At 60.2% G+C, this 115,343-nt stretch carries 95 protein-coding genes (1 of these 95 cut by a window edge); 73 read left to right on the top strand and 22 right to left on the bottom strand.

Annotated elements, in window-relative coordinates:
* Positions 1-5: 5 nt before the first annotated feature.
* From LKX83_RS01220 to LKX83_RS33815, 6 genes are all read right to left on the bottom strand, one after another.
* Positions 6-695, bottom strand: a complete 690-nt coding sequence (locus tag LKX83_RS01220) for a metal-dependent hydrolase (RefSeq protein ID WP_227880069.1) — start codon at positions 693-695, stop codon at positions 6-8.
* Positions 696-799: 104 nt separating this feature from the next.
* Positions 800-1,465: a TetR/AcrR family transcriptional regulator gene (locus tag LKX83_RS01215; protein ID WP_370638995.1), complete on the bottom strand. Its 666-nt coding sequence runs from the start codon at positions 1,463-1,465 to the stop codon at positions 800-802.
* 79 nt (positions 1,466-1,544) lie between these two features.
* On the bottom strand, positions 1,545-2,564 hold the full coding sequence (locus LKX83_RS01210) for an ABC transporter permease (RefSeq protein ID WP_227880067.1): 1,020 nt from the start codon (positions 2,562-2,564) through the stop codon (positions 1,545-1,547).
* Entirely contained in the window at positions 2,561-3,304 is a 744-nt protein-coding gene (locus LKX83_RS01205) for an ABC transporter ATP-binding protein (protein WP_227880065.1), read from the bottom strand. Before LKX83_RS01205 ends, LKX83_RS01210 begins: the two co-directional genes overlap by 4 nt.
* 167 nt (positions 3,305-3,471) lie before the next feature.
* Complete coding sequence (locus tag LKX83_RS01200) at positions 3,472-4,410, bottom strand: DMT family transporter (protein ID WP_227880063.1); 939 nt, start codon at positions 4,408-4,410, stop codon at positions 3,472-3,474.
* Positions 4,411-4,447: 37 nt separating this feature from the next.
* Positions 4,448-4,573 carry a hypothetical protein gene (locus LKX83_RS33815; RefSeq protein ID WP_255654237.1) on the bottom strand — a complete coding sequence of 42 codons (126 nt, stop codon included), beginning with the start codon at positions 4,571-4,573 and terminating at the stop codon, positions 4,448-4,450.
* Here LKX83_RS33815 and LKX83_RS01195 point away from each other — a divergent pair.
* Genes LKX83_RS01195 through LKX83_RS01185 form a run of 3 tightly spaced genes read left to right on the top strand, consistent with a single transcriptional unit; the run spans position 4,572 to position 7,165 of the window.
* Positions 4,572-5,483, top strand: coding sequence for a permease (locus LKX83_RS01195; protein WP_227880060.1), 912 nt, complete (start codon positions 4,572-4,574; stop codon positions 5,481-5,483). The genes LKX83_RS33815 and LKX83_RS01195 overlap by 2 nt on opposite strands.
* A complete protein-coding gene (locus tag LKX83_RS01190) occupies positions 5,480-6,478 on the top strand; it encodes a TIGR03943 family putative permease subunit (RefSeq protein ID WP_227880059.1) in 999 nt (332 codons plus the stop codon). Before LKX83_RS01195 ends, LKX83_RS01190 begins: the two co-directional genes overlap by 4 nt.
* A gap of 60 nt (positions 6,479-6,538) precedes the next feature.
* Positions 6,539-7,165: a hypothetical protein gene (locus LKX83_RS01185; protein WP_227880057.1), complete on the top strand. Its 627-nt coding sequence runs from the start codon at positions 6,539-6,541 to the stop codon at positions 7,163-7,165.
* 117 nt (positions 7,166-7,282) lie between these two features.
* Here the strand turns inward: LKX83_RS01185 and LKX83_RS01180 are convergent, their stop codons facing one another.
* The gene (locus tag LKX83_RS01180) at positions 7,283-9,541 is read right to left on the bottom strand and encodes a heavy metal translocating P-type ATPase (RefSeq protein WP_227880055.1); all 2,259 of its coding nucleotides are present in this window, start codon (positions 9,539-9,541) and stop codon (positions 7,283-7,285) included.
* Positions 9,542-9,732: 191 nt separating this feature from the next.
* On the opposite strand from LKX83_RS01180, the gene LKX83_RS01175 reads away from it, so the two are divergent.
* From LKX83_RS01175 to LKX83_RS01140, 8 genes are all read left to right on the top strand, one after another.
* Positions 9,733-9,837, top strand: a complete 105-nt coding sequence (locus LKX83_RS01175; protein ID WP_227880053.1) for an LPXTG cell wall anchor domain-containing protein — start codon at positions 9,733-9,735, stop codon at positions 9,835-9,837.
* 7 nt (positions 9,838-9,844) lie between these two features.
* On the top strand, positions 9,845-10,231 hold the full coding sequence (locus LKX83_RS01170; protein ID WP_227880052.1) for an ArsR/SmtB family transcription factor: 387 nt from the start codon (positions 9,845-9,847) through the stop codon (positions 10,229-10,231).
* 670 nt (positions 10,232-10,901) lie between these two features.
* Complete coding sequence (locus tag LKX83_RS01165; protein ID WP_227880354.1) at positions 10,902-11,252, top strand: YkgJ family cysteine cluster protein; 351 nt, start codon at positions 10,902-10,904, stop codon at positions 11,250-11,252.
* 114 nt (positions 11,253-11,366) lie between these two features.
* Complete coding sequence (locus LKX83_RS01160; protein ID WP_227880051.1) at positions 11,367-12,356, top strand: cation diffusion facilitator family transporter; 990 nt, start codon at positions 11,367-11,369, stop codon at positions 12,354-12,356.
* A 122-nt stretch (positions 12,357-12,478) separates the two neighbouring features.
* Positions 12,479-13,069 carry a GNAT family N-acetyltransferase gene (locus tag LKX83_RS01155; RefSeq protein ID WP_227880050.1) on the top strand — a complete coding sequence of 197 codons (591 nt, stop codon included), beginning with the start codon at positions 12,479-12,481 and terminating at the stop codon, positions 13,067-13,069.
* Between the two features lie 170 nt (positions 13,070-13,239).
* Positions 13,240-14,148 carry a cation diffusion facilitator family transporter gene (locus LKX83_RS01150; RefSeq protein ID WP_227880049.1) on the top strand — a complete coding sequence of 303 codons (909 nt, stop codon included), beginning with the start codon at positions 13,240-13,242 and terminating at the stop codon, positions 14,146-14,148.
* A gap of 195 nt (positions 14,149-14,343) precedes the next feature.
* On the top strand, positions 14,344-16,563 hold the full coding sequence (locus LKX83_RS01145; protein ID WP_227880047.1) for a heavy metal translocating P-type ATPase: 2,220 nt from the start codon (positions 14,344-14,346) through the stop codon (positions 16,561-16,563).
* A complete protein-coding gene (locus LKX83_RS01140; protein ID WP_227880045.1) occupies positions 16,547-17,233 on the top strand; it encodes a sulfite exporter TauE/SafE family protein in 687 nt (228 codons plus the stop codon). Before LKX83_RS01145 ends, LKX83_RS01140 begins: the two co-directional genes overlap by 17 nt.
* 29 nt (positions 17,234-17,262) lie before the next feature.
* Here LKX83_RS01140 and LKX83_RS01135 read toward each other — a convergent pair whose 3' ends face one another.
* Together LKX83_RS01135 and LKX83_RS01130 are read right to left on the bottom strand one after the other, a co-directional pair.
* Entirely contained in the window at positions 17,263-17,682 is a 420-nt protein-coding gene (locus LKX83_RS01135; protein WP_227880044.1) for a FixH family protein, read from the bottom strand.
* A 209-nt stretch (positions 17,683-17,891) separates the two neighbouring features.
* The gene (locus LKX83_RS01130; protein ID WP_227880043.1) at positions 17,892-19,259 is read right to left on the bottom strand and encodes a hypothetical protein; all 1,368 of its coding nucleotides are present in this window, start codon (positions 19,257-19,259) and stop codon (positions 17,892-17,894) included.
* 418 nt (positions 19,260-19,677) lie between these two features.
* Between LKX83_RS01130 and LKX83_RS01125 the strand changes: the two genes are divergently transcribed.
* From LKX83_RS01125 to LKX83_RS01075, 12 genes are all read left to right on the top strand, one after another.
* Positions 19,678-21,006, top strand: a complete 1,329-nt coding sequence (locus tag LKX83_RS01125) for a hemolysin family protein (RefSeq protein ID WP_227880042.1) — start codon at positions 19,678-19,680, stop codon at positions 21,004-21,006.
* A gap of 207 nt (positions 21,007-21,213) precedes the next feature.
* Complete coding sequence (locus tag LKX83_RS01120) at positions 21,214-22,050, top strand: MBL fold metallo-hydrolase (RefSeq protein WP_227880041.1); 837 nt, start codon at positions 21,214-21,216, stop codon at positions 22,048-22,050.
* Between the two features lie 167 nt (positions 22,051-22,217).
* A complete protein-coding gene (locus LKX83_RS01115; RefSeq protein WP_227880039.1) occupies positions 22,218-23,093 on the top strand; it encodes a class I SAM-dependent methyltransferase in 876 nt (291 codons plus the stop codon).
* A 39-nt stretch (positions 23,094-23,132) separates the two neighbouring features.
* The gene (locus LKX83_RS01110) at positions 23,133-23,372 is read left to right on the top strand and encodes a GNAT family N-acetyltransferase (protein ID WP_227880038.1); all 240 of its coding nucleotides are present in this window, start codon (positions 23,133-23,135) and stop codon (positions 23,370-23,372) included.
* Positions 23,369-23,962, top strand: a complete 594-nt coding sequence (locus LKX83_RS01105; RefSeq protein ID WP_227880037.1) for a GNAT family N-acetyltransferase — start codon at positions 23,369-23,371, stop codon at positions 23,960-23,962. Before LKX83_RS01110 ends, LKX83_RS01105 begins: the two co-directional genes overlap by 4 nt.
* A gap of 26 nt (positions 23,963-23,988) precedes the next feature.
* Positions 23,989-24,450, top strand: coding sequence for a GNAT family N-acetyltransferase (locus tag LKX83_RS01100; RefSeq protein ID WP_227880035.1), 462 nt, complete (start codon positions 23,989-23,991; stop codon positions 24,448-24,450).
* A gap of 86 nt (positions 24,451-24,536) precedes the next feature.
* On the top strand, positions 24,537-26,303 hold the full coding sequence (locus LKX83_RS01095) for an ABC transporter ATP-binding protein (RefSeq protein ID WP_227880034.1): 1,767 nt from the start codon (positions 24,537-24,539) through the stop codon (positions 26,301-26,303).
* A gap of 156 nt (positions 26,304-26,459) precedes the next feature.
* On the top strand, positions 26,460-27,560 hold the full coding sequence (locus tag LKX83_RS01090) for a D-alanine--D-alanine ligase family protein (protein ID WP_227880033.1): 1,101 nt from the start codon (positions 26,460-26,462) through the stop codon (positions 27,558-27,560).
* Complete coding sequence (locus LKX83_RS01085; protein ID WP_227880032.1) at positions 27,557-28,957, top strand: UDP-N-acetylmuramoyl-tripeptide--D-alanyl-D-alanine ligase; 1,401 nt, start codon at positions 27,557-27,559, stop codon at positions 28,955-28,957. Before LKX83_RS01090 ends, LKX83_RS01085 begins: the two co-directional genes overlap by 4 nt.
* A complete protein-coding gene (gene alr, locus LKX83_RS01080; protein ID WP_227880031.1) occupies positions 28,954-30,087 on the top strand; it encodes an alanine racemase in 1,134 nt (377 codons plus the stop codon). The genes LKX83_RS01085 and alr overlap by 4 nt, the downstream gene beginning before the upstream one ends.
* Before the next feature lie 957 nt (positions 30,088-31,044).
* On the top strand, positions 31,045-31,113 hold the full coding sequence (locus LKX83_RS34655; RefSeq protein ID WP_465249324.1) for a hypothetical protein: 69 nt from the start codon (positions 31,045-31,047) through the stop codon (positions 31,111-31,113).
* Between the two features lie 156 nt (positions 31,114-31,269).
* Entirely contained in the window at positions 31,270-32,952 is a 1,683-nt protein-coding gene (locus LKX83_RS01075) for a hypothetical protein (protein ID WP_227880030.1), read from the top strand.
* Positions 32,953-33,562: 610 nt separating this feature from the next.
* Here LKX83_RS01075 and LKX83_RS01070 read toward each other — a convergent pair.
* From LKX83_RS01070 to LKX83_RS01060, 3 genes are all read right to left on the bottom strand, one after another.
* A complete protein-coding gene (locus tag LKX83_RS01070; protein WP_227880029.1) occupies positions 33,563-36,271 on the bottom strand; it encodes a DUF7507 domain-containing protein in 2,709 nt (902 codons plus the stop codon).
* Between the two features lie 8 nt (positions 36,272-36,279).
* A complete protein-coding gene (locus tag LKX83_RS01065; protein WP_227880027.1) occupies positions 36,280-38,082 on the bottom strand; it encodes a DUF7948 domain-containing protein in 1,803 nt (600 codons plus the stop codon).
* A 187-nt stretch (positions 38,083-38,269) separates the two neighbouring features.
* Positions 38,270-39,127: a methyltransferase domain-containing protein gene (locus tag LKX83_RS01060; RefSeq protein WP_227880021.1), complete on the bottom strand. Its 858-nt coding sequence runs from the start codon at positions 39,125-39,127 to the stop codon at positions 38,270-38,272.
* A gap of 363 nt (positions 39,128-39,490) precedes the next feature.
* Here LKX83_RS01060 and efeO point away from each other — a divergent pair, with 363 nt between their 5' ends.
* From efeO to LKX83_RS01040, 4 genes are all read left to right on the top strand, one after another.
* The gene (efeO, locus tag LKX83_RS01055) at positions 39,491-40,372 is read left to right on the top strand and encodes an iron uptake system protein EfeO (protein WP_227880020.1); all 882 of its coding nucleotides are present in this window, start codon (positions 39,491-39,493) and stop codon (positions 40,370-40,372) included.
* 1 nt (position 40,373) lies between these two features.
* Positions 40,374-41,663, top strand: a complete 1,290-nt coding sequence (efeB, locus tag LKX83_RS01050) for an iron uptake transporter deferrochelatase/peroxidase subunit (RefSeq protein WP_227880019.1) — start codon at positions 40,374-40,376, stop codon at positions 41,661-41,663.
* Between the two features lie 14 nt (positions 41,664-41,677).
* Positions 41,678-43,489 carry an FTR1 family iron permease gene (locus LKX83_RS01045; protein ID WP_227880018.1) on the top strand — a complete coding sequence of 604 codons (1,812 nt, stop codon included), beginning with the start codon at positions 41,678-41,680 and terminating at the stop codon, positions 43,487-43,489.
* A gap of 233 nt (positions 43,490-43,722) precedes the next feature.
* The gene (locus tag LKX83_RS01040) at positions 43,723-45,669 is read left to right on the top strand and encodes an ATP-dependent DNA helicase (RefSeq protein ID WP_227880017.1); all 1,947 of its coding nucleotides are present in this window, start codon (positions 43,723-43,725) and stop codon (positions 45,667-45,669) included.
* Positions 45,670-45,775: 106 nt separating this feature from the next.
* Here LKX83_RS01040 and LKX83_RS01035 read toward each other — a convergent pair whose 3' ends face one another.
* Entirely contained in the window at positions 45,776-46,177 is a 402-nt protein-coding gene (locus tag LKX83_RS01035) for a VOC family protein (protein ID WP_227880016.1), read from the bottom strand.
* 328 nt (positions 46,178-46,505) lie between these two features.
* On the opposite strand from LKX83_RS01035, the gene LKX83_RS01030 reads away from it, so the two are divergent.
* The 10 genes from LKX83_RS01030 to LKX83_RS00990 all read left to right on the top strand — a co-directional run bounded on the left by LKX83_RS01030 (position 46,506) and on the right by LKX83_RS00990 (position 66,587).
* The gene (locus tag LKX83_RS01030) at positions 46,506-48,191 is read left to right on the top strand and encodes a response regulator (RefSeq protein ID WP_227880014.1); all 1,686 of its coding nucleotides are present in this window, start codon (positions 46,506-46,508) and stop codon (positions 48,189-48,191) included.
* 11 nt (positions 48,192-48,202) lie between these two features.
* On the top strand, positions 48,203-53,908 hold the full coding sequence (locus tag LKX83_RS01025; protein WP_227880012.1) for a HAMP domain-containing protein: 5,706 nt from the start codon (positions 48,203-48,205) through the stop codon (positions 53,906-53,908).
* Positions 53,909-54,621: 713 nt separating this feature from the next.
* A complete protein-coding gene (locus tag LKX83_RS33810) occupies positions 54,622-54,744 on the top strand; it encodes a hypothetical protein (RefSeq protein WP_255654236.1) in 123 nt (40 codons plus the stop codon).
* 656 nt (positions 54,745-55,400) lie between these two features.
* Positions 55,401-56,669 (top strand): glucosaminidase domain-containing protein, encoded by a 1,269-nt coding sequence (locus LKX83_RS01020; RefSeq protein ID WP_227880004.1) that lies wholly within the window; start codon positions 55,401-55,403, stop codon positions 56,667-56,669.
* Positions 56,670-56,877: 208 nt separating this feature from the next.
* Positions 56,878-57,639, top strand: coding sequence for a M15 family metallopeptidase (locus LKX83_RS01015; protein ID WP_227880002.1), 762 nt, complete (start codon positions 56,878-56,880; stop codon positions 57,637-57,639).
* 155 nt (positions 57,640-57,794) lie between these two features.
* On the top strand, positions 57,795-58,847 hold the full coding sequence (gene selD / locus LKX83_RS01010; protein ID WP_227880000.1) for a selenide, water dikinase SelD: 1,053 nt from the start codon (positions 57,795-57,797) through the stop codon (positions 58,845-58,847).
* Between the two features lie 35 nt (positions 58,848-58,882).
* Complete coding sequence (gene mnmH / locus LKX83_RS01005) at positions 58,883-59,929, top strand: tRNA 2-selenouridine(34) synthase MnmH (protein ID WP_227879998.1); 1,047 nt, start codon at positions 58,883-58,885, stop codon at positions 59,927-59,929.
* Between the two features lie 81 nt (positions 59,930-60,010).
* Positions 60,011-61,126 (top strand): VanZ family protein, encoded by a 1,116-nt coding sequence (locus LKX83_RS01000; protein WP_227879997.1) that lies wholly within the window; start codon positions 60,011-60,013, stop codon positions 61,124-61,126.
* 29 nt (positions 61,127-61,155) lie between these two features.
* Entirely contained in the window at positions 61,156-65,619 is a 4,464-nt protein-coding gene (locus LKX83_RS00995) for a DEAD/DEAH box helicase (protein WP_227879995.1), read from the top strand.
* 134 nt (positions 65,620-65,753) lie between these two features.
* Positions 65,754-66,587 carry a sugar phosphate isomerase/epimerase family protein gene (locus LKX83_RS00990; protein ID WP_227879994.1) on the top strand — a complete coding sequence of 278 codons (834 nt, stop codon included), beginning with the start codon at positions 65,754-65,756 and terminating at the stop codon, positions 66,585-66,587.
* Between the two features lie 116 nt (positions 66,588-66,703).
* Here LKX83_RS00990 and LKX83_RS00985 read toward each other — a convergent pair whose 3' ends face one another.
* Positions 66,704-68,956: an AraC family transcriptional regulator gene (locus LKX83_RS00985; RefSeq protein ID WP_227879993.1), complete on the bottom strand. Its 2,253-nt coding sequence runs from the start codon at positions 68,954-68,956 to the stop codon at positions 66,704-66,706.
* A 252-nt stretch (positions 68,957-69,208) separates the two neighbouring features.
* Here LKX83_RS00985 and LKX83_RS00980 point away from each other — a divergent pair, with 252 nt between their 5' ends.
* From LKX83_RS00980 to LKX83_RS00965, 4 genes are read left to right on the top strand one after another with little or no spacing between them, the layout of a single operon-like run.
* A complete protein-coding gene (locus tag LKX83_RS00980; RefSeq protein WP_227880353.1) occupies positions 69,209-70,123 on the top strand; it encodes an ABC transporter permease in 915 nt (304 codons plus the stop codon).
* 17 nt (positions 70,124-70,140) lie between these two features.
* A complete protein-coding gene (locus LKX83_RS00975) occupies positions 70,141-71,055 on the top strand; it encodes a carbohydrate ABC transporter permease (protein WP_227879991.1) in 915 nt (304 codons plus the stop codon).
* Between the two features lie 58 nt (positions 71,056-71,113).
* Complete coding sequence (locus LKX83_RS00970; protein ID WP_227879990.1) at positions 71,114-72,661, top strand: extracellular solute-binding protein; 1,548 nt, start codon at positions 71,114-71,116, stop codon at positions 72,659-72,661.
* 28 nt (positions 72,662-72,689) lie between these two features.
* Positions 72,690-72,827 (top strand): hypothetical protein, encoded by a 138-nt coding sequence (locus tag LKX83_RS00965; RefSeq protein WP_227879989.1) that lies wholly within the window; start codon positions 72,690-72,692, stop codon positions 72,825-72,827.
* A 109-nt stretch (positions 72,828-72,936) separates the two neighbouring features.
* Here the strand turns inward: LKX83_RS00965 and LKX83_RS00960 are convergent, their stop codons facing one another.
* Entirely contained in the window at positions 72,937-74,019 is a 1,083-nt protein-coding gene (locus LKX83_RS00960; protein WP_227879988.1) for a substrate-binding domain-containing protein, read from the bottom strand.
* A gap of 323 nt (positions 74,020-74,342) precedes the next feature.
* Here LKX83_RS00960 and LKX83_RS00955 point away from each other — a divergent pair, with 323 nt between their 5' ends.
* The 5 genes from LKX83_RS00955 to LKX83_RS00935 all read left to right on the top strand — a co-directional run bounded on the left by LKX83_RS00955 (position 74,343) and on the right by LKX83_RS00935 (position 81,551).
* Positions 74,343-75,968 (top strand): DUF4185 domain-containing protein, encoded by a 1,626-nt coding sequence (locus LKX83_RS00955; RefSeq protein ID WP_227879987.1) that lies wholly within the window; start codon positions 74,343-74,345, stop codon positions 75,966-75,968.
* Positions 75,969-76,115: 147 nt separating this feature from the next.
* A complete protein-coding gene (locus tag LKX83_RS00950; RefSeq protein ID WP_227879986.1) occupies positions 76,116-76,970 on the top strand; it encodes an ABC transporter permease in 855 nt (284 codons plus the stop codon).
* A 76-nt stretch (positions 76,971-77,046) separates the two neighbouring features.
* The gene (locus tag LKX83_RS00945; protein ID WP_227880350.1) at positions 77,047-77,889 is read left to right on the top strand and encodes a carbohydrate ABC transporter permease; all 843 of its coding nucleotides are present in this window, start codon (positions 77,047-77,049) and stop codon (positions 77,887-77,889) included.
* Positions 77,890-77,942: 53 nt separating this feature from the next.
* Entirely contained in the window at positions 77,943-79,583 is a 1,641-nt protein-coding gene (locus LKX83_RS00940; protein ID WP_227879985.1) for an extracellular solute-binding protein, read from the top strand.
* Between the two features lie 138 nt (positions 79,584-79,721).
* Positions 79,722-81,551 (top strand): ABC transporter substrate-binding protein, encoded by a 1,830-nt coding sequence (locus LKX83_RS00935; protein WP_227879982.1) that lies wholly within the window; start codon positions 79,722-79,724, stop codon positions 81,549-81,551.
* Between the two features lie 93 nt (positions 81,552-81,644).
* On the opposite strand, the gene LKX83_RS00930 is transcribed toward LKX83_RS00935, so the two are convergent.
* Both LKX83_RS00930 and LKX83_RS00925 read right to left on the bottom strand, forming a co-directional pair.
* Positions 81,645-81,989 (bottom strand): winged helix-turn-helix transcriptional regulator, encoded by a 345-nt coding sequence (locus LKX83_RS00930; protein ID WP_227880346.1) that lies wholly within the window; start codon positions 81,987-81,989, stop codon positions 81,645-81,647.
* Between the two features lie 138 nt (positions 81,990-82,127).
* Complete coding sequence (locus tag LKX83_RS00925; RefSeq protein WP_227879980.1) at positions 82,128-84,104, bottom strand: beta-galactosidase trimerization domain-containing protein; 1,977 nt, start codon at positions 84,102-84,104, stop codon at positions 82,128-82,130.
* Positions 84,105-84,287: 183 nt separating this feature from the next.
* On the opposite strand from LKX83_RS00925, the gene LKX83_RS00920 reads away from it, so the two are divergent.
* On the top strand, positions 84,288-85,157 hold the full coding sequence (locus tag LKX83_RS00920; RefSeq protein ID WP_227879978.1) for a helix-turn-helix transcriptional regulator: 870 nt from the start codon (positions 84,288-84,290) through the stop codon (positions 85,155-85,157).
* A 97-nt stretch (positions 85,158-85,254) separates the two neighbouring features.
* Here LKX83_RS00920 and LKX83_RS00915 read toward each other — a convergent pair whose 3' ends face one another.
* A complete protein-coding gene (locus tag LKX83_RS00915; RefSeq protein WP_227879976.1) occupies positions 85,255-85,839 on the bottom strand; it encodes an ATP-dependent Clp protease proteolytic subunit in 585 nt (194 codons plus the stop codon).
* A gap of 168 nt (positions 85,840-86,007) precedes the next feature.
* Between LKX83_RS00915 and LKX83_RS00910 the strand changes: the two genes are divergently transcribed.
* Positions 86,008-86,778, top strand: coding sequence for an RNA polymerase sigma factor (locus LKX83_RS00910; RefSeq protein WP_227879975.1), 771 nt, complete (start codon positions 86,008-86,010; stop codon positions 86,776-86,778).
* Between the two features lie 549 nt (positions 86,779-87,327).
* Here the strand turns inward: LKX83_RS00910 and LKX83_RS00905 are convergent.
* Positions 87,328-87,531, bottom strand: a complete 204-nt coding sequence (locus LKX83_RS00905) for a hypothetical protein (protein WP_227879973.1) — start codon at positions 87,529-87,531, stop codon at positions 87,328-87,330.
* A 227-nt stretch (positions 87,532-87,758) separates the two neighbouring features.
* On the opposite strand from LKX83_RS00905, the gene LKX83_RS00900 reads away from it, so the two are divergent.
* From LKX83_RS00900 to LKX83_RS00865, 8 genes are all read left to right on the top strand, one after another.
* Entirely contained in the window at positions 87,759-88,406 is a 648-nt protein-coding gene (locus LKX83_RS00900) for a TrkA C-terminal domain-containing protein (protein ID WP_227879972.1), read from the top strand.
* Between the two features lie 194 nt (positions 88,407-88,600).
* Positions 88,601-89,761, top strand: coding sequence for an ABC transporter ATP-binding protein (locus LKX83_RS00895; protein WP_227879971.1), 1,161 nt, complete (start codon positions 88,601-88,603; stop codon positions 89,759-89,761).
* On the top strand, positions 89,748-90,431 hold the full coding sequence (locus LKX83_RS00890; RefSeq protein ID WP_227879967.1) for an ABC transporter permease: 684 nt from the start codon (positions 89,748-89,750) through the stop codon (positions 90,429-90,431). Before LKX83_RS00895 ends, LKX83_RS00890 begins: the two co-directional genes overlap by 14 nt.
* 57 nt (positions 90,432-90,488) lie before the next feature.
* Positions 90,489-91,403, top strand: a complete 915-nt coding sequence (locus tag LKX83_RS00885) for a glycine betaine ABC transporter substrate-binding protein (RefSeq protein WP_227879965.1) — start codon at positions 90,489-90,491, stop codon at positions 91,401-91,403.
* Positions 91,404-91,422: 19 nt separating this feature from the next.
* Positions 91,423-92,097, top strand: coding sequence for an ABC transporter permease (locus LKX83_RS00880; protein ID WP_370638994.1), 675 nt, complete (start codon positions 91,423-91,425; stop codon positions 92,095-92,097).
* 14 nt (positions 92,098-92,111) lie between these two features.
* Positions 92,112-92,546, top strand: a complete 435-nt coding sequence (locus LKX83_RS00875; RefSeq protein WP_227879964.1) for a TIR domain-containing protein — start codon at positions 92,112-92,114, stop codon at positions 92,544-92,546.
* 169 nt (positions 92,547-92,715) lie between these two features.
* A complete protein-coding gene (locus tag LKX83_RS00870) occupies positions 92,716-94,842 on the top strand; it encodes a transglycosylase domain-containing protein (protein WP_227879960.1) in 2,127 nt (708 codons plus the stop codon).
* A 136-nt stretch (positions 94,843-94,978) separates the two neighbouring features.
* Positions 94,979-95,341, top strand: a complete 363-nt coding sequence (locus tag LKX83_RS00865) for a hypothetical protein (protein ID WP_227879958.1) — start codon at positions 94,979-94,981, stop codon at positions 95,339-95,341.
* Between the two features lie 68 nt (positions 95,342-95,409).
* On the opposite strand, the gene LKX83_RS00860 is transcribed toward LKX83_RS00865, so the two are convergent.
* Positions 95,410-96,318 carry a LysR family transcriptional regulator gene (locus LKX83_RS00860; RefSeq protein ID WP_227879956.1) on the bottom strand — a complete coding sequence of 303 codons (909 nt, stop codon included), beginning with the start codon at positions 96,316-96,318 and terminating at the stop codon, positions 95,410-95,412.
* 116 nt (positions 96,319-96,434) lie between these two features.
* On the opposite strand from LKX83_RS00860, the gene LKX83_RS00855 reads away from it, so the two are divergent.
* The 3 genes from LKX83_RS00855 (at position 96,435) to LKX83_RS00845 (ending at position 98,655) form a co-directional block, all read left to right on the top strand.
* Positions 96,435-97,349: an NADP-dependent oxidoreductase gene (locus LKX83_RS00855; protein WP_227879952.1), complete on the top strand. Its 915-nt coding sequence runs from the start codon at positions 96,435-96,437 to the stop codon at positions 97,347-97,349.
* Between the two features lie 153 nt (positions 97,350-97,502).
* Positions 97,503-98,414, top strand: a complete 912-nt coding sequence (locus LKX83_RS00850) for a helix-turn-helix transcriptional regulator (RefSeq protein WP_227879951.1) — start codon at positions 97,503-97,505, stop codon at positions 98,412-98,414.
* Between the two features lie 64 nt (positions 98,415-98,478).
* A complete protein-coding gene (locus LKX83_RS00845) occupies positions 98,479-98,655 on the top strand; it encodes a hypothetical protein (protein WP_227879949.1) in 177 nt (58 codons plus the stop codon).
* 98 nt (positions 98,656-98,753) lie between these two features.
* Here the strand turns inward: LKX83_RS00845 and LKX83_RS00840 are convergent, their stop codons facing one another.
* The gene (locus tag LKX83_RS00840; RefSeq protein ID WP_227879947.1) at positions 98,754-99,866 is read right to left on the bottom strand and encodes an oxidoreductase; all 1,113 of its coding nucleotides are present in this window, start codon (positions 99,864-99,866) and stop codon (positions 98,754-98,756) included.
* A 314-nt stretch (positions 99,867-100,180) separates the two neighbouring features.
* Here LKX83_RS00840 and LKX83_RS00835 point away from each other — a divergent pair, with 314 nt between their 5' ends.
* The 3 genes from LKX83_RS00835 to LKX83_RS00825 all read left to right on the top strand — a co-directional run bounded on the left by LKX83_RS00835 (position 100,181) and on the right by LKX83_RS00825 (position 103,680).
* Positions 100,181-102,235 (top strand): GxGYxYP domain-containing protein, encoded by a 2,055-nt coding sequence (locus LKX83_RS00835; RefSeq protein WP_227879945.1) that lies wholly within the window; start codon positions 100,181-100,183, stop codon positions 102,233-102,235.
* A 195-nt stretch (positions 102,236-102,430) separates the two neighbouring features.
* Positions 102,431-103,105 (top strand): YjgB family protein, encoded by a 675-nt coding sequence (locus LKX83_RS00830; RefSeq protein WP_227879941.1) that lies wholly within the window; start codon positions 102,431-102,433, stop codon positions 103,103-103,105.
* Positions 103,106-103,170: 65 nt separating this feature from the next.
* The gene (locus tag LKX83_RS00825) at positions 103,171-103,680 is read left to right on the top strand and encodes a ribonuclease FAU-1 family protein (RefSeq protein ID WP_227879940.1); all 510 of its coding nucleotides are present in this window, start codon (positions 103,171-103,173) and stop codon (positions 103,678-103,680) included.
* 87 nt (positions 103,681-103,767) lie between these two features.
* Here the strand turns inward: LKX83_RS00825 and LKX83_RS00820 are convergent, their stop codons facing one another.
* Positions 103,768-104,316, bottom strand: coding sequence for a superoxide dismutase family protein (locus tag LKX83_RS00820; protein ID WP_227879939.1), 549 nt, complete (start codon positions 104,314-104,316; stop codon positions 103,768-103,770).
* Positions 104,317-104,622: 306 nt separating this feature from the next.
* On the opposite strand from LKX83_RS00820, the gene LKX83_RS00815 reads away from it, so the two are divergent.
* The 11 genes from LKX83_RS00815 to LKX83_RS00765 form a co-directional block, all read left to right on the top strand.
* The gene (locus tag LKX83_RS00815; RefSeq protein ID WP_227879938.1) at positions 104,623-105,804 is read left to right on the top strand and encodes an MFS transporter; all 1,182 of its coding nucleotides are present in this window, start codon (positions 104,623-104,625) and stop codon (positions 105,802-105,804) included.
* A 115-nt stretch (positions 105,805-105,919) separates the two neighbouring features.
* Positions 105,920-106,711: a helix-turn-helix domain-containing protein gene (locus tag LKX83_RS00810; RefSeq protein WP_227879937.1), complete on the top strand. Its 792-nt coding sequence runs from the start codon at positions 105,920-105,922 to the stop codon at positions 106,709-106,711.
* Between the two features lie 113 nt (positions 106,712-106,824).
* Complete coding sequence (locus LKX83_RS00805; RefSeq protein WP_227879935.1) at positions 106,825-107,766, top strand: DNA-3-methyladenine glycosylase family protein; 942 nt, start codon at positions 106,825-106,827, stop codon at positions 107,764-107,766.
* A gap of 120 nt (positions 107,767-107,886) precedes the next feature.
* Positions 107,887-108,450 carry a glycerol-3-phosphate responsive antiterminator gene (locus tag LKX83_RS00800; RefSeq protein ID WP_227879934.1) on the top strand — a complete coding sequence of 188 codons (564 nt, stop codon included), beginning with the start codon at positions 107,887-107,889 and terminating at the stop codon, positions 108,448-108,450.
* A 198-nt stretch (positions 108,451-108,648) separates the two neighbouring features.
* Complete coding sequence (locus LKX83_RS00795) at positions 108,649-110,316, top strand: glycerol-3-phosphate dehydrogenase/oxidase (RefSeq protein ID WP_370638993.1); 1,668 nt, start codon at positions 108,649-108,651, stop codon at positions 110,314-110,316.
* A gap of 76 nt (positions 110,317-110,392) precedes the next feature.
* A complete protein-coding gene (locus LKX83_RS00790; protein ID WP_227879933.1) occupies positions 110,393-110,683 on the top strand; it encodes a hypothetical protein in 291 nt (96 codons plus the stop codon).
* A 239-nt stretch (positions 110,684-110,922) separates the two neighbouring features.
* On the top strand, positions 110,923-112,251 hold the full coding sequence (locus LKX83_RS00785; protein ID WP_227879932.1) for an ABC transporter substrate-binding protein: 1,329 nt from the start codon (positions 110,923-110,925) through the stop codon (positions 112,249-112,251).
* A 78-nt stretch (positions 112,252-112,329) separates the two neighbouring features.
* Positions 112,330-113,232, top strand: coding sequence for a carbohydrate ABC transporter permease (locus LKX83_RS00780; protein ID WP_227879930.1), 903 nt, complete (start codon positions 112,330-112,332; stop codon positions 113,230-113,232).
* A 1-nt stretch (position 113,233) separates the two neighbouring features.
* The gene (locus LKX83_RS00775; RefSeq protein ID WP_227879928.1) at positions 113,234-114,064 is read left to right on the top strand and encodes a carbohydrate ABC transporter permease; all 831 of its coding nucleotides are present in this window, start codon (positions 113,234-113,236) and stop codon (positions 114,062-114,064) included.
* Positions 114,065-114,123: 59 nt separating this feature from the next.
* Positions 114,124-114,840 carry an N-acetylmannosamine-6-phosphate 2-epimerase gene (locus tag LKX83_RS00770; protein ID WP_227879926.1) on the top strand — a complete coding sequence of 239 codons (717 nt, stop codon included), beginning with the start codon at positions 114,124-114,126 and terminating at the stop codon, positions 114,838-114,840.
* A gap of 129 nt (positions 114,841-114,969) precedes the next feature.
* Positions 114,970-115,343: the start of an ArnT family glycosyltransferase gene (locus LKX83_RS00765; RefSeq protein WP_227879923.1), read on the top strand. 1,069 nt of this gene lie beyond the right edge of the window; only the first 374 of its 1,443 coding nucleotides appear in the window; its start codon is at positions 114,970-114,972; its stop codon lies beyond the right edge, outside the window.

The raw sequence follows: 115,343 nt of genomic DNA, 5'->3' as shown, positions 1-115,343 counted from the left end.
CGGGTTCAGAGCGCGATCCGGTCGCCCGGCTTCATCGCGGTGCCGCGGATGCCCTTGTCGCCCAGCGCCCGGACGAATGCTTCCCCGTCCTGCGCGATGAGCGGGAACGTATCGTAGTGGAGCGGAACGACATGCGGCGCGCCGAACCATTCGGCCGCGAGCAGGGCGTCCTCCGGTCCCATCGTGAAATGGCCGCCGATCGGCAGGAAGGCGAGATCGAGCCGGTTGCGCTCCCCGATCAGGCGCATATCCCCGAACAGCCCCGTGTCGCCGGCATGCAGGATCGAAAGACCGCCCCATTCGACGATGAGGCCGGTAGGCAAGCCCATATAAACGATGCGCTGATCATCCTCCAAGACGTAACCGGAGCTGTGGAACGCTTGAATCATCTTCACCTTCGCGTAGCCGAGATCGAACGTGCCGCCGATGTTCATTCCGACCGCCTTCACCCCTTGCCAGCCCATATAGGCGGCGATTTCCGGCGTCGAGACGACGGTGGCGCCCGACGCCTTGGCGATCTGCACCGTATCGCCGACATGGTCGCTGTGACCATGGGTCAGCAGGACGTGGTCGACGCGGATCTCGTCCGCGCGCGCGGACGCCTTCGGATTGCCGGACAGGAACGGGTCGATGATCAGCGTATGATTTCCGTCGCTCAGCTCCACGCAGGCATGGCCTAAATATCGAATGTTCATGCGCCAGATTCCTTCCTCTCCTGCGAAAATGGTTGGGTTGACGTGCATCCCCTTCATTATAAAGTTACCCTCATTTCGGGACAACTTGACCGCCGCAATCCGGTTTACGGAGCCAAGCCTTTCATAATGAAGGCGATCGTCGCCTCGCGTTCCGCTTCGTCCTCCCAATCGTCCGGATTCGGGTAAAAGGATCGCGTCAGCACATAGCCCACCATCGCCGACACGCTGAGACGAATAATCGTCCGGGGCGGCAGGTCGATCAAGCTGCCGCCGGCCTGGAACTTCTCGACGAGCGCGGCATACCGTTCGTAGATGCGGGAAAACACTTGCTGCTTGACCTGTTCCTGCAAATCCGGGTGGAACGGAAACTCCTGCACGATGATTTTGAGGAGCCGCTTGTTCTTGTTCAGGAACGCGATGCGATTATCGATCATCGCCCGCAAAAATTGGTCGTAGGACGCGTATTCGGTCTTCAGAACATCGCCGAATTCGCGCAGCACGAACGGCGCCATGATCCGTACCATCGCCGGGGTGACGATCGAGAAGAGCAGGTCCTTTTTCGTCTTGTAATGGCGGAAGATGGTGCCTTCCGCGACGCCCGCCCGCTGGGCGATCTCGCTCGTCGAAGAGGCGGAGTACCCCTTTTCGGCAAACAGCTCGACGGCGGCGGCCACGATGCGGGACTGCTTTTCCGTCATGCGCTTGCCGTCCTGATCGGCTGCGAGAAGCTCCTGCATCCAGGGCTCCAGCTTATCTTCGTCTCGTTCCAAGCTTTATTCTCTCCTATCATGAATGCGGGCCGCGCGCGGCAGCCTTTCCCTCGATCATAGCACGAAGGGCGGCGAAGCGCTAAATCGGGCGCTGCTTTTTCAAGGCCAGGACGTTCAGAAGCGCAAAGGCGACGGAGAACGCCAGCAGCACGTAGACGTCCAGTTGGATGGCCGAGAGCCCTTCGCCCCGGATCATGACGGCGCGCATCGCGTCGGCGCCGTAGTAGAGCGGCATGAGGTAGCTGAGCTTCTGCAGCCAGGGATTCATCGCCTCCAGGTTGAACAGGCCGGAGAAGAACACCTGGGGCACGATGACGAGCGGGATGAACTGAATGATTTGGAATTCGCTGCCCGCGAAGGAGGAGAGCAGCGTTCCGAGCGTCAAGGCGGTCAGCGTGAGCAGCAGATTCAGCAGTAGCACGAGCCATACGGATCCATCCATGTACATCCCGAGCACGCCGATCGCGTATCCCGCGATCAAAGCGGCCTGGAACAGCGTGAAGAGTCCGAAGCCGGTCAAATAGCCGGCCACGACTTCGCTCCGACGGATCGGCGTGGCGAGCAGCCGTTCGAGCGTGCCGGTCGTCCGCTCCCGGAGGAAGGCGACGCCGGCGAGCAGAAAGACGAAGAAAAACGAGAAGAAGCCGATGAGGACCGGACCGAACGAATCGAACGAAGTCAGATCGGCCTTCCCGTACAGGTAAGAAATTTGCAGCTGCACGCCGGGAGCGTCCTGCTGCATCGCCTGACGAAGGAGGAGCAGAACGGCTTTGCTCATGGAGGGGTCGCTCCCCTCGAGCCGCAGCGCGGGCCGCCCGTTGTCGAGCGTCAGCGTCGCGTCGAGATCGCCGCCTTCGAGCGCCCGATTCGCCTGGTCTGCGTCGTCATAGCGGACGACGCGGGCGCCCGACTGCGCGATGCGTTCTTCCATGGCGGGAGGTACGCCCGCGATGCCGAGGTCCGGCTTGATCTCCCGGCCGTTGAAGACAAAGTACATCAGCGTTAGGACGAGAAGGGGCGCGAGAAAGAGCAGGGCAAGCGTCCGTTTGTCCCGGACGAATTGGCGGATGATCCGAATTGTCAAAGCGCGAATTCTCAAACGCGCGCACCTCCCCCGATCGCGATGAACGCGTCTTCGATCGTGGCGGTGCCCGTTCGCGCCTTGAGGTCGGCCGGACTCCCGACCGCGGTCAGGCGGCCGTCCCGGATGAGGCCGACGCGGTCGCAGCGGTCGGCTTCGTCCATGACGTGCGTCGTGAGGATGAGGGTCGTGCCGCGGTCGCGCAGGGCAAGCAGTTCCCGCCAGATCGACTGGCGCAGCACGGGATCGATGCCGACCGTCGGCTCGTCGAGGATGAGCAGCTCCGGTTCGTGCAGCAGCGCGATCGCAAGCGACAGCCTGCGCTTCATGCCGCCGGAGTAGGCGGACACCGGCTTGTTCAAGTGCTCCAGCAAATCGACGACCGCCATCGCGGAGCGGATCCGCTCTTCCCGCCGCACGCCGCCGAGTCCGTACAGCGCCCCGAAAAACATCAGGTTCTCCTTCGCGGTCAGCTCGGCATACAGCGCGTCGGATTGGGCCATATATCCGAAGCGCTGAAGCATCGACAGCCGGGGCATCCGCTCGCCCAGAAGCCGAACGACGCCCCGATCGGCACGGTCGATGCCGGTAATGAGCTTGATCAGCGTCGTTTTGCCGGAACCGGACGGTCCGAGCAAGCCGAACAGCTCGCCTCGGCCGACCTGCAGCGTAATGCCGTCCAACACCGCTCGACCGCCGAAAGCCCGGGAAATCCCGTCCAGCTCGACGACCGGCGAAGGGGAGAGGGGGTCGTTCATCGTATGCACGCTCCTATTGGGTGTAATAAAAAAGCGAGTAATCACTCACTCGAGATCATTATAGGCCGGATCGCGCAGAATGGGAAGGGCGCATTCCCTTTTTAGACCAAAAAAAACCGACACGCGAAGGCGTGCCGGACCGAGGATCGAGACCGGATGCGTCCCGTTTAGCCGGCGGGATGCTCCGCCGTCAGCGACGGCGCCGTTTCCGCTTCGGGCGAGGACTTCTCAAAGCGCATATACAGGATGAGGCCGAGGATGACGCAGGCGCCGCCCGCAAGCTGGAAGCCGGTGATCATTTCCCGGAAGAGCAGCATGCCGAGGATGCTGGCGCCGACCGGCTCGGCTAGGACGGACATCGAGATGGTGGCGGCTTTGACGTAGGACAGCAGCCAGTTGAAGATCATGTGGCCGAACACGGTCGGCACGACGGCGAGCAGCGCGAAGACGAGCCATTCGCGGCCGGAATAGGCGAACATCTCGTAGTCCAGCGAGACGTTGTAGACGGCGAAGCAGAAGCCGGTTACAGCGAACGCTACCAAGCTGTACAGGTAGGACGGAACCCGTGTCAGGATGCGCTTGGCGACGAGCATGTTGACGGCGACGGCGAGCGTGCCGGCCAGCGAGAGCAGATCTCCCCGGATCGCGTCCGCGGACACGCCGGAGTCGCCCGAGCCGACGCAGACCGCGCCCGCGAGCGCGATCGTCATGCCCAGCATCGCCCATTTGTTCGTCCGGTCCCTGAAGACGAAATAGGCGCCGATCATGACGAAGACGGGCTCCAGCGAGAGGATGATCGTCGAGCTCGCGATCGACGTGTAATCGAGCGAAGCCATCCAGAGCAAAAAGTGCAGCGCCAGAAAAAAGCCGGCGACGAAGAGCAGCAGCCAGTCTTTGCGGGAAACGTCGCGCAAGGAGCCGAGCTGCTTGCGGCCGAACGGCAGCATGACCGCGATCGTGAACAGCATGCGCCACATGCCCTGGACGGATACCGGCGCATGCGAATACCGGACGAGGATGGGCGCGAACGAGATGGCGATCATGCCGACGATCAGCGGGATCATGGGGGCGATCGGCGGTTTGGGATTCGTAGCTTGCAAAGTCATGTTCCTTCCGTATCGTTCGAAATCAAGCTCCAATATCTTACTGCCCGCCGTCCGAAAAAGCAATGGTGAAATCAGGAGGCTGCGCTGCGGTTGCGATTTCGGGCGAATCTTTCATAATGGAGGCATACATTCCCAAACGGAAAAACGGCAGGGAGGCCGTCATGAATACCTTTTTGCAGCTGAATACGATCTTTATCAGCATGGTGATGGAAGCCATCCCGTTCGTGCTGGTCGGGGTCCTCGTTTCGGGCCTCATTCAGATGTTTCTTACCGAGCGCTGGATCGCGCGAGTCATGCCGAAAAACCGGCTCCTGTCGACGATGCTCGGCTGCGGCGTGGGCGTCCTGTTTCCGGCTTGCGAATGCGGCATCGTTCCGATCACCCGCCGGCTGCTCCTCAAAGGCGTGCCGCTGCACGCGGGCATCGCCTTCATGCTGACCGGTCCGATCATCAATCCGGTCGTGCTGTTCGCCACCTACATCGCCTTCGGCAACGACTGGCGCATGGTCGGCATCCGCGCGGGATTAGCCGTCGCCGTCGCGTTTTTCGTTGCCTTCATTCTGTCGTTCCTTTATCCGAAGCTGCCCATGCGGAACGAAGCGCCGGTCGCCGCTTCGCTGGAGCCGGGCGTGGAGATCCCGCCGCCCTTGGACGCGCGGACGCTCGGGGCCAAGCTCGGCGAGGTCGTCTCTCACGCGATCGAGGAATTTTTCTCCGTCGGCAAATATCTCGTGATCGGCGCCTTCCTCGCGGCATCGATGCAGACGTTCGTGCCGACCTCCACGCTGCTGCACCTGGGAAGCGATCCGCTGCGCTCCTCGCTCGTCATGATCGCGCTCGCCTTCGTCATGTCGCTCTGCTCCGAGGCGGACGCCTTTATCGCTTCTTCGTTCCGCAGCAGCTTCACGGTCGGATCGCTGTCGGCGTTTCTGGTGTTCGGCCCGATGATCGACATCAAAAACACGCTGATGCTGCTCGCGACCTTCCGGGCGCGGTTCGTCGCGGTGCTGATCGGACTCGTCGTCGTCTTTACGCTCGCCGGATCGCTGCTCGTAGGGAGGTTGTTCGGATGATCCGCTTCGCCATTTTGTTCGGTTTCGCGTTTCTCTTTTTGCTGCTCCACCGCACCGGGGATATCGACAAATACATCAACATGAAATACGCCTATCTGTCGATCAGCGCGATCGTCCTGCTCGGCTTTCTCGGACTGTATCAATTCATACTCGTTTATCGCGAGGAAAAACGGACGGAAGCGGCTAAGCGGGCGTGCGAGGCGGCGGATGCCGCGCCGGCTAGCGAGACGAACGTTCACGACCATCGGCACCATGGTCACGGCCACAATCATTCCGGTCACGACCGCGAGCATGACGGTCACGACCATGATCACCACGGCCACGATCATGAGCTCCATGGTCACGCTCATGACGCTTTCGGCCATTCGCACGAGCCCCGGTCGAAGCTGGGGCGCGCCTTCACGTACGCGGTGCTGGCGGTTCCGATCCTGACGGGCATTTTCCTGCCGGTCGCGACGCTCGACTCCAGCTTCGTCACGGCCAAGGGCTTCTCCTTCCCCGCGATGGAGGAGCGTCAGAAGGACCCCGGCTACCACCAGTTCCTCCGGCCGGACACGAGTGTGTTCTACGGCAAGGAAGGCTACGACAAGGTCAAAAGCAAAGAGCTGGCCGAATTCGCGAAGATGGGCGACATCGCGCTCAACGACGCCAATTACTTGAAAGGGATGGAAGTCGTCTACAATTTCGCGAACGACTTCATCGGCAAAACGCTGTCGTTCGACGGCTTTGCCTACAAAGGGGAGGGCGTCAGCGGAGAGCAATATTTCGTCTTCCGGTTCGGCTTTATCCACTGCGTCGCGGATTCGGGCGTCTTCGGCATGCTGGTCGATTTCCCGAAGGGAACGGTCCTTCGCAACGACGACTGGGTCCGCGTTCGAGGGAGGCTGGATTCCGAGCTGTATCAGCCGTTCAAGCAGACGATTCCCGTGCTCCGCGTCACGTCCTGGGAACGGATCGAGCCGCCCAAGGATCCGTATGTATACCGCACGTTTTGACAAAGAGCGCTTTCGCTTCGCGCCATGGGATGCTATGATGGGAGGCAGGGTGATGATAACATGACAACCGATAACCAACAGCCGGACGCGCAAGGCGCCGCAACGGATCAGGACAAAGCGAACGAGCTGGTAGCCGCTCTTTATTGGAACGGTCTGCAAGCTCTCAAAGTCCGGTTCGACGATCACGAAGTGGAGGGACAGGTGCTGAAGCATGACGTCTACGGACCGATTTTCAGCTACCAGGTCAAATCCCCCGAAGGACAAGCCTACGTCACCGGCTTTTTCCTGCGCGAGATGCTCGCCACGTTCCAGACGAAGCAGGATCCGTCGCTTTGGATCTCGTCTTTCTTCGTAGACTTGATGAAATCGCCGGAGAGCGTACTGCTGCCGCGGCCCCCGCAATCCGAAGACGAAGCCAAAGCGCTCATCGATAAGCAGATTGTGCCGCATTGCGCCCAGGCCGTGCGCGAGGAGTTCGCCCCCGAACCCGTCCACGTCGACCTCGACTTGCACGAGGAGCACGGACCGGTGCTGGAGGCCGGCTTCCCGGCCATCCGCGAAGGGAACAACGTTTGCGCCATGCCGCTCCATATTTTGATGGCGCATTTCCTGCTGAACCGCGACCCGGCCGATTTGCTGATCCAGGGACTGTACCGCATCCGCGAGGAGCACGGCCTCGAGTCCTGAACGCTTGACGGACCTGCACCCCCGACGGATCGAGCTGATCGATGAAAAGGCCAAGCGCCCCTCCCCGCATCCGGGAAGGGGCGCTTGCTCGTTGGGACCGCGACGGCGGACGGCTCGTCAGCTGCGCGTGGGCTCGCGGCCGGGGCGCCGAATGAGCAGGGACAGGCTGACCAGGGTGACGAAGACGGTCGCGCCCATGTCGGAGAGAATGGCGATCCACAGCGTCAGCCAGCCGGGGATGGTGAGCAGCAGGGCGATCAGCTTGAGACCCATCGCTACGGCGATGTTGAAACGGATGATGCCGTTCACGCGCCGGCTGATGCGGATCGCCTCGGGAAGCTTGCCGAGGTGGTCCTGCATGAGCACGACGTCCGCCGTCTCGATGGCGCTGTCCGTGCCTTTGCCCATCGCGATCCCGAGATCCGCCGAGGCGAGCGCGGGCGCGTCGTTGATGCCGTCGCCGATCATGCCGACGGTGCCGCCCGCGGCGAGCTCCTTGACCTTTCGAACCTTGTCCTCGGGGAGCAGCCCCGCGAAATATTCGTCGACGCCGGTCGCTTCGGCGACTTGGGCCGCCGTCTTGGCGTGGTCGCCGGTCAGCATGACGGTGCGCCGGATGCCGCCCCGGCGCAGCTCGCGAACGACCGAGCGGCTCTCCTCGCGGATCCGGTCCGCGATGCCGAACGCGCCGAGCAAGCGCCGATCGTCCGAGAGGAGCACCAGCGTCAGTCCCCGTTCCTTGAGCCCCAGGATCGCCGATCGCGTTTCCTCCCCGAGCGAAAGCGCGGCGGCGCTCTCTTCGTTGCCGAGGCGGAACGTCTCGCCGGCTACGACGGCCCGCACGCCTTGGCCGGGAATGGCGACGATCTCTTCGGCATCCGCGGGGGCGACGCCCAGCCGATCGAGCTCCCGCATCACCGCGCGGGCGAGCGGGTGGGCGGAGCCTCGTTCGATCGCGCCCGCCACGGCGTAGAAGCGCGCTTCGTCGTAGACGATCGTCTCGACGACGTAAGGCTGGCCTTCGGTGAGCGTGCCGGTCTTATCGAACGCGAGCGTGTCGAGCCGCCCCAGCTGCTCGAGATGGACGCCGCCTTTGACGAGGACGCCGTTGCGGGCGTTGCGGGCGATGCCGGATACGATCGCGATCGGCGAGGACAGGATCAGCGCACAAGGACAGCCGACGATGAGGACGGCGAGCCCCTGATACAGCCACTTCGTCCAACTGCCGTCGAGCAGAAGCGGCGGGACGAGAAAGACGAGGGCGGCGACGATCATCACGAGCGGCGTATAGTACTTGGCGAACCGGTTGATAAACAGCTCCGTCGGCGTCTTCGTCTCCTGCGCCTCCTCTACAAGGTGCAGGATGCGGGCGAGCGAGGAGTCTTCATACGCTTTGGCGATGCGGATGCGCAGCGCGCCTTCGTTGTTGATGCTGCCGCCGAAGACGCCGTCGCCGGGCGCCTTGTCCACCGGGATCGATTCGCCGGTGATCGCGGCCTCGTTCACGGAGCTGCGGCCGCTTTCGATCGCGCCGTCCGACGGGATCTTTTCGCCCGGCTTCACCAAGACGAGATCGCCGGCCCGCAGCGAAGCGATCGGCACCACAAGCTCGGCGCCGTCCGTCACCTTCGTCGCTTCTTTCGGCGCGGCGCCGAGCAGCGACGCCATCGATTGGCGGGCTTTGTCCATGCCGAGCCCTTCCAGCCATTCGTTAAGGCCGAACAGGATGGCGACGAGGGTCGCTTCCTTCCAATCTCCGATCGCCGCGGCTCCGACGAGCGCCACGGTCATCAGCGTGTCGATGTTGAATTTCAGCTTCGTCAGGTTTTTCAAGCCGCGCAGAAACGTCGTATACCCGCTCAGCAGTGCCGCGGCCGCATAGATCGCAATGACGGCCTTGCCGATGCCCAGATGCTCGGCGAGAAGCGCCGCGCCGTAGAGAAGGGCGGAGACGGCTAGCAAAACGACGATCCGCCGGTTGGACGCGCCATGCGCGTGATCATGATCGCTATGTGCGTGATCGTGATCGTCGTGCGCATGATCGTGATCGCTGTGCGCGTGATCAGGACCGCCATGTGCGTGACTGTGATCGCCATGGGCAGGATTGCTTTCACCGTGTCCATGATCGCTTCCTCCATGCGCCTGACGCGTCGAATGACCATTGCGTTCCTCCAGCGAAGCAGGACGCGCCAGCGCCGCGCCGTCCGACCGCAGGATTCGCTCGACCTGATCGAGCGCCATGCGCTCGTCGATGCGCAGCTTGCCGGACCGGTAGCTGAGCGTCGCCGTTTCCCCGTGGCTGAGCCGCTTGATTTCTTGTTCCAGTTCTTCCGCGCAGTTGGCGCAGGAGAGTCCGGTTACGCGATATTCCCGCATAGGAAACCCTCCGTTTCCAAATAACATATGAATATATGTTCATATGATATGACAAAACGGCAGCCATTGTCAATTTCCAATCCGATTCACGATGCCCCATTTTTTATGATCACATTCGGGACGTGCGCGAAGCATCGTTTTCCCGTTATAATGGAACTATTTCAAGTCTCGAAAGGAAGTTGTTCGCAACCATGGGCGAGTCCGAATTTTCGCCGGCGGCGACCGTGACGTTCGTCATCGGCCTCCTGATCGTCGCGGCGATCGTGGTGTCTCTATACCGCAGAAGAAGGAAGTGAAGCCGAAATGGAAAAACTGGAGCAACCAGTCGAACAACCGTCGTTGGAGGAGTGCGAGGAAACGTGCGGCGGCACCGAGGCCGACCTCAAGGCGATCCGCTCGCAAATGCTGGACGAGTCGTCCATCTCGGAGATGGCGGAATGGTTCCGCGCGCTGGGCGATCCGACAAGAGTCAAGCTGATCGGAGCGCTGCTTCAGCAGGAGCTGTGCGTCCACGACCTGTCCGTGCTGCTCGATATGGGGCAGTCCGCCGTTTCTCACCAGCTGCGCTATTTGCGCAACGTGCGCATGGTGAAGCGGCGCAAGGTCGGCAAGACGGTGTATTATTCGTTGGACGATGCCCATATCTCGGAAATCTTTCACGTGACGTACGAGCATCTGAAGCACAAATGAACGACGCGGACACGCCCAGACGGCGTTGTCCGGTCCCGCCGCGCTCTGCGCGGTTTTTTTTCGGAAAAAACCGCCGCTGATCCATCATTTCAAGCAGGAACGATTCTACATTCACGAAATTGGAAGAATAAGTATGGAAAAACGAACAGTATTCCGTGAATGCGGCGAAAGAGGTCTTTTGTATTCGAAAAATCGAACAGGATCCCGTGTATTCGGCGAAAGAAGTCTTTTTGTATTCGAAAAAACGAATATAATCCCGTGTATTCGTCGTTAGAGGTCTTTTGTATTCGAAAAAACGAACAGGATCCGGTGTATTCGGCGAAAGAGGTCTTTTGTATTCGAAAAATCGAACAATACGGCCATTTCGAGGCAAAGAAGTTTATGTTGTTCGTAATAGGGAACAAATCAGCCCGAAGGGGAATGGAAGCAACTGTCGCATGGCGGTGCGTTATGCCTTTTGGATCGGGCGCTAATGCCTGCATGGCGCCAAGGGAACACGGGGATGCGGGCATCAAAAAAACAGCCTGAATCCGCGGCGCGGATGGCGGCTGCTTCGAAAGTTGCAATCGATCAGGTTGAAAAGGAAGGAAAAGCATGGTAAGATTATTTATATTATCGACATAAAATCATACCATATTTACTCTTGAAAGTCAAGAGGGAATGGAGGTTGATGATGCCGCAACTGCCTTGTCGAGGCTGCAGGGGCATGTGCTGCGGACCGGTACCGGTCACCGGGTCGGATTTGAAGCGCATTCGCAGGTACGTTCGCGCGATGCCGAGCGGGGATCGCGACAAACTCAAGGATCAGCTGCGTTTTTTCGGCACTTGCATCTTCTTCGATCAGGACGAAGACAAATGCGGAATTCACCCGGCCCGTCCCGACATTTGCCGCGCTTTCGGCCTGCATGACAATTTGGTCTGCTTCAAGCAGCCCGACGCTGCGACCGGACCATCCTGGTCCTCCACGGAGCCGGCGGCAGGCGTTCTGTCGGCCGACTACCAGTGGCGGGATTTCGCTTAGGGTCCGGCGGTTCACGTGGAAGCGGCGCGAGCGGATCCGGTATCGTTCGCGTGGCCGCAGGCAATACCATCTAGGAATCGCAGTCCATTTTTTCCAACCAAAGGAGCGATAAGCTTGAACGCCGTCCGTCCGTCGTCCCCTTCTTTTTTTGCGCTGATCAAAAAAGGCAACACTTCCTCCGGAACGGCCGCCCTGGGTAACGCCGGCCTGGCGATCGTCAAAGGCATCGCCGCGTTTATGACCGGCAGCGGCGCGATGTTCGCGTCGACGATGCACTCGGTCGCCGACGCCGTCAATCAGGGCTTTGTCTTTACGGGCAGCGTGCTGGCGGAAAAGCAGGCCACGAAACGCTTTCCGACCGGCTTTGGCCGGGTAGTGAACCTCTTTTGCATGATCGCGGTCATCGTCGTGACGATCATGGCGTACGAGACGATCAAGGAGGGGCTTCATCTGATTCGGCATCCGGCCGCGGCAAAGGGCGTCTGGATTAATCTGGGCGTGCTGGTGCTCTCCCTTGCCGTCGACGGCTTCGTACTCGTCAAAGCGATGAAAGAGATCATCAAGGAAGCGCGTGTAGACGTCAAAGGCGGGTCGATCTACCTCGGCGCGTTCCGTCACGTCAAGCGCGCGGCGCCCCCGACGAGGCTCGTCTTTTACGAGGACCTCGTAGCGACGAGCGGCGCGCTGCTCGCGCTGATCGCGGTTCTCGTGACGTCGTTCAGCTCGTTTCACGCGATTGACGGACTGGCGACCGTCCTGATCGGCTTGCTTATGATCTTCGTCGCTTTCCGCGTCGGCTACGACAACATGGTCGGCCTCATCGGCGTCTCCGCGCCGAAGGAGGTCGAGGACAAGGTCGCCACGATGATCCTGTCGGACGCTTCGGTCGTCGACATCAACCAAATGCGCATCGTCCAAGAGGGACGCTACGTCCATGTGGAGGCAATGATCGAGCTGAAGAAAGGGCTGACGCTGGCCGAGGCCGATGACATCAAGTTCGCGATCCGCGACCGGCTTCTCAGCGATCCGGATATCGCGGACGTCACGCTCGGCATCATCGAAGACAACGACGTGCAAACTTGGCGCGCTCCGGCGGGGGAATGAACGGCAGACGGACAAGCATCGCGGCGAACGGGCCGCGATGCTTTTGCTTTTGCGCCGAAAGGCCGGTCGTGGCATCATAGAATGGTAGGTTTGTCATGCCATCCTAGAACGGGGGCTCAATCATGGGAGAACTTCGAAAGACGGACGAAAGGGAAAGGGAAAGGACTCACGCGGGAAATACCGGCGATGCAGGCGCCGGCTTCCGCGCCATCATCGCGGAGCAGGAGGACGCGGAGGAGATCATGCAACTGCTCCAGCGCACCGCGGAGTGGTTCCGCGGCAGAGGCTCGACGCAGTGGCAAGGGCTGCTGTACGGCGAAGATTCCCATCGGACGGTCGAGGCGATCGCGCGAGGCGACGTGTACGTCTACCGGAAGGGAGACGCGGCGGACATCGCCGGGATCGTCATGCTGCTCCGCGAGCCGAGTAGTTGGGACCGAAGCCTGTGGGGTGAGGAAGGACACGAAGGCACGATCTATTTGCACCGGCTGGCCGTCGAGCGGGCTTATGCGGGCGAAGGGCTGGGCGAGCGGATCATGCGCTGGGTCGAGTCCGAAGTCCGTTTCCCGGGCAAGAACCGCATCCGGCTCGATTGTCTGGCCGGCAATCCGGTGTTGAACGACTTCTATCGGAGGCTCGGTTATCGTTACGCGGGATTGGGAGAAATCGCGAACGGCAGCTACAGCAAATACGAAAAGCATCTCGTTCCATAGCTTCCCGGTCGACGACGAAGGGGAGGCGGCTCCCCGAAAGTTGGCGCCTGACAACTTTGTTGATCGGTTCATAGATTGCAGGATAGCGCCAACACTGTTTCTCTAGACCCACACGACTTGCGTCCCGTATGATGGTTTGTACACGAACGAACGTCATCCGGAGGTCACGCATGGAAGCCGCCAATCGACAACTGAAGCAAGGGGAGAAGGGCATCCGGCTCAGCCTGATCGCCTATCTCCTGCTCACCGCCCTCAAGCTGACCATCGGCTACGCGACGGGCTCCGAAGCGCTGTCCGCCGACGGCTTCAACAACGCGACGGACATCGTCGCTTCGATCGCGGTGCTTATCGGGCTGCGCATCTCGCAGAAGCCGCCGGACCGCGACCACCGCTACGGCCACTCTCGCGCGGAGACGGTCGCGGCGCTCATCGCCTCGCTCATCATCTTCGGCGTCGGCGTGCAAGTCTTCTTCCAGTCGATCGCCAAGTTCCGTTCGCCGTCCCTGGCTTCACCCGAGCTGCTCGCGGCCTGGATCGCGCTAGTCGGCGCGGCCGTTATGTACGGCGTTTACCGGTACAACGCCAGACTCGCCCGGCAAATCGGCAGCAGCGCCGTTCGCGCCGTCGCCCAGGACAACCGCTCCGACGCGCTCGTGAGCGTAGGCGCATTCGTCGGCATCGTGGGCGCCCAGTTCGGCCTCCCGTGGCTGGACCCGGCCGCGGCGCTCGTCGTCGCCGTCGTCATCGTCAAGACGGCATGGGACATCTTCGCGGAGACGACGCACGCGCTGACCGACGGCTTCGACGACGAGCGTCTGCAGCGCATTCGCCAGACGATCCGGGAGACGCCGGGCGTCGGCCGGACGATCGACATCCGCGCGCGAACGCACGGCAACAGCGTGTTCGTGGACGTCACGATCGGCGTCGACCCGGAGTTGTCGGTAAGCGACAGCCACGCCATCACGGAGCAGGTCGAACGGCGGCTTCTCGACGTCCATCGGATTGCCAACGTCCTTATCCACATCGAACCGTACGAAGCGGCGGAAGACGGGATGCATCCGGAGGCGAAGAGCGAGTAGCCGCGCGTCCGGACTCCGGAAGATATGCCGCCGTACGCGGCGAAAGAAAAGTCCCGAAAGTCATCGGTACATGACTTCGGGACTTTTCTGCTTTTGCGATCAGCGATTCCGTCCGGCTTTTCGGACTTGCAAACATGTTGTCCGTTCCCCTGCATATATTTGAACCGAATCGTGGTTCGGAAGGGAGGGGCGGAGTTGAAGGGAGTCGACCTGCAAATTACGGGCATGACCTGCGCGGCATGCTCGGCCCGCATCGAACGGACCGTGGGCCGCATGGACGGCGTGGAGCGGATCGAAGTGAATTTGCCGCTTGGGCAAGCGTCCGTCACGTACGACCCGCGGCTGACCGATCCCGCGCGGATGATCGGCCGCATCCGGCAGATCGGATACGACGCAAAGGAAGAACGCGACGACGCGCGCGCGGCCAGCAGCCGGGAAATTCGCGCTTATCTCAACCGGTTCGTGCTGTCCGCGCTGCTGTCGTTTCCGCTGCTATGGGCGATGCTGGGGCATCTGCCGTGGACGGAGGGGCTGTGGGTACCCGCGCTCTTTTTGAATGCCTGGTTCCAACTGGGCGTCGCCACCGCGATGCAGCTGTATGTGGCTTATCCGTTTTACGCGGGCGCCTATCATGCCGTTCGCGCCCGTTCCGCCAACATGGACGTCCTGGTCGCGCTCAGCACTTCGATCGCGTATCTATACAGCCATTACCTCGTGTTTCGCGCGCCCGCGCATGCGGGGATGCACGGCCATAACTACTTCGATACGAGCGCAATGATCCTGACGGCGGTGCTGCTGGGCAAGCTTCTCGAAGCGATCGCCAAGGGGCAGGCGCTGCGCGGCATCGGCAGTTTGCAGCGCATGCAGGCGCAGTTGATTCGCGTCGTGCGAAGGCAAGAGGAAGAATGGCTGCCGATCGCCGAGCTTCGCGTAGGCGATATCGCCGTCGTGCACGCCGGCGAGTGGATCGCGACGGACGGCCAAATCGTGTCCGGGCGCGGCGAAGTCGACGAGTCGTTCTTGACGGGGGAGAGCCGCTTGATCGCCAAGGCGGTGGGCGACCGCGTCTATAGCGGGTCGCGCAACCTGGCCGGCACGATTCGCATCAAGACGACCTCGGTTCCGCAGGAGACGCGGCTTTCGCGCATGATCCGGCTGATCGAGCAGGCGCAGAGCGCCAAGCCGGTCATCCAGCGAAGGGTCGACCGCGTGGCGGCCGTGTTCGTGCCGCTTATGATCGTCTGCGCGGCGGCGACCTTCGCAGCTTGGCAATGGTTCGCACCGGCCGGGGCGCCGGGCGCGGCGCTGCACAACGCGCTCGCCGTGCTGCTCGTGTCCTGCCCGTGCGCGCTCGGGCTCGCCGCACCCATTTCGATCCTCGTCTCGACCAGCCTGTCGGCGCGGCGGGGCATTTTGTTCAAGGAAGGCAGCGTCATGGAAGGATTGCCGCATGTCGACCGCATCCTGCTGGACAAGACGGGGACGCTGACGGAGGGCAAGCCGACGCTGCTGACGATCCGGGCGCCGGGCGGCCGCGGCGTTCCCGAAGCGGTCGCGCTTCGCGCCGCCGCTTCGCTTGAAGCGCACTCGAAGCATCCGCTCGCCCATGCGATCCGCGAGGCGGCGGCGCGCAGGCGTCTCCTCGTGCCCGAAGCGCGGATGGTGCGGGAGGAAGCGGGCAAGGGAATCGCCGGCACGATCGAAGGCAAGGAGGCGCTTCTCGGAAGCGTGGGGTGGCATCGTGCGCTGGGGACACGTCTGCCGCAGGAGGAGCTGCGCCTCCCCCATGGGGAAGGAGAATCCGTGCTGTACCTGGCGATCGATGGACAGTGGACCGGGACGTTCGTGCTGACGGACCGGCTGCGGCCGGCGTCCGCCGCTTCCGTGACCCAACTGAAGCGCTACGCTGAGGTGCTCATGGTGACGGGCGACGGGCAAGCCGCCGCCGACAAGATCGCCAAGGAAGCGGAGATCGAACACGTATTCGCGCAAATGCTGCCCGAAGACAAGCTCGGGCTCGTCCGCCGCCTCCAGGATCAAGGGCACCGCGTCGCCATGATCGGCGACGGCATCAACGACGCCGCGGCACTTGCCGCGGCGGACGTCGGCTTCGCCATGGATTCGGGGACGGAGGCGGCGATGGAAGCCGGGCATGTCGTCCTCTTGCGGGGCGAGTTGACGCGCGTCGCCGACGCGATCGATATTAGCCGGCGGACGATGCGCAACATCCGGCAAAACCTCGGATTTTCGCTCGGCTACAATGCGCTTGCGATCCCGTTCGCCGCCGCCGGATGGCTCGATCCGCGAACGGCTTGCCTGATGATGGCCCTCAGCTCGGTGCTGGTCGTATGCAATGCGCTGCGCCTTCAGCGGCTGCGCCCGGGACGGAGGGGCCGCGATGGCCGTATCGCCTGACTCGCTGCTGCTCGCCGCGCTGTCGGGCATCGCCGGCGCACCGCATTGCATCATTATGTGCGGGGGCATCGTTACATCGTTCGCCATGAACGCCCAGTCCACCCCGATGAAGCCGGTGCTCGTCTACAACGCCGGGCGTGTCGTTACCTACGCGCTCATCGGGGCGTTCATGGGCGGCGCCGGCTCCTTCCTGAATTATGCCGGGTCGCTCGTCGGGCTGCAGGGGATCGCGAGCTTGCTCGGCGGCTTGCTCATCCTTCTTTGGACGGCGACCCGATTCACGCTGCCCACGCATCGCTACAGTCCGCTGCGCATCCGCTTCGTCGCCGATCGGATGACGGCGCTCCGCAGCGGGCACGAGCTGGCGGGCGTTTTCGTCACCGGCCTGCTGCTCGGATTTTTGCCGTGCGGCCTGACATACGCGATGCAAATCAACGCGGCTGCCAGCGGGACGGTGCTGGGCGGCTTTCTCCTTCTGCTCGTCTTCGGCGTCTGCACGCTGCCCGCCATGGTCGTCACCGGCCTGGTCGCGGCCAAAATGCGCAAGGCATGGCGGCGCCGGCTCCGCACGGCCGGCACGGCGCTGGCCCTCGTCATGGGAATCCTCTCCGTCATGAAGGGGCTCAGCGCCAACGGATTTGTTCCGCCGGTTCATCCCTGGCTCTGGTAAAGCCGAATCCGGAGGGCCGCTCTTTCCATTCATTCCGTCTTGAACAGATGCGAGACCGTCGCCGTTCGACCGCCTTGATCGATCTTCAGCTCCGCTTTCCATTTGCCCCGCATCGGCAGCACGCCAACCGCCTCGTAGACGCCGGGCGCCGTCTCCGTGATTTGAGCGTAAAAGTCGCCGCAGTACATCTTCGGCATGAACATGACCATCTGCAACTTCGCATTCCGGATCGGCTGGCCCGAAGCGTCCTTCAGGACGACGGTGAACCGGTTTTCTCGCAGCACCTCGATCGGTCCGTCGGGCGACCGGATTTCGACGGTGATGCCGTCTTCGACGGCACGGGTGATCGAAGTAGCTTGGGCGTCGCCCTGGGAAAGGTAGAGGGCGCCGAGGACGATTGCAGCGAGGACCAGCAAACCAGCCAGGGCGGACTTGACAGCTTTGGGCATGGCACACCTCGTTGTAGTCGGATAGGGAGTTTTCCCCTCACCCACCCCTATGCGCGACGACTTGTTCGAGATGCATGACAATAAACGCAAACAAAAGGACCTCAAGTTCCACTAGTTGTGGTTGAGGTCCTTTTTCGAAGAAAATCGGTTTTGCGTGGGCTTAAGAGACAGTCCCATCTCCGGCCGCTTTGCGACAGCGGCTGCCGGTCTTACAGGGACTCACCGTTCAAGTAGTTGAAGAACGGCACGTCCACCCAAAAGTCTTTGTGCGTGATGACGGCGGCCGGATCGAGGCGGCGGAAGCCTTCGACCACTTCGGCGGACTTCTCCTTCAAGGAGAACGACTGCGCGTAGTAGCGGCCTCCGTCGATCTTGTTGTTGGTGATCAACCGGTACGAAGGAAGCTCGGTGAACGAGTAGTAGAGCGGCTGCCACCAGGAGCCGGCGATGAGGCCGGTCTGGTCTTCCTTGTTTTTCTTGGCGTAAGCGTGGACGACATCGTCGAAGCGCTTTTTGTCCGTCAAGTTGTCGAACTCGAACGCGATGTCGTATTCCTTGGCGTATTCGATATAATTGCCGTTCGCAATCTGGCGCACTTCATATTGGTCGGAGACGCCGGGTTCGCCCCATTCCTTCAAGTATACGAACGCGGACGTTTTCGGCTCGAACTGGACTTTGGCGTCGATGCCTTCGCTGCGGAGCAGGCCGATCAGTTGCAGCGCGTGCGTCAAGTCGGAATGGCCGTAAACGAGCGACAGCGAATCGACGAAGTTGGCGTCGTATCGCGCGTCCTTCAGGTTGTAGCCGGTGACGAGCGACTCTTCGAGCGCCGCATCGACGATCTTGCGAAGCTCGGGCGCCTGGATGATGTCCGATTGTTGATAGGCATCGTTCAGCTTGGCGTAGATATCGCTGTCGGACGCATAGCCGAGATAGTGCTTGTACAGACCTTTGACGGCGAGCGTCTGCCCGATCAGGACGGCGGATAGGTGGCGGGAGGCGGCCGCGTTCGGCTTGAGGTCCGCATAATACGCCGGCGGCAGCAAGCCGGTGTCGATTGCAGCGGCGAGCTCCTGGGCGGCTTGGGTGCCGAGCGTCGCAGGGTTCAGCTTAACCTTGGCCAGCGCTTGCTTCACTTTGGATGCGGGGTACGTATAGGCCAGCTCCTTGAGATCCGCCGCTTTCAAGGCGATCTGCACGGCGTTGATCGCGGACAACCGGTCCGAGGCGCGGACTGTGTCGGAGGTTAGGACGCCGAGGCGATAGAGCGCCTGCGCCGGGGCATAGTAAGGACTGGTCGCGGGCAGATCCTTGAAGACGACCGGTTCGCCTTCGGTCTTAGCGCCGAGCGCTTCGGCGAGGGCTGCCAGGAAATCGCCTTTGGCGACCGAAGCGGGGAGCGCTAGATTCAGCTTTTCCTTCAGAAACGCCTCGTACTCGGAAGCGGTCACCGCATGTGTGGCCGCAACGGCAGCAGCGGCGGGGGTAGACCAAGCGGTTGTTCCGGAAGCGGCTACGGTGACGGACAACAGGCCGGCGAGCAGCCATTTTCGGGAAACGGGGATAGGGAAGGTCATGGACAAAACTCCTTTTGACATGTAATCCATAAATTCCTACTTGATATGTATGAATTGAAGGTAATCCGATATTAGCACCGCTTCGGACCGCTGTCAATGCAAAGCTGCGACGCGCGCAAGCGCCGACGAACCGAATGGGAACATCCGTGTGGGAGGCACCGGATTTTCGTTTCGCCGCCCGGAAGAATCAAGTTTCAAGAATCCGAAAACCGGGTACATCCCCTTCATTGAAACGTTAATCGCCCATCTGCGTATATCCTACTAAGCATCTGATTTTCATTCTATTTATTCATGGAGGGACAATTCGTACAGTGGACCCGGAACCCGAACCTACCGCAAGTCAAATGAACGTTAGCAACACCTTGATCGGCATGCGCCCGTCGTCGTTCTCGAGAATCGTCGAGAGGGGGGTGCGCGCATGATCGCGATGAATCTCGTGCTCGTCTTCTTGCTCATCCTGTTGACCGCTTTTTTCGTCGCTACGGAGTTCGCCATTATCCGCATCCGGTCCAGCCGGGTCGATCAGCTCGTGTTGGAGAAACGGAAAAACGCCGTCGCCGTTCAGCGCGTCACGGCCAATCTCGACGGTTATCTGTCGGCCTGCCAGTTGGGGATCACGATCACCGCCCTCGGACTGGGGTGGCTCGGCGAGCCGACGGTCGAGAAGATATTGAATCCGTTGTTTCACGACTTGGGCATCTCGGAGAGCGTCGGACATCTTCTCTCCTTTCTCATCGCATTCGCCCTGATCACGTATTTGCACGTGGTGCTCGGCGAACTGGCGCCGAAGACGCTGGCAATCCGCAAGGCGGAGCAGATCTCGCTGCTCACGGCTCCCCTCATCGTCGGATTCTACAAGATCATGTATCCGTTCATTTGGCTGCTTAACGGATCGGCCAACCAACTCGTCCGCTTGTTCGGCATGAAGCCGGCCGGCGAGCATGAGGAGGCCCACTCCGAAGAGGAGATCCGCATCATTCTCTCCGAGAGCTACGAGAGCGGCAAGATCAACCGGACGGAATACGGCTACGTGAACCGGATTTTCCAGTTCGACCAGCTGCTCGCCCGCGAGATCATGATTCCCCGCACCGACATGGTGTGTCTGTACGCGGGTCGCTCCCTCGAGGAGAATATGGCGGTCATCAAAAAGGAACAATATACCCGTTTTATGGTCGCCAAAGAGAGCAAAGACGATATTATCGGCTTCGTGAACACGAAGCAGTTTTTCCTGAACTACGACAACAATCCGAATTTCGACTTCCGCTCGCTGCTGCAGCCGGTGCTGTCGGTGCCGGACGTCATGCCGGTCAAAGACCTGCTTCTGCGGATGCAGCGGGAACGCAAGCATATCGCCCTGCTTCTGGACGAATACGGCGGAACGGCGGGGCTTGTCACGATCGAAGACATCCTCGAGGAGATCGTCGGCGAGATCCGCGACGAATTCGACGGCGACGAAGTCAAGCCGATCGAGCGCATCGGCGAAGACCGGTACCTGATCGACGGCAAATCGCTTTTGGACGACGTCGGCGAACTGTTCGGCGTGACGCTTCCCGGCGAAGACGTGAGCACGATCGGGGGGTGGCTGTACAGCCAGCAGCCCGAGCTGCCGCGAGGCGCATCCTGGACGTACGATGGCTTGGTGTTCACGGTTCGGGAAAAGGACCGCAACCGGATTCGCAGGCTCGAGATCGCCCGTGAGGGAGAGCCGGCGTCCCATCTTCGTCTGGTGGATCAAACTTCGGATTAATCTTCAGCCCCGCCGCCCTCCGCGCGCGGGGCTTTTTGGGCGAGCAAAAGAAGGACGGTTCGAAGGTCGGGAGCCGCGAATGAAAATCGCGCACGCGTACGGTTGTGCCGAAAAGCTTGAACTCGGACCGGCGAACGGCTACGCTTAATAGCGAGACCGGACGGGGAGCGCCCCGTCCGGCCAGCGCCCACGAAAGGACGAGGCACCATGCGAACCTACAAGGACGGCGCCGTCGCCGTCTTTCGGAGCGAGATTTACCAGACGAACGCGATCGTCGTGTGCACGGAGGATCTCGTGCTCGTGGTGGATCCGGGCTATTTGCCTTCGGAAGTCCAGGCGGTCCGCGAGTATGTGGACCAAGTGAAGGAACACCGGCCGGTGTTCGCGTTCTACACCCACTCGGACTACGACCATATCGCCGGTTATGGCGCCTTTGCGGACGAGGTGACCGTCGCGAGCCAAGCTTTCGCGGAGACGACAGATCCGCGTGCTGCGGTCGAGGAGATCGAACGGCACGACGACGCGTTCTATATCGAAAGGCCTTACGCGCACGCGTACCCCAAAGCGGACTATATCGTGCGCAAGGAAGGGGAAGCGATCGGCGCCGGCCGCACGACGCTGACGTTTTACCGCGCGCCCGGGCACCATCCCGACGGCCTGATGTGCATCGTTGAGCCTCTCGGCTTGCTTATCCCGGGCGACTTCTTGTCCGATGTGGAATTTCCGTTCGTCTACGACTCGTTCGCGAACTACCGGTCCACGCTGGCTTCTTTCGAACGAGTTGTCGAAGGCCGCGAAGGGCTGCTGCTTTTGCCGAGCCATGGCACGCCTACGGACGATCCGGCCGACATCCGGCTGCGGCTCGCCGAGTCCGTGCGCTATCTCGACCTGGTCGAACGGCAGGGGGATTCGGCGGACGAGACGGCGTTCGAGGCTTACATGGCCCGCAACGGCTATGCGTTCAAGAGAGGGCTCCGGGAACGTCACGCCGACAACCGGCGGAAATGGCGGGAGGAACGTCAAGCGGGGCAATCCGACCGTTGACGCGTCGAAGATTCCCAGCAGCACGCGGACAAGACCGCTCTATTCGCCGGTCAGGCGGACGGGGCGGTCTTGTTTGCGGCGCGCAAAGCGTGTGAAAGCATTGCGCCCTGCCGTGATAACGGTTACGCTGGGAAAGTCAGGAAGAATACGGGAGGAGGAACGCGCAGATGACGACATGGGCGTGGGACGAGCGGATCGACTATCTGCGGCGGACGCGAGGGCTCTACTACAATGACGACTATTTGCAATTTCTGGTCGAGCGTGTATGGCTGCTGGATCGGCCCGTAAACCTGATCGATTACGGCTGCGGATACGGCTACATGGGACTGAAGCTGCTCGAGCTTCTTCCGACCGGGTCCACCTATACGGGCGTCGACAGAGGCGAGCGGCTGATCGAGGAGGCGAAGCGGATCTACGCCGAGCTGCCTTACGAGACACGGTTCGTTTGCGCGGATATCCGGACTTGGAAGGCGGAGTCCGTTTACGACGTGGCGCTCTGCCATGCGGTGCTGCTGCACCTGGAAGATCCGAAGGCGACCTTGCGGTCCATGATCGAGCGCGTGAAGCCGGGGGGCAAAGTCCTCGTCTTCGAACCGCACTGGATTTCGAGCATGGCAAACCAGTGGCTGGAGGGGACCTCGATGCCGGATGTCGTCCCGCTCGGCATACTTCAGAAGCTGTTCGAACGCGACGCGGAACGGACGGGCCGGGACGGCAATGTCGGGTTGAAGGCGCCCGCTTATTTGGCCGAGCTGGGGCTGGTCGGCGTAGATTGCCGGGTGAGCGACAAAGTCAATTTCGTCCTGCCCCAGTCCCCAGACGAGGCGCTAACGGACGCGCTTCGCGAAGAAGGGATCGGCGGAGCCCCCGGGGATCGCAGCGAGCTGATCGCGGGGTTGACGGCGCGGGGGCTGACGACGGAGGAAGCGGAGGCGCAATACGAGGCGGAGGCGGCTTACGCCTCGTCGTTCGACGGGTTCGCTAACGGCCGAAGCTTCGTCTATGCGCCGACGATGAAGATTACATACGGAACGGTACCGTAAACGGGGGAGAAGCCGGTTCCAAGGGGAGGATACATCTAGATGGAAGCTTTGGCCGTGAATCGCACGCTGGCCGGCCATGGCATCGGCGCGCGTTTGTTTCGATGGGCCGAGGAGCGGATCGCCGCGGAGGGCAAACGACTGGTCCGGCTGGACTGCATGGCGGATAACCCGAGGCTCAATCGATACTACGAAGATCAGGCCTACCGGTACGTCCGCGTCAAGCGGTGGGACGACTGGGGCGCCAGCTTGTACGAGAAGGAGGCGAACCCGCCGGGATGACGAGCCTGCATTACGACCGGCTTAGGTCGCTGACCGCGGAGGAAAGGCGTTCGCTCGGATGCTACGGCTATATTTCGCACGAAGCATGGCGGATACGGCGTGAGGCGAGCGACGGCGCGATCCGGTTCCGACTGGACCGGGAGCGGCTCGAAACGCCTTTCCAAAAAACGTATGAAGACGAAGAAGCGGAAGAAATGAACCGGCGGCTTGCGCTGGGCTACAGCGTTGGGGCTTACGACGCCGATCGTCTCGTGGGCATGCTCGTCGCGGAGCCGCAGGCGTGGAACCGGACGCTGCAGATCATGGATTTCCAAGTGGCCGACTCGTACCGGCAGCGGGGCATCGGCGGAGGTTTGCTCGCCGAAGCCGTCCGGCTTGCCCGGGCAGGCGGCTTCCGGGCGATCGGAGCGGAGACCCAGCATACGAACGGTCCCGCCGTCAACTTCTATATGTCCCGCGGCTTCGCGCTGGACGGGTTCGATTTGTCGTTGTACGACGGTCTCGATGAAGCGGCGCTGATCTTCCGGCTGCACCTCGAGCCGAGCGGGCTCGGCCCGACGGGCACGGACGAACCGCCCGGTTCGGACTAATCCCGCCAAGGGAAGGAGAGAAAGCATTGGAACTTCGCATTACGCCATTGTCCCCGGAGGAATCCTATCCGTACGAGCTGCTGCTCCTGGCGGATCCTTCGCGGCCGATGATCGACGACTACCTGCCTAGAGGCTGGTGCCACGTCGCCCGGCTCGGAGACGAGATTGTAGGTCAATTCGTCCTGATCCCCACGCACCCCCGCACGCTCGAGATCGTGAGCCTCGCGGTCGCCGAAGCGCACCAGGGCCGGGGCATCGGCAAGGCGCTTGTCCTCGCCGCGATCGCGGAGGCGGGAAGGCGCAAGGCGGCCGCCGTGGAGATCGGGACGGGGAGCACCGGGTGGCTGCAGCTGATGTTGTATCAGAAATGCGGCTTCCGGGTCGTTGGCGTCGATCCGGACTTTTTCGTTCGCCATTACGAAGAACCGATTTACGAAAACGGCATGCGGCTGCGGGATATGGTGCGCCTGCGTCTCGCGCTCGAGTAGGCGCTGGCCTGGGCCGTAAGCGAAACGATGTCGGCGGCCGTCCCGGATCCGGTTCGGTCGCCTTTGATTTCCGAAGGAGGCTTGTGATGTCCAGCTTTCGCGTCTTTCTTACCTTCGTCAGGCCGTACTGGAAGCTTGTGCTCGTCACCGTCGTCATCGGAATGATCAAGTTCGGCATCCCCCTGACGATGCCGGTGCTGATGAAGTACGTGGTCGACGATCTGCTGCTCGCCCCGCTGCCGGCGGCGGTCAAGACGGAACGGCTCGTCTACGCAATGCTTGCCGCGTTCGCGCTGTTCACCGTCGTGCGGGCGCCGGTCGAGTATTACCGCCAATATTTCGCGCAGCTGACGACCAGCCGCATTCTGTATGACATGCGCAACAAGCTGTACGCACATATTCAGAAACTCAGCCTGCGATACTATCATAATCATAAAACGGGCGAAGTCATCTCCCGGATGATCAACGACGCCGAAGCGACCAAGAGCATCGTGGAGACGGGAATGATGAACGTCTGGCTCGACTTGTTCACGCTGACGATCGCGATGGGGTTCATGTTCTATATGGACGTGGAACTGACGCTGGTCGCCATCGCCGTGCTGCCGTTCTACGCGCTGTCGGTGAAGCGGATGTACCGGAAGCTCAAAGCGTTCGCCAAGTCGCGGTCCCAGGCGCTGGCGGAGATGCAGGGCTTCGTGTTCGAGCGGGTGAACGGCATGCCGGTCATCAAAAGCTTCACGCTCGAGCGGACGGAGATGGACAACTTCGACCGCCGCAACCGGAACTTCCTCCAGCGCGCGCTGTCGCTGACGCGATGGAACGCGCTCACGAACGCGATCATCAACACGCTGACGGACCTGTCGCCGCTCCTCGTTCTTCTGTACGGCGGCTATCAGGTCATTCACGGCCGACTGACGATGGGCGCGTTCATGGCGTTCTTCGCCTATCTGGACCGGCTGTTCACCCCGCTGCGGCGCATCGTCAATTCTTCGACGGAGCTGACGCAGGCGAGCGCTTCGCTCGAACGCGTCGTCGAGCTGATGCGGGAGCCGTACGACATCCAGGACGCGCCGGGCGCCATGCCGGTCCGGGGCGACGTGCTCGGCGGGATCGAGTTCGATCGGGTCCACTTCCGCTACGATACGTCCGACCGCTGGGTGCTGAACGATTTGAGCCTGACCATCCGGCCGGGGCAGACGATCGCCCTGGTCGGCATGAGCGGGGGAGGCAAGTCGTCCCTCATCAGCCTGATCCCGCGCTTTTACGACGTGCAGGAAGGCGCTATCCGGCTCGACGGCCGCGACATCCGTTCGCTCACGCTGCACAGTCTGCGCAGTCAGATCGGCATGGTACTGCAGGACAACATCTTGTTCAGCGGCAGCGTCAGGGACAATATCCTGTTCGGCAATCCTTCCGCATCGGACGAGGAGATCGAGCGCGCGGCTAAGGCGGCGAACGCTCACGACTTCATCGAACGTTTGCCCGGCGGGTATGCGACGGAAATCGGGGAGCGCGGCGTCAAGCTGTCCGGCGGGCAAAAGCAGCGGATCGCGATCGCGCGGGTATTTCTCAAAAATCCCCGCATTCTGATCCTGGACGAAGCAACCTCGGCGCTGGATCTGGAGTCCGAGCACCTGATCCAGGAATCGCTGGAGCAGCTGGCCAAAGACCGGACGACGCTCATCGTCGCCCACCGGCTCTCCACGATCACGCATGCGGATCAGATCGTCATGATCGAAGACGGGCGGATCGTCGAGCAGGGCACCCACGAGGCGCTCATGCGCCGGGACGGCGCTTACGCACGGCTGTTCAACGTCCAGCACCTGGGCGGCGCTCCGGCGCATCAGACGTAGCGGGGGGCGTCGCGGCAGTTTTTCCGCGGTGGGGAGTTCCCGTTTTATGGAAAGGTCATCTTTTCTTAAGCTTTAATTAAACAATTCTTACAGGCCTCTTTAGTACTCAAGGTTAATCTGGGAACAGATAGCCGAACGTACAAGGAGGCCTTTTCGATGCCGATGAAAACAAAGCTGTTCGTCCTCTACGGCGGCAAGTCCGTCGAACACGACATTTCGCTCAAGACGGCGCTGACCGTTCTCCAGTCGATCGATCGCGACCGATTCGACGTTTATCCGATTTACATCACGAGGGAAGGAATCTGGTGCCATCGCGGCAGGCTCGTCGAGCATGTTCGCGGCATCCCCGACTTGATCCTCCCGGTCGATCCCGATCTGGCCAACCCGGCGCGCTCGCTCGGAACGCTCTCGGCCAAGCTGTTCGGCGCCGGGGGCAAGCAGGTGGCGCTGCCGCTGCTGCACGGCTCGAACGGAGAGGACGGCACGGTGCAGGGGCTATTGGAGCTGCTCGACGTCCCTTACGTCGGCAACGGTGTACTGTCCTCCGCCCTGGCGTTGGACAAGGCCGCGGCCAAAGCGGTGATCGCCCATGCCGGCATTCCCCAGGCGGAGTACCTGGCGCTACGGCAAACGGATTGGCTGGAGGCGGGCGAGGAAGCGATCCGCCGCATCGAGGAGACGCTGGGCTATCCGTGCTACGTCAAGCCCGCCTCGCTGGGCTCGAGCATCGGGATCAGCCGCTGCGAAGATCGGGCCCGGCTCAAAGCGGCCATCTCGGAGGCGTACCGGTACGACCGCAAAATCGTCGTGGAGCGCGAGATCGCGGGACGGGAGATCCAAGTCGCCGTCCGGGGCAACGAGCGGGCGCAGGCGTCCGTTCCCGGCGAGTTTATCCACGAGCAGGCGTTTTTCGATTATCACGAGAAGTACGAGGCCGGGCGCCTGGTCATGTCCATCCCGGCAGAGCTGCCTGAGGAGACGGCCGCAGCCGTCCGGGAGCAGGCGATCCGGGCGTACGAGGCGCTTGGCTGCGCAGGCCTCGCCCGCGTCGACTTCTTCCTAGACCAGACGGGCCGCCTCTACTTGAACGAAATCAATACGCTTCCCGGTTTCACGGCTTTCAGCATGTATCCGATCATGTGGGAGCGCACGGACGGCACCCGATACGCTGCGCTCATCGAGCTGCTGATCGATTACGCCTTTACCCGTCATGCGGACAAGCAGTCTATTCACTATGACAAGGAGGCCGTCCGATGATCCGACGCACCTTAAGCCAAATCGCTGCCATGCTGAAGCTGCAGGAGCCGCTCAATGGGGAAGCGATGGAGTGCGGGATTCAAGGGGTATCCATCGATACCCGCACGCTCCAGCCGGGACAGCTCTACATCCCGATCGTAGGCGATCGGTTCGACGGCCACGCGTTCGCGGATGACGCGATCGCTCGCGGAGCCGCGGCTGTCCTATGGAATCGGGAGACGCCGAACCCGCCGACCGACCGGATACCGGTGCTGCAGGTCGACGACACGCTCTCCGCCATTCAACTGCTGGCGATGTCCTATCGGGCGGAGCTGCGCGCAAAGGTGATCGCCGTCACGGGCAGCAACGGCAAGACGTCGACCAAGGACATGCTGGCGGGGGTGCTCGGCGAGCGCTACGCGACGCAGAAGACGATCGGCAATCTGAACAACCACCTGGGCGTACCGCTGACGCTGCTGTCACTCGCGGAAGAGACGGAAATGGCGGTCGTGGAGATGGGCATGTCCGGACTCGGCGAGATCGGTCTCTTGTCCGCGATCGCCATGCCGGACGCGGCGATCGTCACGAACATCGGCGACGCGCATCTCGGCGATCTGGGCAGCAAAGAGCGGATATTGCAAGCCAAGCTGGAAATCGTGCAGGGGCTGCGGGAAGGAGGCTTGCTCCTCTACAACGGTGACGACCCGCTGCTGTCCGCCGCGCTGGACCGCCGCGAAGGGCCGTTCGAAAAAGTCACGTTCGGGCTGACGCGGCGCAACGACTACTATCCGCTGTCCTACGCCCTCTACGCGAGCGGCACGACGTTCGCGCTGGACGACGGCGACGATCTGACGACGCTCTCGATTCCGGCTGTCGGCCGCCATCAGCTCGAAAACGCGATGGCGGCGGTGGCGGCGGCCGTGCGCGTCGGGACGATGGACCTCGGCCGCATCAAAGCCGGATTCGAACGCGTGACCTTGACGGGCATGCGCAACGAATTGACGCGAATCGGCTCGATGCTCGTCCTGAACGACACGTACAAGTCCAATCCCTCGAGCGCCAAGGCATCCCTCGACACCCTCGCGGCGATCGCCGGCGACCGGCCGAAAATCGCCGTTCTCGGCGACATGCAGGATTTGGGGGAGGAAGCGGCCGCCCTCCACCGGGAGATCGGGGCGTACGCGGCGGAGCGGGCGGATTATCTTCTCGCCTACGGACCGCTCTCCGCGCATATGGCCGAGGCCGCGGGGGTGTCGATGCCCGCCGAACATGTGCTGCACGAAACGGACAAGACGCGGCTGATCGACCGTCTCGTCCCCATCCTGCGGCCGGACGCGGTCGTCCTCGTGAAAGCTTCGCGCGAGATGAAGCTCGAGGAAGTCGTGGACGCGCTGGCGGAAGGGCGGCCGCAGCCATGAGGACGCCGGCGCTGCAGCGGGCGGAACCTCGCCGCGATACGCGGGCGGAGGTCGATCGGGAGGCGATCCGAAGCAACGTGCGGACGATCCGCGCCGCGATCCCGGCTTCCGCCGCGTTCATGGCCGTCGTCAAGGCGGACGGCTATGGGCACGGCGCGATCGCCGCAGCCGAAGCGGGGCTGGCCGGCGGCGCGGACAGTCTGGCGGTCGCCTTCCTGAGCGAGGCGCTGCAGCTGAGACGCGGCGGCATCCGCGCGCCGATCCTCGTCCTGACGCCGATCCCCCCGGGGGAAGCGCCGATCGCGGCGGAATGGGATGTGATGTTGACCGTCGCTTCGGCTGCATGGATGGCGGAAGCGCGGTCGTTCAAAAATCCCTACTCTCCCGCGAAGATCAAGGTGCACGTAAAACTGGACACCGGCCTCGGACGGCTCGGCCTTCGCGAGCGCGGCGAGTGGGAGGCGCTCGTTCCCTTGCTCGCGGCGCGGGACGTCTCGGTAGAGGGGGCGTACACGCATCTGGCGACGGCGGGCGGCAAGGATACGGCGTATGTGGAAACGCAAATCCGCCGGTTCCGCGAGATGACGGGCTGGATCGAAGCGTCGGGCATCCGGCCGCGCCGCTACCACTGCGCCGGCAGCGCAGCGGCGCTGCGGTTTCCGGAGCTGGCGATGGATATGGTCCGCTTCGGCGCGGCGATGTACGGCTTTTGCGACCCGCGCTGGATGCCGCCCGGGGGGCTGCGGCCGGCGCTCCGACTGACGAGCCGGCTCGTACAGGCGAAGTACGTAGCGAAAGGCGAGCGCATCGGCTACGACAACGGCTACGCGATGGACGAATCGGGATGGATCGGCACGGTGCCGATCGGATATGCGGACGGCTGGGGCCAGGGGCTGCAAGGCGCGGACGTGCTGATCGAAGGCAACCGGTGCCCGATCGTCGGCCGCATCGGCATGGACCAGCTGATGGTCCGGCTGCCGCGCGACTGTCCGGCCGGGACGACCGTGACTTTGATCGGCGAGGAGGCCGGCGACTGCATTACGTGCGCCGAGCTGGCGGATCGGATCGGGAGCGTGCCGCAAGAAATCTCGACCGCGCTCGCGACTCGCGTGGAACGGATGTACAAATAATCGGTAGATGCATATTGCGCGAGGGCCGACGGCGAAAGCCGGACGGCCTTTTTGGCCGTGTGCGCGGGGAGGGGCATTCCGAAAAAAATTTTTTTACAAGGTGAAAAATTACCGTCGTCTTGCGACTCGCTATAATAAATTAGTGCGTACATTCAAGGCTCTTTTGACGTTGGAATCCATTATGGTCTGGCTTACTTGAGTTTCATACCAATTCCCCGAATTATTTCATCGAAATATCGACCGACTTTTGCCCTTAATTCCATTTCTATCGAAGCTCCAAGCGCATCCGCGACAGCCCAAACCTGAGTATGCGAAACTCTTAAATTCAATACCCGAAGCCGCCGGAACCACTGTCCGGTCCCCCAACTCGATAAATACATCCGTCGTTCTGGAAAGATGGCTTGTTCACGCTGACATACGGTCATCATGGAATCTAGCAATTCTGTGATGACGTTCTCCACATGTTCCTTCAGCAAATACTCCTCGCAGTCAATGGAAGATATTTAATAATATCAATGAGCAGAGCTCCCTCTGCAGTTTGATTGTTTCTATCTTCTCGCTCTCGTCCCAAAGTTCTATCATTGCAATTCCGTTGGAGCGGAAAATATCGGTCAGCTCGAGCTTTTTGACCATTCTTACCGGCTAGGGTTTCCAGTTTATGCTGAGCGCCGGGCAATACTAGTGAAATGTCGGTAGGCAGTAAGCGCCTCTGTACACGCATTGCCCTACGGGATATGAGAGACGACTTTGTATGTAGCCCAATTTTCATAACAAATGGTTTATAACTTAGACCTCTGGTGAGACACCTGCATATAATAATCTATCTTCAAAGAGTTGACCTTATAAAGAAGTTTAGGATTGGAAGATATGTTCTTGTCACAAGCAAATATGCCTATACGCCTACGATAACATTGCTACGTGAGGGACACGATTAACTTATTGCTATCCTCGATTACAATGGAAGAACTGGGACTCAGCCATATTCTTAACGTGGGGGTGAAAAGCTTCCAAGTTTTCATCTTGTAGGCCCCCATGCATTCTCATGAGTCTCTATCGCTTCACTTGCGCTAGCCTGGCATATAATTTTAATAAGGTTATTTTAAGGATGCTTTGTTATGTCCAGTCCAAAATGGATCGGTTCACATTCTACATTAATTTTCTGCAAAGGGGTGACATATAAAAATGATTGTAAATGTTAATGTTTTCAACTTTAATGATATTACAACTGCATTACCGAGCGCAGTAGACGGAGATGTATTCAATTTTTTTATACAAAACGACATCGATTTCAGCAGTGTTGTTACGATACCAAGAAATATCACAATTAACCTGATAAATAGCAGCGGCAATAGTAATGTTACACTAGCGATTACAAATGGAGGAAGCTTCCGTCACTTTTCAACGTTAACAAACGGCAGTTTAACCGGGGTGTTGATGACCGTAGGTGTTGGTATCATCCTTGATGGCGGAGGAACGGGCGGCGGCATTTTAATTTTCGGCTCCGGTTGTTCCCTAACGCTTGACGGCAGCACAATTACCAATTGCCGGAGCAGTGGCAACGGTGGCGGCCTCCTGGTTCAGGGCAATATCAGTAGAAGCAGTCTGATCATGAACGCCGCACTCATAGAAAACTGTTTTGCCGGTAGTGGTGCCGGAGTCTTTGGCGCTGGCTGTGACATCGAGATGAACGGTGGGGAAATAACAGGCAACCATGCGAACAACAGTGGCGGCGGTATTACCACAATAGCGGGAGGGACCAGGCTCGGTTCCACCCTTACCATTAACGGAGGGAAAATCAGCGCTAATTCTACCGTGCTGGCTTTCGGTGACGCAGGCGGTATTAACGCGTTTGACACCATCGTTACCATTCAAAACAGTGAAATAAGCAACAATACGGCCGATGGCAATGGTGGCGGCATCTTTTCAATGCCTCAAGTTCTGGGCAGCAATGCAAATGCGCTTATTATCATGAACAGCACAATAAGTGGCAACGTTATAAGAAATTTCGGCGGAGGTATTAGGGTACTGGGTGTTCTAGGCGAATTTGTAATCACAAACAGCCTGATAACTGGAAATTCAGCAGTCAGTACTATAGCCGGCTCAAATCAAGGCGGTGGCATTTACTTCTCCAGTGGTTCAAGTCTTACCCTGAGCGACGGCCAGGTGACCGGAAACACGGCGGGAGCAGGGGGCGGCGGGATTTTTGTAAATGATGGCTCTATCCTTGTCCTTACAGGTATCGCTGAGGTAAGCGGAAACCAGGCGGGCCTTGAAGGTGGCGGCATTGATGCATTTTCCGGCTCTTCCGTTACCATCGAAGGAAACGCAAGAGTTATCAATAACCACGCAAACAGCAACGGGGATCCCCAAAATGCTTCCCGTGGCGGCGGAGGGGTTGCGCTTTTTGCGTCGAACCTTACGGTAAGAGAGAATGCGACCATCAGCGGTAACACAGCCTTAAGCTTTGGCGGCGGTATTTGGACTTTTCCGCAATTCACCCCCATCTCTACCGTTACTATTGAGGGTGGAACGATTGAAGGAAATTCAGCGAATTTTGGCGGTGCCATCTCCATGGGCGAAGTTCCAGGATTCACACCTACCTTAACGATAACCGGCGGCACAATTACTAGTAACATCGCATTCAAGGACGGCGGCGCCATCATCGCCAAAGGATCGCTCGTTTCGATTGCCGACGCTGAAATAATATATAATACCGCGGGTGGGGACGGCGGAGGTATATTTACGGATACGCCCGCCAATGTAACGGTATTTGCCTCCGCTATATTCAGAGGAAACACCGCGCAGAGATTATTGGCTTTTCTAACTATTCTTAACAATTACGACATTGGTAGCGGGGTGAACTAAAACAGCGGCGGTACCTCCGAAAGCAGCGTCATTAACGCGTATTCGAATGGTACCGCCCTGTTTACGAAACCTTGCCTAATGTTAATTAGTCTACCTTCATTCTCTTTTGTTCAAGAAAAACACAAAACGGAATGGCAGCATTGTGTTTTATATGTAATCAAAGGATATCTTTAGTCATCCCTGACTAAGGCCATTAATTTGGTCTCAATCTCTTCACTTGGTTGAACGTGGCTTGTATATATGCTTTAATTTCCTGTAATAATAGTTAATCAAGACATGAAGTGTTGCTATCACCAAAGTCTGTTGGTTTTATCCGACGGATCTTTTTGAGTTCTGACTGACAAGCAATATAACATTAAAGCTAGTTAAAAAGACCAACGAGATCATTCCAACGCTGGGTGGGTCGATGGAGCTTTATGAAGAGAGAATTCGAAACGATTGGCGATCTTTTAAGAAATTAAAATATCGGTAGACATGGTTAATTTTCCTCATGTCTACCGATATTTCATTTCATTGGATGGCAACAAGCTTAATCGGTGCCTAATTTATCCTCGTGTTTTGTACCGGATCTGCCTGGACTACAACTCCGGCACAACATGATTATCCAACTTCACTCTTCCTCTTCCGCGATCACAAGCACAGACGCACTTGCTCGTCTGGTTGGTCCATTATCCGAGGAGAACGTCACCGGACTGGTGATGACGGTGGTTTGCTGCACGTTCGGGAGGACGAAAGGCACTCGAATGATTTCGCTTGCACCGACTTCGAAGCGGGCGATGCGCAACTGGATGCCCAGCAATGGGGCAGTTAGTTGCGCGTTAATGAGTGCGACGTTGCCCGTATTTCGCACTTGGATCGTGAAGAAGACCGTTTCTCCTGGCCGTCCTTGGGGCCGGTTTACGGTTTCGGTAAGTTCGGCATCCGGTAGCGATGCCGTTCGGATGGAGACAGTCTCCTGCTGCTGCGGTGTCTGGTCAGAAAAGATGGTGACGGTGTTCAGGAATACCGTCTCACCGATCGTCCCCGCCGGAATCGTAAACGGCAGCGTAAACACGCGCTGTTTCCTGGGCGCAAGCGACGGGATCACGGTCCGGAAACCGACGAGCGAATCGGTAACGCGGACGTTCGTGATCGTCCGGTTGGTGACATTCGTAATGGTGATCGTCTTGGTGACCGTTTCTCCCGGATTCGCTGTTGATGGAGTCGCCTGAACTGTTAATTCCGGCAAGCCTATGGGTTCGGCGACCGTGATGCGCGCTTCGCTTTGCACCGGCAAGGAGCCCGGAGGCTGTTCCGGCCACGTGACGATCACGCGGTTCGCGATGACGGTTCCGTTCACGGCCGCAGCGGGGATGGTGAACGAAAATGTCACCACTACCGTCTCGCCCGGGGCGATCACCGTTATCGTCTCCACCGTGCCGGTGAGCGAATCCCGAACGACCACATTCGTCGCCGGATTGCTGCCGGTGTTCGTCACTTGGACCGTATAATGTACGGTCTCGCCTGGCGCTGCTTCATTGCGGTCCGGAAGCTTCTGCGCTGCCAGCGTCGTCTCCGCGCCTGGCACCGACCGCACGACGATTTCTGCCGTTGCCTCCTGCAGCGGCGTTTGGTCGGACGAGGCGGTGAACGTGTTCGTAATGATGCTGCCGTTCGCCGCTCCCGCCGGTACCGTGAACGATCCCGTCCGGGTAATCGTCCCGTTCGCGGGGAGGAGCGGCACCGTCTCGCTGATGCCGAGCAGCGGATCGCTCAGCACGATATTCGTCTGGGCGGCGGCAAGCAGGTTCGTCACCGTCAGCGTAAACGTAACCGTCTCGCCCGGCGCGGCGAACGTCCGGCTGGGCTGCTTGCTCAGTGCGAGCCCTTCGCCCGTTACGGTTACGGTTGATTCAATCTCTTGCGTGCCGGCCTCCGCCGAAGTAACGGTTAGCAGGTTGACGATATCGGACCCGATCGGTGTTTCCTGCGGTACAGTGAAAGGGATCACCAGCTCGACGGTCTCCCCGACCGCAAGCGCTGCAATCGTCTGCTTCAGCCCAAGCAGCGGGTCGGTAACGTGGATATTGGTTAGCGGCACGTTGCCGATATTAGAGAGCGTGACCGTGTAGGTGAAGGTCTGCCCCGGCGTGACCGTCGTCGATGAAGGCGTCTTGCTCACCCCGAGCAGCGGTCGGGCGGACACCGTGAATTCAGCACTGGCGGATTCAGGCGCTGTCTCATTGCTGGCCGCCGTTACCGTATTGAGGAACGTCTGCGGCGGCGTCTCCAGCGGCACGAGGAACGGGATATGCAGCAATTCCGTCTGCCCGACTGCAAGCAGCGGAATGATGGTGCTGAATCCGGTCAGGTCGTCTGTGACGGCAATGTTCGTTAACGCTGTATTTCCGCTATTGGAGAGCGTAAGTGTGAACGTGACCGTTTCTCCCGGGGGCACGACGGTACGGTCTGCGGTTTTGGTCAGAGTGAGTCGCGGAGCGGCGAGCACATCAACAACCGTTCCAACGGTCTCGGGCTCGGGCAGGTTGTTAGCGGTAATGATCACCGTATTCGCAATCGTCACCCCAGCCAGCGCGTCAGGCGGAATGACAAACGGCCAATCGATCGTGACGCTTGCTCCGACGGGGATGTTGCCGACTCTTTCATCCAGCCCGATCAGCGGATCGGTAATCTGGACGTTGATCAAGTCGACATTGCCCTCGTTTACGAGCGTGATCGTGAACACGACGGTCTCTCCCGGCGCCGCGGCAGGCGGGTTTACGGTCTTGAAGGCCAGCAGCATTGGCGTTTCCGTCACGAAGATATCCGACTTCGCGATTTGCGGCTCAGGAATTTGATCGGAAGTTACGGTCACGACATTCGTAATGAATCCCGGCGGCGTTCCGGGAGGAACGGTGAAGAGAACCTCAAAAATTTGGACCGCAAATGCAGGCAGCTCAGGGATCACCGTGAAAAAGCCCAGCAGCGGATCTTCAATTCTTACATTCGTGAGCGTCACGGTGCTTGGGTTGGACACTTCGATAAAGAAGGTCACCGTTTCCCCTGGACGTACTTCAAACCGGTCCGAGAACTTTAGCAAGGATACCTCTGCAATGGCTCCGATCTTCGTCACGAAGACATCGCCGCCTCCAGCCAAAGCGGGCTGGAACGCCCCGGGGGTGACCGGAAAATTAGCGGAAGCGGTTTGCCCCGTCAGATAGGCGCTGCCGGAACCGTCGACCGCGATGCCAAAAGCGGTGTCGCTCGAACTGCCGCCAAGGAAGGTGGAAAAGACAAGCGCGGAGCCGGTAGCGTCCAACTGGGTCAGGTAAGCGTCCACCCCCCCGGCTAATGTAGGCTGAATGGCGTCGGGCGTGACCGGAAAATTGTCGGAATTGGTGCCCCCGTCACATAAGCGATACCGTCGTGGACCGCGATTCCTGTACCGTTATCACTCCCGCTTCCGCCAAGGAAGGTAGAATACACAAGCTGGGTACCGTTGGCATCCAATTTGGTCACAAAAGCGTCCGAAACTCCGCCGAACGCAGGCTGAAACGCGCCCGGAGTGACCGGAAAATCAGTCGAAGAGGTAGCCCCCGCCACATAGGCGTTGCCTGACCCGTCGATGGCGATGCCATTACCGGCATCGCTCCCGCTTCCCCCAAGGTAGGTGGAATAGACAAGAGCAGTGCCACCTTCATTCAATTTGGTCACGAAAGCGTCAAAAGATCCGGCAAGCGTGATCTGAAACGCCCCGGGAGTGGTCGGGAAATTAGCGGACAAGGTATCCCCCGTCACGAAGGCGTTGCCGGAGACGTCGATCGCGATTCCAAGACCTTCATCAATACTGCTGCCGCCAAGGTAGGTGGAATATAAGAGCCCGGAGCCGGCGGCGTTCAATTTAGTCACGAAAACGTCCGAAGATCCGGCAAGCGTGCTCTGAAACACCCCGGACGTAACGGGAAAATTGGAGGAACTGGTTGACCCTGTCACGTAGGCGTTGCCCGCCCCGTCAACCGTGATGGCATTGCCGTTGTCCACGGAACTGCCGCCAAGGTAAGTGGAATAGACTAGCGCGGTGCCGTCGAAATTCAATTTGGTTACGAAACCATCACGATTTCCGCCAATCGTGGTCTGAAACGCACCAGGAGTAACTGGGAAATCAGAGGAAATAGTTTGCCCCGTTACATAGGCGAGGCCTGCCCCGTCGACCGCGATGCCCATGCCGAGATCAAGACTGGTGCCGCCAAGGTAGGTGGAAAACACAAGCGCGGTACCTTCGGCATTCAATTTGGTCACCAATGCGTCCGAAGATACGGATCCGGCAAGCGCGGGCTGAAACGCCCCGGGCGTGATCGGGAAATTAAGAGAGGCGGTTTGCCCCGTCACGAAGGCATTGCCCGCCCCGTCGACCGCGATGGCAAAACCGGTTTCCGTCCCGGTGCCGCCAAGGTAAGTGGAATACAGAAGGGACGGATCAATGACCAGCGGGTAGTCGGCATCATAATCGTCTCCGACTCCGAATCCGTAGACGCACGTTTCTTGCTCGCTTTGTTTTAACACGAAGCGGCTTTCCACCGCTATTCTTTTGCCTTCCCTTACTTGATAGCTTACGGGGTGCTCCTCAGTCAAGACGCCGAAGGGAGTATGGATGAGGAGATTCCCTTTCTCATCCAAGGACAACCGGTCCGCGCCGCGATAGGCGAATTGAATGACGTCCAGCCTGGCGCCCGGCTGAGCAAGAACATCGTATTTGAGTTTTCCGCCATCGCCATGGAAGATCAGATCGACACCCGGCCATAGCTCCCGATAGGCGACCTCCAGGTAAGTGGAAAGGCCGGTATGCCACTTCTCCGGATCATTCCCGATCAAGTAATTGACTTTCTCTAATTGTTGCTGGCGGCCCTCGATGTCTACCGAGGCGTTCGCGTGGAGAAACTGCAAGGAAAGCGCCAGTCCTGTTTGCTCATCGTGTGCATTTCCAGTGAACACATACATTGCCTCTTTCGGAGTAAAGCTGACTCCATACCCTGGCCTGTTCATTAGATAGCGTATATCCGAACGAGCCTGACCGGCATTTTCCACAAAAGTCAGAGGTAGATTTCCGTAGTTTTCGAGAACGGTACGACGCTGCGTCTCAATCTCTGACATGGATAACCTCCTTATGATTTTTCAAGGCTTTCGTTTACAATGTATTCGCGTACGACCTGTTTGGAATAGGTGAATACCCAGTTACACGAAGGGCGTACCGAATTCGGCCACCGTTCCGGACGGCAAACAGACCTCGGCCCTCCGTTTGGAGGTTGAGGTCTGCTTCATACGCACCTGACAAAACCATTTAATAGGATGATTTTGGGGATCTGGTATACTTATGTCTTTTCTTGTGAATGGTTTTCACCCGATGTTTGAAATTGGAATGGTTTTTTACGCTTTGTTTCCGAATTTTCTTTTTCGCATAGAATTCAATGTCTACGTTTTGATCTTGAGGGACTTGATCTTGAAGGATAGGCGACAAATGATCCAAGTAAAACGGTCGTTTGTCTTTCTCTTCCCAGGAACCTGCAGATCTCATAGCTTTTACATCGTCTGGTTCCTCGAACCACACCGTTTCATTCAGCATAAGGACCTCTTCATCATCTATGGGTTCTTTTACGACAAGCAATTGATACATAATCTGAAAGGCAACATTAAATTGGGATTGCCGAAGAAGGGACAATTCAAACGGCTCATAACCTAATCTATATTGTGGAAAATAAAAAAATTCCATCCGAAGAACCCTGTAATCGGTATTTATGCTGCTTTCTTCGTCCCGCAACGACCAAGTATCTTTTGGCGAGAATAGAAATTCATTGCTGTCCAGCGCCATCCCGGTATGTTTCGTCCAGTACCTCGGAGAATGTTCATTAAACAAATGCTTATATTGCGGATTGACCATATGAGAAGACACATGAGCATATGGGGCCACAATGCAAACAACAGCTTTATGGCGGCAAACCCGGTAAATATCTTCCATAACGGCATGAAGATCGTCAACGTACTCCAAACTACGGGAGGCCATTACAAAATCAACCGAGTTATCTTCAAGAGGGAGTGGCTGGTTTAAGTCATGTACAATATCGGTATTATGGTAGGCTATCCGATCGATTCCGATGCAATCTCGAAATTTATTTTTCCCGCAACCCAAATCAATTCTCATTAAAATCAATCCCCCGCCTCGAATTCTCCCTCCATCATATTCCCTTTGTAGACAAGATGTATATGCGTTTGTCTTTGCCTGCGTAGGCCTATTTCACATGATTAAGAAGTCCATAAACTAGGAACTAGAATATGATACGAATGCGATTCGTGCTCTTTTGGATGAACAACAGGCCCTTCCGGTGATTCCTGGGAAGAGAAATTGCCGAATGAGTGTCCAGTATGACCGGAGTATTTACAAAGAGCACCATTTGATCGAATGCTTTTATTAAAAAAAAAGCATTGACGATGCTAATTGATAACGGTTATCATTTACAATGATTGAGAATAGATCTCATTTGAACATTGAAGGAGTTGCACCGCTTTGCGAAACAAGTCCCGTCCCGCTCTCATCGCCGCTTCGCTCGCCGCCGTCCTGCTCGCGTCGGCTTGCGGCCAATCGAATACATCCAACGCTTCGAATGCCTCGGCGCCGCCTTCCACGAGCCCGAGCGCCCCGGCTTCGTCCGCCTCGGGCTCCGAAGCGTTTCAATCCGCCGTCGATGCCTATCGCCAGTACGTGATCGACCAGACCGACCAATTCGTCAAATCGACGGATGCATTCGTCCAGGCGATCCGTGGCGGCGACGTCGACAAGGCGAAGTCGCTTTACGCGCCTTCCCGCATGTTCTACGAGCGGATCGAGCCGATCGCCGAGTCGCTCGGCGACTTCGATCCCTGGATCGACGCTCGCGAGGGAGACGTGCCGGACGCCGAATGGCGCGGCTATCACAAGCTTGAAAAAGCGCTGTGGGTAGACGGCAAGCTCGACGGACAGACGGCGGCCGCCGACCAGCTGCTGCAGGACGTCAAGCAGCTGCGCGTCAAGATGGAAAGCGTGGAGATCGACACCCCGATGCTCGTCACCGGCGCCGTGGAGCTGTTGAACGAAGTGTCGTCCAGCAAGGTCACCGGCGAAGAAGAGCGTTATTCCCATACCGACTTGTACGACTTCGCGGCGAACGTCGAAGGCGCCAAGGAAATTTATCTCGTGCTGCAGTCCGACGTCAAGAAGAAAAAACCGGAGCTGGCGGCCGAGATCGAGGAGCGCTTTGCCGAGCTCGACAAGACACTCGAGCCGTATCGCAAGGACGGCGGCTACGTGCTCTACACGGCGCTGAAGGAAGACGAAGTCAAAAAGCTGAGCCAGGCGATCGACGCCCTGGCCGAACCGCTCTCGCAAGTCGGATCGGTCGTGGAGGCGTAACATGAAAAGGGAAGAAACGGAAACGCCCCGGTCGGAGGGCCGGGAGCCGAAGCTCGTCTCCCGCCGCGACGTCTTGAAAATGGGCGCCGTCGGGGGGCTGGGCCTCCTCATCGGCGTGACCGGCATCAAAGGCCTCGGGCTGCTGGATGGGCCCGAGACCGCATCCGCGAAGCCGTCGCCCGAAGCGGGCACCATACCGTTCTATGGCGCGCATCAAGCCGGCGTCGTGACACCCATGCAGGATTACGTCTGCATGGGTGCGTTTGATTTGACGACGGGGAGCGTCGACGCCGTGCGCAAGCTGTTCAAGATGTGGACCGAGGCGTCCGCGCGTTTCGCGTCCGGCGAAGGCGTCGGCGACGAGAGCGGCAGCGCCCTCGTGCCTCCGGCCGATACGGGGGAGACGATCGGGCTGCTGCCGGCTCGCGCGACGCTTACATTCGGCCTAGGCGCTTCGTTTTTCGACGGCCGATACGGCCTGGCGTCCAAGCGGCCGGAGGCGCTGGCCGACATCCCGGCGTTTAAGCGCGACGAGCTCGTCTCCGAGTGGTCGCATGGAGACGTCATCGTGCAGGTGTGCGCCAACGACCCCCAGGTCGCTTTCCATGCCATCCGCAATCTTGCCCGGATCGCGCGGGGCAAAGCGGTTCTGCGGTGGATGCAGCAGGGCTACCAGCGTTCCGGGCTCGCCGATCCGAAAGCCGGGACGCCGCGCAATCTGCTCGGCTTCAAAGACGGCACGAACAATCCGAACGTAGGCGACGCCGACGTCGCGGACGACATCGTCTGGGCCAAGGGAGCGGACGGCGCCCCTTGGATGGACGGCGGCAGCTACATGGTCGTGCGGCGCATCCGGATGCGGATCGAAGTATGGGACCGGACGACGCTCGGCGAGCAGGAGGCGACCTTCGGCCGGCACCGCGATACCGGCGCGCCGCTCGGGCAGGCCGGCGAGTTCGACACGGCCGATTACGCGAAGGCGGGCAAGGGCGGCAAGCCGCTGATCCCGGGGGATTCGCACATGGCGCTCGCCAGCATGGGCGGCAAGGTGAAGATTCACCGCCGCGGCTACTCGTACACGAACGGCATCGACCTGCGCACGGGCCAGCTCGATGCCGGCCTGTTGTTCATTTGCTACAATCGCGATCCCCGCAAGCAGTTTATCCCGATGCAGGAAAAGCTGGCGGCATCGGACCGGCTGAACGAATATATCCAGCATGTCGGGAGCGGTATTTACGCGGTGCTGCCGGGCGTGCGCGAGGGCGGATCTCTCGGTGATTCTTTATGGTAAAGGGAGGTGCTGACATGAGACGCTTCCTGATCTTGTACACGGCGGCGGCGCTGCTGATCGCGGGCTTGCTGCTGCCATCCGGACCGGCCCGCGCCGCGGAGGACACTGCCGCCGATCAAGCGGCCGAGCTGCATAAGCAGCTGATTTACTATGCGAGCGACGCCTTGATCGGGGCCGGGGACCGCGAATGGGCGACCGTCCGCGAGGCGATCGCGAGCCTGAAAGGTGTCTGGGACGCCGCGTCACGGGGCGATGCGGCCGAAGCGGCGGCACTGACCGCGGCCATCGCGACCGCTGACCGTGCAGCGGGGCGGGCCGCGGATGAGCCGGATGCCGCCGCCCAAGCGGTATCCGCGTTGGCGAAGGCCGCCGATGCCTTCGTTTCCGCGGACAACGAGGACGGCGGGCAATCGGACGTTCATCAGCAGGTGCGGGCGCTGCTGCCGAATTTGCAGCGGAGCCTGGATGCCGCGAAGGCGAACGATTTCGGTGCCGCCAAGCAAGCCTACGCGGGCTTCGTCGCCGACTGGGGCCAGGCCGAGAGCGCGATTCGCAAGCGGGACGCGAAGCTGTACGGCCAGATCGAAGTGAAGATCAGCGGCGCGCGCATCGCGATCAACACCGAGCCGCCCAGCGCCGAGGGCTCGGCTGCGAAGCTGCAGGAGCTGATCGCGCTCCTGGACGATTATGCATCGGGACGGGCAACCGCGGACGGCACGGCGGCTTCCGGCGGCGAGATCGGCTCGATCGCCGATCTGCTGGCGCTGCTTGGCCGGGTTCAAGGCGACATTCGGGCTTCGCAAGCGGCGGACGCCGCGGCGAAGATGGATGAATTCGTCTCCACATGGCCGAATGTCGAAGGGGAGGTCAGCACGCGTTCGACCCAGGCGTATGCGGCCATCGAGAGCGCGATGATCTCGCTCTCCAGCGCGCTGCTGTCGACCCCGCCGGACTACGGCAAGGCGGAGCGTCTCGCAGATCTGCTCGCCGGACAGCTCGAGCCCTACGCGAACGCGTCCGGGTATACGGCCTGGGACGCGGCCGTCATTCTTTTCCGGGAAGGGCTCGAAGCGATTCTGATCCTTGCGGCGCTGCTCGCCATGCTGAGCCGGGCCGGCCAAGCCGCCAAGCGCAAGTGGATCTGGACGGGCGCGGGAGCGGGCCTCGTCCTCTCCGCGGCGCTCGCGTTCGTGCTCACGGCGTTGATGTCCAACCTGTCGGCCGGCAGCTCCCGCGAGATGCTGGAAGGGGTGACCGGGCTCGTCGCCGTCGTCTTCATGATTACGGTCGGCGCATGGCTCCACGGCAAGTCCAATCTGGCCAACTGGAATCGCTACGTCGAACGGGCGATCGGCACCTCGCTCGCCAAGGGAGCGGTCTGGTCGCTGGCGCTCACCGCGTTTCTCTCCGTGCTCCGCGAAGGCGCGGAGACGATCATCTTCTACGTCGGCATGGCGGCCTCGATCCGCTTAGGCGATCTGCTGCTCGGCATCGGGGGCGCGGCGATCGCGTTGGCCGCGATCGCTTTCGCCATCCTGAAGCTCAGCGCGCGGATTCCGGTCCGTCCGTTCTTCCTGTTGGCCGGCGTGCTGCTGTACTACATGGCGTTCAAGTTCGTAGGCAAGAGCATTCACGCCCTGCAGGTGGCCGGCAAGCTGCCGGCGCATGTGTCAGACACACTGCCCGAATGGCCGTCGCTCGGCGTTTACGGCTGCTGGGAGGTCGTCATTCCCCAGGCGGCGGTACTGCTCGTTGTCGTCGGCAACTTCGCCCGCCTCGCGTGGGCCAAGCGCACCGGCGCCGTCCGTCCGGCGCCCCGTATGTAGCGCGATCCCTTTTGCGTCGTCTTCTCGCGCAAGCGGGGAATCGCATCCATCGTCCGACCGAGGCTGCCCCACTGCCATTCTGGCGCAGGGAAGCCTCGGTTTTTTTATGCGAGAATGGATTCACGTAGGCTTTGCATTTTCCACGCGATCGTGTGATAATGTCTCGATATGCCACTTGCGGCTCCGTTCGACAGACCGCGAGTGAGGAATGCTAGGCATGGGGGCTTTCTTTCTTGAATCGTTATCCGTTCCTTTATGAATCGGGCAGGCCGTTCCTTCAACAAGCGGGGGAGTGGGTGGCCGACGCGTTTTACGACCGGCTGCCCGAAGCGGGCTTCGAGGTCCGAGACGAGCAGATTTACATGGCGTACCAGCTCGAGCGCGCCTACGCCGAGAAGTCGCCGATCTTCGCCGAGGCCGGAGTCGGCACCGGCAAGACGCTCGTCTATTTGCTGTACGCCGTCTTGTACGCGCGGCATGTCGGCCAACCCGCCGTCATCGCCTGCGCCGACGAATCGCTGATCGAACAGCTGGTGAAGCCCGAAGGCGATCTGGCCAAGCTGGCCCGGCATCTCGACCTCTCCGTCGACGCCCGCCTGGGCAAGTCGCCCGACAAATATCTCTGTCTCGTCAAGCTGGACCGCGCCCGCTTGAGCGGAGAAGACGCCGATCTTTATCAAACGCTGCACGAGGAGTTGCCCAGCTTCGTCTACGGGAACGAAGCGATGCAATCCTTTTACGCGTACGGCGATCGCAAGCAGTATCCGCACCTGAACGACGACCAGTGGGGCCGGATCGGCTGGGACGCGTTCCAAGACTGCTTTTCCTGCGAGCTGCGGCACCGCTGCGGCCAGACGCTGTCCCGCGAACGCTATCGGCAGTCGCCGGATTTGATCGTCTGCTCGCACGATTTCTACATGGAGCACGTGTGGACCTACGAATCGCGCAAGCGGGAAGGCCAGCTGCCGCTGCTGCCCGAGCATAGCTCCGTCGTCTTCGACGAAGGCCACCTGCTCGAGGCGGCCGCGCAAAAGGCGCTTACCTACCGACTCAAGCATGCGGTTTTCGAAGCGCTCATCACCCGTCTCTTGGAAGGGGAGATCCGCGAGTCGCTCGCCGTCCGGATCGAAGAGGCGATCGACCGAAGCGCGCTGCTCTTCGATGTGCTGGCGCAGCAGGCGAGACCCGTGCCCGGTTCGGACCGGATGGACGTCGTTCTGAACGAACGGCTTCGGAAAGAAGTGACGCTGTTCCAGGACGTCGTCGGCGAGATCGAGGAGGAGCTCGTGTTCGAAAGCGAGCTGTATACGCTGAACGGCTATCATCTTCGGATCGTCGAAGAGCATTTGGACATGCTTCAAAAGGCGCTCAGCCTGTTCCGCGGGACGGACCGCGTCATCTGCTGGGCGCAGGACGGCCCCGACGGCATGACGCTGGTCGTCATGCCGAGAACGGTCAAGGAAGTGCTGCGGGAGCGGGTGTTCGATCGGAAAATGCCGATCGTCTTCTCTTCGGCGACGATGTCGGTGGACGGGTCTTTCGCCTATTTGGCCGAGAGCCTCGGCATCGATCGCCACCTATCGTTCAGCGTGAGCTCCCCCTACGAATACGAAGGGCGGATGGAGGTGCTGGCGCCGGCTTGGCCGAATGGCGCAGGCTTCCCGGAGAAGCTGGACGCGGCGGTGAGGTCGCTCGTCCGCTCCGGCGGGCGGACGCTTCTCCTGTTCGCGGACAAAGCCGAGCTGCGGCGGTTCAAAAACGCTGCTCCTTCGGTCGCCGAGCTGGCCTCGCTTCGGCTGCTCTTCGAAGGCGATCGAGAGATCAGCGATCTAATCGCCGACTTCCAGCGGGACGAGACGAGCGTGCTCTGCGCCGTCAGCCTGTGGGAAGGATTGGACGTCCCCGGACCGTCGCTCTCGAACGTCATCGTGTGGTCGCTGCCGTTTCCCCCGCGGGACCCGGTCTACGAAGCCAAGCGCCAAGCGGCTGCCGACCCCTATGCGGACGTCGATCTTCCCTATATGCTTTTGCGGCTAAAGCAGGGGATGGGGCGATTGATCCGCAGCCGGGACGACCGGGGGGAGATCCTGCTCCTCGGCGAGGAACCGGATCGCGACGAGCGGTTGCGCGCGAAGATCGAAGCGTTGCTGCCAAACGGCGTAACGCTGAAGCGGACGTAAAGACGCAACGAATCGGCGTTTTGCGTCGAAAAGGGTTGTCCCGTTCGTCGGCCTGCCGACGAGGGACAACCCTTTTCAGGTTGATGTGGGGACGGGCGTTTCCGGATTACGCCTTCGGCTCGATGGTGACGCTCCACTCGACGCCGAACGGGTCGGTCAGGTCGCCGTAGTAAATGCCGAAAGGCTGGAAAGCGAACGGCGTCTTCACCCGGCCGCCCTCGGACAGCTTGGCGAACGCATCGCGGGCCTCCGACTCCGTCGGGTAGGCGATTGTCAGCATGACCGCGTTGCCGTGCGCAAGCGGCTCGATGGCATCCGCCAGAAAGAGGGAATCTCCGCCGGTCAACGTCAGACACATGTGCATCACTTTGTCGTTGTATTCGTTGTTCGTGCCCATCGCCTGCGCATGCGTAAGAACGGATACGATCTCGCCCCCGAGGGCCCGGACGTAAAAATCCGCTTGGGCTCTGGCATCCTTCGACAGCAGATACGGTCTCAAATGGCTCATTTCGCACTCTCCTTTTCTCGTTTTCGTCGGATACTTGTCCATTCTAGCTCCATCCCGGACGAAAGGTTTCTTCTCGATTGCGGTTTTCCCGCCCTCCGCGGCTGCACCATCGAACCTCCCTTCCATTCCGCCGATAGCTGTGAACCGTTCCGGCTTCCTTCCGCCTCCTCGGAACGCCCCGATATTCGGAGAATATTGTCGAGACGACGGGCGACGCTGATTCGGTTGTCCGAAGTTTGGGTATATAACCCTGAATCTTGCGAATCAATCGAACGTACCGATCTTTTTCGGACGGTTTTAGAGATAGAGCAAGGCCAAGGAGGGCGTCATGGAGGATCCCGTCAACATCCTGCTCGTCGACGATCACCCCGAGAACCTGGTTGCCATCGAAGCGGTGCTGGCGGGCGAGCCATACCGACTCGTTCGCGCCTATTCCGGCATCGAGGCGCTGCGCTCGCTGCTGGAAGAGGATTTCGCGGTGATCGTCATGGACGTACAGATGCCCGGCATGGACGGCTACGAGACGGCGAGCATCATCCGTACCCGCGAGAAATCCAAGTACGTGCCGATTATCTTCATGTCCGCTTCTCATTACAAGATGGAGCATTTTTTCGCGGGATATTCGGCAGGCGCCATCGATTATATGACCAAGCCGTTCCAGCCCCAAATTTTCAAAGCGAAAATTCAGGGCTACGTCGGCATGTACGAGGCGAACAAGTCGCTGCAGGTGCAGAGCGAACTGCTTCAGGAGCAAACCAAGCAGCTCGAGAAGACGAATCAGGAACTCGTGCTGGCCAAGGAACGTGCCGAAATCGCGTCCGGCGTCAAGTCGGAATTCCTCGCGATGATGAGCCATGAGATCCGAACGCCGCTGAACGGCATCATCGGCATGTCCGAGCTGCTCCTATCGTCCGAAATTCCGGAAGAGTACGCCAAGATGGCCGAAATCATCCATACGAGCGGCAATGCGCTTCTTTCGGTCATCAATCATATTCTCGACTACTCCCATATCGAATCCGGGAAGGTAAACCTGGCGGACGAGCCGTTCGTCCTGAAGTACTGCCTCGAGGAGACGATCGACCTGTTCACCGCCCAGTCGCGGGAGCGGAATCTCGAGATGATCGTAGCCGTCGACCCCGACATCCCGCTGTACGTTCGCGGGGATATGAACCGTCTCCGGCAGGTGCTGATCAATCTTGTCGGCAACGCGGTGAAGTTCACGTTGGAAGGGGGTGTCTATATTGCCGTACGCAAACGCGCGGAAAAGGAGGATGAGATCACGCTCGAATTCATTATCAAAGATACCGGAATCGGCATTCCGCCGGACAAAATCGGGCAGCTCTTTCAGCCGTTTTCCCAATTAGACGCCTCGACGAACCGGATGTTCGGAGGGACGGGGCTCGGGCTGTCGATCTGCAAGTCGTTGGTGGAGTTGATGGGAGGCGAGATCGGGATCGCGCCGCCTCCGGCGCATGGGGAGAGCGGGGCGACCTTCGTCTTTACGGCGAAGGTCCGGCCGCATGCATTGCCGGAGCCGCTGCACGAGGGAATGTTCCTCGAGCAGACCTGCCCGCTCAAGTTCGAACGCCTGTCGGCGGAGCTGCTGGAAGTGCCGCTGCGCATCCTCGTCGGGGAAGAGGATCCGGTCGACCGCTTGCTGCTGAAGCGGATGCTGGACATGCTTGGCTGCGATGCCGATTGGGCGACGAGCGAAGCCGCCGTTCGAGAAATGTCGCATGGCGATCCCTACGATATGGTCCTCCTGGCGCTGGACTCGGATCCGCCGGACGCGTTGCTCCGGGAGACGGTCGACGACGTGATGGATCGCGCGTCCGGCTCCGGCCCGCCGTTCGTCGTTGCAATGACCGTGGACGCGTCCGACCGGGACAAGCGCAGGTTCGCCGCCGCGGGCATGCGTTCCGTGCTGGCCAAGCCGATCCGCTTGGCGCAACTGACGCATCTCATCCAAGAGACAGCCTCGCGAAAGAGAGAACAAGGCCAAAATAAAGGATAAGGGATGAGACCATGACTGAGCGCAATCGCGAAGAACCGCACCGGGATGATCTCTTGGAAGCGGGGGACATTCTGAACGCCTTGATGGCGTTCAAAAAAGGCGACTTCTCCTACAGGATGCCGTACCACCTGACGGGGCTGGCCGGCAAGGTCGCCGATACGTTTAACGAAGTGCTCGAGATGCAGGAGAGCTTGCTGCAGGAGGCGCAGGCCGTCGCCAGAGTCGTCGGGAAGGAGGGCAAGCATACCCGCCGATTTGTCCACAAGAACAGCGGCGGCGACTGGGAGACGGTCGTCGAATCGCTGAACGGCCTGGTCGTCGACCTGATCCAGCCGACGAGCGAGATGGTTAGGGTCATCAACGCGGTCGCCAAAGGCGACTTGTCCCAAAAGGTCGACCTCGAGTTCGAAGGGCGGCCGCTGACAGGCGAGTTCCAGCGCACGGCCAGCAACATCAATATGATGGTCGACCAGTTGTCGATGTTCTCGTCCGAGGTGACGCGCGTCGCCCGCGAGGTCGGTACGGAGGGCATCCTCGGCGGACAGGCGGACGTGCGCGGCGTGTCCGGCACGTGGAAGGACTTGACCGACAGCGTTAACAACATGGCGAACAACCTGACCGATCAGGTACGCAACATCGCGGCCGTCACGACGGCGGTCGCCAACGGCGACTTGTCCAAACAAATCACCGTCAACGCCAAAGGCGAGATTCTGGAGCTGAAAAACACGATCAACACGATGGTGGATCAGCTGTCGATGTTCTCGGCGGAAGTGACGCGCGTCGCGCGCGAAGTCGGCACCGAAGGCAAGCTGGGCGGGCAAGCGGACGTCAAGGGGGTCTCCGGTACGTGGCGCGATTTGACCGAAAGCGTCAACTATATGGCGGGCAACTTGACCAACCAGGTGCGCAACATCGCCGTCGTAACGACCGCGGTCGCCAACGGCGACCTGTCGAAGAAAATTACCGCCGATGTGCAAGGCGAGATCCTCGAGCTGAAAATCACGATTAACACGATGGTGGATCAGCTCTCCATGTTCGCGTCCGAAGTGACGCGGATGGCGCGCGAGGTGGGCACGGAAGGCATCCTCGGCGGTCAGGCCGAGGTCAGCGGCGTCGCCGGCACGTGGCGCGATTTGACCGAAAGCGTCAACTACATGGCGAGCAACCTGACCAACCAGGTGCGCAACATCGCGGAAGTGACGACGGCGGTGGCGAAGGGGGATCTTTCCAAGAAGATCGCGGTCGACGCCAAGGGCGAAATTTTGGAGCTGAAGAGCACGATCAATACGATGGTCGACCAGCTCGGCAACTTCGCCTCCGAGGTGACGCGCGTCGCGCGCGAAGTGTCCACGGAAGGCATCCTCGGGGGCCAAGCGGACGTCAAGGACGTGTCCGGCACGTGGAAGGACTTGACCGACAGCGTCAATTTCATGGCCGGCACGCTTACCGATCAGGTGCGCAACATCGCCGAAGTGACGACCGCCGTCGCAAAAGGGGATTTGTCCAAGCAGATCACCGTCAACGCGACGGGTGAAATTCTCGAGCTGAAAAACACGATCAACACGATGGTGGAGCAGCTGTCCACCTTCGCGTCCGAGGTGACCCGCGTCGCGCGCGAGGTCGGCACCGAGGGCATCCTGGGCGGCCAGGCGCAGGTCAAAGGGGTCGCAGGCACGTGGCGCGATTTGACCGAAAGCGTCAACTACATGGCGAGCAACTTGACCAATCAGGTGCGCAACATCGCGGTTGTTACGACGGCGGTCGCGAACGGCGACCTGTCGAAGAAGATTACCGCGGACGTCCAAGGTGAAATTCTGGAGCTGAAGAATACGATCAATACGATGGTCGATCAGCTGTCGATGTTCTCTTCGGAGGTGACGCGCGTCGCGCGGGAGGTCGGCACGGACGGCAAGCTCGGCGGCCAGGCGCAGGTCAAAGGCGTCGGCGGTACGTGGAAGGATTTGACCGAGAGCGTCAACAACATGGCCCGCAATTTGACCGACCAGGTACGCAACATCGCGGACGTGACGACGGCGGTGGCGAAGGGCGACCTGTCCAAGAAGATCACGGTCGACGTCAAGGGCGAGATGCTCGAGCTGAAAAACACGATGAACACGATGGTGGACCAGCTTGGCAACTTTGCGGCCGAGGTGACGCGCGTGGCGCGGGAGGTCGGCACCGAGGGCAAGCTCGGCGCCCAGGCCGAAGTGAAGGACGTTTCCGGCACCTGGAAGGATCTGACGGATACGGTCAACTACATGGCGAGCAACCTGACCATCCAGATGCGCAATATCGCCGGCGTGACGACGGCGGTCGCGAACGGCGACCTGTCCAAAAAAATCACCGTCGACGTGAAGGGCGAGCTGTTCGAGCTGAAAAATACGATCAATACGATGGTCGATCAGTTGAACTCGTTCGCCTCCGAGGTCACGCGCGTGGCGCGGGAGGTCGGCACGGACGGCAAGCTTGGCGGACAAGCCCAGGTGCGGGGAGTCGGCGGTATCTGGAAGGATCTCACGGACAACGTCAATATTATGGCGACCAACCTGACCGACCAGGTGCGCGGCATCGCGAAGGTCGTGACGGCGGTCGCGAACGGGAACCTGAAGCAAAAGCTGACGGTCGACGCCAAGGGCGAAATTGCCGAGCTGACGGACACGATCAACAACATGATCGAAACGCTCGCGACGTTTGCCGATCAAGTTACAACGGTTGCCCGGGAAGTCGGCGCCGAAGGGAAGCTTGGCGGACAGGCGAACGTTCCAGGCGCTGCGGGCACATGGCGCGACCTGACCGACAATGTCAATTACATGGCGAGCACGCTCACGACCCAGGTTCGCGCAATCACCAACGTCGCGACCGCCGTGACGAATGGAGACCTCTCGCGGACGATCGACGTGGCCGCGGCGGGAGAGGTCGCTTCGCTCAAAGACAATATTAATGAAATGATCCGGAATTTGAAGGAGACGACGCGGATCAATACGGAACAGGACTGGCTGAAGACGAACCTCGCCAAGTTCTCCCGGCTGCTCCAGGGCCAGAGGGACCTGTACGCGGTCTGCCGCATGATCCTCTCGGAGCTGGCGCCGCTCGTCTCCATGCAGCACGGCGTTTTCTACATCAACGAGCCGATCAATGGAGAGCACGTGCTGAAGCTGTTCGCAAGCTACGCCTACCAGAACCGCAAGCATCTGTCGAACGAGTTCCGGGCGGGTCAAGGCCTCGTCGGGCAGTGCCTCATCGAGAAGCAGCGCATTCTGCTCACCAACGTGCCGGGCGACTACGTCGTCATTTCGTCGGCGCTCGGCGAATCGACGCCGTTTAATATCGTCCTCTTGCCGATCATCTTCGAAGATCAGGTGCTGGCGATTATGGAGCTCGCCTCTTTCCGCGCGTTCAGCGAGATCGATATCGCTTTCTTGGATCAACTCACCGAGTCGATCGGGATCGTCATCAATACGATGCAGGCGAACCAGCGGACGGAGGAACTGCTCATCCAGTCGCAGTCGCTGACGGAAGAGCTGCAGAAGCAACAGCTCGAGCTGCAAAATACGAACGACGAGCTGGAGGAAAAAGCGAAGCTTCTCGTGCTGCAGAAAGCCGAAGTCGAAAGCAAAAACAACGAGGTTGAAATCGCCAAACGCTTCCTCGAAGAGAAGGCGGAGCAGCTCGCGCAAACGTCCCGCTATAAATCCGAATTTTTGGCCAACATGTCCCACGAGCTGCGAACGCCGCTGAACTCGCTGCTGTTGCTCGCCGAGCAGCTCGCGGAAAATCCGGAGGCCAATCTGACGGATGCGCAGGTGAAGTTCGCCATGACGATCCAGGATTCCGGGTACGAGCTGTTGAACCTGATCAACGATATTCTCGATCTGTCCAAGATCGAGTCGGGGACGATCTCTCCGGAGTACAGCGAGGTGTCCGTGCCGGAGCTGGCGGACGCGCTGGACCGTTCGTTCCGGCATATGGTCGACGACAGCAAGCTGGAGTATCGGATCAAAGTGGAGCCGGACGTGCCCGGCGTCATCGTGACGGATCCGAAGCGGCTTCAGCAGATCCTGAAAAATCTGCTTTCCAACGCCTTCAAGTTCACCGAACGCGGACAGATCATGCTGCTGATCCGCAGGGCGAGTAATGGCTGGAGCGAGGACAAGGAGACGCTGAATGAAGCGCAGGTCGTGCTGTGCTTCTCGGTGAGCGATACCGGCATCGGCATCCCGGCGGACAAGCAGCAGATCATCTTCGAGGCGTTCCAGCAGGCCGACGGCAGCACGAACCGCGAATACGGCGGAACCGGCCTCGGGCTCGCGATTTCCCGGGAGATCGCAGAGATGCTGGGCGGCGAGATCACCCTGTACAGCGAGGCTGGCAGCGGCAGCGTGTTCAACCTGTATTTGCCGGCGGAAGCGGAGCTGTTCGATTCCGAACCGAAGCCGCGGCATCAGCCCGAAGTGATCGACGTGACGCCGCCGAAGCGGGTGCGCGGCTTCCCGGTGAGCGAGGAGACGGAACTTCGCGACGATCGTGACGATATCCAGCCCGGCGACCGCGTCTTCCTTCTTATCGAGGACGACATGAAATTCAACGAGATCATGCTCGATGTCTTGCGGCGCAAAGGGATCAAGGCGGTCGTCACGACGCGCGGACTGAACGCGCTCGAGCTGGCGCAAAAGTACAAGCCGGCCGCCATCACGCTCGATCTCCATCTGCGGGACGCCGACGGCTGGCTCGTGCTCGAGCACCTGAAGAACGATATCAACGTCCGCCACATTCCGGTATGCGTCATCACGGTTGAAGAAAATGACATGCGGCTCCTGCAGAAAGGGGCGTACGACTACTTCAGCAAACCCGTGACGTACGAAGAGCTGGAGAACGCGCTGGAGAAACTGAATCGCTTCGCCGACCGAACGGAGCCGCAGCTGCTCGTCGTCGCCCGGGACGAGGGGCGGCGGAAGGCGTTCGTTTCCTTGCTCGAGAGCAAGGATCTGAACATCGTCGCCGTCGATACAGGGCGCAAGGCGCTCAATCAGCTGAACGCCAAGACCTACGACTGCGTACTGTTGGACAACGATCTGCCGGACATGAACGGCGCCAAGTTCGTCCGTGAAGTCATGAAAAATGCGAAAAACAAATATTTGCCGATCGTCATCCATCGCAGCAAAAAGCTCGCGCCCGAAGAGGAAGCCGACTTCGACGAGCTCATGCGTTCGGCTGTCATCAAGGAAGCGAAGACATCCGTCCAAATCATGGACGAAACCGCTCTGTTCCTCCACTTAAAGACGGACAGTCTGCCCAAGGACGCCAGAGAGACGCTCGTGAAGGCGCATTTGTCCGACGAGATGATCGCTTACAAGAAGGTGCTCGTTGTCGACGATGACATCCGCAACATTTTCGCGCTGACGACGATATTGGAGCGGCATCACATGAAGGTCATTCCGGCGGAAAACGGCGAGGACGCGATCGCGCTCCTCCAAGACACGCCAGACGTGGACATCGTGCTGATGGACATCATGATGCCGGTCATGGACGGCTACGAGACGACTCGCGCCATTCGGGAACGTCCGGAGTACAAGGATCTGCCGATCATCGCACTCACCGCCAAGGCGATGAGCGGCGATCGCGAGCTTTGCCTCGAAGCCGGGGCGTCCGACTACATCACAAAGCCGGTAAACAGCGCGCAGTTGCTGGCCATGATGCGGGCTTGGTTAGACCGGTAAACGGCCGCATTACCCTCATAGCACCTTTTCTATCTGCGAAAAGAGGATTCTGTCGTTCCCTGCGACAAGGTCCTCTTTTTGCGGAATCGATCAAGCTCGCGCTGTCCACATCTCCTTTCTGACGATATCCCCTTCACTCAGGTATCCTGCCTTATAGTCTGCGCCACCCGACGTTTCCCGCCGATATGTCATTTCCACGCCTTTACGACGTTATCCCGTTCGCTCAGGAATCAAGCCTCATAGTCTGCACCGCCGACGTTACCCGCCAATATGTCTTTTCCACACCATTATGACGTTATCCCGTTCGCTCAGGTTGAGCCTGACAAGGGGTACGGTGCACGCCACCTTGCCATATCAGCTGCTTTACGACGATATCCCCTTCACACAGGTAGCTACCCGCAAGAATGTAATCCACCCGAGATGTCCCGTTTCCGCCTTTGCGACGATATCCCCTTCGCTCATGTATCCTGCCTCATAATTTGCGCCGCCGTCGTTACTAGCCAAAAAGCTATTTCCACGCCTTTACGACGATATCCCCTTCGCTCAGAAACAATCCATAACGGTTTTTCGCGTATCGAACTGGAGATCTTTGCTCTTTATCCCATTGTTCAAAGTGCAGAGGCATTATTGAATGTTTCGAAAATGTTGCTTCCCAAGTTTAGCGCAGTTCTCTCTCGGATGAATTTCCCCTGAGCGAAAGGGATGTCGTGCGAGTGCAGGTATTGGAGGAGTTCAACCTGAGCGAAGGGGATATCGTGCGAGTGCTGGTATGGGGGGAATTCAACCTGAGCGAAGGGGATATCGTGCGAGGGCATTTATTGGAGAGTTCATCCTGAGCGAAAGGGATGTCGTGCGAGTGCCGGTATTGGAGGAGTTCAACCTGAGCGAAGGGGATAACGTGTGAGGGCCTTTATTGGGAGAGTTCATCCTGAGCGAAGGGGATAACGTGCGAGGGCTTTTATTGGAGAGTTTCATCCTGAGCGAAGGGGATAACGTGCGAGTGCTGGTATGGGGGGAATTCAAACTGAGCGAAGGGGATAACGTGCGAGTACTGCAAAAGTGGGTGTGACGATGCCCCTACTTCTGATGATTCCATTGCCCTGTTAAAGCGGAGGACACGAGTAAAAATCGTGCTTATTCCGATGGCATCCTGAACGAGAGGGATATCGTTCAAACGTAGGCGAAATGAGTTGTTTTCGATCGGATGGGAGGAGAATGTGTGATGGCCGGAGATCGCAATCGGGCTAGCCGACGGACGGCACGCCAATCCCCAGAAGACGACAGCCGATTGTCATTCGGGGAGGCCATTTGAAGAACTGCGTTGAAAGCGGTTTTTTTAGGTCCATGAACATTTTCTCATCTAGGCCGATACGACAATAAAACATGCGATTTTCGCATATCGTTTGACATGCTTTTCAGAGACGCATATGTACAATCTAACCATTATCAATCGAGCATCCTCCACCCCCCATCAACAGAAAGAGGTGTAGTCATGCGTAGATTCGTGAAACATTATTGGTTCGTGTGCATGCTGTGCGCGACCCTGCTCCTGACTTTGGGCATGAATGTTCAACCTTCTAATATCGTTACCGAACGGACCTTCGCGGCCGAAGCCGTATCCGCCGTTCCCGTAGTGGCAGTCCCGACGCTTGCAGCTGCCAACGGGCAAACGCCCTCCGCTCCGGCGCCGAACTGGGCCGCGTCGCCGTCCGACGCGACCGAGCCGACCGAGCCTGCCGCTTTCCCCGACGCTTCCGTATCGTCCCCGAACGATTCGGCGCCGGCCGACACCCTTCCCGCGCCGCAGCAGCCCGCGCCCGGCACGGAAGGCGCGCATGCCTCCGATGATCTGGACGGTACCACATCCTCGCCCGTACCCTCGCCCGCGCCGAGTCCGGCTATTCTCCCTACATACGATACGTACGAAGTGACCGCGTACTTTTTGAACGTGCGCGCGAATCCATACGCCAAGTCCAAAATTCTCGACGTCGTTTCCCGTGGCACGCTCCTCGAGGTCGTCGGCAAATCCGATGAAGGCTGGCTTCGACTGCGCGGAGAAGGTTACGTTCACGGCGGGTACGCCAAACTCGTTTCGGCGGCTGATGCAAGCTCTCCGGCGACGGCGAAAGATTCAAAAGCCGCGGTCAATGAACCGAAAGCCACGGTCAATGATCCGAAGTCCACAGACAAGGATCCGAAGTCCGACGAGCCTCCGCAGCCCAAGCTCAAGGTCGGAACCGGTGGCGCGGACGCGTCCGCGAAGACCGGGGGGACGAAGACCGTTCCCGGCAAACCGGCGCCGAAACCCCAGCCGTTGGGTCAGCCGAACAAGCCGACGTCCGCCGTCAAGTCCGATTCCGGGCTGACCGCCGAACATATCGCCACGATTCTGAAGGGCACCGCGCTCGCGAATATCGGCCTGGAGGACGCCATCCTGGAAATCGAAGAGGAGTACGGCATCAACGCCTATTTTACGATTGCTGTCATGAAGCTGGAGAGCGGAAACGGGAAAAGCAAGCTGGCCAAGACGAAAAACAACCTGTTCGGACTCAACGCCGTGACGGGCAGCGAAAACGTCAAAGCGTTCAGCTTCTCCTCCAAGGAGGACAGCATCCGCAAATTCGGACAGCTTCTCGCTAAAAACTACGTGGGCAAAGGTTACACGACGATCGAAAAGGTCGCGAAAAAATATTGTCCGGCCAGCGGTACATGGGCGACAAAAGTGAAAAACATCATGGCCAGCGACCATCGAAAAATCTAGCTGGTATGCTGACCTGAGCGGAAGTGAAAGAAAGCGAACGGAGACCTGAGCAGGAGGAAGGTTGAAAAGCGAACGGAGCGGAAGGAAAGGGTGTAAGTGGACGAAGACGGAGCCCGGCGGTGTTGCGCGGATCGGCGAATCTATGCGATGATGCAAAGAGATAGCGAGATTCGCGTCGAACCCCGTAACGCCGGAGGAGAACCTGTTTATGAGACTTCTGATCGCACTCCTGTTGATCGCCTTGCTGGGGGAAGGGCATTCGGGCGCATTCGCCGATAGGGCCGCTGCTTCCAAAGCGAACCCGACGCCTCCGAAGCAGGAGGCAGCCGATGCCGTTCCGGAGGTCGCCAAAGCGCACAAGCTTCCGAAAGGTTTCGTCTACGTGGACGAAGTCGCGCCGGACATTCGCATTCATATTGGCTATTACAGCGACACCAATTTCGTCGGGAGAAGCATCGACGGCTACGAAGCCCCGGTGGCGATCTTGACGGCGGAGGCTGCCCAGGCGCTGAAACGGGTGAACGAGGACCTGGCCCGCCAAGGCTACGCCCTCAAAATTTACGATGCCTACCGACCGCAAAAAGCAGTCGACGATTTCATTCGTTGGGCCAAGGACCCTCAGGATACGAAGATGAAGGAACGCTATTACCCGAACGTAAACAAAAAGGATTTGTTCAAGCAAGGCTACCTGGCTTCCAAGTCGGGACATTCCCGCGGAAGCACTGTCGATTTGACACTCGTTTCTGTCAAGACCGGCGAGGAGCTCGATATGGGCGGCATCGTGGACTTTCTGGGGCCTGAGTCCGGCCACGGCGCCAAGGGGCTGACCAAGGCGCAGGCGGCGAACCGCCAGCTCTTGAAGAAAGCGATGGAGAAGCGGGGCTTTACGGCGTACAGCAAGGAATGGTGGCATTATACGCTTGCCAAGGAGCCGTATCCAAAACACTATTTCGACTTTAACGTCGCCTAGCGGGCGAAAGCAGGCGACAGCAGGAATCAGAGCGAGGGAGCAGCCGGCAGACCGGCCTGCTCCCTCGCTGCGTCCCGGGGCCGGCGTTTGCTTTGCGTTTGCGGAATCGTGTACGATTCAAGTATAAGGTTCATACCAGGGAGGAAGAAAAAGCGATGGATACTGCTCCAACTGTCAAATTAACGTCTCTCTCGAGCAAAGGCGGCTGCGGCTGCAAAATCGGACCGGCCGATTTGGCCCAGGTGATCCGGAGCTTGCCGCCGGGCACGCCGAATCCGGATCTGCTCGTCGGTCTGGAGACAAGCGACGACGCGGGCGTCTACCGGCTGACCGACGAGATCGCGATGGTGCAGACGGTCGACTTCTTCACTCCGATCGTCGACGATCCGTACGCGTTCGGTCAGATCGCCGCCGCCAACGCAATCAGCGACATCTACGCCATGGGCGGCAGGCCGCTGACGGTGCTGAACATCGTGGCGTTCCCGATCTCTACGCTCGACAAGTCGATCCTCGCCGATATCTTGCGGGGGGCGGCGGACAAGGTCGCGGAAGCGGGCGTCACGCTTGTGGGCGGCCACTCGATCGACGACAAGGAGCCAAAGTTCGGCCTTGCCGTCACCGGCGTCGTCCACCCGAACCGGATCCGCACGAACGCCGGCGCGAAGCCGGGCGACCGGCTCATCTTGACCAAGCCGATCGGGATCGGCATCCTGACGACATCCATCAAAAAGGACGAGCTGTCGCCGGAGGAAGTCCGCCGGGCGACGGAAGTGATGGCCACGCTGAACAAGCGGGCAGCCGAGACGATGGCGCCGTACGACGTGCACGCCTGCACGGACGTGACGGGCTTCGGGCTTATCGGCCATGCGCTGGAGATGGCGAAGGGCAGCGGCGTCGGCATCCGGCTTCGCCGCGAGGACGTGCCTATCCTGCCCCGGGTCCGGGAGCTGGCCGAACGGGGATTTGTCCCCGGAGGCACGAAGAACAACTACAACCACGTTCGGGCGGACGTCGACTTTGCGCCTTTGCTGGACGAGACCGATCGGCTGATCCTGTGCGACGCGGTGACGTCCGGCGGATTGCTGATCGCGGTAGACCCCGCGCAGGCGGATGCGCTGCTGCGCGACCTGCGGGAAGCCGGCGTGGACGCGCATGAAATCGGAGAGGCCACCGAGAACGAACCGGGCCGGATCACGGTCGCAGACTGAGGAAAACGATCCGCGGAAGAAGAGAAGGAGATCGTATGCTGCAAGACATCGCGCTGGACACATTCATGGAAAAAAGGCGGAACGGCGAGCTGCTTGTTGTTGACGTCCGCTCGCCGGGCGAATACCGGGACGCCACCATTCCCGGCAGCTTGAACATTCCGTTGTTCGACGACGCGGAGCGAGCCGAAATCGGTACCATTTACAAGCAAGTGAGCGTGGAAGCGGCCAAACAGCGCGGCCTCGAGATCGTATCGGTCAAGCTGCCGGCCTTCGTAAGGCAATTCGCCGAGCTTCCGGGCAAGACGGCCGTCTTCTGCTGGCGGGGCGGCATGCGCAGCCGCACGACCGCGACCGTTCTTTCCCTCATGGGCATTCAGGCGTTCCGGTTGACGGGCGGCTATCGCGCCTACCGGAGAGCGGTCGTCCAAGCGCTCGAGGAAATGGCGTTCGCTCCCCGGGCGATCGTCTTGCACGGTAACACGGGCTCGGGCAAGACGGCGATTTTGAGAGACTTGAAGGCGCGCGGCTATCCGGTGCTCGATCTGGAAGGGTTGGCCGGCCACCGGGGATCGGTGTTCGGCCATATCGGCCTGCATAGCCGCAACCAAAAGACGTTCGACGCGCTGCTGTTCGACGAGCTGAAGCGCTACGAGGATGCTCCCTACGTCCTTATGGAAGCCGAAAGCAAGCGGATCGGCAAGGTGACGATGCCCGGAATGCTGCAGCGGAAAAAAGAAGAGGGGCTGCATGTGTGGATGGAGCTGCCGATCGAAGCCCGCGTGAAGACGATTCTGGACGATTACCGTCCGGAGGAGAACCGGCAGGCGTGCCGCGAAGCGTTTCGCCTCATCAAGTCCCGTCTGCATACGCCCGTGGCGGCCGAAATCGAGTCGCACCTGGACGAGGGGCGGTACGATCAGGCGGTCGAACGGATGCTGACGCATTATTACGATCCGCGCTACGCCTTCTCCAGCGAATCCTATGTGCCTGAAGCAGCGGCCGTCATTCGGGCCGACCGTCCGGAAGACGCCGCCGACACCCTCGCGCGGATTGTCGATCGACATTCGACGGTGCCGTCGTAACGCAGCGCGCCGCGACCTCGCGGCGCGGAGGCGGCCCGCATTGCCGCGCCCTATTCACCGACCAGAGCGGGGGAAATCTTCGTGCTGCAGTTTTATCTCTATCCTGTGTCCTACGCGTTCGCGACGTTTCCGATCGCGGCGGCCGCGTTTACGCTGCCGTTCCTCGTCGTGCAATATCATAGGCACGGATATATTCACAAATACCGCGCGCTGCTTCTCTATCTGTTTCTGCTCTATTTGATGAACGCGGTTTATCTCATCCTGCTGCCGATGCCGAGCTCGGTTCATAACGCGCCGCCGGCCGTGGAATCGTACGCGCAGTGGATTCCGTTTCAATTTCTGTCGGACATCGCCCGCGAAACCCGCGTGGTACCCGACGAACCCTCGACCTATCTGCGCCTGTTCGAAGAGCGGGCGTTTTTGCAGGCGGTATTTAACGTCCTGCTGACCGTGCCGTTCGGCATCTTTTTACGCTACTACTTCCGCGCCTCCTGGCGGGCGTGCCTGATCGCTTCGTTCGGACTGACGCTCTTCTTCGAAATCACGCAGGTGACGGGCATCTACGGCATCTTTGACTACCCGTACCGTCTGTTCGACGTCGACGATCTGATGCTCAACACGGCGGGCGGCATGCTCGGTTACGTCTTGTCCGCCTGGCTCTCGCAGCGTTTGCCGCGCATCGACCGGCTGGACGAAAAGGTGGATCTGTCGCGCAAGCGCGTCACCTATACGAGGCGGGCGCTGGCGTTCCTGTTCGATTGGATGCTGCTGCTGCCGTTCGCGGCGATTTTTGCCGTCCTGCGCGTTCCGCTCTCTTATGTTTGGCTGATCGCCGTCTACTTCATCGCGATCCCTTATTGGACAAACGGCTGGACGTTCGGCAAATGGCTGCTGCGCATTCGGCTGCGCGGGGAAGCCGACCGGCTGACGCTTCGGTCGCTCGCGGTCCGGTATGGGCTGCTCTACCTGGTCCTCGGCGGAATGCACGTACTGTTCGTGTCGGCCGCACGACATATGTCGAGCCCGGCCGTCGGATTGCTGCTCGCGATGATCGTCTTCCTGGCGGACGCGGCCTTCGCTCTGCATCTGCTGCGTTGTCTGTTCAACCGCGAGCGCAAGCTGTTCTACGAGGCGCGCAGCCAAACGGCGCACGTCATCCATATGGGGTCGCGCCGGAATGAGCGGGCGGCGCCATGATTCGATTTCCCGCGAAGGAGGGAACAGGCATGAACGCGTACGAAAAGCTGCCGTTTCACCCGTTGGTCGGTCAATGGTTCGCCCGATCGTTCGGCGATCCGACGGACGTTCAGGTCCAAGCGTGGGCTGCGATCGGCCGAGGCGAGCATACGCTCATCGCCGCGCCTACCGGCTCCGGCAAGACGCTGGCCGCGCTGCTGCCCTGCCTGGACCGGCTGGTACGCGATTCGGGCGAACCGCGCAAGCCCGGGGTCCGCATCATCTATATCACGCCGCTCAAGGCGTTGAACAACGACATCACCCACCACGCGGTTCGCTTCGTGGACGAGCTGAAGGCGCTCGCGGAGGAGCTTGGCATGGCGCCGCCGGACATCCGCTGCGAGGTTCGGACCGGCGACACGACGCCGGCACGCCGCGCGGCGATGCTCCGCCGGCCGCCGGAGCTGCTGGTCACGACGCCCGAGTCGCTCTATCTCCTCCTCACCTCGGACAAAGGGCGCGACATGCTGTCCACCGCCGAGACGGTGATCGTGGACGAGATTCACGATTTGGCGGCGGACAAGCGCGGCGCCCATCTGTCGCTGTCGCTAGAACGGTTATCCTGGCGGTTGGGCGCGCCGCTCCAGCGGATCGGCGTCTCCGCCACGCAGAAGCCGCTGGAGCGGGTGGCGCGGTTTCTCGGCGGTTGGGAGGATCCGCAGCCGGAAGGCGAGCGCCTGCCGCGCCCGGTGGCGATCGTCGAGAGCGCGATCCGCAAGCGGATGCGCGTCGAGGTGACGATGCCGGACCCGAGCGTCGCGTCCGCCGACCGGGAAGCGGTCTGGAAGCCGCTGCTCGACCGACTCATGGCCGCGATGACGGGCTGCCGCTCCGTGCTGCTGTTCGTGAACAGCCGGCGCCTGTGTGAGCGCCTATGCCTGCGGCTGAACGACCACGTCGGCTACGAGATGGCGCGCGCGCACCACGGCAGCGTGTCGCGGGACCGCCGGCTCGAGGTCGAGCAAATGCTGAAGGACGGCAGCCTGCGCTGCCTCGTCGCGACCTCCTCGCTGGAGCTCGGCATTGACATCGGCCACATCGACCTCGTCATCCAGATCGACTCCCCTCAGGAAGCCGCGAGGGGCATTCAGCGAATCGGACGGGCGGGACACGCCGTCGGCGAAGACAGCCTGGGCGTCGTCATCGCGAGGCAGAAGGCGCAGCTCCCCGAGATTGCGGTGCTGAGCCATCAGATCGCAAGGCGCGAGATCGAGGAGATTCGCATTCCCGAGGGGCCGATGGACGTCCTGTCCCAGCAGGCGGTCGCGATGGCGGCGATGGACGATTGGCCCGTCGGCGACCTGCACCGGCTGATCCGCCGCAGCGACAGCTATCGCAACTATCCGCTTGATCGTTTGCGGGACATGCTCCGGGTGCTGGCGGGGTTTTATCCGTTCGCGAGGCCGCTGCTGGATTGGGACCGGGAGGCCGACACGCTCCGCCGCCGGAACAACAGCCGTATGGCGGCGGTGACGGGGGCGGGGACGATCCCACAGAGCGGCGGCTACCCGGTCCATCATCTGGAGAGTCGGGCGAATCTAGGCGAGGTCGACGAAGAGTTCATTCAGGAGAGCCGGGTGGGCGACGTGTTCCTGCTCGGAACGAGCTCCTGGATGATCCGGGCGATTCGCAGCGACCGCGTATATGTCTCCGAATCGGGCAACCGGTTCAGCGAAGTGCCGTTTTGGCGCAACGAGGCGGGCGGCCGATCTCCGGAGCTCGGCCGACGGATCGGCGCCTTTTTGCGCGATGCCGAAGATCGGCTCGGCTTGACCGAAGAGGGACGCCTGGCGCCTGTAGGACCGGACGCGTTGGCGGCCGAGCGGGAGGTCGACGAGGCGTTCTGCGCCTGGCTCGCCGAGACGTCCGGGATGGACCGGCTGTCCGCGGAGTCGCTCGCGTCGTTCGTGCGGGCGCAGCACCGCGCGTGCGGCCTGCCGACGGACCGGCGGATCGTGATCGAGCATTATCGCGACGTCATGAACCAGACGCACGTCGTCGTGCACCATCCCGGCGGCCGGGCGGTGAACCGCGCCTGGCTGCTGGCGATCGAGCGGCAGTTCGAGCAGCTTCTGCCGTACCGGCTTTACGGGAACGCCAAGGACGACGGTATCGAGTTCGTGCTGCCCGAATGGGATGCCTCCTGGCTGCAGGTGCTGTACCAGGTGTCGCCGGGCAATCTGGAGCGGCTGCTTACCGAAGCGATCACCGGTTCGCCGCAGCTGGCGATCGCCTTTCGCAAAATCGCGGAAACGTCGCTCCTGCTGTCTCGCAGCTTCACGCGGACGCCGATGTGGCAAAAGCGGCTGCGCAGCGAGGAGCTGCTCCGCAGCGCGCTGCCGTACGCGGAGCAGTTCCCCTACTTGCGGGAAGCGATGTCCGAATGTCTGCACGAATATTTGGGCTACGCGCCGCTGCGGCAGCTGCTGGAAGCGGTGGCGGCCGGGGAGGTCGAGCTGGTCGTCCGGGAGACGCCGTTTCCGTCGCCCTTCGCTTCGCAATTCGTGGCCGACTACGCGAACATGAAGCTGTACGAGGGCGACGGACTGGACGAGACGACGCGGCTCCAACTGATGAACGTGAGCAAGGAGCTGACCGCGCAACTGTTCGGCGAGGAAGCGATGGGGCGAGCGATCAGCGAGGAGGCGCTCGCCGAGGAAAGCCGGCGTCTCGAGGAACCGGCGCGCAAGCCGGGCGATCCGGAGGCGCTCGCCGTCTTGCTGAAGCAGCGGGGAGACCTGACTGCACAAGAGATCGTCAAGCTGGCCGGAGAGGAACGGGCGCTGGATTGGCTGGAGACGCTCCGAAGCCGAGGCGCGGCGTTGCCGCTCGACCTGGCGGGCGACGGGGAGTTTCGCTGGATCCCGGCCGACGAGCGAGAGGTGTACGCGGACTTCCCGCATTCACCCGCTTCCGTCGCCTTCGTGCTCGGCCGATATATCGATCATCGGCTCTCCTTTACGGAGACGGAGCTCTGCGATCGCTATCCGTCGCTGGAGCTGGAGGAAGCGAGGCGCACGGTTGAGAAGTGGCTCGAGGACGGCACCATCACGCAAGCGCCGCACGCCGCCAGCCGAGACGAGCGGCTCTACACGAGCGCCAAAGTCGCTTCCCGCATGGTACGGTTGTCGATCCGCCACGCCCGCAGCAAGGCGGAGCCGGTCGATCCCGCCCGGTGGTGCGGGCAGATCGCCATGCTGCAGCACGTCATGCCGGGCACGCAGGTGCAAGGCAGCGAAGGACTGCGCGAGGCGATCGAACGGCTGCAGGGGTTGTTCTTGCCGCTCTCGCACTGGGAGACGATCATCTTCCCGAGCCGGGTCGCGAATTACCGCAAGGACGACCTCGACCTGCTGTGCGCCTCAGGAGAGGTGCTCTGGATCGGCCGCAAAGGCGAAGGGGACAAGGAGGGCAAGCTGGCCTTCTTTCTCGCGGAGTCGAAGGCGCTGTACGCGCCGTTCGCCGAAGCGCGGAGCGGAGAACCGACCAAGCACCCGCGGCTGTTGGAACTGCTGGAGCATGGGGGCGCCAGCTTCCTGACGCGGCTCAGCCGGGAGATGGACGCCGCGCCTTCCGAGCTGCTGCCCGACTTGCTCGACCTCGTCTGGGAAGGCCGCGTCTCCAACGACCAGTTCGCGCCTCTCCGGCTGCACGCCCAATCGAAAACATCCCGCACCGCGCAGCGGCACAAAGCCGGCTCGGGGCTCGGGCGCTGGTACGCGGTCTCCGCTTTGAAGGATGAGGATGCGGATGCGGAGACGCGGAGCGACGGCGGTGGCCGCGGCCGCACGCCGCCGACCAGCCTGCCGACGGCCGGCGGACCGCCGGCGGAAGGGGAGGAGTCGCCCCCGCTCGTATGGACGCATCACCTTCTCCGCGTGTACGGGATGGTGAACCGCGAGCTCGTGGCGCGGATGTCGCCGTTCGCCTGGGACGATCTCTATCCGCTGCTGAAGCGGCTGGAAGAATGGGGCGTCGTGACGCGCGGAACGTTTATCCGGGGGATGTCGACGCTGCAGTTCACGACGCGGGAAATCAGCGAAGCCGTCCGGCAGCCGCTTCCGGCGGCGGGAGGCTGGACGGTGCTGTCGTCGGCGGACCCGGCCAATCCGTTCGGACTCATGGTCGACTGGCCCGAAGGGGTGTCAGGCGCTTCGTTCGCCCGCAAGCCCGGCAACTTCCTGTTGATGGACGGAGACCGTTGGACGTATTGGATCGAAAATAACGGCAAACGCGTCTTCCGCATGCCGGAGGCCGGCGAAGGCGCGGCCGAAGCGCGTCAGGCGGCGCAGCTCCAGGCGGCCTTCCAATCGATCCTGCGGCGGCAGAAGCTGTCCAAGCTCAGCGTCGAGCAGTGGGACGGCGCGCCCGTCACCGAGACGGAAGCGGGCGAGGCGCTGCTCCGGCTCGGAGCGGAGCGGGACCGGCGCGCGCTCGTTTTTTGGCTGAATTGAAGCCGTGTCGGACTTTGCCGCCCGCGATGTCGCATATTCGGACATGTAAAAAACGCCCGTCTGTAATAGGATAAAAACGATGCCAGTCTAAACCATATATCCAAATTGAGAATCGGAGCGAATGGAGGTCCAACATGCGGAGAGGATTAAGCGTTGCGGGGCTCGGCAAACTGGAAGACGAAGTTCAACTGATCGAACTGGCCGGGAAGTACGGTTTCGGCACGGTCGACATCAACGCCGAATGGCTGGTGAGCCGATACGGCGTCGAAGGCGCGAAGGCGCTGCTGGCGGAGCACGGCGTCGAGGTCGGCAGCATCGGCCTGCCGGTGGAATGGCGGTCGTCGGAGGAAGCGTTCCTGGAAGGGATGAAGGTGCTCGCGGCACATGCGGACGCCGCCCGCGCGCTCGGATGCACGCGCTGCTGCACGTACATCCTGCCGTCGACGGATGACCCGGCCGCGCATTTCATGGCGCTGGCGACGCGACGGCTGCGCGCCTGCGCGCAGTTGCTCGGCGTATACGGCATCCGGCTCGGGCTGGAGTTCGTCGGACCGCACCACCTGCGGACGGCCTGGGCGAACCCGTTCATCTGGTCGATGGAGCAAACGCTGGACTGGATCGACGCGATCGGCGAGCCGAACGTCGGATTGTTGCTGGACGCCTACCACTGGCACACGAACGGGCTGAAGCCGGCCGATATCGAGGCGCTTCGTCCCGACCAGATCGTGCACGTCCACTTGAACGACGCGCCGGATGTTCCGATCGAAGAGGCGCTGGACAACGGCCGGCTGTATCCGGGCGAAGGCGTCATCGACTTGAAGGGCTTCCTGCAAGCGCTGCGCAAGATCGGCTACGACGGTCCGGTCGCGCAGGAAATACTGACGCGGGAACCGCCGCAGGGAACGCCGGACGAACTCGCGCGCCATTCGCAAGCGTGCTACGACCGCGTGTTCGGCGAAGCCTTGTAACCGGAAAAAGCTCGAGCGTCCGTTCGCGACGGACGCTCGAGCTTTTTTGCCGGCGCAGGGCAACGGCCGGCGGCGCGCCTCCGGCCGTTTCGGTGACAAGCGCGTTTTGGGAGAACCTACATGGCGCGTTCGCCTTTTCCGTCGTATCGTTCCCGATATTGCTTCGGGGTAAGGTCCGTATGTTTTTTGAACGACGAATAGAAATGCCCTTTGGACAGGAAGCCGCATTGACCGGCAATTTCCAAAATCGGGAGGCGAGTGGAGACGAGCTTCTCCTTCACCCGCTCGATTCGTTCCTGGAGCACGTAATCGGACAAGGAGACGTTCATCGTTTCTTTGAACAACTGACGGACATAGCTGACGGAGTAGGAGAAGTTGTCGGCGATTTGTTCGACCGACAGCTGATCGTCCTGAAGGTGATTGTTCACGTACTCCCGGATTTCGTTGACGAGCTCCTCCTTTCGGCTTGGGGGGTTCGGAGCTTCGATTTCGGCCGCCAGCATCTCGATCATGCTTTCCAGCCAGGCTTGGAGCTCTCCGATCGTGCGGTAGCGGTCGAGCAGCCGATCGATGCTGCCGATCCCGTGAACGACGTTGGATTTGCTGAAGCTCTTCAGCAGGTCGTAGGTGAAATACGTTAAATAAAGCTTGGACTCCCGATAAGGCATTTCTTGAATGAGCCTCATCTTTTGACGCAGAAGAACGATCGCCTGCGCTTTGCGTCCGCCGCGGATCGTTCGAATGACCTCGGTCGCATCCGGCGCTTCCGATGCGGTCGGATACCCCTCCATGAACGCTTCGAAGTCGCTCTCCTCGTAAATCCGGTTGTCTCCGTTCAAAAACCGAAGCATCGTGAGCTCGTAAATATGGTCGTAAACGGTTCGGATGTTCGCGCTGATCTCGTAGGCGCGACTGACGGCAATGGTGACGTCGACGTTCAGAATGCGGGCAACCTGTTCGCGCGCGTCCTTCAGCCGCTCTCGCAGCCCCGGGGCATCCGGTTCGCCCCCGATCAGCAGGAGGAGATGATCGCCGCCCATGTCCAAGCCTTCGGCGACGCAAGGCCCGGCATCGACGACTTCCTCGGCGATATTCCGAATGGCGTATTTGATCGATTTGCGCGAAGGGAAATCATAGCGTTCGCAGAAGACGGAAAAAGCTTCGATCCGAAGGACGGCCAGGCTTAGAGAAGCGGAAGACTTCAACTTGGTCCGACGCCGAATGTACTCGATATTTTTCATGCCCGGCGTTCCGTGCAGCACCCATTGGCCGAGGGTTTCCGCACGAACCAGCTCGGATTGGTCCCTTACTGAAGCATGAAGCTGTTCCATCTTGTCGAGCAGCGCCTCGATGCCGTCGTCGATCCATTGGATGTCCGGCTTCGGCGCGGCGACCGCGGCCGGAAACGCGACCTTCCGCTGCAGCTTCTCCGACAGGGAGGTAAGCGAACGCAAGGCCCTGCGCGAGCTCCAGAAAAACAGCAGCGAGACGATGCCCAGCAGCAGCAATGTATACGCTATCAATTTTTGCTGGTAGGCAGAGATGTGTCGTGTCAAAATGCGGTATTCGTTCGAATAATACAGGGTCCAATCGTCGATCGGCATGTCGGCCGTATGGACGAACCACCGTTCCCGAGGAAGCTTGACCTGCAGGCTGTGTCCCGGTTCCCGATGCGCGGCGAGGTACACTTGTTTGCTCAGATCGGGGTTCGGCTGTCCCAAGATCAGATCTCCTTCCTCGTCCAGAATTCGGACATCCTGCTCGGAGGAGAGAGAGGGGCCAAACAGGAGATCGGACAGCAGCGGCTTGTCGATCAGCAGCACCAGATAGAAGTCTGACGACTTCTCGGGCGTAGCCGGCAGAACGAGCGCCAGGTTGTCCTCGCGGTCCATCGCATGGTTGAAGAAGTGCATGTACTGAAGGCGGAACGTGCTCACCCGCTTTAACATGGCCTGGTCGGCGAACGCGCCCAGCGGCACGATGCCCGCCTTCGAATCTACGGCCAGCCCGTTCCGCAAATTGATCAGGTACGCGCGCTGGATCAGCGGCTCGGTGGACAAGAAATTGGATTGGGCGACCAACGCCGCATGGTCGATCATCGGGTCTTGGCCGGTGCTGAAGAACCAATTCTGGATATTCTGGTCGGCGTACATGCTGAGACCGTAAGCTTTCAGATTGCGGAGCACGGTATCTGCCTTGGAGGCCAGATTGTCGACTTCGCGCTGCGAGTTGCCCTGGACTTCCATCATCGCGTATTTTGCGAACTCCGAAGATAGAAAGTAGACGAACGGAATGAGCGCGCAGATGAGGATGCCGGTAACGAAAAGGAAGGTGCGAATATAGGTTTTGTTGTAAAAAAGGTTCAACATCGTATACGAACACCTCGCGCCCAAAGTCGAAATTAGTATACCATATGCCGGACTGCAAGGCCTCCGCTTCACGGAGTCTTCGTTTTGACAGTATCGGAACGGAGACTTCCGTCCCGCCGCATTCGGCTTTGAAACCACGGACTCGGTACTCGAATCGGCACTTTGAGGACTATGCCGCCGGTTCGGATCCGTGCATAATGGACATCGCCGGCATATGAATCGCATCGGAGGGGATGGAGGGAATCAAAGTTGATGAAACGTTTGGCCAAGGATTTCGCCCGCAATCGACATCTGTACGCCATGGCGGTGCCGGGAATCGTATTTCTCGTTGTCTTCTCCTATATTCCTTTGGCCGGACACATTCTCGCGTTCAAGAACTTTCAGATTGGCCGAGGCATATGGGGCAGCGAATGGGCGGGACTGAACAACTTCCGTTTTTTCTTTTCAAGCCGGGATTGGATGCCGGTTACGTTAAACACGCTCTATTTAAACGCGATGTTTATCGTTTTCGAAATGGCGTTTGCGCTTCTCATTGCGATCTTCCTGAATGAAATTCGCCTGAGATGGTTCAAACGGACGATCCAATCCGTCGTGTTCCTGCCTTATTTCATCTCTTGGATCGTCGTCGGCTATATGACGTTTATCCTCTTCAACAATTCCGACGGTCTTCTCAACCACGCGCTGCTGCGAGTCGGGCTGCGCGCCGTCGACTGGTATCAGACGCCGTGGGTCTGGCCGATCATCCTGACCCTGGTCCGCATTTGGAAAAGCGCCGGGTACCTCTCGATCATTTTGCTCGCCGCCATTGCCGGATTATCGACCGATTATTACGAGAGCGCCCGACTGGACGGCGCGTCCCGACTTCAGCAGATGAGGCACATCACCTTGCCGCTGCTGAAACCGCAAATCATCATTTTGGTTTTGCTCGGCGTCGGGCGCATCTTCTATGGCGATTTCGGCATGATCTACGGCATCGTCGGCGACAACGGCATTTTGTTCCCGACGACCGACGTGATCGATACGTATTCCTATCGAGCGCTCCGTCAATTGGGAGACTTCAGCATGTCATCGGCCATCGTGCTCTATCAGTCCGTCATGGGCTTGATTGCCGTCGTTGCATTTAACGGAATCGTGCGGAGAATCGATCCGGATTCCAGATTGTTCTGAGCGGGGAGGTGGGCGGATTGGACCGTCCGATCGCGTCAAGCGCGTCCGGCCGGCTTCGCTGGCGCGCGGGAATGTCCGAGAAGATGTTGGTGATGCTCATCTGCTCGTTTTTGATTGCGTTTTCACTGATCTGCCTGTTTCCCTTTTGGCTGATGGTCGTCAATTCGTTCGCCGCCGACAAGAGCTTGGCGATCGACGGATATGCCGCGTGGCCGAGCAGCTTCACGCTGGAATCGTACCGATTTCTGCTGCAGGGCAAACAGATCTTTACCAGTTATGGCGTCACCGCCTCGGCGACGGCGGCCGGAACCGCCGCAGGCGTCGCGATTACCGCGCTTTTCGCCTACGTCCTGGCGAATCCGAAGAACAGGTATCGCGGGTTTCTCTCGTTCATGACGTACGCGCCGATGATTTTCGGATCGGGACTGGTCGGCTTCTATCTTCTCGTCGTCCGGTGGCTGCATTTGAAAGATACCTGGTGGGCGCTCGTGCTTCCTTATCTGATGAATCCGTTCTTCGCTTTCATTTTCGTTTCGTTTTACCGCTCGCTGCCTTACGAGCTGAACGAATCGGCGACCGTCGACGGCGCGAACGAGTGGGTCATCTTCTTCAAGATCATCCGGCCGGTCTCGACGCCGGTCATCGCGACGATCGGATTGTTCTACGCGCTTCAGTATTGGAACGACTGGTGGCTGTCGCTGTTGTTCATCGACCACAGCGATCTGTATCCGCTCCAGCTGCTGCTTCGGCAGCTCATGTCCCAGATGCAGCTGTCGTCGCTGAATCATGGCGGCAACGTGCTGACGCTGCCGCCGGCTGAAGGGGTCAAACTGGCAACGGTGTGCCTGACGATCGGACCGATCATTTTCGCGTATCCTCTGGTCCAGAAATATTTCGTCAAGGGATTGACGCTGGGCTCGGTAAAAGGCTGATGTTCGGCTTGCATGATCCGGAAATGCCAGCTTTATCCGATGAGAAGGGGGTTTCAGCATGGTCAAGTTCAAAAGCCTGACGACGGCCGCGGCTATTTTCGTGCTCGCGAGTTTGATGCTCGCGGGCTGCGGCGGCAGCGACGGAAACGACGCCGGGGCCGCAGGTGCCAACGCGAAGGGCAATGCCTCGTTGGCGCCGGTTACGCTGAAGGTGGTCGTTCCCGGAGGCAAAGGGGCCCATTTCGACGAGGTGATGAGCGAGGTCAACAAACGGCTCAAAGCGGATTTGAACACCCAGGTAGACTTTACGTTCATCGACTTTGCCGATCTGAATCAGAAAACGAACGTGATGCTGGCTTCGGGGGAAAACGTGGACTTGATCTTCGACGCTCCCTGGCTGCATCTGGACTCGATGGCCTCTCAAGGCTTCTACGAGGAGTTAACCGGTCTGTTGGACCAGTACGGTTCCCATGTGAAGGAGACGCGTCCGCAGCAGATGTGGGACGCCAACAAAATCGACGGCAACATCTTCGGCGTCCCTTTGGGGAGCGCCTACACGCAGCCTAGAGCGGTATTCATCCGCAAGGACCTGCGGGAGAAGCTGGGCTTGCCGCCCGTTCGAACATACGAAGACCTCCAAGCCTATCTGTATGCCGTGCGCGACCGCGAGCCGGGCATCGTACCGCTGATCGCGGGAGCGGACGACGTCACGTACAGTTGGGTCAATTGGCTGGTTAGGGACGATTCCGGTCTGGGCGTCCGTCCGACCAATGCCATCGGCGCGAGCTTGATGCTGTACTACAAAGGCATCGACGGCAAGGTCTACAATCTGTTCGACACCCAAGAGCCGAAGATTTGGTCTTATCTCGAAAATGCCCGCAAGCTGTTTACGGACAAGATCATGTCGCAAGACGTCATGACGAACAAAAGCTCCCAGTCGGACATGCAGGTGCAAAATAAAGTCGCTGCCACGCCCCAAATGGCGTTCGGCATTCCCCAATCGTTTAACGACCGGCTCAAGCAGGTCGTTCCCGACGGAGAGCTGGAAGCCGTCCGCCTGTTCGATCTGACGCCCGGCAGCAACTTGTCCAATTACAAGATGGACAATTTCATTTGCATCGTCAAGGCGAGCAAGCATAAAGACCGCGCGATGATGTTCCTTGATTGGGCGAACCAAAAAGACCATTACGATCTATTGGAGCACGGCATCGAAGGGAAGAACTGGAAGGCCGTCGGCGATGATCGGTACGAAACGTTAAACAATGACGGCGGAATCGTCTCGTTCCAGCTCATGCTGAATCCGAGTCTGGAGCGGAACTGGGTCGGCACCGACGAGGAAACGCTGAAATACAACCGTTTCATTGCGCAGGCGGACAACTTCACGAAGGACGTCATGACCGGCTTTACGTTCGACCCGACGCCGGTAAAGAACGAAGTGGCCCAGTTCTCCGCCATTCAGGCGAAATATTATAACGGCCTCTTCAACGGCGCGCTTGACCTGGAAGACTATTTCGCCAAGTTCAAAGCCGAAGGGGAAGCCCCGCTCAAGAAGATCCAGAACGAGCTTCAAAAGCAGGTCGACGCCTTCTTGGCGAAGCGATCGTAAAACGGAACGAGAGGGAGGAACGAGGAGAATGAAGCTGAACGACGGACAGCGTCTCGTGTTGATCGGCGATTCCATTACGGACAGCGATCGAAAAATCGGCCATACGATGCTGGCCCGCGCGTTCTTGAATACGATCGATTTCGACTGGCGGCGCATGCAGGGTTAGCGGCGAGCTTCCAGAAGGGCCGGTTCGTCGCCTGGGCTTCGCCAACGGCGGCGCCGGCCCTTTTCGCGCGGAGCGTGAGACGCAACGGAGGAGGAGGAGGCACCCGCTCTCATTCGGAAGGCGGCGAGACCGTATCGCGAATGACCAGATCGGTCGGCAGCAGCACTTTCTTGTAGCCGTGCGACGTGGCGTCGCGCATCTCGAACAGCAGCTTGGCCGCTTCGTAGCCGAGCATGTCGAAATGCTGCTTGACGGTGCTAAGCGGAACTTTGGCGAATTTTACGCCTTCGAAATCGTCAAAGCCCATCAGCGAAAATTGTCCGGGAATCCGGATGCCCTCGGCCGTCAGCTTTTCCAGCGCTTCGATCGCCCGTTTGTCGTTCGCGCAGAACATCGCGGTGATTTCACCGCGGCGGATTTGGCCGGCAAGCTTCGGGTAATCCAGATCCCGTCCCAGATAGAGCCATTCGTTGTCGACGGCGGCCGAGGCATGGGACATCGCGCTTCGGTAGCCTTGGTAGCGGTCGCTCTCGGAGCTGAAATGAAAATCGTACGCCGCGAATCCGATGCGGCGATGCCCTTGCCCGATCATGTATTCGACGGCTTCGTACGCGCCGTCGTGGTTGTTGCAGGCGACGCAGCTTACGGGATAGCCGGAAGGGAATCGGTCGAGCATGACGAACGGAATCGATGTTTTGCGGATGTCGTCCAGATAGCTTCTGGCCGCTTCGGGATCGGAGGAATAGACAAGCAGTCCCCGGATTTCCGATTGAATGAGCTGCAGCACGAGTTCGCGCTCCTGCTCGAAGTTGTTCTCCACGAATTCGATCATCAGCTTGCAATCGTTTTGGCTGAGGAACGATTGAACGCCTTTCATGATTCGCATATAGGAGCTGTCGTGCAGATCCAGACCGGAGATGATGAAGGCGACCAGGTTGGACGTCGTTTTGACTGCTGTCGGATGCTGGTTAGCCACGAAACTGCCTTTCCCCCTGACGCGATAAATCACGCCTTCGTTGACGAGATCCGTCAGCGCCTTCCGCACGGTAATCGAACTGACGTCCAGCATTTTCGCGAATTCCGACTCGCTCGGGATTCGATCGTCCTGCGAGATTTCGTTTTTTTCGATTTGCGACAGCACGTAATCCTTCACCAATTGGTATTTGGGCGAAGCCGTCGGTTTCTTGTCCACTTCGTTCACCTCAAGCGAGTCGTTTTATTTTTCATTATAACGAATTGCATTGTGTTCGTATACGAAGTTGTTGGGAGTCGACATGGGATTAAGGACCGGACTGACGTGCTTCATCCACACGATCGGGATTGAAATGTCTCCGATTTGGAGTTTTGCGTCGCAAATTCGTACCTAAAATGAACATGAAAGGGTTTGCAAAACCATTCTACACGTATTATGATGAAACCGGACCTAGTATGTTTTATTCGACTAGTTAGTATGATAACTTCTCGTCCGTTTCAGCAAGTAGGCGAAGCAAGCATTCGATCAGGGGAGGGATTTTGGTGAATCGGAAAACTTGGAAGAAGGCAGGCGTCTGGACTTGCGCGTTGCTGATGATCGCGATGGCACTGGGCGCGTCGCTGGCGGCTGCGGCCGATGGCGAAGAAGCGGCGAAACCGGGAAGCGCGGCGCCCCACAAGAAGCAAGGACCTTTTTCGATCCGAGTCGTGGATGCCGAAACGGGACGAGGCATTCCGGCCGTCGAGCTGAAGACGACGAACAGCATGTTGCTCTACACGGATAGCGCGGGCTACGCAGCCTTTGACGAGCCGGGCTTGATGAATCAGAAGGTCTTTTTCCATCTTTCGAGCGACGGTTACGACGTTCCGGCGGACTTCTTCGGCAACCGCGGCCAGGCGGTCGAAGTGACGCCCGGCGGAACCGTGACGCTGAAGATGAACCGAATCAACATCGCCCAGCGGCTGTACCGAATTACAGGGCAAGGCATCTACCGGGACAGCGTTCTTCTCGGCTGGAAGCCGCCGATCGCAGAACCGCTGCTGAACGGGCAGGTCATGGGACAGGATTCGGTGCAAGCGATCGAATACCGCAATCGTCTGTATTGGTTCTGGGGAGACACGGATCGTCCGAGTTATCCGCTCGGCAATTTCCGGGTGACGGGCGCCACGTCGAAGCTGCCCGGGAAAGGCGGTCTCGATCCCGATGTCGGCGTCGACCTGACGTATTTTACGAATGACGAAGGGTTCGTCAAGAGCCTGGTGCCGCCGCTGCCCGACGGAGCGGGGATCGCTTGGGTGTTCGGCCTGATGACGGCCAAGGACGCCGCCGGGAAAGCGCGTCTGCTGGCCGGCTACAGCACGCACAATCCGGAGCTGACTGCCTTCGGCGTTCTCGTCTTCAACGATGAGAAGAACGAATTCGAACCGCTCGTCCAGTTCCCGTCCAAGGACGATTGGCGCCATCCCGGCGGCCAGGCGAGCTATTACGAAGAGAACGGAAAAGGCTACTGGGTATTCACCGAACATCGGATGCCGAATTTGCGGGTGCCGTCCGCCTTCGAAGCCATCCGGGACTATACGCAGTACGAAGCCTTCACATGCTTGACACCGGGAACGACCTACGACGGGGCGAACACATCGCTCGAACGCGATGCCCAGGGCAACCTGGTGTGGGGCTGGAAACGCAACACGCCTCCCCTTCGGCAGGACCAGGAAAAAGAGTTAATCGGTCTCGGGCTGATCAAGCCCGGCGACCCGCATTACTTCCAGTTGAAGGATGCGGACACCGGAGCGGAGGTTCAGATCGCCTCCAGCTCCGTCGAATGGAACGCGTACCGACAACGATTCGTGATGATCGGGCAGCAGGTGGGCGGCCAAAGCTCGGGGCTCGGCGAGATCTGGTACGCGGAAGCGCCGGCGCCGCAAGGCCCGTGGACGACCGCCAAGAAGATCGTTACGCACGACAATTACACGTTCTACAATGTCGCCCACCACCCCTTCTTCGATAAGGACGGCGGCCGCGTCCTTTATTTCGAAGGGACGTATACGAACACGTTTACGAGCCATGTTCCAACGCCTCGGTACAACTACAATCAGCTGATGTACAAACTCGACTTGGCTGATCCGAAGCTGGGGCTGCCGCCGGCGCCTGCGGCGGCGAATCCGTAACGCGCCTTGCCGCAAGTCTTTCCGCCGCGCGCCCGCGGCGGAAAGGCGGCATTTGGCTGCAGCGCAATGGAAAGGGTGTTATTTTTGGAGACAACGTACAGAAAAAGACTGTTACCGAGACTTTGGAAGCAGCGATATCTTTATCTCATGGTGCTGCCGGGTTTTCTGACCGTACTGATCTTTAACTACTTTCCAATGTACGGAATCACGATCGCCTTCAAAGACTTCAACGCTTCCAAGGGAATCATCGGGAGCCCGTGGATCGGATTCAAATACTTCACGACGTTTTTCCACGATCCCATGGCGTTCCGGGTGTTGAAAAACACGTTGCTGCTGGGCGTGTATACGTTGATCTGGTCCTTTCCGGCCCCCATCATACTGGCTCTATTGCTGAACGAGTTAAGGAACAAGCGTTTTAAAAAGATCGTCCAGACAGTGTCTTATTTTCCGCACTTTATCTCGGTCGTCATCGTGGCGGGGCTGTTGAAGGATTTCTTGGCCAGAGACGGGATGGTCAATCGCATCGTGGAGCATTTCGGCGGCAGTCCGATCATGTTCCTCCTCGAGCCGGATTATTTCCGGACGATCTTCATCTCTTCGGGCATCTGGCAAGGGGTTGGATTCGGCTCGATCATCTACCTTGCCGCGCTAAGCGGGATCGATCCGACTCTGTACGACGTCGCGGAAGTGGACGGGGCTAGCCGTTGGAAAAAGATGCTGCACATCACCTGGCCGTCGATCCGACCGACGACCGTCATCCTACTCATCTTCTCCTTGGGCGGCATCCTCGGCACGGATTTCCAAAAAATCATTTTGCTCTATTCGCCGGAAACGTATGGCGTCGCGGACGTCATCGGTTCCTATGTGTACCGGCAGGGAATATTGGGCGCGAAATACGAATACACGACGGCGATCGGCCTGTTCATGTCGGTCATCTCGTTCACCATTCTTTATATTTCCAACTGGTTCAGCCGCAAGGTTTCCGAAACGAGCTTGTTCTAGGGGGGCGAAGAGATTGAGCTGGAAGGGAAGAGAAAGCGCGGGCTCCCGCCTATTCGACGCGATCAACATCTTCGTCATGATCGTCATTCTCGTCGTGGTACTATACCCGATCTTGAACATCATCGCCACGTCCATGAGCGGTTCCCGCTTCATCTCCTCGGGGAGCGTCACCGTTTGGCCGCAGGGCTTTACCTTGCAAGCTTATCGGGACGTCTTTCAAGATCCGTTTATTTACAAAGGGTACTTGAATTCCATTCTGTATGCCGTCGGCTCCACCGGCATCATGCTGATCTTTACGTCCTTGATGGCGTATCCGCTGACCATGCCGGGGTTTATCGGCAAAAAGTTTTTTACGGTGTTTCTCATGATTACGATGTTTTTCGGCGGCGGGCTCATCCCGACTTATTTGCTGATGCGCAGCTTGCACCTGCTGGATACGGTCTGGGTGATGATCCTTCCAGGCGCGGTCGGAGCTTATAACGTGTTCCTGTTCCGAACCTTCTTCTCCAACATTCCGGCCGAGCTGAAAGAATCCGCGCTCATCGACGGAGCTAACGACGTCGTGGTGCTGTTCAAAATCATTTTGCCCTTATCGAAAGCGCTGCTCGCGACCTTCGCTTTGTTCGGTCTGGTCGGGAGCTGGAACAGTTGGTTCGAAGCCTTGATCTACTTGAGAGACCAGGATAAGTACCCGCTGCAGATGATTCTCCGAAACTATTTGTTCGCCATGGACACGAAGGCGATTCAAGGCAGGGTCGGAGCGGGAAACGTGGCGATCAACGGCCCGGGAACGGCGCTGGATCCGAAGGCCATCCGAATGAGCGTCATCATCATCACGATGTTTCCGATTATGGCGATCTATCCTTTTTTCCAAAAGCACTTTACGAAAGGCGTATTCGTAGGAGCCATTAAAGGCTGACGGATCGGGTTTGGACGAACGAATCGACCGATGATATCCGGGAGGGAAAATCCATGAAGAACAAAGCGAAGATCGCGAGCCTCGCCGCCGCCTCGTTGCTGGCCTTGGCCGTGTCAGGCTGCCAATCGTCGGATCAAGACGCCGACGGCAGCGCATCTCCGGCAGGCGAAAGCGGAGGGACGATCAGCTTTTCGGTCACGCTGCCATCCGGCGGCGTAGACGACGTGAACAGCATGGTCGGCAAAGAATGGCTGAAACAAATGGAAGCCAAGATGGGCAAGAAGATCGACATCAAATACAATTACATTCCTTCCTCCGAGTACGACGAAAAGGTAAAGCTGATGATCGCGAGCGACGATTTGACCGACCTCTTCGTCACTCCCTTGTTTTACGATACGACCGACATGGCCAAGCAGGGCCAGATTCTGGAACTGAGCCAGTACGAGAAAGACATGCCGAACTACATGAACTATTTGAGTCAGGTGAAAAACGGATTGGCGCGCGTCACGAACGCCGACGGCAAGATGTATTATTTCAAAGAAACGTCGAGACCCCGGTTTCCCGCCGACAGCGGAATGCTGGTCCAGAATACGTCCTCGTACCGCTACGATCTGTTCAAAGCCAACAACATGGACATTCCGCAAACGCTCGACCAATTTTACGAGGCGGCCAAAAAGCTGAAGCAGCTGTACCCGAACAAGTATCCCGTCAACACGAGATGGAACGATCTGCGTTCCTTATTCTCGGCGAGTCATATCCGGGCCGATATTTTCTGGGACGGAAGCAAGTACGTGTACGGCGTGCTTGGCGACGGCTACAAAGACGCGCTGCAATTCGCGAACAAGCTCTACTCGGAGAAGCTGCTGGATCCCGAATATACGATCGATACGGACGACACGCTCAAGAAAAAAGCGTTAAACGGCGACAACTTCATGTGGATGGCCGATTGGTTCACGCTTCCGGGCGATTATACGAGAACCGCCGACGACGGCAAAATTTTCGCCATTTCGCTGTATCCGAGCAATCCGAAATACGGGACGGCATGGCAGGAGGTGGCGAACGTCAACACGCCGGACTTGGGCTGGGCCACGTTCTGCATTAGCGCCAAAGCGAAACATCCGGAAGAGCTCATCCGGTTCATCGACGCGCAATATGCGGACGACATCACCCGACTGACGTCTTGGGGCATCGAAGGAACGACTTACCAGATCGGCACGGACGGCAACCCGACCTTCGTGGATTCGATCAAAAACGCGAAGGATCCGTGGGTGGAAGGGGACAATTACGGGATGCGGGCCAGCAAAAAGCATAATCCCGGCCTGCAGATGTCGATCGATTCCAGGGCGTTCGTAGACTTTGCCCCGAACGACTACACCGTGTTCGACGGCAAATACGAAGAGGTGCCCATCGAGAAGTCGCCGTTTATCCGGAGCTTGCCCATGCCCCGCAACGATTACATTCCAACTTGGTTCGAGGAGCCGGCGATCCAATTTACGCCGGACGAAAGCCAGCAAATTTCGGAGATTTTGAACCCGGTCAAAACGTTCGTGACCGAAGAGCAGGCCAAATTCGTTTCCGGCAAGAAAAGCTTCGACGATTGGTCCAAGTTTATCGACAAGGTCCAAAAAACGGGCGACATCGAAAAGGTGCTGAAGATCTACAACGAAGCTGCGCAAAGAGTTCTGTCCAAGTAAAAGGAAGCCGGACGGCGCCGCGCCTTTTGACGCCATGCCAGGGATCCGGTATACTTGCGAAAAAGGAGAAGATAGGGCGAAAAGAGGTCGACTCTTTTTCGCCTTTTCTCGTCCCGACGGAAAGGGGTGGCGCATCGGATGGATGCGGAAACCTACTATTATGATTTGCGTCGTCGCTTTCCCTCCGTGACCGAGGGAGCGGCGTTTTCGGTGTCGATGGACGCGTTGACGGAGACGTTCGGATGCACGCGGCGCAACGCGCAGCTGATCGTGCGCAAGCTGGCGGAAGGCGGGTATATCGACTGGACGCCGGGGCGGGGAAGGGGACACCCGTCCCGGCTGACCTTTGTCCGCGCCGTCGGTCCGATGGCGTTGCGGAAGGCGCAGTCGCTCGTAGGGCAGGGAAAGCTGAGCGAAGCCCGGACGTTCGTCGCGTCGTTTAGGGACGGGCGGCTGACTCGCTCCTTTGGCGATTGGACGACGGAACAGCTCGGCCTTCGCCGGGAAGCCGATGCGGTCGACGTGCTGCGGTTTCCCTTCTACCGCCCGGTTCCCGAACTGGACCCGGCACGCGTCAATCGCCGGACCGAGGCGCACTGGATTCGGCAATTCTTCGATACGCTGGTCGAGTACGAAGCGGAGGACGGCCTAATCGTGCCCCGGCTCGCTCTCGACTGGGAGAGCAACGCGGACCGGAGGGTTTGGCACCTTCATTTGCGCAAGGGCGTGCGGTTTCACCACGACAGGGAACTGAACGCGGAAGACGTGGCGTTCACGTTTCGGCGTTTGGCGGCGAAGGCGCCCGCGGATTGGCAGCTCCGGATGCTGAAGGAGGTTCGCATCACCGGACCTTACAGCGTCTTGGTCCGATTCGGTCGTCCGAACGCGCTGTTCCTGCTTACGCTCTGCACCGAGCGATACGCGATCGTGCCCGGAGATCTGGATGAAGGAACCGGGGATGTGTCGTTTGCGAGACTGCCGATCGGGACCGGTCCGTTCCGCATCGTCCGCAACGACGACTCGATGCTCGTCGCGGAAGCGAACGAGCGCTATTACCGGGGCCGCCCCCAGCTGGACCGGATCGAGATGTGGGTATGGCCGAACTACGAAGGAATCGAGGACCGTCCGATGAATGCGGGGGACACTCAGCTGCTCTATTCCGAAGCGGCCCGGGTTCGGGAAGGAGGCGAAAGGCTCGCTGCGATCCGCCAGACGGAGCAAGGCAGCACTTATTTGCTCGTCAATCGCCGCAAAAAGGGCCCTTTGGCGGATGCGCGCTTCCGCTCGGCGCTGCGACTCGGGCTGGACCGCCAACGCCTCGTCGCGGAGCTGGGCGGCATCCGCGAGCGGCCCGCTTCGAGCTTCCAGCCGGAGCGTTATGAGCCGGAATACGGCGACGCCTGCGATCCGACGAAGGCCGAAGCGATGGTTCGCGACTCCGGCTACCGCGGGGAGAAACTCGTCTTGTACACCTACGAAATGCCGAGCAACGAACAAAACGCCGCATGGATCCGAAACGCGTACGGTGCGATCGGCATCGACGTCGAAGTCGTCGTCGTGCCCATCCAGCGGCTGTCGGATCCGAAATTGGCGGGCCTGGCGGATCTCGTGCTGGCGGGGGAAGTGCTGAGCGAGCAGCCCGATCTGACGCTGCTCGAGCTGTACACGTCGGAGGAGAGCTATGTTCGGAGACTGCTGTCCGACTCGGAGCGGGCCGACATCGACGGGCAGGTGGAAGCGCTGATCCGAGAAGAACATCCCGCAGATCGGATGCGGCTGCTTGCGGAGACGGAGCGGCGGCTTCGGGAGGACGACAGCCTGATTTTCCTGTACCACAGTCTTCAGATCGTCCAGGTGCCGGAAGGGAAAGAGGCGCTGCGCGGCATCTCGCTCAACGCATGGGGCAAAGTGCGCTACAAGGACGTATGGGTAAAACGAGGGGCGATGCCGGAGGATGGAGGTGCATAGCGGCAGTATTGCCCCCCGAAATTAAAGGCCATTCTCAGGTCGTGTTCAACGACTCGGGAATGGCCTTTAATGACTTCTATGACGGCAAAGACGCTACGCCTCGAGACCGTACGCCGGCTTCGCCCACCGCTGCGCCCAGTCTTCCAGCTCCTTCAGCACCCGGCCGAAGTCGCGGCCCTTCTCGGTCAGCGAATATTCGACCGTCACCGGCACGGTGGGGAATACTTCCCGCTGCACGACGCCGGTCTTTTCCAGATGACGGAGCGTGTCCGTCAGCGACTGCGTCTTGATGACGGCGGCGTTGCGCTGCAACTGGTTGAAGCGCTGCGGACCTTTTATCAATTCGGCGATGACAAGAAACGACCATTTGGATCCAAGGATCGTCAGCACGTCGCAGATCGGCGGCTGCTGTTCATCGGGCGTCTGTTCGTTCGGCAAGCTCACTTCGCACCCTCTCCTTTGCGGCATGGGTCCCGCCGCCGCGATCGGCCGGCAACGGATGTTCCTCCTATTATACGGCTTCGCGCGCGCATTGACCAGCATGCCACCGGGGAAGGCCGAACGATCGGGAGGGGTTTAAGCGAAGGCGAGCACAACCATCTGGTGGCAGAGTACCTCCGGCACCGTATACCGAACCGTGCCGTCCGCTTGGTCGTAGGCCAGCGGACGACCGCCGGGCTCCAGCGTCACGGAGGAAACCGCGGACGGGACGCGCAGCGATACCGTGACGTCCCGGATCGGCACCAGGTCCTCGATGACCTCGATCCCGTTCCCGCGCCGAACGGGCGACGCGTAGAGCAGATGGTTCACCCAGCGCCTCTCCGCCGGCTGCTTTTGCACCGTCACGATGCCTTGCGCGGGCAAGTTCGTCTCCAGCGTCTTGTCCGGCAGCAGGCGATTCAGGGCGTAGAGAACGGTTTCGCGCAGGACGAGGCTACCCATTTCCGCGTACTCGGAGAACACCTGCCAAGCGATGTAGATGCCGTCCGCCCCTTCGGTCATGGCCGGACCCGACGGAAGCTGCGAGCCGGGGGTATGCTGGTGGGAACAGAAGGAGAAAGCGTCCCGGTTGAAATACGGGTGCTCCCGCTCGCCTAGCACGACGCCGCCTTCGACCGCCGCGATCTCCCGGCCTTCCGAGTACATGACATACGACGCGGAAGGCAGGCCGGCGATCGGGAAATCCGGCCGGAAGTAATCCGGACGGTATGGTGCCTTCCCGACGCTGCGCGCGCCCAGGTTCAAGGCGAAATCTTCGCCGTCCGCCCGCAAGCCGGAGGAGCCGGTCGCGAGGACTCGGCCGCCGCCGGACAGGAAATCCCGCAGCTTGGCGCCGAGCCGTTCGTCGATCGCGTAGCGATCCGGCAGAATGAGCACCTTGTACTTGCCGAAGTCTGCCTCCAGGTCGATGACATCGAACAGCAGCTTGCCTTCGAGCAGCATCCGCACCGCGCCGGCGTCGGGATCGCCGGTCGGCTCTCCGCGCGAATCCGGGCTGCCGCCGCTATAAGCTTCCACGCTGAGCAGCGCGACGTCCGCTACGGCTTCGACGCCGACGCACCAAGGCTCCTTGGCTTCGACTTCGGCGAAGGCGGCGCCGATCAGCGCGTAGGTCGCTTCGTCCATCCGGCCTTCGGGATGAAGCTGGTCGCCGACCGAGATGCGCGCGCCGTTCGCCAAGCTGAGCGCCGTCTCGTAACGCAGCGCGTTCGGATGCTTGTATCCGCCGAACTCGCCCCAGGACGTGTGGAATTTGCCGGTCATGCCGAGGAAATCCATGCCCAGCGTCTGGACGTACCGCGCCGACAGCGGGAAGTGATCGTAGCCCCAGCCGCCGGTGGGCAACGATTCGAGCTCCAGGTGCGTGTTGAAGCCCGCCAGATCCCGCCGGCCGCGCCGGATATGGCCGCCGTTGTGGAAGACGGGCAGTCCGGGCTTGATCCGATGGACGGATTCGTTCGTCCGCGCGGCATACGTCGCGTACGTCCGTTCGGCGAGCGCGCGGACCGCCGCCGGGTCTCGGGGATCGCCTCCCGCGTCCCGGATCGAGGCGATGCAGGCGTGGCAGTAGCAATCCGCGACGCCGACGATATCGAGGAAGATGCCGTCCGCGTCGTAGCGGGAGACGACCTCTTCGATCTGAGCGCACAGGATGTCGAGATACGGCGTGTTCATGCAGAAACGGTGATAGCCGGGCGACAGGAAGTCCGCCGCCCAGGTCGTCGATTCGTCCGGACGGCGGAGCAGCCACTCGGGGTGAGTCCGGGCAAGCTTTTCGTCGAGTCCCGCGGACAAATAAACCGGCGTCTTGACGCCGATCTCGTGCGCGGCTTCGATCTGTGCGCCGAGCAAGTCGAAGTCGAGCTCCGGATGGATTTCGTTCGCCTCGGACGGATGGTACGCCCAGCCGTGGTGGCATTTGGAGAACACGGTGATCGAGTCGACGTGGCCTACGCGCAGCATGTCTTGGAATTGCGCCTTGCTGAAGCGACTGCCGATGCCGGGAATGCGTTCCGAAGTATGGAAGTCGAGATGGACTTGGCGAAACCGCATGGATGCGCCTCCTTGAGCGGGATTAGGATTCGATTCCTACTGTAAGGGAAGTCGCGGCGGACAGCTAGGCACATTCTCGACTAGATATAGCACATTATCGACCTCGTCATAGCAGGAAACGCAAACGAAGCGGCGAACTATTGAGGGGACATCGTACGAAATCGACCGCGGGAGGAACTGCCTATGCAAAGTCTGGAGCTGGCTATCCCACCGCTACCCCAGCTGATCACGGTCGGAAGCGGCAGTTGGACCCCGGGGACGCAGCACTTCCTGCGCTGCTTCGACGTCTACGACCTCATTTACGTTCGCAGCGGGGAGTTCAACATGACCGAAGGGGATACCGTCTACGAGCTCGGCGAGCACGAGCTGCTCCTGCTGCAGCCGGGGCTCGTCCACTTCGGACACCGGCCGGTCGAGCGCGCGTCGGAAATTTATTGGTGCCACTTCATCCATCCGCATCCGCCCCGACTCGTGGAAGACGGACAGATCTCCTGGTCCGGGCTGCTCGAGCGGAGCAGCGACGCCGATCTTACGCCGGGAGAGCAGTACATGTATTTGCCGAAGCGGGCGATCGTCGAGCCGCACCGGCTCGTGCCGGTGATGGACGAGATGATCCGGCTTCATCGCTCGCTGACGCTCGGAAATGCGCTCCAGCTCCAAGTCGTCGCCGGGGAGATGTACGCGAAGCTGCAGGAAGTCGTCCGCGGGGCGGCCCAAACGCGCACCTTCGAGATCAGCGAGCGGGTGGTCGCTTACCTCCATGCGCATATGGAAGAACCGTTCCGCGCGGAAGCGATGGAGCAGTCGCTGCTTTTTCAGTTCGATTACCTGGCGCGCTGCTTGAAGCTCCATACGGGTCTCAGTCCGGTGCAGTACCTTCACCGCCTCCAGATCGACCGGGCCAAGACGCTGCTCCGGCATTCGGATCTGCCGCTGCAGCTCATCGGCGAACAGGTCGGACAGCCGAACGTCAATTACTTCATTCGGCTGTTCCGCAGGCTGGCCGGCATGCCGCCGGGCGCATACCGGCAGCTGCGCCACGACCGCGCGTGACCGGTCGGCATGCCGCGGTTCCGAAAGACAAACGGCGGAACCGCTGCGCTGTAGAAGCGCGCGGGTCCGCCGTTTGCAATGAGGGGGACGGCTGCGGTCAGAGAGACGTGATGACCTTGTCGACGATGCCGTATTCGACGGCTTCTAACCCGGACATGAAGTAGTCGCGGTCCATGTCCCGCTCCACGCGCTCGAGAGGCTGGCCCGTGCGTTCGGCGGTAATGCGGTTGAGCCGCGACCGGATGTCGAGGATGCGCTTGGCGCTGATCGCGATGTCGCTCGCCTGGCCTTGGGCGCCGCCGTGCGGCTGGTGGATCATGATTTCGCTGTTCGGCAGGGCGAATCGCTTGCCCGGCTCGCCCGCCAGCAGCAGGATCGCGGCGAACGAGGCGGCCATGCCGGTGCAGATGGTGGAGACCGGCGGTTTTACGAAATGCATCGTGTCGTAAATCGCGAAACCGGCGCTCGTTTCCCCGCCCGGGCTGTTGATGTACATCGAGATTTCCTTCTCGGGGTCTTCCGCCGCCAAAAACAGCAGCTGGGCGATGATGCTGTTGGCGACCTGCGTATCGATCGCCGAGCCCAAAAAGACGATGCGATCCTTGAGCAATCGGGAATAGATGTCGTAAGAGCGCTCGCCGAGGCGCGTTTGTTCGACGACGTAAGGGACGTATCCGCTCATGTTCGTTTCCTCCCATCGGGGTGTGGTGGCTTTCCCCTTGTAAACGAACGAAGCTCGGCGTAAGATACGTGAATAAGAAGTTGTAGGAAACCCGTATCTTTTCGGGCCGTTCGTTCGTTTCCCTCATAAGGACCGCTATAGACATAACCTTGAAAGGAGAATGCGGACATGAGCAAATCGTTGGCAGCCGATCACTTGCCGATTGAATTGTCGAAAGCCGCCCCGGGCCCGGACGATCTGGAAGCGCTGCAAGCCGTCGTCCGGCGATACTGCTTGTCGCTGACGGGCTCCTCCTGGGATGGCGAGGATCTCGCCCAGGAAACTTGGCTGAAGGCGCTCGGGACGCGCCAGCTGCGGCACCACCCCCGGCCGGAGGCGCTCTTGCTCCGAATCGCCCGACATACATGGATCGATCATGCCCGCCGAAAAGCGACGCTCGCCCGCATTCTGGACGGCGAAGGGCGCGGAGAGATCGCTCATCTCGACGAAAACGGGCTGGCGCTCGAACACGCGCTCCATGCGATGACGGCGCGGCTGTCGCCGCTGCAGCGGACGGTGTTGCTGCTGCGGGAAGTGTTCGACTATACGATTCTGGAGACGGCGGATCTGCTGAACATGACGGAGGGGGCGGTCAAAGCCGCCCTCCATCGCGCGCGGCGCGCGCTGGAATCAATGCGGGAAGAGCTCGCCGAGGATGAGCTTCCGCTGCCCGCGGACGAAGGGCTGAAAGCTCTCTTGCGCGCGATGGCGGCGGCGTTCCGCTCCGGCGACGTGGCGGCGCTCGTCTCGCTGGCGCAGCAGGATGTCGTGGCGCCCGCAGTCGCGATCGGCATCGTCCGGCAGCGGATGCAAAGCCGGGAGAAGCCGACCGCGAAACGTCGCGGTACGCCGACGGCGACTCGCGGCGGAACGCAGCCGGTCATGCGGCTGGCAGCCTAAGGGCTCCAAGCGGAACGAGGAAAAAGGATGGCTTGCAGGATGGGTTGCAGGATGGCTTGCTCGCAGAGCGGCCATCCTTTTTTTATTCGACATTCCACTTGGCTTGTAACGGATCGAGGAGACGCATTCATTCCAGATGCCCGGATAACTCCAATATGGTCCTAAATAAGAGCGTGTGGATCCGGTTACGCCAAACGGCGCAGTGTCGGTACTTTGGGCTTGAGTAATTCGGTTTTTCCGCACAACTCCCCCCGTCCCACGCCTCATTTCTGCGAGTTATTCGGTTTTTCCGCATAACTCACTGAGTCTTCGGTACTTTGGGCTTGAGTTATTCGGTTTTTCCGAACAACTCCCCCGTCCCGCGCTTCATTTCTGCGAGTTATTCGGTTTTTCCGCACAACTCGCCCGTCCCACGCCACATTTCTGCGAGTTATTCGGTTTTTCCGCATAACTCCCCGCAGTGTCATCAAACGGGTCTTTGGTGCAAAATAACGTCATCTGCATCCGTTAGCCACTCGCACCATCCGATTCGCACATATCCGACAGGGATCAAATGGACGAAGCTGCGGGCGGGCGAATCCGCGCTGCCGCTGCTCCGACCTCCGGGGTCCCGAGCGATTGCTTCAAGTGCGCGTACAGCTTGGCGGCGGAAGGGAGGGGCGGGATGTCCGAAGATCGGCTCAGCAGCCCCATCGTCAGGTCGATCTCCGCGTCCCGCACTACGCGGGACAGACGCTCTGAGCGAAGCTGCATGCTCGCTTGCCCGACGGCGATACGCGCCGGCCGCCACTGATCCTCTGAACGAAAGGGAGAGGGGGTGCGAGAAGCGCGGGCCAACGCTCGAAAACGGTCAACAAAACGCGCAAAATACGCCCGTCCCGGCCCCGTTTACTTCGCGATGGAAATCGAGTATGCTGAGGAACATTGGGACTTGTTTTCCAATCATCCTACCACCCGTGAATGAGGGGTCGTCAAACCACATGCCAGAGATGGAGAATGCCGGCTACAAATCCATCGCGCTCGACATCGCCCAGCGCATCGTCAGCGGCGAATTTCCCGTAAGAAGCAAAATATCAGGCCGGTCGCTGCTAGCCGGCCAGTACCGCGTCTCCCCCGAGACGATCCGCAAGGCGATCGGATTGCTGAAGGACGAGAACATCGTCTCCGTGTCCCAGGGCAAAGAGATTATCATTATCTCGGATCAGAACGCGTACGACTACATTACGAAACATAATTATTTGAAGTCCGCCTACTCGCTCAAGCAGGATCTTCAACTGCTGCTTGTCCAAAAAAAGGAGATCGACCGAAAGTTCGAAGCGCTCCTCTCCAACATCATCGACGCGTCGGACCGGCTGCAAAATCTGAAGCCGTACCATCCGGTCGAGGTCAAAGTGACCGAGCGTTCGCACGTCGTCGGCATGACGATCGCGAACCTTCAGTTTTGGCAAAATACGGGTGCCACGATCGTCGCATTGCGGCGGGGAACGCAGGTGTCCATCTCGCCGGGGCCGCATGTCATCCTGCTGGAGAACGATGTGCTCGTCGTCGTCGGAGACGGCCAGGTTCAAGCCCGCACGGAGGCGTTTATCCAGCGTCCGGCACCGCCTGTAGAACCACCTTTAATCTAAAAAAATTCTCACGAGGCTGCTTGCGAAAGCGGCCTCTTTTTGTTCTTTTATTGCGTTAAATACCATATTCATACATACAACTCATCGTTAACATAAAGGTTGTCAGTTCGCTCTCCCTTTGTTATAGTAACTAATAACTTGGGGGTCGCAAGTTCCGAGCGCAGGGAAAAACGTACCAAGAAGGGGTGGTTCTCTTGATTCAATTCACAGAGGTGAAGAAGACGTACGACGACGGTCGCGAAGTGCTGAAGAACATCAATCTGGAGATTCAAGCGGGGGAGATCACGGTCTTGATCGGCCCGAGCGGTTGCGGAAAGACGACGACCATGAAGCTGATCAACCGGCTCATCTCCCCTACGGCCGGGCAAATCCGGATCGACGGCGAGGACATCGCCAAGTCCGATCCGGTGCGGCTGCGCCGAAAGATCGGCTACGTCATCCAGAATATCGGCCTCTTTCCGCACATGACGATCGCGCGGAACGTCGCGGTCGTTCCCCGGCTGCTCAAATGGGACCGGCAGGCAACCGACCGGAGAGTGGATGAGCTGCTCGCGCTCGTCGGGCTCGACCCCGCCATCTACCGCAACCGGTACCCGGCAGAGCTGAGCGGCGGCCAGCAGCAGCGGATCGGAGTCATCCGTGCGCTCGCGGCCGACCCGGACATCATCCTGATGGACGAACCGTTCAGCGCGCTCGACCCGATCAGCCGGGAGCAGCTGCAGAACGAGCTGATCCGGCTGCAGCAGGAGCTGCGCAAGACGATCGTGTTCGTCACGCACGACATGGACGAAGCGATCAAGCTGGGCGATACGATCGTGCTCATGCGCGACGGGGCGATCGTCCAGACCGGCAAGCCCGAGCAGATCCTGCGCCATCCCGCCAACGACTTCGTCAAAAGCTTCATCGGCAAAAAACGGATGGCCGGCGAACAGACGGCGGAGGAGCTGCCGACCGTCGACGAGGTGATGGTCGAGCATCCCGCGACGGCGTCGCCGACGCGCGGCCTGGCCGAGGCCGTGAAGATGATGGAAAAGCGGCGCGTCGACTCGCTGCTGATCGTCGACAAGAACAACCGGCTACAGGGGACCGTGTCCATTTACCGCGTGCTTGATCAGTTCGGCGAAGAGAGCAAGACGGTCGCCGACGTGATGAAGCCCGTGGAACACGTCGTGCAGACGGGAACATCGCTATCGGTGGCGCTGCAGCTCATGAGCGAGCATCAGCTGTCGAACCTGGCGGTCGTGCGGGAAGACGGGCAATTCGTCGGCCTTATCACGAGGGGGACCGTCGTCAGCCATATGGCGGGAATGTACGCGTCGGATCGAACGGGAGAATCGAATCATGTTGCGGTCTGATTGGTTGGCCAACTACGCCGACTTCTGGCGGGACCGCTACGCGGACATCGGCACGGCGGCGCTGGAGCATTTGACGATCTCCGCGACGGCGATCGCCCTGGGCTCGTTGGTCGCCATCCCGCTCGGGATGCTGCTCGCGAGCAACCGCATCCGATGGCTGCACACGCTCGTGTTCACGATCGCCAATATCTTTCAAACGGTGCCGAGCCTCGCCCTGCTGGCGATCCTCATCCCGCTCCTCGGCATCGGCGTGAAACCCGCGATCTTCGCGCTTTTCCTCTACGCGATCCTGCCCATTCTGCGCAACACGTACGCCGGATTCAGCTCGGTCGATCCCGCGCTTGTCGAATCGGCGAAAGGCATGGGATACGGTACCGTTCAGCGGCTGCTGGCCATCCAGTTCCCGCTCGCGTTTCCGTATATCATGTCGGGCATCCGCATGACCACCGTGTATATCATCAGCTGGACGACGCTCGCCTCGCTGATCGGAGCGGGCGGTCTCGGACAGCTCATCGTCTCGGGAATGGGCGTGAACAAGGAGGAGCTGATCGTCACGGGCGCGCTGGCGGCGATCGTCCTCGCCTTGGTAGCCGACAGACTGCTCGGCGCTTTGGAAAAACGGTTTACGCGCAAAGCGAGAACCGTCACCCGAGAAACGTCCTACGTTTAAATCAACGAAATGATCTTATCTCATCTTCGACATTCAAGCTTGTCCAAGGAGGAATTTATGCGTAATCGTAAATTTGTCGCTCTTACTGCCGTTCTGTCGTTGTCGCTCGCTCTGTCTGCCTGCGGAGGAAAAGGGGGAAGCGGAGGCGGTTCCTCGACGTCGCTGACGATCGGAACGCAGACGTATACCGAACCGAAGATTCTCGCGGAGATGTACAAGGCGCTGATCGAGGACCGGACGGACATTTCCGTCAAGATCCTGCCGGATTTGGCCGCGAGCCCGATCGTCATCAAGTCGATGAAAAGCAACGAGATTCAGATGGCGACGCTGTATACCGGCGAAATTTTCAACGGCCACTTCAAAATCGAGGATACGAAGGACCGCGCGGAGGTGCTCCGCCAGGCGCAGGAAGGCTTTGACAAAAACTTCGGCTTCCACTGGTTCGACCCGTTCGGGTTTGAGAATACGTACGCCTTTACCGTCCGCAAGGAGCTGGCCGACCAATACAACCTGAAGACGGTGTCGGATCTGGCGGCGCACGCGAAGGATCTGAAGCTGGGCGTAGACACGTCCTGGCTCGAACGGGACAACGACGGCTATCGCGCCTTTTCCAAGTTTTACGGCTTCAAGTTCGGCGACACGTTCCCGATGGAGATCTCCCTCGTCTATCAAGCCGTCGCCGACAAGAAGGTGGACGTCGTCCTCGCCTACACGACGGACCCCGGCATCAAGCAGTACAACCTGCAGACGCTGGAAGACGACAAGCAGTTCTTCCCGCCGTACGACGCGTCGGCGGTCATCCGCAACGATACGCTGGAGAAGATGCCGGAGATCGGAGACGCCGTTTCGCTCCTGGTCGGCAAGATCGACGCGGGAACGATGACGACCTTGAACTACGAGGTCGACGTCAACAAGCGCGAGCCGCGCGAAGTGGCGGTCGAATATTTGAAGCAGAACGGCCTGCTGAAATAAATCCGGGGATGTGAGTACGATGACAAACGAATCGCAAGGCGTCATGGATTGGCTGCGCTACATGCAGGATCATGCCGGCTACTTGCTCAGCTTGACCTGGGGGCACCTCGTCATGGTGTTTAGCGGTCTCGGTCTGGCGCTTGTCGTCGGCGTCCCGCTGGGCGTCCTCTGCGCGCGCAAAGAGAAGCTCGCGCCCTGGATTCTGACGGCCGCCAACGTCATCCAGGTGCTGCCCAGCCTGGCCCTGCTGGCGCTGGTCATGATCGTGCTCGGGCTGGGCTTCAAGACGATCGTGTTCAGCCTGTTCCTCTATTCGCTGCTGCCGATCATCCGCAATACGTACGTCGGCCTGAAGCAGGTCGACCAAGGCGTGAACGAGGCCGGCATCGGCGTCGGCATGAACATGTGGCAGCTGCTGCTCAGGGTACAGCTCCCGCTGTCGCTGCCGTTCCTCATGGCGGGCTTGCGGCTCGCCGCCGTCATCGCCATCGGCGTGGCGACGCTCGCTCCGCTTATCGGCGGGGAAGGGCTCGGCCGGGAAATCTACGCCGGGCTGAACATGCGCAACAATTTGAAAATCTACGCGGGTGCGATCCCGGCCGCGCTGCTCGCCATTCTGGCGGATCTGCTGCTGGGCAGGCTGCAGGACAAACTGAAGCTGGGACGCCGCCGACAAGCCAAAGTCCACACCTAGGAGCGTCGTCCATCGTGAGCTTGAACAGGGATCGATCCCCGCTGTATCAGCTGTATTTCAGCCGAACGTGGAGTCATGAGGAAGCGTACCGGGAGCTGCGGACGCTCCTCGGCGGCCGGGAAGGGTTCCGGTTCGCGGGAACGCCGCCCTCTGCAGACGAATCTCTGTCTGCGACGGGGCGCGAGCGCGAGCTCTACGAGGCGATCCGGCGAAGGATGAAGCATTGCCACGCGGTTCTTCTCCTCGCGGGTGTCTATCCCGCGTACAGCAATTGGATCAACAAAGAGATCATCGCCTGCAAAGAAGAAGTGAACAAGCCGCTCATCGCCATCGAACGCTTCGAGCCTTCCATGACGTCGATGATCGTCCGGCAAAACGCCGACGCCGTCGTCGGCTGGCAGGCCGATGAGATCGTTAACGCTATAAAGCGTCTCGCCAGGTTCGGCTGAAGCGCGCCGGCCTAACGGCCGATTACGAAAGAGGACCCGCCCGGATCGCCCGCGATCCGCGGGTCCTTTTGCCTGTTTCGGGGCGAACCGGTCGCGCTGTTGCATGCATTCGAATCCCGTTTATATTACAATAGATGATTCAACGAGAGATGCAGCAGGAGGAGAAAGTATGAACGTATCGAATCGGGAATCGATCCCGCAAACCGCCGGCAGAGAACGGACCCGGGCACCAAAGAGGCGCCGGCGCATTCTCAGATGGGCCGGATGGACGGCGCTCGGGCTGTTTGTCGTGATCGTCGTCGGGATCGTCGCGGCGTACGTCTGGATTCGCTCGCTCGATATCGGCAAGCTGGCGACACCGGTCAAGTCGCCGACGCTCATGATGGATATCCATAGCGAGACGGCTTCGCGGATCACCTCGGTCAAGACGGATCCGGTCCCGCTGGAGCAGGTGCCCGCCGCGATGCGACAGGCGATCGTCGCCGTCGAGGACAAGCGCTTTTACAAGCATACCGGCGTAGACGCGCTCGGCATCTTCAGAGCCGCTTTCCGCAACGCCAAAGAAGGCGGCAGCGCCGAAGGGGGAAGCACGATCACGCAGCAGCTCGCGAAGAACGTTTTTCTCTCGGGAGAGAAGACGTTGTCCCGCAAGCTGACGGAAGCCAGCTATGCGCTCAAGATCGAAGCGTCCTACGACAAAGATCAGATTTTGGAAATGTACTTGAACCAAATCTACTTCGGGGAAGGACAGTGGGGCATCCGACGGGCGGCCCAGCGCTATTTCGGCAAAGAGCCGATCGATCTCACGCTCGCCGAATGCGCGCTCCTCGCGGCGCTCCCCAAAGCCCCGAGCCGATACTCGCCGTACCGGGACAAAGAGCTGGCGCTCGAGCGTCGCAATCTCGTCTTGAAGCTCATGAAGGACGATGATTACATCACGGCACAGCAGTATTCCTCGGCGGCGGCGGAGCCGATCCGGGTTCTGGCGCAGAAGCCCGAGGGCGACGGTCTGCTCGGTCGTTACGCTTCTTACGTTGACGCGGTCATCGACGAAGCGATCCAGAAGTACGGTTTTACCGAACGGCAGCTGCTGGCGGGCGACCTGAAAATCTACACGGAGCTCGATCCGGTCGTCCAGCAGGCGATCGAGAAGACGTACGCGAACGACGCGCTGTTCCCGCAGAGCCAAGGCGGCCGAATTGTGCAAAGCGGCGCCGTCTTGGTCGATCCGGCGACGGGCGGCGTGCGAGGGCTCGTCGGGCAGCGCGGCGAGCATGTGTATCGAGGCTTCAATCACGCAACGCAGCTGGAGCGGCAGCCCGGCTCGATCTTCAAGCCGCTCATGGTGTACGCGCCAGCGCTGGAAAAGGGATATACGCCTTCGTCGACGCTCTACGACGGGCCGCTCGACATCGGCGGCTACCGGCCGCAGGATTGGGACCACGCGACGCGCGGACAGGTGTCGCTCCGCGAAGCGGTCGTCCGTTCGTGGAACATTCCGGCCGTGTGGCTGCTGAACGAGATCGGTCTGGGAACCGGCAAGTCGTTCGTGCAGCGCCTCGGCGTTCCCTTGCACGAAGGGGACGACAATCTGGGGCTCGCCCTTGGCGGACTCTCCCGGGGCGTATCGCCGCTGCAAATGGCTCAGGCGTACAGCGTATTTCCGAATCTCGGAACGCTTCGACCCGCACATTTGATCGTGAAGATTACCGATGCGGACGGTCGGACGCTGGCCGAAGCCGAGCAAGAAGCGATCGACGTCATGTCGCCCGAACATGCCTATACCATGACCCAACTGCTTATGGACGTCGTCCAGGAAGGGACGGGGACCAAAGCGGCGATGGACCGTCCGACGGCGGGCAAGACGGGAACGACCCAACTGCCGGACACGGCGGCTTTCCGGGGCGTGTCCGGCGGCGCCAAAGACGCCTGGTTTGCGGGATATACGCCGGAGCTGGCAGGCGCCGTCTGGATGGGGTATGACGAGACGGACGCCGGGCATTATCTCACGACCTCGGGCGGGCAGTATCCCGCGATGGTGTTCCGGGAGATGATGAATTTGGCGCTGGCGGATGTTCCGACGACCGCCTTCCGCAAGCCGGATTCCGGCACATCGCCGGGCGGACCGGGTCACACCGGAAAAACGGACGATAAACCGGACAAAGCGCTCTCCAAGGAAGAACGCAAACGCCAGAAAGAGCTGGAGAAGGAAGAGAAGAAGCGGGAGAAAGAGGAGAAGAAACGGCAGAAAGAGCGGGAGGAGGAGAAGCGCAAGAACAAGCACCAGAATGATTAAACGCGCCATGCGCGATGAGCCTGCAACCGAGCAACTCCTTTGACGGTCGGATGCCGGACTCCCATGAAAAATAGAACTGCCGTCCCGGAGAGATCGAAGGTAAGGTAAAGTCATCAACTGACAGAGGAGCATTACGATGACGATCTTCCAAACGGTTCTCGCGGGGGCGGTCTCCGTTTTCCTATCGGTGCTGATCAGCGCAAGCCTGATTGCGTCGTTTCTGTTCGACGATCCGGGTTATCTGTTTATCGTTGCCGCGTACGGTTTTGTCGGGACGGTTGTCTACGGGGCGCCGGTTTCGGCGCTCCTATTTTACTCGATCCGCTCGAAGCGGGCCTGGGCAGCCATCTTGCGTTTGCTGCTTCATTTGGCTGCGGGATTTGCGCCTTATGGCATCTGGCCCGATGAGGTGGGCCTTTTTCTCGGTCTGTGCGGCATGGTCCACGCGTTTTTTTATTACGTTTCGTTTGTCGTCCTGCGCCGTCTCCTACCAACGTAATCGACAGAGGGCGCCTCTCCGGGCTCGCACCTGGGCTCGCGTCCGGCTCGCGCTCGCGCCAAAGACCGTCAGCCTTCGCGGCTGACGGTCTTTTCATTCGGCGACGAATAGTAGGCGATCAGAAAGTCGCGAAAGGCGTCGGCCGCCCGGGACAAGTAGTGCCCTTCCGACCAGGAGAGCTGAAAGGTTCCTTGGCAGACGGGCCGGCGAATCCGGAGTAGCACGAGCGGGTCGAGGCGGGAGGGCTCGCTCCGGTTGCACGCGCCTGCGAAGCCGATGCCAAAACCCGCGCGGATCAGGCTCGTCTTGGCCGCAGGCTCGCTCACTTCGCAGGCATAGGTCGGGGTTATCCCCGCTTGCTCGAACAGCGCGTCGTCCCGCCGCCGGAACGAATGGCCGAGCGTATAGCCGATGAAGGACTCGCCGGCCGTCTCGTGCAGGTCAACCCAATCCCGACCCGCCCAGCGATGTTCCGGCGGAACCGCGAGGCAGATCTCTTCGCTCAGCACCGGCCATTCGCGGATGCCGGTTCGACCAATCGGCTCGGAGCTGAAGCCGAAGTCCGCTTCGCCGTTCACGATCATCCGCGCCATTTCGTCGTTGGCAACCTGGGTGACGCGAAGGCGCACTTCCGGGTGGGATTCGCGATAGAGGGCGAGCGGACGGGACAACCTGTTCAGCGTCGGCGTCGCGATATGCAGGCTTCCGCGCTCGTCCCCGGCCAGATCGGCCAGCTCCCGACGTCCTTCCTCGAGCGCGGAGAGCGCCGTCTCCGTCCGCACGAGGAAAGCCCTGCCGAAGGCGTTCAGCCGAATCTGCCGGCCTTGCCGGTCGAACAGCGGAACGCCTAGATCTTCCTCGAGCCTGGCGATCGTCTTGCTGAGCGCCGGCTGGGCTACGCGGAGCGCCTCGGCGGCCCGGGTCATATGTTCGAGCCTGGCGACGGCGCGAAAGTACTGAAGCTGCAGCAATTCCATTCTGCCACCTCGATTCATAACCTTGAAGGAATGAGAATCATTAAATAAGATGTATTTTTCATTATCGTTTCTGCATTATACAATAAACCCACAGCGAGCTAAAGGGGGAGATCGTCATGAAAGCAGTCGGATTCGAGACGTATGGTTCGCCCGAAGTGTTGAAAATGATCGAAGTGGAGACGCCGCAGGCGGGACCGGGCGAGGTCCGCGTACGGGTGAAGTCCGCGGGCGTGCAGCCGGCCGACTGCGCCGTGCGGAGAGGGTGGACGCTGCCCGGAATGACGGTGTCGCTGCCGCACGTGACGGGCAACGAGTTTGCAGGCGTCGTCGATCAGGTGGGCGAAGGCGTTGCGGACTGGGCGGCGGGAGACGAAGTGCTCGGCTTCCGCATGCAGCAGGCTTATGCCGAATATGTCGTCGCGCCCGCAGATCAGATTGTGGCCAAGCCGCCCGTCATGTCCTGGGAGGTCGCGGGCAGCCTCTCGGCCTCCGGGCAGACCGCGCATACGGCGATCGAGACGCTGCGGATCGGACCGGGCGATACGCTGTTCATCAACGGGGCGGCGGGCGGCGTGGGCACGATGGCGGTTCAGCTCGCCCGTTTGCGCGGAGCGACCGTGATCGGAGCGGCGAGCCCGGGGAATCACGACTATTTGCGGTCGCTGGGCGCGATTCCGGTCGCATACGGAGAGGGTCTGGAGGAACGGCTGCGCGCGCTGGCGCCGGGAGGCATCGAAGCGGCGCTCGACGCGGCGGGCGAAGACGGGCTCCGCGTCTCCGCAAGGCTCGTCCCGGAGCTGGACCGTGTCGTCACGATTGTCGCCTTCGAGGCGGCGCAATCGCTGGGCGCGAGCGGACTTCGCAGCCGGCGGTCCGCCCAGCGTCTCGCGGAGCTGGCGAGGCTTTATGCGGAGGGCAAACTGCTCGCGCACATCCGTTCGAGCTACCCGCTCAGCCGTGCCGCCGACGCCCATCGGGAGGTCGAAACGGGCCACGGGCGCGGAAAAGTCGTGCTGATCGTGGACGGCTAAGCGTTTGGGGCTATGAACGCGAATTCGCCGTTGTGGCGGAATGGCCGCCTGCGGCGCTCGTCAGCCGGCAAAAAAGCGGACTTCAGGGGGCTCGTCAAAAGGGGAGCCGAACCGTATAATGAAGAGATCATATGTTCCCCTGAGGTGATCGAAGTGAAACTGGAGCGGCTCCTCTCCATTACATACGCGCTGCTGAACCAGGAAGTCGTTTCCGCCGCGGAGCTGGCAGAGAAGTACGGCGTGTCGCCGCGCACGATCTACCGGGATATCGAGGCGATCGGCGCGGCAGGCATCCCCGTCGTCTCGTATCAAGGCGTGAAGGGCGGATTCGGAATCATGAAGGAATACAAGCTGGACCGCAGCTTGCTCGGGTCGGACGATCTGGGCAGTCTCGTCACCTTTCTGCGCAGCGCGGCGACCGTCTTCAAGGACAGACGCTCGGAAGAGACGCTGCAGCGGCTGTGCAGCGTGCTGCCCCACGGGTGGCAGCAGCGCCTGAGTCTGGATTTGGGCAGCTGGCGGATGAATAACGAGCTCTTGCATATCCTCAGAGAGGCCATTGCGTCTTCGAGCGTCGTTCATTTCCGCTACGTCAACGGAAACAACGAAATCAAGGATCGCGCCGTCGAGCCGGTGCACCTTCAGTTCAAGTATTACGCCTGGTATTTGCAAGGCTATTGCCGGGCTCGACGGGATTATCGCGTATTCAAGCTTTCGCGGATCACGGATCTGAGCCGGACCGAGGAGACGTTCGTCCGACGCGAGTCGCCGCCGGTCATGAACGTAGGCGAGGGGCTGCGCCGGAAGCGCGAGATGACGGGCGCGGTGATCCGCATCTCCGCCGGCGCCGCGGCAGACGCGCTGGATTGCTTCTACGCGGAGGAGCGGATGTTCGATGAGACGGGTACGCTGAGAATCCGCATCGTGAATCCGACGGAGGTGGAATGGCTGGTGTCCATGGTGCTCAGCTTCGGTGGGGACGCCGATGTCGAGGAACCGGCGTGGCTGCGGGAAGAGATTCGGGATAAAATCGAAAAGTTGCGCAAGCGATTCGAAAAAGTATGACAGCCAGCTGTCATACTTTTTCGTTTATGATGGGATCATACGTTCTCGTGAAAGGAGATTCGAGATGACGGTGTTCTATCATCATTACATGCTGGAAACGGAAGCGAGGGAGCGCTTGCGGGAGATCGAGGCGGCGGCTAGGATGGCTTGGATGCGCGGCGGAAGCCTGCCGCGCAAACGAGTGCGGACGGTTCGGGTGCGGCTGCCTCTGCTCCTGTTTGGATGGGGCAAGAAGCTTTAGGGCCGGCCGCGAAGGCGCAGATCAACGTGTACGGCCCAAACGCGGGAACGCCCCTCTCTCCGGATTCGCGGGGGAGGGGCGTTTTTTTGCGCCGCGGTTCAGGACTCGACGAATGGCAGCCAGCCAGGGGTGCCGCGGAGGAGGCCCCACATCGGCTCGGGAATGACGAGACGTTCCCGGTCGTTAGCGGTCAGCGTCGTTCGGATATCCGCGTACCGGCCTTCGCGGACTTTGCGCGTCCAGTCCGGCTCGAGGAGCAGTTCGCGTCCGAGCGCCACGAGCGGAGCGCCGGTCTTCCTCGCTTGCGCCGCGTCTTCAGCCGTCGCGATGGCGCCTACGCCGATGATCGGGATCCGGTTGCCGAGGCGTTCTTGGAAAAGCACGAGACGCGAACGCCCACCCCACTCTCCGTTGCGGGGAGGGTTCCGAAAGTCGGTAAGCGACAAATGCAAGTAGTCGAGTCCGCGGCCGGCGAGCGTTTCCGCAAAGGCGAGCGCATCTTCCATCACGATGCCGGGCGACTCGCGCTCCTCCGGCGAGAGGCGAAAGCCGACGGCGAAAGGCCGGTCCGCCGTTTCCCGGACCACACGCAGCACTTCGTCCACGACTTCAAGTCCGAAGGTCATGCGCCGCTCCAGGCTGCCGCCGTACCGGTCTTCCCGGCGGTTGGCGTGCGGGGAGAAAAATTGGTGCGTCAGATTGCCGTTCGCGCCGTGAATCTCGACGCCGTCGAAGCCGGCCGCAACGGCCCGGCGGGCCGCGGCGCCGAAGGCGCGAACGATGGCCGCGATTTCTCCTTCGTCCAGCGCGCGAGGAACGCCGGCATCCGGTCGGGATTCCGGGACGGCGCTGGGGGCGACCAAATCGCCGGTCCGCGTGCTCTGGCGGCCGGAATGGAATAGCTGGAGGATCGCCTTGGCACCGCGCTGCCGGATCGTCTCGGCGACGCGCGCGAGGCCCGGGATTTTGTCGTCGGTATCCGCGCCGGGTCCGCCGGGAAGACCGCCGTCAGGCAGCACCCAGGTGGCGGCGGTGATGACCATGCCTGGCCCGTCCGCGCGGCGGGCATAGTAGGCGAGTTCGTCATCGGAGGCGACGCCGTCCGTCCGCGAGGACAGATGCGTCATGGGCGCCATGACGATCCGGTTGTCGAGGCGGAGACCGTTCGGCAGACGGTAAGGTTCAAATAACAAAGAGTCGTTGTGGGTCATGGGGGATCTCTCCTTCGCTTTTCGATGTACTCCCTCTTGAAGGCTATGGTGCGATTATAGTCCCGTTTCAATGGAAGCGTAAGAACGCAAAACCATTGGACCTGGTCCATTCGATTGGACCTACCCGGCAGGGAACAAAGGAGCATTCCTTGTCCGATCGTAAGAAGTTTTGTCGAAAGGATTGAAAACACTAGATAAATATATTAAATATATATACGAAGGCGGAAGGAGGGAGTTCGGGAAAATAGCGCGAGGCCCATCGAAAAGCTTTGCACGATCGCTGCAACTCAATCCCGTGACGAGGAGTGTATCGCATGATTCGAAAAGGTATGGCCATCGGCATGGCGCTGGTCTGCGCTTGGACGTTCGCTTCCGGCGCTTCGGCAGCCGAGGACGCGCAGGCGGCGAAGCCGCCGAAAGACGCGGTCGTCTGGCCGCAATCGCAAGCGCTTCCAAGCTTCAAATCCGTTAAGCGTTTGGACGTCGCGGACATCGTGAACGCCCCCGGCGACTTGAAGCTGCTGCTTGCCACGCTCCAAGGCATCGTCAATCGGGCGGAGCCCCGCATCTACTTGCTGGAAAGCGAAGAAGAAGGCAAAACGACGTGGCTGAAAAATCTCGACGTCCCCTACCAGCTGCATGAAGACGCTTGGGATCTTGTTCGCGCCTACAAAGGGGAAGTGAAGGGCGTTATCGTCTACGATCCCAAAGTACCGGATTCCATCAATGTCGCAACGACGCTCGCGGGACTGAAGGACGCGGTCGTGGCAAGTCCCGCAATGGCGGAGCAACTGAAGGCGGCGCCTTACGGCTTGCAGGTGCTGGACGATCTGCAAGGGAAATTCAAGGACCGACTCGACGCCTACACGTGGCAGTACGAGCACCTCTGGTCACAGACGACCCATCGCATGCTGGTCGGGCTGAGTCCCGACACGTCGGTCAAGCTGCCGCCGGGACTGCCCGAGTCGTTTCGGACGATCGCGGAGGAGAAAACCCAGGAGCGCGACGCCGCCAACAAGAAGACGTACGACCTGGATTTGACGGACTTCCTCGGCGGGGAAGCGGTCTACTTGCGCTTTGACGACGCCTTCCCGCAAGACGGCTGGGGACCGGCTGTACACGAGGTGACGGTGCAGGCGGACGGAGAGACGATCGCCCATTTCATTCCCGGCACGCCCGAAGAAGAACCGTTCCTTTACGACCGGCAGAGCTCTCAATTATCCAGCGGTCAAGGCGGCCATCGGTTCGCGGACAACGGGCGCTACTTCGTATACCGGTTCGTGCCGCCTGCCGGCACCAAGCAGCTGACCGCCGCGGTCAACATGTGGAACCAGTTCAAAGTGTCGGCAGGCAACGTCGCTCCTCCCTCCTCGGAGCAAAAGGAGCCGTACGGCTACCTCCGGGACTATGCGGTGGCGAACCGGGCGATGGTCTTCTGGCTGGACGCGAACGTGCCGGCGCAGAAGGCGCTCTTCGAGAAAATCCTCTCGGACGTCAAGCCGGGCACGCCTTATCTCGGCTGGTTCAGCAACGACGTCGAAGGCGAATTCAGTTCGGTCGAGATCACTTCGAACCACGGCGTCTACGTGCTGGCTGCGGATTGGTTCAGCAACCTGACGGTGTTCTCGGGGACCAAAGCCGGTCCCGTGGCCGCGAAGCCCGCTCCGAAGCCAAAGCTGGACAACAAGATTTACGTCTCGTTCACGTTCAGCGAAGGCGACAATTTCCAATACAACCAGCATCGGATGCGGAACCTGTGGGACGATCCGAACCGGGGGAAAGTCCCGATCAACTGGACCTCCAGTCCGCTGTTGTATGACGGCGCTCCCGCTATTCTCGGTTACTATCGCCAAACGGCGACGGCGAACGATCAGCTGATCGCCGGACCGTCCGGCGCCGGATATTTCTACCCGGAGGCGTGGCCCGAAGCTTCCTTCGCCGACTTCCTGAAGTCGAGCTACAGCTATCTGAAAAAGACGGGGATGACGGTGCCTTACGTGCTGAACCGGGTGGATGGGAACAATATTCCGCTCAGCGACGCGATAGCAACCGCCTATGCGCGCGAATATCACGCTCCGGGCCTCTTCCTCAGCTGGGAAGGGCACTACGGCGTCGAGATCGGCGCGGGCCGCCTTCCCATCTCGACGATCCAAGGCATCAGCACCGCCGGAGACGGCAAGCGCATCCTGTCCGAAGCCAAAGCCGGCTGGGACGGCAAGTCGCCGCTGTTCGTCTCGCTCGGATTGCTGGCCTGGAGCATGACGCCGACGGACGTTCTGGCGATCGCGGAATCGCTCGGCCCGGAATACGAGATCGTGCTGGCGGACAATTACTTCTCGTTAATCCGCGAGTCCGAGGGCATCCGCTAATCCCGCCAACTGCGGCGACGTCTCGAATCGAACCGCAACGCATGAAGCTGAAACCTCCGGCGAAGAGCCGGAGGTTTCTTCGTCTTTCGAAAGGAGCGCAGATTCCCGAAAGGAGATGAGCCGTAACATTTGCGCGCTTGCGGACGTCTAAATTTGCATAACACGCAACCAGAACCGCAAAGGAGAGATTCATCCATGAAGGCCAACCTCAATTTGAAGACGATCGCCGTGTCCCTCGCGGTCTCCGGCGTCCTCGTCCTTAGCGCTTGCTCCGCCGGCGGCGACGGCGCGGCTTCGCCGCCCGCATCCGCGGTCGGAACCGCGACCCCCGAACCTTCGACCGCCCCGTCCGGCACTCCGGACGGCAGCCCGACGCCTCCGGCTCCGCCCGTTCCTTCCGCCTCCCCAACCGGTAGTGCATCGTCCCCGAGCGGCGCAGTCGACCGCGAGCTGAAGGAGCTGATGAAGCTTGCCAAAGAAGGCCGGGTACCCGGGATCGACTACGCGGCGCACAGCGGATTGATCGACGACGTCGAGCGGGACTGGGGCAAAGCGGATGCCACCGAGACGGCCGGCAAAGGTATTTACGCGACCTACGGCAAACACCGCGCCGCGTTCGGCTTCAACAAGGGCAGCCAAATTTTCGACGTCCGGTCGAGCGATCCGCAGCTCCAGGCACTGACGCTCAAGGAGATCGAGCATTCGCTCGGCAAACCGACGTCCACGGCGAAAAACGGGGACGACGCCATTTACGTGTATCAGGCCAACAAGCAATTCCAGTTGAAGTTCGTCATTCCGAAGAAAACGGGAAAAGTAGACCATATTTCCGTATTCTCCCCGCAGGACGCCGTCAACAACATGGCCGGCTGAGATTCTGCTGTGGGACGCAGCCGGCCTTGCGGGTATAGAAAAGAGAAGGCAGAAAGGGGGAGAACATGGAGAACGAAGAAACTTTCATCGAATATGCCGTCAAATACGACGGCAGCTTGACGTCGTATCCCTGCGTCCGTCTGCGTCATACGGACGAAGAGCTCGTCCTGCTGCACCAAGTGCGCGAGCCGTTCTGCATGAGGGCCGGCGGCGAGGAGCTGTGCATTCCGGCAGGCGCGTATACCGTTGCCTTCTATTGGGAGGATAAGCCTTTCAACGCTTACTATTGGCTCGATCCCCGGGGCGTGTACCTCGGCACGTATTTCAATCTGGCCGAACAAACCGTGATTTCCACCGATACCGTGACGTTTCACGATTTGATCGTCGACGTGCTGGCCCGGCCCGACGGCTCTTTTCTGATCTTGGACGAAGAGGAACTGCCGGCGCCGCTAGCCGACTTCGAGGACGGACGCGTGGAACGGCACTTGCGGCAATTGACCGAGGCGATGCCGGAGGTGCTGCGGTATTTGGACCGCGAGACGTATCGCTTGATCGCGGACGGCAGCATCCGGTAGAGGCAGTGCGAAAGCGGACAAATGTTCCGCCGTCCGACGCGAGCAACCCCGAAGCGGTACGCTTCGGGGTTGCGTCTTTTCGTCCCGTTAGGAAATGCGGCCGCACGCGATGCGGTTGCCGGAGTTCCCCGAGGGGTCGGTCACATAGTCGTCGGCCTTCTCGTGAATCACGATCGCCGTGCCGCCCGGCTTCAGGAGCGAATGGGGCGCGCCTTTGGCCAAGGTGAGATTTTTGCTCTCCAGATCGGCACTCACGGTGCCGTCCGCCGCGACTTGGATATTCGGCAGGTCCCCGGCGTGGAAGCCCTTCGGATTGTGGAAGCCGTGCTGCTTTTTCTCCGGATTGAGATGCTCGCCCGCCGACTTGAAGTCGGGCGGATCGCAGCGTCCCGTCTCGTGAATATGGATGCCGTGCGCGCCGGGAGGCAGATGCTTGGCTTCGAGATGGATGCGGACGGCGCCTTGCACCTGCGCGATTTGCGCTTGTCCGACTTCTTCGCCTTTGGCGTTTATAATTTTGACCTTCACGACGGGAGACGTTTCCGAGCGCGCATCGGCCGTGGGCGCCAAGATCGCGCTTCCGGTCCACCATAGCGCAACCGCGCTCATGCAAAGGGCGGCGATCCGTTTGTTCATGATAGTCGTTCGTCCTCCTGGTATCCGCTGGTTTGTGGTTCGGCCTTAGCTTTACCATTATCTGACTAAACATACCGCGTGGATCGGAGAGCGGGACGTCCGCCACTTGACGGGAAGCCGGAGGAAGGTAAAGAGAACGAACGCGGCTGCGTCGCTCTCTTTTGCTTTCGGTACCCGGAAACCGTTATTTTCAGTTATGGTCAGGAACCAGCGCGATATGTTTCTCCATTATATGGTGTATAATGGGAGGGTCCAACCGCCTCAGCTTCCTTGAGCGGCCAACTTGCAGGAAAAAGGAGCGCGCAGATGAGCCTTTCCTCCGATTTTCGCACTTTCATCCGCATCCGTTCGGCATGGGTGCTCATTGCCGCCATGTTTCTGTACGGCATCGGCACCGGCATCCTGGCGCCGATGAATGCGATCTATTTGCAGAACGACGTCGGTTTGACCAAAAGTCAGATCGCCGTCGTCTTTTCGGTCTCGCTGCTCCTGAATATGGCGCTCACGATCACCGTTGGCTTTTTCAGCGACCGCCTTCGCCGCAAGAAAGGCATCCCGCTGGCCGCGGCGGCGGCGTGCATCGCCGGCCTCTTCCTCTATATGAGGGCGGACGGCTTCGTCACCGCGCTTGTCGGCATGTCCGTCGCGATCGCGCCGTCGGGCATGATCATGGGCCAGCTGTTCGCCATGGCGAGAAATCATTTCGCCCGCATCCGTCCGTCGATCGTCGAGATGGCGCAGCTGTGGCTTCGCACGACGTACAGCGTCGGCTTCTTTACCGGGCTGCTGCTCGGCGCGAATCTGTTTTTGATCGCTTCCTTCCGCGGGGTCTTGTGGGGCAACCTGTTCGGCTACGCGATGCTGTTCCTGCTGCTGTTCGTCTACCGCGAAGTGCTGGCCGATGCCGGCGCGCCCGCGCCGAGAGGAGGAGAGCCGTTCTCGCTCCTCATGCTCGTTGCGCTTCTGCTGCTATCCTGCGCGGATGCGATCCGCGGACTCTATCTGCCGCTCGTCGTCAACGCGCGGTTCGGCGATCCGCGTCTCATGTCCTACATCTGGAGCGCGCAGGCCGTCTTCGAGCTCGTCTTCATGACGCTGGCCGGCTATTGGGCGGCCCGCTACGGAAGCCGGACGGTCATTCTGCTCGGCGGCGCGCTGGCATTCGCCACTTATCTCGTTTACGCGACGGTCGACGCCTTGCCGGTCTTTTTTCTCATGCAGCCGGTCTATTCGTTTTTCGTCTCCGTGCTGTACGGCGTCGGGATGGGGTACGTTCAGCGGATGTTCCTGCGTCGGACCGGCTTCGGAGCGAGCTTGTACGTGTTCATTTCCCAGACCGCCTCGCTGATCGGCTATTTCCTGCCGCTCGCCATCCAAGGCGTGACGCCTACGATCTTCTATATCCCGGCGGCGCTAGTGCTGGCATCCGTCGGCATTTTGACGAGCGTCCATCTCCGCCGGCGAGCGGAGCGATCCTTGTCCGCCTGACTTCGTTTCCAGAAGACGGCATCGCGGTTCAGGTTGATCTTTCCCATGAAATTGGATAGAATGGATAAGAACATATATTCGCATGGCGTTTCCCGAGGGAAGGAGAGACGACGGCATGGAACGGTATACCGAAGTGGACGAGGCGATCGCGTATATCCGCGCGCACCTCGACGAGCCGCTTCCGCTATCCCGGTTGGCCGGCCACGTGGCCTACAGTCCCTATCACTTCACCCGCATCTTCAAGGATCGGACCGGCTTGCCTCCGCTCTATTATGTTGCCGCCTTGCGCCTTCAGAAGGCCAAGGATCTGCTGCTGCGCACGAATCTCAGCATCCGGGACGTCGGCCTCGAGATCGGACAGCAGAGCCTTGGCACTTTCACGACCCGGTTTACGGAGCGGGTCGGCGTTTCGCCGTCGGAGTTCCGGCATTCGGCTAGGCTGGCGGAGACACATGTCCGCTCCCTGCAGCAGCTTTCCGATTGGCGGTCGGAGGACCCGATATTCGGCGAATACGGCTGCGTCGAAGGGACGATCCGCGCCTCCGTTCCGTTCGAAGGCTTCGTGCTGATCGGCCTGTTCGCGAAGCCCATCCCCGAGGGCCTGCCGCCGTACGGCACACTGATCGCCTCCCCCGGCTATTTCCGCTTTACAGGCGTGCGCCCCGGCACCTATTATTTGATGGCAACGTCGGTGTCCTGGAGCATGAACGCGATGGACATCCTGCTCCCGCATACGACGCTGCGCACCCGGACGCGGACGCCGATCCACGTGCAGCCGGGCATTCCCGTCCCTTATCAGCAGCCGATGTTGTACGAGCCCAAGGCGGACGACCCGCCCATTCTCATTTCGCTGCCGCTGCTCATGAACATTTTTCTCAGCCGCACCCTCGAACCGACCAGGCGCTAGCGCGCCGACCAAGCCGGTTGGATGGAATAGCAAGATTCCGAAACCCCCGCACCTCCAAACCGTGGTATAACGGGTAAAGGCGGCAATCGCCGCATAGAGGAGGCGGGGAGCATATGAAAGTCGGAAGCGAAGCGGCTGCCGCGCGCCCGAACGAAGAAGTCGCGGATTTATCGATCCCAGTACCCGAGCCGTTCTCCTTCAGAGAGAACTGCCGCTATTTGGCCGGCGCCACCCAAGAATGCCTGTACGCGATTCGGGAGGACGGCATTTACAAGGCAATTCCGATCGGCGAGGAGGCACCGGTCGTCCGGATCCGTGAGTCGGCGGACGGTCGCGCGCTCGAGGTTCGGTTTCTGGACCGGTCGCCGCCGTCCGAATCGGCGATGATCGGGGTCGACCGCTACATTCGGGACTGGTTCGATCTCGACCGGGACCTGTCGCCGTTCTACCGTCTGGCGGAGCGGGACGAGCTGCTTGGCCGGGCGGTTTCGGCCTTTCCGGGCCTTCGCAACATGGGGATCCCGGATCTGTTCGAAGCGCTCGCCTGGGGGATTATCGGGCAGCAGATCAATCTCTCGTTCGCCTACACGCTGAAGCGGCGGCTGGTCGAACGATTCGGACGCAGCGTGACTTGCGGAGAAATGACGTATTGGACGTTTCCGACCGCGAACACCGTCGCGGAATTGACTCCGGAAGACCTGGCCCCGCTGCGCATGACGGCGAGGAAGGTCGAGTATCTGATCGGCGTGGCGCGTCTGCTGTCCGAGGGCCGGCTCAGCCGGGAGTCGCTCCTGGCGCTCGGAGACCTGAAGCAGGCGGAGAAAGCGCTCGTCGGCATTCGCGGCATCGGCCCTTGGACCGCCCACTATGTGCTGATGCGATGCCTGCGGATGCCTGCCGCGTTTCCCGTCGACGATGTCGGCCTGCAGCTGGCCATTCAGCATTTGACCGGCATGGCGCGCAAGCCGACGCCCGCCGAGATTCGGCAACTGGCGGCGGGATGGCAGGGATGGGAGTCGTACGCGACGTTTTACCTGTGGCGCTTTCTCTACTGAGCGAAGAAGCTAGCGTCGGGTTGGATGGTCTGAGATGTGCTGACTTGCGCGCGACCTGCCGACGTCTTCTCGGCTATAATACACTTATCAGCGAAACGAGAGAGCCGAGGGGGAAGGGGCATGGCGTTTCACGGACAGCGGATTTTGCCCGCCGTGCGCAAGATGCGAGATTTGGAGAAGCTGATGCGGATGCCGTTCGACTACGTCGTTCTGCTGGACAGTCACATCAGCCAGATCAAGCCGATCCTGGATTTGGCGAACGCGCACGGCAAGCGGGTGCTCGTGCATGCCGATCTGATCGAAGGACTGAAAAACGACGAATACGCCGCCGAGTTTCTGTGTCAGGTCATGAAGCCGGCAGGGCTCATTTCGACTCGCGCGAGCGTTATCGCGAAGACGAAGTTGAACGGTCTGCTCGCGATCCAACGGCTGTTTCTGCTGGATTCGCATGCGCTGGAGAAGAGCTACGCGCTGCTCGAACGGACCAAGCCCGACTTCGTCGAAGTACTCCCCGGCGTTATGCCGCATATGATCGAGGAGGTATTGGAGCGAACGGGCATCCCGGTGTTCGCCGGCGGACTGATCCGGGCGGTGTCGGACGTGGAGCGGGCGATCGAGGCGGGCGCCTCCGCCGTCACGACGTCCCGTGTCGAGCTTTGGCGGCATTTTGCGGAGACGCCGTAGCGTCTAGCATCAAACCGGGCGTTCGCCGCATTTGCCAAAGACGCCTTTCCAACGATCGCCGGATATGGTAAGATGGGACCTAAGTTAATAGAAGGTTGGAGAACGGGAGACACCGCGACGCACGGCTGCGCTTTGGGCGCAGCCGCTGATGTTGCGGTTTTTTGTCGTTTGCACACCGCAGAGGAGGCGTTATCCATCATGGCAGGGGGCATGTCAGCCGTCCACCGGACCGACCGGTTGGCCGAAATGGAGCGGGACGTATGGGACGTATTGGTGATCGGAGGAGGCATCACCGGCGCGGGCATCGCGTTGGACGCGCAGGCGCGGGGAATGCGGACCGCGCTCGTCGAAATGCAGGACTTCGCCACCGGCACGTCAAGCAGGTCGACGAAGCTCGTTCATGGTGGGTTGCGTTATCTCAAGCAGTTCGAGATCAAGATGGTCGCGGAGGTCGGCAAGGAGCGCGCCGTCGTCTACGAGAACGGGCCTCACGTCACGACGCCCGAATGGATGCTGCTGCCGATCTATCGCGGCGGCACCTTCGGAAAGCGTTCGACCTCGATCGGGCTGGCGCTGTACGACTTCCTCGCGGGGGTGAAGCGCGGGGAACGCCGGACGATGCTCTCCCGGGAAGATGCGCTGTCCCGCGAACCGCTGCTTCGAACCGAAGGACTGAAAGGCGGGGGCTACTACGTCGAGTATCGCACCGACGATGCGCGGCTGACGCTGGAAGTGATGAAGAAAGCGGTCGAGCTCGGGGCGACGGCGGTCAACTACGTTAAGGCGGAGGAACTGCTTTACGAAGAAGGACGGCTCACGGGTATTCGCGCGGCGGATCGGATCGGGGGCGGCGTCCATATCATCCGGGCGCGGAAAATCGTCAACGCGACGGGGCCGTGGGTCGACACGCTTCGAGAGATGGACCGCTCCAAGCACGGCAAGACGCTGCGGCTGACCAAGGGCATTCATCTCGTCTTCGACGGAAACCGGTTCCCGCTCCGGCAAGCCGTCTATTTCGATACGCCGGACGGGCGGATGCTGTTCGCGATTCCGCGCGACGGCAAAACCTACGTAGGCACGACGGATACGGATTACGAAGGCGACCCGGCGCGACCGACGATGACGGCGGCGGACCGCGATTACGTATTGGGCGCCGCCAACGGAATGTTCCCGGAGTTGAAGTTGACGCCCGGCGACGTCGAGTCCAGCTGGGCCGGGTTGCGACCGCTTATTTATCAAGAGGGCAAGTCGCCTTCCGAAGTATCCCGGAAGGACGAGATTTTCAGGTCGCCCTCCGGGTTGATTACGATAGCGGGCGGCAAGCTGACGGGCTACCGCAAGATGGCCGAGACGGTCGTGAATCGGATTTCCCGCGAACTGGTGGCCGAAGGGAGGGGACCGTTCCGTCCTTGCGAAACGAAGGAGCTGCGGCTGTCCGGCGGAGACGTCGGGGGTTCGGAAGGTTTCCCGGCCTTCGTCGAGCGCTGGCGCGCCGAGGGTGTCCGGCGAGGACTGAACGAAGCGGCAGCCGCGCGTCTCGCCGCTCGCTACGGCTCCAATTGCGAGGCGGTTCTGGCGCTGCTGCCGCCCGCCGGCGAGGGCGGAGCCATGCCTCCGGAGCTGACGGCCCAACTGCGGTACGCGATCCGCAAAGAGATGGCGGTCCGCCCCGTCGACTTTCTCGTCCGCCGGACCGGCGCGCTCTACTTCGACATCGCGCTCGTCCGAACGTGGAAGTACGAGGTCGTCCGCCTGATGGCGGAAGAGCTCGGCTGCGATGAGGATCAGAAGCGCACATACTCGGAGGAGCTGGAGCGCCATCTGAGCGAAGCGGTCCAACCGACAGACGAACCCTTGCAATCATAACGGAATGCTCGACATGTCATGCAGGTGCGCTGCTGCGATTCTTGAACGAAGAAACCGGCAGCATTGCGATTGGACCATGGTCACCATGGCGCTGGGGAATACCGTCCGCGAAATCGGCGTGATTGTGGGCACCAAATCCGCGATGGACCGGATGGCCGTTCATTTGACGGGCAGAAATGACGAAAGAGGGAGTCGTGGACTCCCTCTTTCGCATTCGGCGGGCAGAATCGATTACAAGGTGGCGGTGAACATCGAACGCGCCTGCTCATCTGCGCCTGAGAGGCAATTTATTCAGCCGCTTCTTCATCCGCCGGAAGCCGACCGACAATCACGAATGGTCAAAAATTGGAGCCGAGCTCCGAAATAAGGTCGCATTATCGACACTTCCTAAGGAGAGGTGGCGCGACATTGGCAGGTTTCCACGCGAAAAAGGAGGAAAATTCTTTTTAAGATTAAATATATGGAGAATATATTTACATTCGAACAGGCGCCTCGTATAATCGGTAATGTAAGTGCTTCCGATTTGATCAGGCGGTTCGATCGTCAGGCAAGCTTTGCTAGAGAATCTATTTTATCCGCATTTTACCCACAAGGAGAGGTTCGCGTATGAACAAGAACAAGATTGGCAAAACCGCGCTATCCGGCATCGCCCTGCTGCTGACCGCAGGCGCAGTTCTTTCGGGATGCGGAGGCAGCGGCGACGGGGGCGCTTCGCCCGACGGCGCAAGCGGAGGGAAGTCGAACGGCAAAAAGTCGAAGGTTACGGTCTGGTATTTATGGGGGGGCAAGGAAGGGGAAGTCATCGAAGGCGCCATCAAACGGTTCAACGAAAGTCAGGATCAATACACGGTCGAAGGGCTGTCCGTGCCGGATGAGCAAAAGATCAAGGTCGCCATCGCCGGCGGCAAAGGTCCCGACCTGACGGACTCCTTTGCCAGCAACGTCGCGCAGTACGCCAAGGAAGGCATCGCCCTTCCGCTGGAGGATCTGATCGCCAGAGACAAATACGACATGTCCGACTTCGTGCCCGCGACGCTCGAGCAAGGCAAGTACGACGGCAAGCTGTTCGCGCTGCCGCTCAACATCAACATGAACGCGATGTTCTACAACAAGAAGCTGCTCGCCGATGCCGGTTATTCCGAACCGCCCAAGACGAGCAAAGAACTGATCGAGATGGCGGCGAAGTTGACGAAGACGAACGGCAAAGGCGAGATCGAGATTTTGGGCTTTCCGTCTTATCCGGGCTTCCCGTTCCAAGCGCTCACCTACGGGTTCGGCGGCACCTATCTGAGCCCCGACGGCAAAAAGGCGACCTTCGACCAGCCGGGCGCGTTGGAGGCGCTGAAGGCCATCTACGATTACAACAAGCAATTCGGCGTGGATAACATCAAGCAGGTGCAGGCCACCGGCAAATGGCTCGACCCGACGGATCCGTTCATGGCGGGCAAGCAGGCGATTCGCTTTGACGGTCCATGGCTCTCGACGTTTATGGCCAACAACAACATCAAGCTCGATTACGGCCTCGCGCCGCTGCCTTATTTGGACGGCCACGAAGATCTCGCCGGCAGCAACGAGGCGCAGAGCTCGATCTTCTACATCGCCAAAAACTCGAAGAACGTGGACGGCGCCTGGGAATTCCTGAAGTTCATGTACTCGGCGCCAGAGCTTGCGAAAGTCACGGGCGGCATGGGCAACATCCCGGCGCGCACGACGTCGATGAAGGATCCGGTGTTCCAGACGATCGCGGACGCCGACAAGTTCATGGAATTCGCGCAAAACGCCAACGTCAAATCGCTTCCGAACATCGCGCAGCTCCCCGATCTCCTGAACAAAGTCGTCAAGGAGGAAGGCGAAGCCGTCTTCAACCTGAAGAAAACGCCGGAAGAGGGCATCGCGGCCATGCAGAAGCGGGCGCAGGAGCTGCTCGACAAGTAATCGACATCACGGCGAATACACCGGATCGTGCTCATGCCGCCCGGCGCGGGCACGGTCCATCGGATGGAGGACGGGAAAATGCGCAGGAAAGCGAATCTGACGGGGCTGTTGTTTTCCGCTCCGTTCATCTTGGGATTGCTGGTATTCACGCTATATCCGACGGGCGCGTCTCTCGTGTACAGCTTCTCCGACTTCAACTTGTTCAAGCCGCTCACGTGGGTTGGCCTGGACAACTACAAGTGGATCTTTCAGGAGAAGGAAGTGGCCAAGAGTATTCTCAACACGCTGTACATGGTGGTGCTGGCGACGCCGGTCAGTTTGATCGCGGGACTCCTCACCGCTCAGTTGCTTAACCTGAAGGTCAGGGGACAATCGATCTTTCGGACGTTTTTCTACATTCCGTCCATCGTGCCGGTCATCGCCTCGTCTCTCGTGTGGATGTGGGTGCTGAATCCGAAGAGCGGCCTCATCAACTCGCTGCTCGACCTGGTCGGGCTGAGAGGGCCGAACTGGCTGCTCGACGCCGCGTGGACGAAGCCTTCGCTCATCCTCATGACCGCTTGGGGCTCGGGCGGGGTTATGATCATTTTCCTTGCGGCGCTGCAGGACGTGCCGCGCAGCTTGTACGAATCCGCGGAGATCGACGGCGCGGGCGCGGTTCGCAAGTTTTTTTCGATCACGCTGCCGAGCATTTCGCCGATCATCCTGTTTCAGCTCGTCATGAACTTGATCGTCTACTTTCAGTACTTCGCCCAGGCGTTCATGCTCGCGTCGCTGACGAACTCGGGCGCCGACCAGACGATGGCCGGTCCGGAGAAGTCGCTGCTGTTCTACGCCATCCTGCTCTATCGGGAAGCTTTCGTCGACTTCCGGATGGGTCACGCCAGCGCCATGGCGTGGGTCCTGTTCCTCATCACCGCCCTCGTGACCTGGCTGGTCTTCCGATCGTCCAGGCGCTGGGTGACCTACGGAGGCGATTAAGATGACGATGGTGACTCGTAAAATTGTTCCGTATACGCTGCTCGTGCTGCTGAGCCTCGTCTTTGCCGCGCCGCTGCTATGGCTGCTGTCCACGTCGCTCAAGTCCAAAGACCAGCTGTTCGTGACCAAGCCGCTGTATTTTCCGTCGGCGCCGCGCTGGCAAAATTACGCGGACGTCTTTCAGACGATCGACTTCGTGCGGCTGTCGGCCAATACGCTGCTCGTCACGCTGCTCACCGTCGCCGGTCTCCTGATCTCGGCGCCGCTCGTCGCCTACGCGACCTCCCATATCGAATGGCGGGGGAAAAAACCGCTGTTCGCCGTCGTGCTCGCGACGCTGCTGCTGCCGTATCAGGTGACGATGGTGCCGCTCTACATCGTCTGGTCCAAGCTGGGCGCGATCGGCACGTACGTGCCGCTGGTGCTTCCCGCGTTTCTGAGCGCGGGAGCGGGCTACTACGTGTTTCTCATGCGCCAGTTTTTCATGACGATTCCGAATTCGCTCGTTCAGGCGGCGCGCATCGACGGCGCCTCGGAATTCCGCATCTACGCGCAGATCATGCTGCCGCTTTGCAAGCCCGTCATCGCGACGGTCGGCGTGCTCGTGTTTCTCAGCACATGGTCGGACTTTCTCGGGCCGCTGCTCTACCTGAACGACGAAAGCACCTACACGTTGTCGCTGGGGCTGTATGCGTTCATGCAGACGCATTACGTCGAATGGGAGCAGTTGATGGCCGCTTCCGCCATGTTTACGGTACCGATCATCGTTTTGTTTTTCCTGGCGCAGAAGCAATTCATCGAAGGCATCGCGCTCACGGGCATCAAAGGGTAAGGGAACGCGTCCTTGCCGCCGTCCATCCAACATCCTTCAACAGAAACCGGTGAGTGCATATGAGCAAACCAATCGATCTGGAAAGCTTCAAGGGAGGCATGGTCGTCTCCTGCCAGGCCTATCCCGGCGACGCGACGTACGGGAGCGAGATGATGGTCCGATTCGCGCTTGCGGCGCTTGCGGGCGGGGCGACCGCCATCCGGGCGAATTCGCCTCCCGATATCGCCGCGATCCGCCGGGCGGTCCAGGTACCGTTGATCGGCCTATGGAAACGCGTCTACCCGGACTCGGACGTTTATATTACCGCCACGTTGTCCGACGCCAAGGCGGTCGTCGCCGCCGGCGCGGATATCGTGGCGATGGACGCCACGAAACGCCGTCGTCCCGGAGGGGAGCGGCTTGCGGACATCGTGGCCGCGCTGAGACGGGAGACGGACGCGCTCCTGATGGCGGACGTCTCGACGCTGGAGGAAGGCGTCCAGGCGGAACGGCTCGGCTTCGATATCGTCTCGACGACGCTGTCCGGATATACGCCGTACAGCCCGCAGACGAGCGACCCGGACTTCGCGTTAATCCAAGCGCTGAGCCGCAGCGTCCGAGTGCCGGTGTTCGCCGAAGGCAGGTTCCACACGCCGGAGCAGGCGCGGCGCGCCCTGGAGAGCGGGGCGCAGACCGTCGTCGTCGGCACGGCGCTGACGCGGCCGCACGTGATGACCCGCAAGTTCGTGGACGAGATCGCGCTCGCGCGCGATCATCGACAAGTCGAGAGGGGATGAGCCGATGAGGCTTTCAGAGCACCGCATGTGCCGACCGTCCGCCGCGGAGACGCGCGTGGCACAGGTCGACGGGCGAGGAAAGGGGAGCCGTTCGGCAGACGGCCTCCCTGGACGGGCGGCGAGCCCGCCTTGAGGGCTGTTCTGGCGATCGTCGGCGCACTGTTCTATGCGTGGGTGCTGATTCAATCGCTGCCCACGGCGGCCGCCCGCTTCGGCGGCGGCTACTGGGAAGCCGTGCTCTGGATCGTCCTCGCGATCTTCGCCGTGTTGGCCGCGGCGGCGGCCGTACGCCGACTCGGTACGCGGACCTTTCTCGTCGCGATCGCCGCGGCCGGACTCGGCGTCCGCATCGCCTGGGTGCTCTGGATCGACACGCCGCCGGTGTCGGACTTCAAGGACATGCTCGACGCGGCGATCCGGGGCGCCGCCGGGGATTTTTCGTTCGCGGGCAACGAATATTTCGGCAGATGGGCGTACCTCATGGGCTTCACCCTGTACGAGAC

It is taken from the genome of Cohnella baijiui (assembly GCF_020731285.1).
Lineage (GTDB): Bacteria > Bacillota > Bacilli > Paenibacillales > Paenibacillaceae > Cohnella.
Note: the sequence above shows the minus strand (reverse complement) of the source record. Positions and strands in the feature narration are given on the sequence as shown.

Coding starts and splice junctions, on each gene's coding strand:
- LKX83_RS01220 (WP_227880069.1), bottom strand. CDS start 695: ATGAACATTCGATATTTAGGCCATGCCTGCGTGGAGCTGAGCGACGGA.
- LKX83_RS01205 (WP_227880065.1), bottom strand. CDS start 3,304: ATGAACGACCCCCTCTCCCCTTCGCCGGTCGTCGAGCTGGACGGGATT.
- LKX83_RS01200 (WP_227880063.1), bottom strand. CDS start 4,410: ATGACTTTGCAAGCTACGAATCCCAAACCGCCGATCGCCCCCATGATC.
- LKX83_RS01195 (WP_227880060.1), top strand. CDS start 4,572: ATGAATACCTTTTTGCAGCTGAATACGATCTTTATCAGCATGGTGATG.
- LKX83_RS33815 (WP_255654237.1), bottom strand. CDS start 4,573: ATGACGGCCTCCCTGCCGTTTTTCCGTTTGGGAATGTATGCCTCCATT.
- LKX83_RS01190 (WP_227880059.1), top strand. CDS start 5,480: ATGATCCGCTTCGCCATTTTGTTCGGTTTCGCGTTTCTCTTTTTGCTG.
- LKX83_RS01185 (WP_227880057.1), top strand. CDS start 6,539: ATGACAACCGATAACCAACAGCCGGACGCGCAAGGCGCCGCAACGGAT.
- LKX83_RS01180 (WP_227880055.1), bottom strand. CDS start 9,541: ATGCGGGAATATCGCGTAACCGGACTCTCCTGCGCCAACTGCGCGGAA.
- LKX83_RS01175 (WP_227880053.1), top strand. CDS start 9,733: ATGGGCGAGTCCGAATTTTCGCCGGCGGCGACCGTGACGTTCGTCATC.
- LKX83_RS01170 (WP_227880052.1), top strand. CDS start 9,845: ATGGAAAAACTGGAGCAACCAGTCGAACAACCGTCGTTGGAGGAGTGC.
- LKX83_RS01165 (WP_227880354.1), top strand. CDS start 10,902: ATGATGCCGCAACTGCCTTGTCGAGGCTGCAGGGGCATGTGCTGCGGA.
- LKX83_RS01155 (WP_227880050.1), top strand. CDS start 12,479: ATGGGAGAACTTCGAAAGACGGACGAAAGGGAAAGGGAAAGGACTCAC.
- LKX83_RS01150 (WP_227880049.1), top strand. CDS start 13,240: ATGGAAGCCGCCAATCGACAACTGAAGCAAGGGGAGAAGGGCATCCGG.
- LKX83_RS01140 (WP_227880045.1), top strand. CDS start 16,547: ATGGCCGTATCGCCTGACTCGCTGCTGCTCGCCGCGCTGTCGGGCATC.
- LKX83_RS01135 (WP_227880044.1), bottom strand. CDS start 17,682: ATGCCCAAAGCTGTCAAGTCCGCCCTGGCTGGTTTGCTGGTCCTCGCT.
- LKX83_RS01130 (WP_227880043.1), bottom strand. CDS start 19,259: ATGACCTTCCCTATCCCCGTTTCCCGAAAATGGCTGCTCGCCGGCCTG.
- LKX83_RS01125 (WP_227880042.1), top strand. CDS start 19,678: ATGATCGCGATGAATCTCGTGCTCGTCTTCTTGCTCATCCTGTTGACC.
- LKX83_RS01120 (WP_227880041.1), top strand. CDS start 21,214: ATGCGAACCTACAAGGACGGCGCCGTCGCCGTCTTTCGGAGCGAGATT.
- LKX83_RS01115 (WP_227880039.1), top strand. CDS start 22,218: ATGACGACATGGGCGTGGGACGAGCGGATCGACTATCTGCGGCGGACG.
- LKX83_RS01110 (WP_227880038.1), top strand. CDS start 23,133: ATGGAAGCTTTGGCCGTGAATCGCACGCTGGCCGGCCATGGCATCGGC.
- LKX83_RS01105 (WP_227880037.1), top strand. CDS start 23,369: ATGACGAGCCTGCATTACGACCGGCTTAGGTCGCTGACCGCGGAGGAA.
- LKX83_RS01095 (WP_227880034.1), top strand. CDS start 24,537: ATGTCCAGCTTTCGCGTCTTTCTTACCTTCGTCAGGCCGTACTGGAAG.
- LKX83_RS01090 (WP_227880033.1), top strand. CDS start 26,460: ATGCCGATGAAAACAAAGCTGTTCGTCCTCTACGGCGGCAAGTCCGTC.
- LKX83_RS01085 (WP_227880032.1), top strand. CDS start 27,557: ATGATCCGACGCACCTTAAGCCAAATCGCTGCCATGCTGAAGCTGCAG.
- alr (WP_227880031.1), top strand. CDS start 28,954: ATGAGGACGCCGGCGCTGCAGCGGGCGGAACCTCGCCGCGATACGCGG.
- LKX83_RS01075 (WP_227880030.1), top strand. CDS start 31,270: ATGATTGTAAATGTTAATGTTTTCAACTTTAATGATATTACAACTGCA.
- LKX83_RS01065 (WP_227880027.1), bottom strand. CDS start 38,082: ATGTCAGAGATTGAGACGCAGCGTCGTACCGTTCTCGAAAACTACGGA.
- LKX83_RS01060 (WP_227880021.1), bottom strand. CDS start 39,127: ATGAGAATTGATTTGGGTTGCGGGAAAAATAAATTTCGAGATTGCATC.
- efeB (WP_227880019.1), top strand. CDS start 40,374: ATGAAAAGGGAAGAAACGGAAACGCCCCGGTCGGAGGGCCGGGAGCCG.
- LKX83_RS01045 (WP_227880018.1), top strand. CDS start 41,678: ATGAGACGCTTCCTGATCTTGTACACGGCGGCGGCGCTGCTGATCGCG.
- LKX83_RS01035 (WP_227880016.1), bottom strand. CDS start 46,177: ATGAGCCATTTGAGACCGTATCTGCTGTCGAAGGATGCCAGAGCCCAA.
- LKX83_RS01030 (WP_227880014.1), top strand. CDS start 46,506: ATGGAGGATCCCGTCAACATCCTGCTCGTCGACGATCACCCCGAGAAC.
- LKX83_RS01025 (WP_227880012.1), top strand. CDS start 48,203: ATGACTGAGCGCAATCGCGAAGAACCGCACCGGGATGATCTCTTGGAA.
- LKX83_RS01020 (WP_227880004.1), top strand. CDS start 55,401: ATGCGTAGATTCGTGAAACATTATTGGTTCGTGTGCATGCTGTGCGCG.
- LKX83_RS01015 (WP_227880002.1), top strand. CDS start 56,878: ATGAGACTTCTGATCGCACTCCTGTTGATCGCCTTGCTGGGGGAAGGG.
- selD (WP_227880000.1), top strand. CDS start 57,795: ATGGATACTGCTCCAACTGTCAAATTAACGTCTCTCTCGAGCAAAGGC.
- mnmH (WP_227879998.1), top strand. CDS start 58,883: ATGCTGCAAGACATCGCGCTGGACACATTCATGGAAAAAAGGCGGAAC.
- LKX83_RS00995 (WP_227879995.1), top strand. CDS start 61,156: ATGAACGCGTACGAAAAGCTGCCGTTTCACCCGTTGGTCGGTCAATGG.
- LKX83_RS00990 (WP_227879994.1), top strand. CDS start 65,754: ATGCGGAGAGGATTAAGCGTTGCGGGGCTCGGCAAACTGGAAGACGAA.
- LKX83_RS00985 (WP_227879993.1), bottom strand. CDS start 68,956: ATGTTGAACCTTTTTTACAACAAAACCTATATTCGCACCTTCCTTTTC.
- LKX83_RS00980 (WP_227880353.1), top strand. CDS start 69,209: ATGAAACGTTTGGCCAAGGATTTCGCCCGCAATCGACATCTGTACGCC.
- LKX83_RS00970 (WP_227879990.1), top strand. CDS start 71,114: ATGGTCAAGTTCAAAAGCCTGACGACGGCCGCGGCTATTTTCGTGCTC.
- LKX83_RS00965 (WP_227879989.1), top strand. CDS start 72,690: ATGAAGCTGAACGACGGACAGCGTCTCGTGTTGATCGGCGATTCCATT.
- LKX83_RS00950 (WP_227879986.1), top strand. CDS start 76,116: ATGGTGCTGCCGGGTTTTCTGACCGTACTGATCTTTAACTACTTTCCA.
- LKX83_RS00945 (WP_227880350.1), top strand. CDS start 77,047: ATGATCGTCATTCTCGTCGTGGTACTATACCCGATCTTGAACATCATC.
- LKX83_RS00940 (WP_227879985.1), top strand. CDS start 77,943: ATGAAGAACAAAGCGAAGATCGCGAGCCTCGCCGCCGCCTCGTTGCTG.
- LKX83_RS00935 (WP_227879982.1), top strand. CDS start 79,722: ATGGATGCGGAAACCTACTATTATGATTTGCGTCGTCGCTTTCCCTCC.
- LKX83_RS00925 (WP_227879980.1), bottom strand. CDS start 84,104: ATGCGGTTTCGCCAAGTCCATCTCGACTTCCATACTTCGGAACGCATT.
- LKX83_RS00920 (WP_227879978.1), top strand. CDS start 84,288: ATGCAAAGTCTGGAGCTGGCTATCCCACCGCTACCCCAGCTGATCACG.
- LKX83_RS00915 (WP_227879976.1), bottom strand. CDS start 85,839: ATGAGCGGATACGTCCCTTACGTCGTCGAACAAACGCGCCTCGGCGAG.
- LKX83_RS00910 (WP_227879975.1), top strand. CDS start 86,008: ATGAGCAAATCGTTGGCAGCCGATCACTTGCCGATTGAATTGTCGAAA.
- LKX83_RS00905 (WP_227879973.1), bottom strand. CDS start 87,531: ATGCAGCTTCGCTCAGAGCGTCTGTCCCGCGTAGTGCGGGACGCGGAG.
- LKX83_RS00900 (WP_227879972.1), top strand. CDS start 87,759: ATGCCAGAGATGGAGAATGCCGGCTACAAATCCATCGCGCTCGACATC.
- LKX83_RS00890 (WP_227879967.1), top strand. CDS start 89,748: ATGTTGCGGTCTGATTGGTTGGCCAACTACGCCGACTTCTGGCGGGAC.
- LKX83_RS00885 (WP_227879965.1), top strand. CDS start 90,489: ATGCGTAATCGTAAATTTGTCGCTCTTACTGCCGTTCTGTCGTTGTCG.
- LKX83_RS00880 (WP_370638994.1), top strand. CDS start 91,423: ATGACAAACGAATCGCAAGGCGTCATGGATTGGCTGCGCTACATGCAG.
- LKX83_RS00870 (WP_227879960.1), top strand. CDS start 92,716: ATGAACGTATCGAATCGGGAATCGATCCCGCAAACCGCCGGCAGAGAA.
- LKX83_RS00865 (WP_227879958.1), top strand. CDS start 94,979: ATGACGATCTTCCAAACGGTTCTCGCGGGGGCGGTCTCCGTTTTCCTA.
- LKX83_RS00860 (WP_227879956.1), bottom strand. CDS start 96,318: ATGGAATTGCTGCAGCTTCAGTACTTTCGCGCCGTCGCCAGGCTCGAA.
- LKX83_RS00855 (WP_227879952.1), top strand. CDS start 96,435: ATGAAAGCAGTCGGATTCGAGACGTATGGTTCGCCCGAAGTGTTGAAA.
- LKX83_RS00845 (WP_227879949.1), top strand. CDS start 98,479: ATGACGGTGTTCTATCATCATTACATGCTGGAAACGGAAGCGAGGGAG.
- LKX83_RS00840 (WP_227879947.1), bottom strand. CDS start 99,866: ATGACCCACAACGACTCTTTGTTATTTGAACCTTACCGTCTGCCGAAC.
- LKX83_RS00835 (WP_227879945.1), top strand. CDS start 100,181: ATGATTCGAAAAGGTATGGCCATCGGCATGGCGCTGGTCTGCGCTTGG.
- LKX83_RS00830 (WP_227879941.1), top strand. CDS start 102,431: ATGAAGGCCAACCTCAATTTGAAGACGATCGCCGTGTCCCTCGCGGTC.
- LKX83_RS00825 (WP_227879940.1), top strand. CDS start 103,171: ATGGAGAACGAAGAAACTTTCATCGAATATGCCGTCAAATACGACGGC.
- LKX83_RS00820 (WP_227879939.1), bottom strand. CDS start 104,316: ATGAACAAACGGATCGCCGCCCTTTGCATGAGCGCGGTTGCGCTATGG.
- LKX83_RS00815 (WP_227879938.1), top strand. CDS start 104,623: ATGAGCCTTTCCTCCGATTTTCGCACTTTCATCCGCATCCGTTCGGCA.
- LKX83_RS00810 (WP_227879937.1), top strand. CDS start 105,920: ATGGAACGGTATACCGAAGTGGACGAGGCGATCGCGTATATCCGCGCG.
- LKX83_RS00805 (WP_227879935.1), top strand. CDS start 106,825: ATGAAAGTCGGAAGCGAAGCGGCTGCCGCGCGCCCGAACGAAGAAGTC.
- LKX83_RS00800 (WP_227879934.1), top strand. CDS start 107,887: ATGGCGTTTCACGGACAGCGGATTTTGCCCGCCGTGCGCAAGATGCGA.
- LKX83_RS00795 (WP_370638993.1), top strand. CDS start 108,649: ATGGCAGGGGGCATGTCAGCCGTCCACCGGACCGACCGGTTGGCCGAA.
- LKX83_RS00790 (WP_227879933.1), top strand. CDS start 110,393: ATGGTCACCATGGCGCTGGGGAATACCGTCCGCGAAATCGGCGTGATT.
- LKX83_RS00785 (WP_227879932.1), top strand. CDS start 110,923: ATGAACAAGAACAAGATTGGCAAAACCGCGCTATCCGGCATCGCCCTG.
- LKX83_RS00780 (WP_227879930.1), top strand. CDS start 112,330: ATGCGCAGGAAAGCGAATCTGACGGGGCTGTTGTTTTCCGCTCCGTTC.
- LKX83_RS00775 (WP_227879928.1), top strand. CDS start 113,234: ATGACGATGGTGACTCGTAAAATTGTTCCGTATACGCTGCTCGTGCTG.
- LKX83_RS00770 (WP_227879926.1), top strand. CDS start 114,124: ATGAGCAAACCAATCGATCTGGAAAGCTTCAAGGGAGGCATGGTCGTC.